This window comes from Pseudoxanthomonas sp., from assembly GCF_035999195.1.
Classification (GTDB): Bacteria; Pseudomonadota; Gammaproteobacteria; order Xanthomonadales; family Xanthomonadaceae; genus Pseudoxanthomonas_A.
This window is the reverse complement of sequence record NZ_DASYGY010000009.1, coordinates 1,975,344-2,088,683: the sequence shown is the minus strand read 5'-3', so window position 1 is coordinate 2,088,683 and position 113,340 is coordinate 1,975,344. Positions and strand designations below refer to the sequence as shown.

100 protein-coding genes and 2 pseudogenes (2 of these 102 running past the window's edge) are annotated in these 113,340 nt (G+C 68.7%); 60 read left to right on the top strand and 42 right to left on the bottom strand.

The genetic code is table 11. The annotated features are described in order from the left end of the window. The 6 genes from VGN58_RS16725 to VGN58_RS16700 form a co-directional block, all read left to right on the top strand. Window positions 1-456, top strand: the 3' portion of a protein-coding gene (locus VGN58_RS16725; protein ID WP_327484300.1) for a hypothetical protein. The gene continues 981 nt to the left of window position 1, outside the view; the window shows 456 of its 1,437 coding nt (coding positions 982-1,437); its start codon lies beyond the left edge, outside the window; the stop codon is at window positions 454-456. A gap of 12 nt (window positions 457-468) precedes the next feature. Continuing rightward, a complete protein-coding gene (oleD, locus tag VGN58_RS16720) occupies window positions 469-1,470 on the top strand; it encodes a 2-alkyl-3-oxoalkanoate reductase (protein WP_327484299.1) in 1,002 nt (333 codons plus the stop codon). A 160-nt stretch (window positions 1,471-1,630) separates the two neighbouring features. Then, on the top strand, window positions 1,631-1,789 hold the full coding sequence (locus VGN58_RS16715) for a DUF1328 domain-containing protein (protein WP_082563134.1): 159 nt from the start codon (window positions 1,631-1,633) through the stop codon (window positions 1,787-1,789). Between the two features lie 110 nt (window positions 1,790-1,899). Then, window positions 1,900-2,541 carry a ubiquinone biosynthesis accessory factor UbiJ gene (locus VGN58_RS16710; protein WP_327484298.1) on the top strand — a complete coding sequence of 214 codons (642 nt, stop codon included), beginning with the start codon at window positions 1,900-1,902 and terminating at the stop codon, window positions 2,539-2,541. Further along, the gene (gene ubiB / locus VGN58_RS16705; protein ID WP_327484297.1) at window positions 2,538-4,190 is read left to right on the top strand and encodes a ubiquinone biosynthesis regulatory protein kinase UbiB; all 1,653 of its coding nucleotides are present in this window, start codon (window positions 2,538-2,540) and stop codon (window positions 4,188-4,190) included. The genes VGN58_RS16710 and ubiB overlap by 4 nt, the downstream gene beginning before the upstream one ends. A gap of 164 nt (window positions 4,191-4,354) precedes the next feature. Further along, entirely contained in the window at window positions 4,355-4,921 is a 567-nt protein-coding gene (locus tag VGN58_RS16700; RefSeq protein ID WP_327484296.1) for a type 1 glutamine amidotransferase domain-containing protein, read from the top strand. A 45-nt stretch (window positions 4,922-4,966) separates the two neighbouring features. On the opposite strand, the gene VGN58_RS16695 is transcribed toward VGN58_RS16700, so the two are convergent. Next, on the bottom strand, window positions 4,967-5,338 hold the full coding sequence (locus VGN58_RS16695; protein WP_327484295.1) for a hypothetical protein: 372 nt from the start codon (window positions 5,336-5,338) through the stop codon (window positions 4,967-4,969). A gap of 160 nt (window positions 5,339-5,498) precedes the next feature. On the opposite strand from VGN58_RS16695, the gene VGN58_RS16690 reads away from it, so the two are divergent. Continuing rightward, window positions 5,499-6,332 (top strand): endonuclease/exonuclease/phosphatase family protein, encoded by an 834-nt coding sequence (locus tag VGN58_RS16690; protein ID WP_327484294.1) that lies wholly within the window; start codon window positions 5,499-5,501, stop codon window positions 6,330-6,332. Between the two features lie 486 nt (window positions 6,333-6,818). Here VGN58_RS16690 and VGN58_RS16685 read toward each other — a convergent pair whose 3' ends face one another. Together VGN58_RS16685 and VGN58_RS16680 are read right to left on the bottom strand one after the other, a co-directional pair. Continuing rightward, the gene (locus tag VGN58_RS16685) at window positions 6,819-7,085 is read right to left on the bottom strand and encodes a hypothetical protein (protein WP_327484293.1); all 267 of its coding nucleotides are present in this window, start codon (window positions 7,083-7,085) and stop codon (window positions 6,819-6,821) included. Beyond that, entirely contained in the window at window positions 7,082-9,874 is a 2,793-nt protein-coding gene (locus VGN58_RS16680; RefSeq protein ID WP_327484292.1) for a pitrilysin family protein, read from the bottom strand. The genes VGN58_RS16685 and VGN58_RS16680 overlap by 4 nt, the downstream gene beginning before the upstream one ends. 82 nt (window positions 9,875-9,956) lie before the next feature. Here VGN58_RS16680 and VGN58_RS16675 point away from each other — a divergent pair, with 82 nt between their 5' ends. After that, window positions 9,957-10,685 (top strand): pseudouridine synthase, encoded by a 729-nt coding sequence (locus VGN58_RS16675; RefSeq protein WP_327484291.1) that lies wholly within the window; start codon window positions 9,957-9,959, stop codon window positions 10,683-10,685. 177 nt (window positions 10,686-10,862) lie between these two features. Here the strand turns inward: VGN58_RS16675 and VGN58_RS16670 are convergent, their stop codons facing one another. From VGN58_RS16670 to VGN58_RS16660, 3 genes are all read right to left on the bottom strand, one after another. Next, on the bottom strand, window positions 10,863-11,255 hold the full coding sequence (locus VGN58_RS16670) for an MAPEG family protein (RefSeq protein WP_327484290.1): 393 nt from the start codon (window positions 11,253-11,255) through the stop codon (window positions 10,863-10,865). Window positions 11,256-11,519: 264 nt separating this feature from the next. Continuing rightward, window positions 11,520-13,226: a M28 family metallopeptidase gene (locus tag VGN58_RS16665; RefSeq protein WP_327484289.1), complete on the bottom strand. Its 1,707-nt coding sequence runs from the start codon at window positions 13,224-13,226 to the stop codon at window positions 11,520-11,522. A 115-nt stretch (window positions 13,227-13,341) separates the two neighbouring features. After that, the gene (locus VGN58_RS16660; RefSeq protein ID WP_327484686.1) at window positions 13,342-13,998 is read right to left on the bottom strand and encodes a hypothetical protein; all 657 of its coding nucleotides are present in this window, start codon (window positions 13,996-13,998) and stop codon (window positions 13,342-13,344) included. Window positions 13,999-14,157: 159 nt separating this feature from the next. On the opposite strand from VGN58_RS16660, the gene gpmI reads away from it, so the two are divergent. The 3 genes and pseudogenes from gpmI to VGN58_RS16645 all read left to right on the top strand — a co-directional run. Further along, window positions 14,158-15,693 (top strand): 2,3-bisphosphoglycerate-independent phosphoglycerate mutase, encoded by a 1,536-nt coding sequence (gene gpmI, locus VGN58_RS16655; protein ID WP_327484288.1) that lies wholly within the window; start codon window positions 14,158-14,160, stop codon window positions 15,691-15,693. Beyond that, window positions 15,693-16,949, top strand: a complete 1,257-nt coding sequence (locus VGN58_RS16650) for a murein hydrolase activator EnvC family protein (RefSeq protein WP_414710811.1) — start codon at window positions 15,693-15,695, stop codon at window positions 16,947-16,949. Before gpmI ends, VGN58_RS16650 begins: the two co-directional genes overlap by 1 nt. Window positions 16,950-17,068: 119 nt before the next feature. Next, a pseudogene (locus VGN58_RS16645) lies at window positions 17,069-18,388 on the top strand (S41 family peptidase); the annotation flags it as partial. Window positions 18,389-18,505: 117 nt separating this feature from the next. Here VGN58_RS16645 and VGN58_RS16640 read toward each other — a convergent pair. Together VGN58_RS16640 and VGN58_RS16635 are read right to left on the bottom strand one after the other, a co-directional pair. Then, window positions 18,506-18,826: a DUF1820 family protein gene (locus VGN58_RS16640; protein ID WP_327484286.1), complete on the bottom strand. Its 321-nt coding sequence runs from the start codon at window positions 18,824-18,826 to the stop codon at window positions 18,506-18,508. 93 nt (window positions 18,827-18,919) lie between these two features. Then, window positions 18,920-19,483: pseudogene (locus VGN58_RS16635) on the bottom strand (rhomboid family intramembrane serine protease); the annotation flags it as partial. 354 nt (window positions 19,484-19,837) lie between these two features. Here VGN58_RS16635 and VGN58_RS16630 point away from each other — a divergent pair. After that, window positions 19,838-21,205: an OmpP1/FadL family transporter gene (locus VGN58_RS16630; protein ID WP_327484285.1), complete on the top strand. Its 1,368-nt coding sequence runs from the start codon at window positions 19,838-19,840 to the stop codon at window positions 21,203-21,205. A 585-nt stretch (window positions 21,206-21,790) separates the two neighbouring features. Here the strand turns inward: VGN58_RS16630 and VGN58_RS16625 are convergent. The 3 genes from VGN58_RS16625 to putA all read right to left on the bottom strand — a co-directional run bounded on the left by VGN58_RS16625 (window position 21,791) and on the right by putA (window position 27,350). After that, a complete protein-coding gene (locus tag VGN58_RS16625) occupies window positions 21,791-22,744 on the bottom strand; it encodes an SMP-30/gluconolactonase/LRE family protein (protein ID WP_327484284.1) in 954 nt (317 codons plus the stop codon). Between the two features lie 17 nt (window positions 22,745-22,761). Then, window positions 22,762-23,922, bottom strand: a complete 1,161-nt coding sequence (locus tag VGN58_RS16620) for a GGDEF domain-containing protein (protein ID WP_327484283.1) — start codon at window positions 23,920-23,922, stop codon at window positions 22,762-22,764. A gap of 212 nt (window positions 23,923-24,134) precedes the next feature. Beyond that, window positions 24,135-27,350 (bottom strand): bifunctional proline dehydrogenase/L-glutamate gamma-semialdehyde dehydrogenase PutA, encoded by a 3,216-nt coding sequence (gene putA / locus VGN58_RS16615; RefSeq protein WP_327484282.1) that lies wholly within the window; start codon window positions 27,348-27,350, stop codon window positions 24,135-24,137. A 263-nt stretch (window positions 27,351-27,613) separates the two neighbouring features. On the opposite strand from putA, the gene VGN58_RS16610 reads away from it, so the two are divergent. From VGN58_RS16610 to VGN58_RS16585, 6 genes are read left to right on the top strand one after another with little or no spacing between them, the layout of a single operon-like run. After that, window positions 27,614-28,090, top strand: coding sequence for a DUF2244 domain-containing protein (locus VGN58_RS16610; RefSeq protein ID WP_327484281.1), 477 nt, complete (start codon window positions 27,614-27,616; stop codon window positions 28,088-28,090). An 18-nt stretch (window positions 28,091-28,108) separates the two neighbouring features. Beyond that, window positions 28,109-29,047, top strand: coding sequence for a cytochrome c oxidase subunit II (coxB, locus tag VGN58_RS16605; protein WP_327484280.1), 939 nt, complete (start codon window positions 28,109-28,111; stop codon window positions 29,045-29,047). A gap of 34 nt (window positions 29,048-29,081) precedes the next feature. Further along, window positions 29,082-30,695: a cytochrome c oxidase subunit I gene (ctaD, locus tag VGN58_RS16600; RefSeq protein WP_327484279.1), complete on the top strand. Its 1,614-nt coding sequence runs from the start codon at window positions 29,082-29,084 to the stop codon at window positions 30,693-30,695. A 19-nt stretch (window positions 30,696-30,714) separates the two neighbouring features. After that, entirely contained in the window at window positions 30,715-30,849 is a 135-nt protein-coding gene (locus tag VGN58_RS16595; RefSeq protein WP_268793362.1) for a hypothetical protein, read from the top strand. Then, window positions 30,846-31,424, top strand: coding sequence for a cytochrome c oxidase assembly protein (locus VGN58_RS16590; RefSeq protein ID WP_327484278.1), 579 nt, complete (start codon window positions 30,846-30,848; stop codon window positions 31,422-31,424). The genes VGN58_RS16595 and VGN58_RS16590 overlap by 4 nt, the downstream gene beginning before the upstream one ends. Before the next feature lie 28 nt (window positions 31,425-31,452). Continuing rightward, complete coding sequence (locus VGN58_RS16585) at window positions 31,453-32,331, top strand: cytochrome c oxidase subunit 3 (protein WP_327484277.1); 879 nt, start codon at window positions 31,453-31,455, stop codon at window positions 32,329-32,331. Between the two features lie 128 nt (window positions 32,332-32,459). On the opposite strand, the gene VGN58_RS16580 is transcribed toward VGN58_RS16585, so the two are convergent. Continuing rightward, window positions 32,460-32,681 (bottom strand): twin transmembrane helix small protein, encoded by a 222-nt coding sequence (locus tag VGN58_RS16580; RefSeq protein WP_327484276.1) that lies wholly within the window; start codon window positions 32,679-32,681, stop codon window positions 32,460-32,462. 89 nt (window positions 32,682-32,770) lie between these two features. Here VGN58_RS16580 and VGN58_RS16575 point away from each other — a divergent pair, with 89 nt between their 5' ends. The 4 genes from VGN58_RS16575 to cyoE all read left to right on the top strand — a co-directional run bounded on the left by VGN58_RS16575 (window position 32,771) and on the right by cyoE (window position 36,413). After that, on the top strand, window positions 32,771-33,505 hold the full coding sequence (locus tag VGN58_RS16575; protein WP_414710810.1) for an SURF1 family protein: 735 nt from the start codon (window positions 32,771-32,773) through the stop codon (window positions 33,503-33,505). Between the two features lie 229 nt (window positions 33,506-33,734). Further along, window positions 33,735-34,307, top strand: coding sequence for a hypothetical protein (locus tag VGN58_RS16570; protein WP_327484275.1), 573 nt, complete (start codon window positions 33,735-33,737; stop codon window positions 34,305-34,307). Window positions 34,308-34,329: 22 nt separating this feature from the next. After that, complete coding sequence (locus VGN58_RS16565; RefSeq protein ID WP_327484274.1) at window positions 34,330-35,475, top strand: COX15/CtaA family protein; 1,146 nt, start codon at window positions 34,330-34,332, stop codon at window positions 35,473-35,475. Beyond that, a complete protein-coding gene (cyoE, locus tag VGN58_RS16560; protein ID WP_327484273.1) occupies window positions 35,475-36,413 on the top strand; it encodes a heme o synthase in 939 nt (312 codons plus the stop codon). The genes VGN58_RS16565 and cyoE overlap by 1 nt, the downstream gene beginning before the upstream one ends. Window positions 36,414-36,553: 140 nt before the next feature. Here cyoE and VGN58_RS16555 read toward each other — a convergent pair whose 3' ends face one another. Continuing rightward, entirely contained in the window at window positions 36,554-37,054 is a 501-nt protein-coding gene (locus VGN58_RS16555) for a beta-lactamase hydrolase domain-containing protein (RefSeq protein ID WP_327484272.1), read from the bottom strand. A gap of 10 nt (window positions 37,055-37,064) precedes the next feature. After that, complete coding sequence (dnaG, locus tag VGN58_RS16550; RefSeq protein ID WP_327484271.1) at window positions 37,065-38,798, bottom strand: DNA primase; 1,734 nt, start codon at window positions 38,796-38,798, stop codon at window positions 37,065-37,067. Window positions 38,799-38,852: 54 nt separating this feature from the next. On the opposite strand from dnaG, the gene dld reads away from it, so the two are divergent. Then, window positions 38,853-40,559: a D-lactate dehydrogenase gene (gene dld, locus VGN58_RS16545; protein WP_327484270.1), complete on the top strand. Its 1,707-nt coding sequence runs from the start codon at window positions 38,853-38,855 to the stop codon at window positions 40,557-40,559. A gap of 44 nt (window positions 40,560-40,603) precedes the next feature. On the opposite strand, the gene VGN58_RS16540 is transcribed toward dld, so the two are convergent. The 4 genes from VGN58_RS16540 to rpsU form a co-directional block, all read right to left on the bottom strand. Next, on the bottom strand, window positions 40,604-41,485 hold the full coding sequence (locus tag VGN58_RS16540) for a YihY/virulence factor BrkB family protein (RefSeq protein ID WP_414710809.1): 882 nt from the start codon (window positions 41,483-41,485) through the stop codon (window positions 40,604-40,606). Window positions 41,486-41,543: 58 nt separating this feature from the next. Continuing rightward, a complete protein-coding gene (locus VGN58_RS16535) occupies window positions 41,544-42,038 on the bottom strand; it encodes a GNAT family N-acetyltransferase (RefSeq protein WP_327484269.1) in 495 nt (164 codons plus the stop codon). A gap of 58 nt (window positions 42,039-42,096) precedes the next feature. Then, the gene (locus VGN58_RS16530; RefSeq protein WP_327484268.1) at window positions 42,097-42,543 is read right to left on the bottom strand and encodes a GatB/YqeY domain-containing protein; all 447 of its coding nucleotides are present in this window, start codon (window positions 42,541-42,543) and stop codon (window positions 42,097-42,099) included. 151 nt (window positions 42,544-42,694) lie between these two features. After that, window positions 42,695-42,910, bottom strand: coding sequence for a 30S ribosomal protein S21 (gene rpsU / locus VGN58_RS16525; protein ID WP_002808376.1), 216 nt, complete (start codon window positions 42,908-42,910; stop codon window positions 42,695-42,697). Between the two features lie 133 nt (window positions 42,911-43,043). On the opposite strand from rpsU, the gene tsaD reads away from it, so the two are divergent. From tsaD to folK, 4 genes are all read left to right on the top strand, one after another. Then, window positions 43,044-44,081: a tRNA (adenosine(37)-N6)-threonylcarbamoyltransferase complex transferase subunit TsaD gene (gene tsaD / locus VGN58_RS16520; RefSeq protein WP_327484267.1), complete on the top strand. Its 1,038-nt coding sequence runs from the start codon at window positions 43,044-43,046 to the stop codon at window positions 44,079-44,081. A gap of 129 nt (window positions 44,082-44,210) precedes the next feature. Beyond that, the gene (locus VGN58_RS16515; RefSeq protein ID WP_327484266.1) at window positions 44,211-45,476 is read left to right on the top strand and encodes a mechanosensitive ion channel family protein; all 1,266 of its coding nucleotides are present in this window, start codon (window positions 44,211-44,213) and stop codon (window positions 45,474-45,476) included. 50 nt (window positions 45,477-45,526) lie between these two features. Continuing rightward, window positions 45,527-45,886: a dihydroneopterin aldolase gene (gene folB / locus VGN58_RS16510; protein ID WP_327484265.1), complete on the top strand. Its 360-nt coding sequence runs from the start codon at window positions 45,527-45,529 to the stop codon at window positions 45,884-45,886. Window positions 45,887-45,890: 4 nt separating this feature from the next. Beyond that, window positions 45,891-46,376, top strand: coding sequence for a 2-amino-4-hydroxy-6-hydroxymethyldihydropteridine diphosphokinase (folK, locus tag VGN58_RS16505; protein ID WP_327484264.1), 486 nt, complete (start codon window positions 45,891-45,893; stop codon window positions 46,374-46,376). Window positions 46,377-46,487: 111 nt separating this feature from the next. Here folK and VGN58_RS16500 read toward each other — a convergent pair whose 3' ends face one another. Further along, the gene (locus VGN58_RS16500; protein ID WP_327484263.1) at window positions 46,488-47,228 is read right to left on the bottom strand and encodes a pteridine reductase; all 741 of its coding nucleotides are present in this window, start codon (window positions 47,226-47,228) and stop codon (window positions 46,488-46,490) included. 182 nt (window positions 47,229-47,410) lie between these two features. Here VGN58_RS16500 and VGN58_RS16495 point away from each other — a divergent pair, with 182 nt between their 5' ends. Continuing rightward, a complete protein-coding gene (locus VGN58_RS16495) occupies window positions 47,411-48,868 on the top strand; it encodes a circularly permuted type 2 ATP-grasp protein (RefSeq protein ID WP_327484262.1) in 1,458 nt (485 codons plus the stop codon). Next, window positions 48,868-49,809, top strand: a complete 942-nt coding sequence (locus VGN58_RS16490) for an alpha-E domain-containing protein (protein WP_327484261.1) — start codon at window positions 48,868-48,870, stop codon at window positions 49,807-49,809. The genes VGN58_RS16495 and VGN58_RS16490 overlap by 1 nt, the downstream gene beginning before the upstream one ends. Before the next feature lie 18 nt (window positions 49,810-49,827). Here VGN58_RS16490 and VGN58_RS16485 read toward each other — a convergent pair whose 3' ends face one another. Beyond that, window positions 49,828-50,004 (bottom strand): hypothetical protein, encoded by a 177-nt coding sequence (locus VGN58_RS16485; RefSeq protein WP_327484260.1) that lies wholly within the window; start codon window positions 50,002-50,004, stop codon window positions 49,828-49,830. Window positions 50,005-50,027: 23 nt separating this feature from the next. After that, window positions 50,028-50,861: a 20S proteasome subunit A/B gene (locus VGN58_RS16480; RefSeq protein WP_327484259.1), complete on the bottom strand. Its 834-nt coding sequence runs from the start codon at window positions 50,859-50,861 to the stop codon at window positions 50,028-50,030. A 119-nt stretch (window positions 50,862-50,980) separates the two neighbouring features. Here VGN58_RS16480 and VGN58_RS16475 point away from each other — a divergent pair, with 119 nt between their 5' ends. Then, window positions 50,981-52,165: a class I SAM-dependent methyltransferase gene (locus VGN58_RS16475; RefSeq protein WP_327484258.1), complete on the top strand. Its 1,185-nt coding sequence runs from the start codon at window positions 50,981-50,983 to the stop codon at window positions 52,163-52,165. Beyond that, window positions 52,165-52,575: a VanZ family protein gene (locus VGN58_RS16470; protein WP_327484257.1), complete on the top strand. Its 411-nt coding sequence runs from the start codon at window positions 52,165-52,167 to the stop codon at window positions 52,573-52,575. The genes VGN58_RS16475 and VGN58_RS16470 overlap by 1 nt, the downstream gene beginning before the upstream one ends. A 61-nt stretch (window positions 52,576-52,636) precedes the next feature. On the opposite strand, the gene VGN58_RS16465 is transcribed toward VGN58_RS16470, so the two are convergent. The 3 genes from VGN58_RS16465 to VGN58_RS16455 form a co-directional block, all read right to left on the bottom strand. Further along, window positions 52,637-54,976, bottom strand: coding sequence for a beta-N-acetylhexosaminidase (locus VGN58_RS16465; RefSeq protein ID WP_327484256.1), 2,340 nt, complete (start codon window positions 54,974-54,976; stop codon window positions 52,637-52,639). A 98-nt stretch (window positions 54,977-55,074) separates the two neighbouring features. Next, window positions 55,075-57,792 carry a TonB-dependent receptor gene (locus VGN58_RS16460; protein WP_327484255.1) on the bottom strand — a complete coding sequence of 906 codons (2,718 nt, stop codon included), beginning with the start codon at window positions 57,790-57,792 and terminating at the stop codon, window positions 55,075-55,077. Between the two features lie 148 nt (window positions 57,793-57,940). Then, window positions 57,941-58,954: a glucokinase family protein gene (locus tag VGN58_RS16455; protein ID WP_327484254.1), complete on the bottom strand. Its 1,014-nt coding sequence runs from the start codon at window positions 58,952-58,954 to the stop codon at window positions 57,941-57,943. A gap of 397 nt (window positions 58,955-59,351) precedes the next feature. Between VGN58_RS16455 and VGN58_RS16450 the strand changes: the two genes are divergently transcribed. From VGN58_RS16450 to VGN58_RS16425, 6 genes are all read left to right on the top strand, one after another. Further along, on the top strand, window positions 59,352-60,665 hold the full coding sequence (locus tag VGN58_RS16450; protein WP_327484253.1) for a sugar MFS transporter: 1,314 nt from the start codon (window positions 59,352-59,354) through the stop codon (window positions 60,663-60,665). An 11-nt stretch (window positions 60,666-60,676) separates the two neighbouring features. Then, window positions 60,677-61,744: a LacI family DNA-binding transcriptional regulator gene (locus tag VGN58_RS16445; RefSeq protein ID WP_327484252.1), complete on the top strand. Its 1,068-nt coding sequence runs from the start codon at window positions 60,677-60,679 to the stop codon at window positions 61,742-61,744. Continuing rightward, window positions 61,741-62,775 carry an SIS domain-containing protein gene (locus VGN58_RS16440; protein ID WP_327484251.1) on the top strand — a complete coding sequence of 345 codons (1,035 nt, stop codon included), beginning with the start codon at window positions 61,741-61,743 and terminating at the stop codon, window positions 62,773-62,775. Before VGN58_RS16445 ends, VGN58_RS16440 begins: the two co-directional genes overlap by 4 nt. Further along, on the top strand, window positions 62,772-63,917 hold the full coding sequence (gene nagA / locus VGN58_RS16435; protein ID WP_327484250.1) for an N-acetylglucosamine-6-phosphate deacetylase: 1,146 nt from the start codon (window positions 62,772-62,774) through the stop codon (window positions 63,915-63,917). Before VGN58_RS16440 ends, nagA begins: the two co-directional genes overlap by 4 nt. Window positions 63,918-63,927: 10 nt before the next feature. Further along, the gene (locus tag VGN58_RS16430; protein ID WP_327484249.1) at window positions 63,928-64,998 is read left to right on the top strand and encodes an acyltransferase family protein; all 1,071 of its coding nucleotides are present in this window, start codon (window positions 63,928-63,930) and stop codon (window positions 64,996-64,998) included. Between the two features lie 257 nt (window positions 64,999-65,255). Beyond that, a complete protein-coding gene (locus tag VGN58_RS16425; protein WP_327484683.1) occupies window positions 65,256-66,335 on the top strand; it encodes a PQQ-dependent sugar dehydrogenase in 1,080 nt (359 codons plus the stop codon). Here the strand turns inward: VGN58_RS16425 and VGN58_RS16420 are convergent, their stop codons facing one another. The 5 genes from VGN58_RS16420 to VGN58_RS16400 form a co-directional block, all read right to left on the bottom strand. Next, window positions 66,336-66,692 carry a lipid-A-disaccharide synthase N-terminal domain-containing protein gene (locus VGN58_RS16420; RefSeq protein ID WP_327484248.1) on the bottom strand — a complete coding sequence of 119 codons (357 nt, stop codon included), beginning with the start codon at window positions 66,690-66,692 and terminating at the stop codon, window positions 66,336-66,338. Further along, complete coding sequence (locus tag VGN58_RS16415; protein WP_327484247.1) at window positions 66,689-67,420, bottom strand: glycosyltransferase family 2 protein; 732 nt, start codon at window positions 67,418-67,420, stop codon at window positions 66,689-66,691. Before VGN58_RS16415 ends, VGN58_RS16420 begins: the two co-directional genes overlap by 4 nt. 26 nt (window positions 67,421-67,446) lie before the next feature. Then, window positions 67,447-69,114, bottom strand: a complete 1,668-nt coding sequence (locus VGN58_RS16410; protein ID WP_327484246.1) for a phosphoethanolamine--lipid A transferase — start codon at window positions 69,112-69,114, stop codon at window positions 67,447-67,449. Further along, entirely contained in the window at window positions 69,111-69,836 is a 726-nt protein-coding gene (locus VGN58_RS16405; protein WP_327484245.1) for a phosphatase PAP2 family protein, read from the bottom strand. Before VGN58_RS16405 ends, VGN58_RS16410 begins: the two co-directional genes overlap by 4 nt. Window positions 69,837-69,963: 127 nt before the next feature. Then, complete coding sequence (locus VGN58_RS16400; protein WP_327484244.1) at window positions 69,964-71,670, bottom strand: ArnT family glycosyltransferase; 1,707 nt, start codon at window positions 71,668-71,670, stop codon at window positions 69,964-69,966. 133 nt (window positions 71,671-71,803) lie between these two features. On the opposite strand from VGN58_RS16400, the gene VGN58_RS16395 reads away from it, so the two are divergent. From VGN58_RS16395 to VGN58_RS16385, 3 genes are read left to right on the top strand one after another with little or no spacing between them, the layout of a single operon-like run. Then, a complete protein-coding gene (locus VGN58_RS16395; RefSeq protein WP_327484243.1) occupies window positions 71,804-72,496 on the top strand; it encodes a response regulator transcription factor in 693 nt (230 codons plus the stop codon). Further along, a complete protein-coding gene (locus VGN58_RS16390) occupies window positions 72,493-73,752 on the top strand; it encodes a HAMP domain-containing sensor histidine kinase (RefSeq protein WP_327484242.1) in 1,260 nt (419 codons plus the stop codon). The genes VGN58_RS16395 and VGN58_RS16390 overlap by 4 nt, the downstream gene beginning before the upstream one ends. A gap of 57 nt (window positions 73,753-73,809) precedes the next feature. After that, window positions 73,810-74,475: an MliC family protein gene (locus tag VGN58_RS16385; protein WP_327484241.1), complete on the top strand. Its 666-nt coding sequence runs from the start codon at window positions 73,810-73,812 to the stop codon at window positions 74,473-74,475. A gap of 58 nt (window positions 74,476-74,533) precedes the next feature. On the opposite strand, the gene VGN58_RS16380 is transcribed toward VGN58_RS16385, so the two are convergent. The 3 genes from VGN58_RS16380 to VGN58_RS16370 form a co-directional block, all read right to left on the bottom strand. Then, on the bottom strand, window positions 74,534-75,196 hold the full coding sequence (locus VGN58_RS16380) for a DUF3011 domain-containing protein (protein WP_327484240.1): 663 nt from the start codon (window positions 75,194-75,196) through the stop codon (window positions 74,534-74,536). Window positions 75,197-75,280: 84 nt separating this feature from the next. Continuing rightward, on the bottom strand, window positions 75,281-76,510 hold the full coding sequence (locus VGN58_RS16375) for a multifunctional CCA addition/repair protein (RefSeq protein WP_327484239.1): 1,230 nt from the start codon (window positions 76,508-76,510) through the stop codon (window positions 75,281-75,283). A 198-nt stretch (window positions 76,511-76,708) separates the two neighbouring features. Next, a complete protein-coding gene (locus VGN58_RS16370; protein WP_327484238.1) occupies window positions 76,709-78,670 on the bottom strand; it encodes a transglycosylase SLT domain-containing protein in 1,962 nt (653 codons plus the stop codon). Between the two features lie 78 nt (window positions 78,671-78,748). On the opposite strand from VGN58_RS16370, the gene VGN58_RS16365 reads away from it, so the two are divergent. The 6 genes from VGN58_RS16365 to VGN58_RS16340 all read left to right on the top strand — a co-directional run bounded on the left by VGN58_RS16365 (window position 78,749) and on the right by VGN58_RS16340 (window position 87,402). After that, window positions 78,749-79,531: a sulfite exporter TauE/SafE family protein gene (locus tag VGN58_RS16365; protein WP_327484237.1), complete on the top strand. Its 783-nt coding sequence runs from the start codon at window positions 78,749-78,751 to the stop codon at window positions 79,529-79,531. Window positions 79,532-79,747: 216 nt separating this feature from the next. After that, window positions 79,748-82,591 carry a TonB-dependent receptor gene (locus VGN58_RS16360; protein ID WP_327484236.1) on the top strand — a complete coding sequence of 948 codons (2,844 nt, stop codon included), beginning with the start codon at window positions 79,748-79,750 and terminating at the stop codon, window positions 82,589-82,591. A gap of 262 nt (window positions 82,592-82,853) precedes the next feature. Continuing rightward, window positions 82,854-85,028 carry a TonB-dependent siderophore receptor gene (locus tag VGN58_RS16355; protein WP_327484235.1) on the top strand — a complete coding sequence of 725 codons (2,175 nt, stop codon included), beginning with the start codon at window positions 82,854-82,856 and terminating at the stop codon, window positions 85,026-85,028. Between the two features lie 40 nt (window positions 85,029-85,068). Beyond that, entirely contained in the window at window positions 85,069-85,383 is a 315-nt protein-coding gene (locus VGN58_RS16350; RefSeq protein ID WP_327484234.1) for an iron uptake protein, read from the top strand. Window positions 85,384-85,403: 20 nt separating this feature from the next. After that, window positions 85,404-87,071, top strand: a complete 1,668-nt coding sequence (locus tag VGN58_RS16345; protein ID WP_327484233.1) for a PepSY-associated TM helix domain-containing protein — start codon at window positions 85,404-85,406, stop codon at window positions 87,069-87,071. Continuing rightward, entirely contained in the window at window positions 87,064-87,402 is a 339-nt protein-coding gene (locus VGN58_RS16340) for a DUF3325 domain-containing protein (RefSeq protein WP_327484232.1), read from the top strand. The genes VGN58_RS16345 and VGN58_RS16340 overlap by 8 nt, the downstream gene beginning before the upstream one ends. A 163-nt stretch (window positions 87,403-87,565) precedes the next feature. Here VGN58_RS16340 and VGN58_RS16335 read toward each other — a convergent pair whose 3' ends face one another. The 4 genes from VGN58_RS16335 to VGN58_RS16320 form a co-directional block, all read right to left on the bottom strand. Beyond that, on the bottom strand, window positions 87,566-88,336 hold the full coding sequence (locus VGN58_RS16335; RefSeq protein ID WP_327484231.1) for an endonuclease/exonuclease/phosphatase family protein: 771 nt from the start codon (window positions 88,334-88,336) through the stop codon (window positions 87,566-87,568). 23 nt (window positions 88,337-88,359) lie between these two features. Next, complete coding sequence (locus tag VGN58_RS16330; protein WP_327484230.1) at window positions 88,360-89,190, bottom strand: thiol:disulfide interchange protein DsbA/DsbL; 831 nt, start codon at window positions 89,188-89,190, stop codon at window positions 88,360-88,362. A 97-nt stretch (window positions 89,191-89,287) separates the two neighbouring features. Beyond that, window positions 89,288-89,935 carry a thiol:disulfide interchange protein DsbA/DsbL gene (locus VGN58_RS16325; RefSeq protein WP_327484229.1) on the bottom strand — a complete coding sequence of 216 codons (648 nt, stop codon included), beginning with the start codon at window positions 89,933-89,935 and terminating at the stop codon, window positions 89,288-89,290. A 129-nt stretch (window positions 89,936-90,064) separates the two neighbouring features. Continuing rightward, window positions 90,065-90,847: a c-type cytochrome gene (locus VGN58_RS16320; protein WP_327484228.1), complete on the bottom strand. Its 783-nt coding sequence runs from the start codon at window positions 90,845-90,847 to the stop codon at window positions 90,065-90,067. Window positions 90,848-90,975: 128 nt separating this feature from the next. On the opposite strand from VGN58_RS16320, the gene yihA reads away from it, so the two are divergent. Next, window positions 90,976-91,578 carry a ribosome biogenesis GTP-binding protein YihA/YsxC gene (gene yihA, locus VGN58_RS16315; RefSeq protein ID WP_327484227.1) on the top strand — a complete coding sequence of 201 codons (603 nt, stop codon included), beginning with the start codon at window positions 90,976-90,978 and terminating at the stop codon, window positions 91,576-91,578. 9 nt (window positions 91,579-91,587) lie between these two features. Here the strand turns inward: yihA and VGN58_RS16310 are convergent, their stop codons facing one another. Continuing rightward, on the bottom strand, window positions 91,588-92,280 hold the full coding sequence (locus VGN58_RS16310) for a VIT1/CCC1 transporter family protein (RefSeq protein WP_414710831.1): 693 nt from the start codon (window positions 92,278-92,280) through the stop codon (window positions 91,588-91,590). A gap of 185 nt (window positions 92,281-92,465) precedes the next feature. Here VGN58_RS16310 and VGN58_RS16305 point away from each other — a divergent pair, with 185 nt between their 5' ends. Beyond that, a complete protein-coding gene (locus VGN58_RS16305; protein WP_327484682.1) occupies window positions 92,466-93,845 on the top strand; it encodes a glutamate--cysteine ligase in 1,380 nt (459 codons plus the stop codon). A gap of 809 nt (window positions 93,846-94,654) precedes the next feature. Here the strand turns inward: VGN58_RS16305 and VGN58_RS16300 are convergent. The 5 genes from VGN58_RS16300 to VGN58_RS16280 all read right to left on the bottom strand — a co-directional run bounded on the left by VGN58_RS16300 (window position 94,655) and on the right by VGN58_RS16280 (window position 101,646). Continuing rightward, window positions 94,655-95,287, bottom strand: coding sequence for a hypothetical protein (locus tag VGN58_RS16300; protein WP_327484225.1), 633 nt, complete (start codon window positions 95,285-95,287; stop codon window positions 94,655-94,657). Between the two features lie 140 nt (window positions 95,288-95,427). Further along, the gene (locus tag VGN58_RS16295) at window positions 95,428-96,924 is read right to left on the bottom strand and encodes a bifunctional diguanylate cyclase/phosphodiesterase (protein ID WP_327484224.1); all 1,497 of its coding nucleotides are present in this window, start codon (window positions 96,922-96,924) and stop codon (window positions 95,428-95,430) included. 110 nt (window positions 96,925-97,034) lie between these two features. Continuing rightward, window positions 97,035-97,331 (bottom strand): hypothetical protein, encoded by a 297-nt coding sequence (locus tag VGN58_RS16290; RefSeq protein ID WP_327484223.1) that lies wholly within the window; start codon window positions 97,329-97,331, stop codon window positions 97,035-97,037. A 385-nt stretch (window positions 97,332-97,716) separates the two neighbouring features. After that, on the bottom strand, window positions 97,717-97,908 hold the full coding sequence (locus VGN58_RS16285) for a hypothetical protein (RefSeq protein ID WP_327484222.1): 192 nt from the start codon (window positions 97,906-97,908) through the stop codon (window positions 97,717-97,719). A 75-nt stretch (window positions 97,909-97,983) separates the two neighbouring features. After that, window positions 97,984-101,646 carry an ATP-binding protein gene (locus VGN58_RS16280; RefSeq protein WP_327484221.1) on the bottom strand — a complete coding sequence of 1,221 codons (3,663 nt, stop codon included), beginning with the start codon at window positions 101,644-101,646 and terminating at the stop codon, window positions 97,984-97,986. Between the two features lie 44 nt (window positions 101,647-101,690). Between VGN58_RS16280 and VGN58_RS16275 the strand changes: the two genes are divergently transcribed. The 12 genes from VGN58_RS16275 to VGN58_RS16220 all read left to right on the top strand — a co-directional run. Next, on the top strand, window positions 101,691-102,335 hold the full coding sequence (locus VGN58_RS16275) for a response regulator transcription factor (RefSeq protein ID WP_327484220.1): 645 nt from the start codon (window positions 101,691-101,693) through the stop codon (window positions 102,333-102,335). 477 nt (window positions 102,336-102,812) lie between these two features. Further along, complete coding sequence (locus VGN58_RS16270) at window positions 102,813-102,962, top strand: hypothetical protein (protein WP_327484219.1); 150 nt, start codon at window positions 102,813-102,815, stop codon at window positions 102,960-102,962. A 12-nt stretch (window positions 102,963-102,974) separates the two neighbouring features. Further along, window positions 102,975-104,252 (top strand): HlyD family secretion protein, encoded by a 1,278-nt coding sequence (locus VGN58_RS16265; protein WP_327484218.1) that lies wholly within the window; start codon window positions 102,975-102,977, stop codon window positions 104,250-104,252. Between the two features lies 1 nt (window position 104,253). Then, window positions 104,254-106,422, top strand: coding sequence for a peptidase domain-containing ABC transporter (locus VGN58_RS16260; protein WP_327484217.1), 2,169 nt, complete (start codon window positions 104,254-104,256; stop codon window positions 106,420-106,422). Beyond that, window positions 106,419-107,405: a hypothetical protein gene (locus VGN58_RS16255; protein WP_327484216.1), complete on the top strand. Its 987-nt coding sequence runs from the start codon at window positions 106,419-106,421 to the stop codon at window positions 107,403-107,405. The genes VGN58_RS16260 and VGN58_RS16255 overlap by 4 nt, the downstream gene beginning before the upstream one ends. Window positions 107,406-107,599: 194 nt before the next feature. Further along, entirely contained in the window at window positions 107,600-110,113 is a 2,514-nt protein-coding gene (locus VGN58_RS16250) for a fimbria/pilus outer membrane usher protein (protein WP_327484215.1), read from the top strand. A gap of 222 nt (window positions 110,114-110,335) precedes the next feature. Beyond that, entirely contained in the window at window positions 110,336-110,713 is a 378-nt protein-coding gene (locus VGN58_RS16245) for a hypothetical protein (protein ID WP_327484214.1), read from the top strand. A gap of 201 nt (window positions 110,714-110,914) precedes the next feature. After that, a complete protein-coding gene (locus VGN58_RS16240) occupies window positions 110,915-111,394 on the top strand; it encodes a fimbrial protein (protein ID WP_327484213.1) in 480 nt (159 codons plus the stop codon). Beyond that, window positions 111,391-111,900 carry a fimbrial protein gene (locus tag VGN58_RS16235; RefSeq protein ID WP_327484212.1) on the top strand — a complete coding sequence of 170 codons (510 nt, stop codon included), beginning with the start codon at window positions 111,391-111,393 and terminating at the stop codon, window positions 111,898-111,900. Before VGN58_RS16240 ends, VGN58_RS16235 begins: the two co-directional genes overlap by 4 nt. A 29-nt stretch (window positions 111,901-111,929) precedes the next feature. Beyond that, complete coding sequence (locus VGN58_RS16230) at window positions 111,930-112,460, top strand: fimbrial protein (protein ID WP_327484211.1); 531 nt, start codon at window positions 111,930-111,932, stop codon at window positions 112,458-112,460. A 57-nt stretch (window positions 112,461-112,517) separates the two neighbouring features. Next, window positions 112,518-113,036 (top strand): fimbrial protein, encoded by a 519-nt coding sequence (locus VGN58_RS16225; RefSeq protein WP_327484210.1) that lies wholly within the window; start codon window positions 112,518-112,520, stop codon window positions 113,034-113,036. A gap of 60 nt (window positions 113,037-113,096) precedes the next feature. Further along, on the top strand, window positions 113,097-113,340 hold the start of the coding sequence (locus tag VGN58_RS16220; RefSeq protein WP_327484209.1) for a fimbrial biogenesis chaperone. The gene runs 485 nt beyond the window's last position; 244 of the gene's 729 nt are visible here — the first part of the coding sequence; it begins with the start codon at window positions 113,097-113,099; its stop codon lies off the right edge, out of view.

Sequence of the window (113,340 nt, the reverse complement as noted above, 5' to 3'; positions counted from 1 at the left end):
GCGCCCGTGCCCGGACGGGGGCCGGACCTGCGCGCCTATCGCGCGGTGGCCGAGCGGATCGCGCAGGACCTGGCGGCACCCGGAGAAACGCACCGTGCCTGCGCCAGGGGGCGTGACAGGATCGCAGCGACCTGGTCGATGGAGAATTTCGGCGACGATCTCGCGCAGGCGCTGACGTCGCTCGACGAAGCCGCCCCGGCGGTGCCCGCTTTCGACGCGCTTGAGGTGGCGACCAGCCCGCTGGTGCGCAGTCTCGACCTCGACACCGGCGTGTGTTTCAACGATTACGCCACCACGGTGCTGGAGGCTGCCGAATGCGCGCTTCTCCGCGACCTGCTCGGCCGTCCCGCGCACGCGCTGTCGGGCGAGGAGATGGCGCGAATCGAGCGCCAGCATCGCTTCTTCGCGCGCGGCCTGCTGACGCTGCGCCCGCCCACTCCGTCATCGCATTCCTGAGGAACCCGCATCATGAAGATTCTCGTCACCGGCGGCGGCGGTTTCCTGGGACAGGCGCTGTGCCGCGGCCTGGTCCAACGTGGGCACGAGGTCATCAGCCTCAATCGCGGTTATTACCCGGCGTTGCGCGAACTCGGCGTAGGGCAGGTGCAGGGCGATCTCGCCGATGCGCATGCGGTGCGGCACGCCGCCGATGGCGTCGATGCGATCTTCCACAACGCGGCCAAGGCCGGCGCCTGGGGCAGCTACAGGAGCTACCACGACGCCAACGTGGTCGGCACGCAGAACGTGCTGGATGCCTGCCGCGCGCACGGCATCGCCCGCCTGGTCTATACCTCGACGCCCAGCGTGACGCATCGCGCCACGCATCCGGTCGAAGGCGGCAGCGCGGACGACGTGCCGTACGGGGAAGGCTTCAAGGCGCCGTACGCCACCACCAAGACGATCGCGGAGAAGGCGGTATTGGCCGCCAACGACGCCACACTGGCGACGGTCGCACTGCGCCCGCGGCTGATCTGGGGGCCGGGCGACCACCAGATCCTGCCGCGGCTGGTGTCGCGGGCGCGCGCCGGCCGGTTGCGCGTGGTCGGCAGTGGCGAGAACCACGTCGACACCACCTATATCGACAATGCGGCGCAGGCGCACTTCGATGCGTTCGATCATCTTGCGCCGGGTGCCGCCTGCGCGGGCAAGGCCTATTTCATTTCCAACGGCGAGCCATGGCCGATGCGCAAACTGCTCGACGCGTTGCTGGAAACGGCCGGCGCGCCGCGCGTGGACAAGCAGTTGTCGTTCAAGGCTGCGTACCGCATCGGCGCGGTCTGCGAAACGTTGTGGACCGTGCTGCCGCTGAAGGGCGAGCCGCCGATGACGCGCTTCCTGGCCGAACAGCTCAGCACCGCGCACTGGTACGACATGGCGCCGGCGCGGCGCGACTTCGGCTACGTGCCGCGGGTGTCGATGGAGGAAGGGTTCGAGCGATTGCGCGCGTGGCTGCGCGATCATCCCGTGTGATGCGGGCCCTCCACGGCGCCGATGCCTTCACGCCCGGATCACGACGCTGAAGCCTGTCCATATCGCCGCGGACGACGCTCACGCGATGACGACTCCCCCCGTTTCAGCATGCGCACGCCACTACCGGCTGCACCACTGGCCAATGCCAAAGGGAGTTTCCATGCTGCGCTACGCCATCATCTTCTTCGTCATCGCGCTCATCGCTGCCGTGCTGGGTTTCAGCGGCATCGCCGGCGCCGCCACCAACATCGCGTGGGTGCTGTTCGTCGTCTTCGTGATCCTGGCGATCATCTCGCTGCTGCGCGGCAAGCGCGTCTGACGCGTCACCGTTTCCCTCCGCCGGGACGGCAGGACGCCGTCGAGCCCGCCCCGAGCCCGCACGATGCGGGCAGAAGGGCGGGCGGGGCGTACAGGCCCTAGAATGGCGGCATGGACCTGTCCCCGTTCGATGCCCTGAAACCCCTCGCCAGTCGCGCACTGGAAGCTGCACTCAACCAGGCGCTGTCACTCGACCCCGATACGTCCGCCGCGTTGCTGCCGCTCGAAGGCCGCCGCATCCAGCTGCAGGTCGAGGCACCCCCGCTGGCGATGGACATCACCGTCGGCGGCGGCCGCCTGCAGGTCGGGCCCGCCAGTGAGGTCCTTGAAGTCGACCTCGCCGTGCGCAGCACGCTTGGTGGCCTGCTCGGCCAGCTTCCCTTCTTGCGTCGCGACCACGCCACGCCCGTGGGCAAGGTCAAGGTCTCCGGCGATGCCGATCTGGCGCGTCGCCTGCAGACGCTCGCGAGCCGCTTCGATCCGGACTGGTCGCTGCCGTTCACGCGCGTGTTCGGTGACGTGATCGGTGTGCAGGTCGCCAATGCGGTCCGCGCCGGCCTGCAGCAGGTCCGGGTCGCCGCGGGCAACCTGGCCGAAAGCGCCGCCGACTACATCACCGAGGAATCGCGCGACGTGGTGGGACGCGAAGAACTGAATGCCTTCCATGACGATGTCGATGCGATCCGCGACGACGTCGAGCGCATGGCCGTACGTGTCGGCCGCCTGGCGGCCCGCGTGGAGCATCGCGCATGAAGTCCGTGTTGCGCGCCAGCCGCATCGGCCGGGTACTGCTGCGCTATCGCCTCGACGACCTGCTCGACGGCACGCTGGTCGAACGCTGGTTGAAGCTCGGTCGTCCGTTCGTGCCACGCGCCTCGGCCGAGATCGCCGCCCAGCCGCGCGGCGCGCGTCTGCGGCTGGCGCTGCAGGAGCTGGGTCCGATCTTCGTCAAGTTCGGCCAGATCCTGTCCACACGTCGCGATCTGATCCCGCCCGACATCGCGGAAGAACTCACCCTGCTGCAGGACCGGGTCGCGCCGTTCGATGGCGATCGTGCGCGGGCGCTGGTCGAGGAGGAACTCGGCCGTCCGATTCACGAGGCGTTCGAGCACTTCGACACCACCCCGCTCGCATCCGCGTCCATCGCCCAGGTGCATGCGGCCACGCTGCCCGGCGGGCGCGAGGTGGTGGTCAAGGTGCTGCGCCCCGACATCCGCCAGCAGATCGCCGGCGACATCGCGCTGCTCGAAAGCGTCGCCGCCATCGTCGAGCGCGCCCATCCCAACGCCGACAAGATCCGCCCGCGCGAGATCGTCGCCGAGATCGAGAACACCCTGGCCGCCGAGCTCGACCTGCAGCGCGAGGCGGGCAATGCCAGCGTGCTGCGGCGCAACTGGGCCGAGTCGCCCGACCTCTATGTGCCCGAGGTGATCTGGTCGCACACCGCCGAGCGCGCGATGACGATGGAGCGCGTGCGCGGCATCCCGTCCGACGACATCGCCGCCCTCGACGCCGCCGGCATCGATCGCCGCGCGCTGGCCGCCAAGGGCGTGCGCGTGTTCTACCAGCAGGTGTTCCGCGACAACTTCTTCCACGCCGACGCCCACGCCGGCAACATCTGGGTCGATCCGGAACGGAAGACCGATCCTCGCTTCATCGCGCTGGATTTCGGCATCATGGGCCAGCTCTCGCGCGACGACCAGTACTGGCTCGCCGAGAACTTCATGGCGATCTTCAACCGCGACTACCGCCGCATCGCCGAGCTGCACGTGCAGGCCGGCTGGATGCCGGCGCACATCCGCATCGACGAGCTGGAAGCCGCCGCGCGCGCCGTCTGCGAGCCGTACTTCACCCGCCCGCTCAGCGAGATCTCGCTGGCCGAGGTGCTGGCCAAGCTGTTCCGCACCGCGCAGCGCTACGAACTGACCCTGCAGCCGCAGCTGATCCTGCTGCAGAAGACCCTGCTCAACATCGAGGGCGTGGGGCGCCAGCTGGATCCGCAGATCGACATCTGGGCCGTCGCCAAGCCGGTGCTGGAGCGCATCCTGCTGGAGCGCTACAGCCCGCAGCGGGCCGCGCAGGAATTCCGCAAGCGCCTGCCGGAGATCATGACCCACGCGCCGGACATGCCGCGGCTGGTGCACGCCTGGTTGAGCCAGCAGGTGGACGGCCGGCACGAGCTGTCGCTGCGCTCGAAGGATCTCACCGACCTCGCGCATACGATGAAGGGCATGCAGCGGCGCGTGGTCGCCGCCATTCTCGGCGTGGGCCTGCTGATCGTGGCCGCCGTGTTGTACGCGCTGGAAGCGGGCGGGCCGCGCCTGTTCGATGTTCCCGCGGCGGCATGGATCGCGGGCATCGGCGGGTTGTGGGCGCTGCTGGCGGCGTGGCCGAGGCGGTGAGGCAGGAGTGAGTTGGGAGGAGTGAGGTGGCGGCACTTGCTTTCACTCACTCCTGACTCCTCTCCCCTCAGGTCTCGCTCCATTGACGTGGCGGCAACGATTCCTTCGCATGCCTTGCGCACGACGCACGCTACGGTGGGTACTCATTCGTACGGAGTTCCCCCATGAGCCACCTGACCGGAAAACGCGTCGCCATCCTCGCCACCGACGGCTTCGAGCAGTCCGAACTGACCGAGCCGATGCGCGCCTTGAAGGAACATCAGGCCCAGGTCGACGTCGTCTCGCTGGAAAGCGGGCACATCCAGGGTTTCAAGCATTTCGACAAGGGCGACGAGGTCAAGGTGGACCACGTACTGTCCGAGGTCAGCGCACAGGACTATGACGCGCTGGTCATTCCCGGCGGCCTGTTCAATCCGGACGCGCTGCGCGTGGACGACAAGGCGCTCGCCTTCACTCGCGGCTTCTTCGATGCCGGCAAGCCGGTCGGCGCGATCTGCCACGGCCCCTGGGTGCTGGCCAATGCCGACGTGCTGAAGGGACGTACCGTCACCTCGGTGCCGAACATCCGCAAGGACCTGGAGAACGCCGGCGCGACCTGGAAGGACGACGAAGTGATCGTCGACAAGGGCCTGGTCACCAGCCGTACGCCCGATGACCTGCCCGCCTTCTGCGCGAAGCTGGTGGAAGAGATCGCGGAAGGAACGCACGACGGCCAGCGCCGTTCGGCCTGACCAGCGCACGACCCGCGTTGTCGCTGGGTGCGGCAACGCGGTCTTTCAGCCGTCCCCTGAGCGTAATCGACACTGCGGCAGCGGAAGGGGGCCATACACCCTGAACGTGCCCGCAAAACCGCCCTGTTCGACCACATACACGGCGCGTGCCTCGGTATCGACATGGAGCGTATGACGGTAACCGTCGGCCACCATGCCCGTATCGGAAAGCGGTGTGCCCAAGGTGTGCTGCAGTGCCTCCGGGGGGGATGCGATGATCGGCCATGCCTGCTGCACGCCGTAGGGGCCGACGAAGGGTCGTAGACGCTCCGCCACGCAGGCGGTGACCGGATCCACGACGGTCGACGGTGCGCCGCTGTCGATCGTCAGGATCACGGGCGGCGGAACCGGCTCGCCGGACACGGCCACGGCCAGCATCGCCGACAGCAGGTTGCCAGGCAGGAGGTTCTCCTTTTCTGTTGCCCGGGCACATCTTGCCTCACTTCCGGGCGCGGGAGCGTCGCCACACCGTCCGTGCGTCCTCACCGTTCAAGCGCCGCCTGCGCGACAATGGCGGCCCGCCTGCCTGGAGCCGCTCATGCGTCGTTGGCGTTGGATACTGTCGATCCTGCTGGGCGTCGGGTGCATGCCCGTGCATGCGACCGATCTGCTGTCCGTCATGAGCTTCAACATCCGCCTGCCCGCCGAGAGCGATGGCGTGGATTACTGGGAAACGCGCAAGCCGCTGGCGGTAAAGATGCTGCGCGAGCAGGCGCCCGACGTGATCGGCCTGCAGGAACTGGTGAAGGCCCAGGCCGAGTACCTGGCGCGTGAAATGCCGCAGTACGCGTGGTTCGGTCGCGGGCGCGAGGCCGATGGCGGCGGCGAACACATGGGCGTGTTCTACCGCAAGGACCGTCTGAAGGTGGTCGATGCCGGCGACTTCTGGTTGTCCGACACACCTGACGTGCCGGGCAGCATCAGCTGGAATCATCCGCACCCGCGCCTGGTGACATGGGCCCTGTTCGAGCGGCGCGGCGACGGCAAGCGCTTCTATCTGCTCAACACCCACCTGCCATATCGTGACCAGGACGAAGCCGCGCGCGTGAAGGGCGCGAAGGCCATCGCCGCGTATCTGGCCACGTTGCCCGACGATGCGCCGGTGGTGCTGACCGGCGACTTCAACACCACGCCCGACAGCGAGGTGCATGCCGTGCTCGCCCGCGCGCTGCAGGATGCATGGACGGCCGCGCCCCGCGTCGAAGGCAGCGAGGCCACGTTCCATGGGTTCACCGGCAAGGCCGGCCGCCGCATCGACTGGATCATGGTCAAAGGCGTGCAGCCGGAATCGATCACCTCGGTGACCACGCGCTGGAACGGCCGCTATCCGTCCGACCACTTCCCGCTGGTGGCGACGCTGCGGCTCCCGTAGCGGCGGAACCGGGAGATCGCACCCGGAGCTCTCGACGCGAAGGCGACGGGCCCGCCATGCCTTCCTTCGCCCCGCGGGGCGGGGAGCAGATGCCCGAAGGGCTGATGAGGGAGGGGCGCGCGTGACAGCGAAGCGCGCGACAGGCTGCGATGGACATCGCTTCAGGTATGACGGCGAATACGGGTAAATCACGGCTCCACCCGTCCCTCACCCGCCTCCGGTACCCGCTGCCCGTTGCACGGAGCGAGTGGGTGACGCTCGGCGCATCATGATGACCCCGTCGTCGCGGGAGGTCTTCGTGGGAGCGACGTCAGTCGCGATGAGTGATCGCTACCGCTTCATCGCGACTGACGTCGCTCCCACGGCGGCAAAGGCGCCTCCGGCAGCATGCGGAGAACATCGGCGCACGCGGTACATGCCGCACAAACGGCAACGGCCCCTTGCGGGGCCGTTGTCGATGCGGTGGATCATCGTGCTGACGCTTCGTCAGCGCTCCGCTCGCTCGCGGTGCTTTTCCGCCATGAACCACATCGCGCCACCCCAGACCAGGCCGCCGATGGGGAAGCCGATCAGCGCGGCGGTCGCCAGCGGTACGAACTCCCTGTCGGTGAACACCATCATCAACCCGCACCACAGTACCGCGGTGGTGAGGCCCCAGCCGAGCATGCCGCGGTAGACGATGAAGCGCAGCGGCCCCTGGTCGCGGATCTTCTGCCAGCGGGCGAGGGCCGCGTCCCGCTTCGCATCGCTCATGGCGTCGATCCCGGGGCGGCGGCAGGCGCACTCGCCGCCTTCTTCGCGAAATCCCCCGCCACGAACACGCTCAGCGCCTCCGGCTTCAGGTGCTTGCGGATCGCCGCATTGACCTGCTCGCGCGTCAGCGCGGCGTATTTCGCATCCAGGTCGGCGGTGAACTGCATGGTGCGGCCGAAGTAGAGCTGGTCGGTCAGCATGCCGGCGACCGTACCGTCCTCGGCGCGGGCCTGCTGGCGCTCGGTCAGCGTGCCGGCCACGGCGTCCTTCAGTTCCTCGTCGGTGACGCCGTCCTTCACCAGCTTCTCCAGCTCCTCGCGGACCAGCGCTTCCACTTTCGCCATGTTCTCCGGGGCGGCAATGGCCTGCACGGTGAAGCTGCCGGCATCGTCCTGGCCGCTGCGGCTGTCGTCGGCGCGGATGCCGCTGGAGACGCCGTAGCTGAGGCCTTCCTGCTGGCGGATGCGATCGCCCAGGCGCGACTTCAACGCGCCGCCGCCGAAGATGCGGTTGGCGACGATCATCGCGGGGTAGTCCGGATCGGTCACCCGCAGCGGCAGGTTCTGCCGCGCCAGCAGCACCGCATTGGGCTTGTCCGGCGTCTCGAAGCGCTCGCGCTTGGCGGCCACATCGGTGTGGCGGGTATCGATGGAGGCGTACGGCGTGACCGCGTTCCAGCCTGCGAACAGCTGCTCCAGTTGCGTCCGCACGGCGACCGGGTCGAAATCGCCGACGATGGCGATCTCGCCTTCCGACGTGCCATAGAGATCGCGGTGGAACGCGCGCACGTCGTCCAGCGTCAGCGCCTTCATCATCGCGATGGATTCGTCCAGCGTGCGGTTGCGCAGCGGATGGCCGGCCGGCCACGGATCGAAGTACTGCGCCAGCGCCCGGCCGGCGATCGCGCCCGGCTCCTGGCGCGAGGCCTCCATGCCGGTCAGCGCCTGCACCCGCAGCTGCTCGAACTCGTCCTGGGGGAACGCCGGGTTGCGCAGCACGTCCGCGGCCAGCGCCAGCGCGTCGGCCAAATGCTCGCGCCGCGTCTGCAGGCCGATCGATGCGCCCTGCAGGCTGCCGCCGATGTTGCCCTGCGTCTTCAGCTGCTCCAGCCGCTGGTCGATCTGCGCGCGGGTCATCGTCTTGCTGCCGCGCATCAGCATGGCGCCGGTGATGCCGGCGGCGCCTTCGCGGCCTTTCAGTGCGGCCTCGTCGGCGAAGCGGAAGTTGGCGTCGACGATCACCGTGCCGCCGCGCGTCTTCTTCGGCAGCAGCGATACGCGCAGCGCCTTGCCCAGGGTGAAGGTCTGCGTGCGCGATTCGATGTTCCGCGGCGAGGGATCGAACTGCTCGCCCGCGCTGACCGCGGCCCGGCCGGTATAGCCGTCCACGAGCGTGGCGACGGCGGGCGCGGCCGGGATCTCCACGCGCTCCGGCGTTTCGCTGGGGATGAAGCGGCCCAGCGTGCGGTTGCTGGCCTTCAGGTAGGTCGCGGCGACGCGGTTGACGTCGGCGGCGGTGACCTTCTCGATGGCGTCGCGCGTGGTGAACAGCAGGCGCCAGTCGCCGGCGGACTGGAACTCCGACAGGCCCATGCCGACCGCGTTGACGTCGGTGAAATACAGTTCGTAGGCGTTGCCGATGCGCTGCTTGGCCTCGTCCACTTCCGCCTGCGTCACCGGCTGCGCGGCGATCCGCTCCAGCTGCTTCAGCAACTCGGCCTCGGTCTTCTGGGCATCGCCGTCGTTGGGGATGACCGCGACGGCGGTCAGCAGGCCGGGATCGCGCATGGATTCGCTGTTCGCCCCGCTGCCGGCCGCCAGCTTGCCCTCCACCAGCGCCTTGTGCAGGCGACCGCCGGGCGTGTGGCCCAGCACGTTGGCCAGCACGCTCAACGGCGCGTTGTCGGCATGCGCCACCGCAGGCACGTGGTAGGCGGCGGCGACCAGCCGCAGGTTGCCCACGCGGCGGACGTTGACTTCGCGCTCGCCGTCCTGCGCGGGCTCCACGGTGTACGAGCGCGGCAACACGCGCGTGGGCTTCTTCAGCGGGCCGAAGTGGCGTGCGACGCGTGCCAGCACGTCGGCGGTGTCGATGCGGCCGGCGACGATCAGCGTCGCATTGTCGGGCTGGTACCACTGGCGGTAGAACGCCTGCAGCCGGTCGATCGGCACGCCTTCCACGTCGCTGCGCGCGCCGATGGTGGTGTTGCCGTAGTTGTGCCACAGGAAGGCGGTGGAGCGGATGCGCTGGAACAGCACGCCACCGGGATTGTTCTCGCCGGCTTCCAGCTCGTTGCGGACCACGGTCATCTCGCTGTCCAGGTCCTTCTTCGCCACGTTGGAATGGACCATGCGGTCCGCTTCCATCTTCAGTACCCACTCCAGCGTGTCGGTGTTGGCCGGGAACGACGCATAGTAGTTGGTGCGGTCCAGCCCGGTGGTGGCGTTGAAGTCGATGCCGCGCTTCTTCATTTCGCCGCTGATGTCGGACTGCGTGGGCGTGCCCTTGAACAGGAGGTGCTCCAGCAGGTGCGCCATGCCCGTCTCGCCGTAGTTCTCGTGCACCGAGCCGACGTTGTAGACCAGGTTGACGGTCACGGTGGGCTTGGTGGCATCGGGAAACAGCAGCACGCGCAGGCCGTTGGCCAGGGTGTACTCGCTGATGCCCTCGATGCTGGGACCGGCAGCGACGCCCTTCGGCAGCGCGGTCTGCGCCTGCAGTGCGACGGGGTGGCCCAGCGCCAGCGTGATCGCCAGGCCGAGTGCGACAATGAAACGGGGTGACTTCATCCAGAATCCTCCATCACGGCCGCGGGCGTCCATCGCCGGCGGCGTGGCACGAGTTTCGCAGATTCGGGAGGGACGTAGATTCATGGATTACGGTGAGACGACGATCGACGACGGCGCATTGCCCGTGCTGTACGCCGATGCGCAGATCGCGGTGGTCAACAAGCCCGCAGGCGTGATGGCGCACGACAGCAAGCTGGCGCGCGGCGAGACGGACTTCGTCGCCGACCGCCTGCGCGTGCAGTTCGGCAAACCGATCTTCCTGATCCACCGGCTCGACCGCGCCACCAGCGGCTGCCTGCTGGTCGCCTTCGACCGGGACAGCGCCTCGACGCTGGGCAAGGTGCTGATGTCGCGCGAGGTGGAGAAGGACTACCTGGCCGTGTGCCGGGGCTGGCCGGAGCCGGATTTCATCGTGGACCACGCCATCGACGGTGGTCCGGGCAAGCCGGAGAAGAAGCCCGCGCTGACCCGCTTCGTGCGGCTGGCGACCGGCGAGCTGCCGTTGCCGTCGGGCGATTTCGAGACCTCACGCTATGCGCTGCTGCGCTGCCAGCCGGAGACCGGCCGCTTCCGCCAGATCCGGCGACATCTCAAACACGCCTTCCATCACCTGATCGGCGACACCAGCCACGGCGACGGTCGCCACAATCGCCATTTCCGCATGCACGGCGTGCACCGCATGCTGCTGCACGCGGTGCGGCTGTCGTTCCCGCATCCGTCGACCGGCGAGCGCATCGAGGCGGTGGCGCCGCTGGATGCGGAGTTCCGCAAGGCGTATGCGCTGTTCGGGTGGGAAGCCGATCTGCGCTGACGCGGCTGTGCTGTCTGTAGGAGCGACGTCAGTCGCGACCGCAGAAACGAAATGCCTGGATCGTGGGATCCAGGGGCAGCAGTATCGGCGTGTGTCCTCGCGCTGAAACGCCAGTAGCTGCCAAGGCGTGTGGTCGCGACTGACATCGCTCCTACAACGAACAACCAACCCGCAACGTCAGGCCACCCGCATCGCCGCCAGCACCATCAGGGCCACGGCGCACAGCATGCCGAGCAGCCAGACGAGGCTGCGCAGCGACTGCTTGTCGGCCAGGTAGAACACGCCATGCAGCACGCGTGCCACCACGAAGGCGATGGCGAGCGGGGTAATGGTGTCGGCCGGCACGCCGGCCAACTGTGCCATCAGCACGCCGGCGACAAAGGCGGGGAACGCCTCGAAGCCGTTGAGGTGCGCGGCGTTGGCGCGCTGCACCTTGTAGTTGCCGTCCTGCTTGGCCATCCACGCGCGCGGGTTGCGGTTGTTGTAGCGCTCGCCCGAACGCTTGGCGATGAAGACCCACAGGTACGGCAGCAGGGCGGTGATCAGGATGCACCAGTAAGCGATCGACATGACGTTTCCCTCCGAGGATGGCGAAGCCTAGTGCGTGGGGCGGGTGGGCGTCCATGGGAGGTCTCCCTCCCCGGGCGCCGGGGTGGGTGTGAGGGATGGCGGAAGTAGGGCGTGGGAGCGACGTAAGTCGCGATGGGCGCATCGGTAAAGCCTCATCGCGACTTACGTCGGTCCAACAAGAGAGCTCACCGGCTGATCGCGGGAGTGGGGCAAAGAAAACGGCGCCCTGCGGCGCCGTCTTCGTATCGCATCACGGTAGCCGGATTACTGCTTCGCCGGCTCCGCCTTCTTCATCATCGCGTCGCGCGCGGCCTTGAACGGGTTGCCGTCGTACCAGTTCGGCCACGTGTTCTCGACCGCCAGGTCCTTGCCCACGCCGTACAGCGCCTGCAGGTCCTGCACCACGCCGTCCAGCTTCCAGCCGTCGTGCACTTCGTCGCTGGCCTGGTGGTAGCGCTTGGCGTACTCCTCGCTCGCCGCCTTGCCCGCCTCAACGCCGCCGTCGAGCAGGTCGTTGCCGCCCTTGGCGTACAGCGCCGGCACACCGGCCTTGGCGAAGTTGAAGTGGTCGCTGCGGAAATAGTAGCCGCCGGCCGGGTTGCCTTCCTCGGCGAGCACGCGGCCCTGCTGGTCGGCATAGACCTTCAGCATGTCTTCCAGCTGCGAGTTGCCCTTGCCGGTGACGACGAAGTCGCGCGACTTGCCGCCCACGCTCATCGCGTCGAGGTTGATGACGCCGGCGATCTTGTCGAGCGGGAAGGTCGGGTGCGCGACGTAGTACTTGGAACCGAGCAGGCCGGACTCTTCCAGCGTCACCGCCACGAACACCACCGAGCGCGCCGGCTTCGGATCCTGGTGCGCGAAGGCTTCGGCGATCTCCAGGATGCCGGCCACGCCGGTGGCGTTGTCGACGGCACCGTTGTAGATGTTGTCGCCCTCTTCGCCTTCATGCTTGCCCAGGTGGTCCCAGTGCGCCATGTACAGTACGGCCTCGTCCGGCTTGCTGGCGCCGGGCAGCACGCCGATGACGTTGCGCGAGGTCTTCTCGGTGATGGTGCTCTTCACCGCGGCGGACAGCTGCGCCTTCAACGGTACCGGCTTGAAGCCGCGCTTGCCGGCGCTGGCGTAGGCGGCCTCGAGATCGAGACCGGCATCGGCGAACAGCTGCTTCGCGGCCTCGGCGCTCAGCCAGCCCTGCAGCGGGATGCGCTTCTCCGGGTCGTCCTTGGCCGGCAGGTCGTACTGCGCGCCGGACCAGGAGTTCTTCACCACGTCCCAGCCGTAGCTGGCGCCGGCGGTGTCGTGCACGATCAGGGCGGCAGCGGCGCCCTTGCGTGCGGCTTCCTCGAACTTGTATGTCCAGCGGCCGTAGTAGGTCATGCGGTTGCCGCCGAACAGGGTTTCGTCCTTGGCGTGGAAGCCCGGGTCGTTGACGAACATCACCACGGTCTTGCCGGTCCAGTCCTGGCCGGCGTAGTCGTTCCACTGCTGCTCCGGCGCATCGACGCCGTAGCCGACGAAGACCAGGTCGCTGGCATCCAGCTTGACTTCGGTCTGGCCGGTACGGGTGCCGATGACGTAATCGGTGCCGAACTTCAGGTCGCGCTTGCCGGCGGACGTGGTCAGCGACAGCGTGGTCGCGGCCTCGTCGGCGGTGGTTTCCACCATCGGCACGTCCTGGAAGTAGCTGCCGTTGTTGCCCGGCTGCAGGCCGATGCGCTTCATCTGCGCTTCCAGGTAGGCGGCGGTCTTCTCCTCGCCGACCGAACCGGGGGCGCGGCCTTCGAACTCGTCCGAGGCCAGCGTGTTCACCATCTCGGCGAAATCGCCTTCGGTGATGTCGGCGGTGAAGGCATGCGCCGCGGCGGGCAGGGTGGCGGCGTCGGGCGCGACGGCAGGGGTCTCGGGCTCGCGCTTGCACGCGGCCAGCGCGGCGGCGGTGGCGAGCACCAGCATCAACTTGCGGGACATCGGGATTCCTCAACGGACGGAATCCCGATTCTAGCGGTAACGGGGGAGTCCGGCTTTGCGCGAACAGCGCCCCCATCCCAACCCTCCCCCGCGAGCGGGGGAGGGGCAGAAAGGCTTATTCGGCCGGTGCGGTATCGGTGCTGTACGGCTTGGCGGTGGCGCCGGTCACCGGGCCGATCTTCGCGCTGGTGTGCACGTACAGGGTGACCGGGCGCTCGAACACCAGCGGGCCTTCGACCACGGCGTTCGGTCCGATGATGATGCGCGGGTCGCGCTTGGGCTTGAGGCTCCAGCCCTGCGGCTTCTCGACCTTGATGCCGCCCTTTACCTGCGAGCCGATGCCCACGGTGATGTCGCCGTTGACCGTTTCGATGCCGCCGGCCAGCTGGGTGGCGACCAGGCCGATGGCGCCGTTGACGGTCTCGATGCCGCCGCCGACGGTGGTGCCGCGGTCGGTGAAGATGCTGCCGTTGACGGTTTCCACGTCCTTGCGGACCTGCACGTCCTTGCCGACGCGGATGGAGCCGTTGACGGTCTCCAGCGAATCGACGCGTGCCTTGTCGCCGACGTTGATGCTGCCGTTGACGGTGCTGGCGTCTTCGGCGGTGGCGCCGTCGGCGATGCGGATGCTGCCGTTGACGGTGTCCAGGTCGCCATAGGCCTGGCCGGCCTCGGCGGTGATGCTGCCGTTGACCTTGGAGATTTCCTGCTGGGCCAGGGCAGGCGTGGTGGCCAGGGCCAGGGTCAGCAGCAGCGCGGTACGGGGACGGATCATGGGGTTGCCTCTCGGGTGGTCTCGTATCGGTCTGATGCGCCGGTGCGGAAGAGGGTTTAAACGCCGGCGTGCGGACAAGGATGGCACCATGCTTCGCTACAATCGTCACCTGCCTGAAGTCACTGGAATCCTGCCGTGTCCGCATCCCCTGCGTCCGTGAAGCGTCCCAAGCCCGTCGTGCTGCTGATCCTGGATGGCTGGGGGCATCGCGAAGACCCCACCGACAACGCGCTGGCGCAGGCCGACCTGCCGAACTGGCGCCGTCTGCTGGCCACTGCGCCGCACACGCTGATCCACACCGAAGGCCGCCACGTGGGCCTGCCCGACGGGCAGATGGGCAACTCCGAAGTCGGACACATGAATCTCGGCGCGGGCCGCATCGTCTACCAGGACCTGACCCGCATCGACGCCGCCATCGAGGACGGCAGCTTCTACGCCAACGCCGAACTGGTCGCCGCGTGCGACGCCGCCAGGGCCGACGGCAAGACCCTGCACGTGTTCGGCCTGCTGTCGCCCGGCGGCGTGCACAGCCATGAGCTGCACCTCTTCGCGATGCTGGAACTCGCCAGGCGCCAGGGCGTGCCGCGCGTGGCGGTGCATGCCTTCCTCGACGGCCGCGATACACCGCCGAAGTCGGCCGAGCCCAGCCTGCGTGCGCTCCAGAACCTGTGCACGAAGCTCGGCAACGCGCATATCGCCTCGGTCAGCGGGCGCTACTACGCGATGGATCGCGACAAGCGCTGGGATCGCGTGCGGCTGGCCTGGGATGCGATGGTTGAGGCGAAGAGCGAGCACCATGCCGCCAGCGGCATCGCCGCGCTGGACGCGGCGTACGCGCGCGGCGAGAACGACGAATTCGTGCTGCCCACCGTCATCGACGGCGCGCAGCCGATGGCCGACGGCGACGCGGTGGTCTTCATGAACTTCCGCGCCGACCGCGCGCGCCAGCTGACGGCGGCGTTCGTGTCGCCGGCGTTCGACGGCTTCGACCGTCGCGTCCCTGCGCTCGCGCGTTTCGTCTGCCTGACCGAATACGACGCCAAGCTGCCGGCGCCGGTGGCATTCGCGCCCGACGATCTGCGCCGTACCTTCGGCGAGCTGCTGGCCGAGGCCGGCCTGGCCCAGTTGCGCATCGCGGAGACGGAGAAGTACGCGCACGTGACGTTCTTCTTCAGCGGTGGACGCGAGGACGTGTTCGCCGGCGAGGAGCGCATCCTGATCCCCAGCCCCCAGGTCGCCACCTACGACCTGCAGCCGGAGATGAGCTGCCCGGAGCTGACCGAGAAGCTGGTCGATGCCATCGGCTCGGGCCGCTTCGACGCGATCGTCTGCAACATCGCCAACCCGGACATGGTCGGCCACAGCGGCGACCTGCAGGCCGCGATCCTGGCCGCGCAGGCGGTGGACAAGGCCGTGGGCGCGATCGACGCCGCCGTGCGCCAGGCGGGCGGCGCGATGATCATCACCGCCGACCACGGCAACCTGGAAATGATGCGCGACCCCGCCACCGGCCAGCCGCATACCGCGCATACGGTCGGTCCGGTGCCGCTGATGCTGGTGCAGCCGGAAGGCGCACCGGCCGCCACGCTGCGCAGCGGCGGCGCGCTGCGCGATGTCGCGCCGACGCTGCTGCAGCTGCTCGGCCTGCCGCAGCCGGCCGAGATGAGCGGTCGCAGCCTGATCGACGCCTGATGCCGCATCGCAACCGGCTCGCATGCGGCGTGCTCCTGCTCACGGGGCTGACGCTGGTCGCGCCGGCCCCGGCGCAGTCCCCGCGCGAGGCCGAGCAGAAGCTGCAGCGCGTGCGCAGCGAGCTGAAGTCGATCGCCCAGGAACGCCGCAAGCTGGAAGGCGAGCGCGGCGCCGCCTCGCGCCAGTTGCGCGAAGCCGACGAACAGGTCGGCCGTACCACGCGCTCGCTGGCCGAGACCGAGGCGGCGCTGCGCCGCGAAGCCGCCGCCCTGGAAGACCTGCAGCGCAAGCGCGACGCGATGCGGGCCCGCCAGGCGACCCAGCGCGCTCAGCTGGCGGGACTGGTCCGCGCGGCCTACCAGCGCGGCGACGATGCACCGCTGAAGGTGCTGCTGTCGCAGGATCGCGTGGCCGATGCCAACCGCCTGCTCGCCTACCACCGCTACGTGCAGCGCGACCAGGCGCGCCGCATCGAATCCCTCAATGCCGAGCTGGCCGCGTTGGACCAGGTGGAGCGCGACATCGTCGCCCGCCAGGCCGAACTGGATGCGGCGCGCACGAAGCAGCGCCAGCAGGTGTCGCAACTCGAGAAGGATCGCAAGGCGCGCGCCCGCTTGATGGCCGACCTGGACCAGCGGTACCAGGATCGTGCGAGCAAGGAGAAGGCGCTGGGCCAGGATGCGCGTTCGCTGGAACGCCTGTTGGCGAACCTGCGCGCCGCCGCCGCGCGTGCCGAAGCCGAACGTCGTGCCGCCGCACGTCGCGAAGCCGCTGCCGCCGCGGCGGCACAGAAGCGCGAGGGCGGCAGTGCGGCCGCACGTACCTCGCGCGCCCCGGCGCCGCGCCCCGCCGTGGCATCCGCTCCACCGCTGAAAGTCGGCGGCCTGGGCTGGCCGGTGTCGGGCAATCTGTTGGCGCGCTACGGTGGCCGCCTGCCGGACGGGCGCGCCAGTACCGGCGTGCTGATCGGCGCGCCCTCGGGGACCCCGGTCACCGCGGTCGCCGACGGCACGGTGGTGTTCTCCGAATGGATGACCGGCTACGGCCTGATCCTCATCCTCGACCACGGCAATGGCTACATGAGCCTCTACGCGCACAACGACAGCCTGCTCAAGGACAGCGGCGACCGGGTGAAGCGTGGTGACGCGGTCGCGCGTGTCGGTACGTCCGGTGGCCAGGGGCAGGCCGCGCTGTACTTCGAACTGCGTCGCAACGGCCAGCCGGTGGATCCTTCCTCGTGGCTGCAGCGGCGATGAACGGCGTCGCCGGCCGTAACCCGGCTTGAACATCCCGTCCGCGCGCCTTCACGCATAATCGGGATGAACTCCGCGGGCGTTCGCGGTGTCCATCGTCCGCCCTATCCGGAGCTCCGCGCATGCTGCAGCGTCTTCCCCTGGCCCTCCTGACCGTCGCCCTGCTCGCCGCGCTGCCGGCGCAGGCGCAGCAGCAGGCACCGCGGCCGGAGACGCCGCCGGTGGTCGCGCCCAGCGACGATCCGGATGCCGCCGAGAACGCACCCAAGGTGCCGCTCGAGGAGATCCGCCGTTACGTGGCGGTGTTCAATGCGGTCAAGGAAGCCTACGTCGAGCCGGTCGAGGACAGGAAACTGATGCAGTCCGCCATCCGCGGCCTGCTGCTCGATCTGGATCCGCACAGCACCTATTTCGACAAGGCCGATTCCGAAGCCTTCGACGAGCAGGCCAACGGCGCCTATGAAGGCATCGGCGTGGAGTTGATGCAGCAGCCCGACCGCACGCTGCTCGTGGTGTCGCCGATCGACGGCACGCCGGCGGCCAGGGCCGGCATCAAGTCCGGCGACCTGATCACCGCGATCGACGGCAAGCCGATCAGCGCCCAGGACGGCATGGAACCGCTGCGCGGTGCGCCGGGCAGCAGGATCGTACTGACCATCGTGCGCGAGGGCACGCCCAAGCCGTTCGACGTCAGCCTGGTGCGCGACACCATCCGCGTGGCCAGCGTGCGCAGCCGCGTGCTCGAGCCCGGTTACGGCTACGTGCGCATCAGCGCGTTCCAGACCGACACCGCCGCCGAGTTCCAGAAGCAGGTCGACACGCTGCAGCAGAACGGCAAGCTGCGCGGACTGGTGCTGGACCTGCGCAGCAATCCCGGCGGCCTGTTGCTGGCGGCCGTGCAGATCGCCGACGACCTGCTCGACACGGGCAATATCGTCAGTACGCGCGGACGCCTGTCGATCAGCGATTCCAAGTTCGATGCCACGCCCGGCGACCGCCTCGGTGGCGCGCCGGTGGTGGTGCTGGTCGATGCCGGTTCCGCCAGCGCCTCGGAAGTGCTGGCGGGCGCGCTGCGCGACAACGGCCGCGCCCGCGTGGTCGGCAGTCGCACCTTCGGCAAGGGCTCGGTGCAGACCGTGCTGCCGCTGGACAACGGCGACTCGGTCAAGCTGACCACGGCGCGCTATTACACGCCCAGCGGCAAGTCGATCCAGGCCAGCGGCATCGTGCCGGACGTGGTGGTGAAGCCGGAGGCGGGCGGCAAGCCCGGTTCGGTGGTGGAACAGGACGGCCAGCTGTACGTCACCGAAGCCACGTTGCCCGGTCACCTGCGCGGCGATGATGAGGGCGCGGCCGGCTACGTGCCGGGCGACGTGCTGGAGGGCGACGCGCCGATCACCGCGGCGCTGGCGGAATTGAAGAAGGTGGCGGCGACGGCGCGGGGGCCGTCGGATCCGCAGCGACGCTGAGCAGTGCGGTGTGGGAGCGACGTCAGTCGTGAACTCCGTCAGGCTGCATCGCGACTGACGTCGCTCCCACAGGATGAACGACTTTGCTGTTCAGCGCGGCTTCGCCGGCATCGGGAACGGCGTGACCACCTTCTCGCCGGTGGCGGCATCGCGGATCGCCGACTGGCCTTTCCGTTCGACCTCTTCCACCCGGATGATGCTCTGCATCGGCAGGTGCAGCACCAGGGTGTTGCCGAACTCGTCGCGCAGGCGTTCTTCGGTGGGATCGACCACCAGCCCCTCGTGCATGTCGAACACCAGATCCGCGACTTCGGTGAAGCCCCACAGCCCGCTGGCCGCCACCTTGTGCGCGTACAGCTCGTAGACCTTGGTGTGGTTGTGGAAGGTGATCTTGTAGAGCGTCTTCTTCATGCGGCGATTATAGGAGTGAGGGGAGAGGAGTGAGGAGTGAGCGACGGCCGCCGCTTTTGCTCACTGCTCACTCCTCTCCCCTCACTCCTGCCTTCAATACCCTTGCCGCTTGCGCATCCGCCGCGCGATCGCGGCACGCACGAACAGCGCGAACACCACGCCGAACAGGAAGCCAGCGATATGCGCCCACCACGCCACCGCGCCGAAGGCCGGGCCGGTGTAGGCGAACACCACCTGCAGCAGCGCCCAGATGCCGATCAGCAGCGAGGCGGGCGCTTTGACGAATTCCAGGAACAGGCCCAGCGGCAGCACCACACCGAGCTTGGCGGTGGGAAACAGCGCCAGATACGCACCGATCACCGCCGAGATCGCGCCGCTGGCGCCGATGATGACGCGGTCCGGCGTGCCGATGCTGAGCACGGCGGCCACGTTGGCCACCGCACCGCCCACCAGGAACAGCAGCAGGAACCGCCACGGCCCCATCGCCCGCTCCGCCGGCAGGCCGAAGATCAGCAGGAACACCAGGTTGCCCAGCAGGTGCGCCCAGTCCGCGTGCAGGAACAGGGCGGTGAACAACCGCAGTACCGTGCCGCTCTGCAGCGACGCCAGCCAGACCTCCGGCGCCACCATGCCGCCGGTGAGCGCACCCCAGCGGTTCAGCAGATGGCCCTGGGCCGCGTCGCCCAGCGTCAACGCCCAGCAGAAGGCGGCGGACAGCAGGACCAGCAGCGCCGGTGTGGCCCAGCGGACCGGCGGTTTGCGGCGGGAAGGCAGGGAGACGAACATGCGGCCCGCACTGTAGCGGGTCGGCGCCGCACTGCCCATGGTGCGGCGCAACGAAACTGAATAGGGGCAATGACTTACGACGGATTGTTAGAGTTTAGTTAGCGGGTATACTGCATACGGCGTCGTATGTCGGGAGGGGCTTCCGGCAGGCCGAACGGGTGGACCACAACATCCGCGGCCTTGAACGACGCAGGTGCTCATTACCCACGTCTCCGGAGACATTCCATGGAATTTGCTAAGAACCTCACCCGCGTCTCGGCGCTGGCCCTCGGCATCGCCGGCGTCCTCGCCTATGGCGACGTCCACGCGGCCGCCTTCCAGCTGAAGGAAAACAGCGTCAAGGCCCAGGGCCGCGCGATGGCCGGTGCCGCGTCCGCCAAGGGCGACGCCTCGGTGGTGGTCAACAACCCCGCCGTCATGTCCACCTTCACCGAGCGCACCCTGCAGGCCGACGTCACCGCGATCGACCTGTCCTACGAATTCACCGGTACGGGTACCGCCGCCACCGGCACCCCGTTCCAGCAGCCGCTGACCGGCGGCAACGGCGGCGACGCCGGTGACGTGGCCGCCGTGCCGGCCGCGTCCTTCATCCTGCCGCTGAGCGGGGACTTCGAGTACCTGACGCTGGGCATGATGATCAGCGCGCCGTTCGGCCTGAAGACCGAATACGACGCGGGCTGGAAGGGCCGCTACCACGCGTTGGAATCGGACGTGAAGATCGTCGACCTGACGCTGGCCGCCTCGCTGGAGCTGAGCGACAGCTTCTCGGTCGGCGCCGGCCTGATCTACGAACACGCGGACGTCACCCTGTCCAACGCCGTGGACTTCGGCACCATCATCTGCGGCCGCAGCCCCGCCGCGTGCGTCGGCCCGACCGCGCAGTTCGGACCGCAGCGCAACGACGGCTTCGCCAGCATCAACGGCACCCACAATGGCCTGGGCTGGATCGTCGGCATGAACTGGCGTCCGACCGACAAGCTGTCGCTGGGCTATTCGCACCGTTCCGAGGTCGACCATGAGCTGGACGGCGACGCGGTGTTCGAAGTGCCGGCCAACGTCCGTGCGGCGCTGGGCAACGGCATCTTCATCAACGGCGGCGGCGGTGCCGACCTGACCACCCCGGCGATCGACGCGTTCAGTGCCACCTACTACGCCACCGACCGCTTCACCGTGATGGCCGAGGTCACCCGCACCGACTGGTCGTCGCTGCAGGAAATCCGCATCGAGTTCGACAACCCCGCCCAGCCCGACTCGGCCGAAGACTACAACTGGGACGAGAACTGGTTCTATTCGATCGGCGGCGAGTACAAGTTCAGCGACACGTTCACCTTCCGCGCCGGCGTGGCCCGCGACGACTCCCCCGTCAGCCGTCCGTACCGCACCCCGCGCCTGCCCGACCAGGACCGCATGTGGTACTCGCTGGGCATGACCTGGAACGTGTCCGAGCACTTCGAGCTGAGCGCCAGCTACGTGAAGATCGACATCGTCGACACCCCGGAAGTCGACCTGACCACCAGCACGCGCGCGCGCCTGGTCGGCGACTTCGAAGGCGGCGCCGACCTGTTCGGTGTGTCGATGCAGTACAAGTTCTGATCGCAGCACGGATCCGGACCACGAGAAACCCCGCTTCGGCGGGGTTTTTCTTTGCTGCGCAAGCGTGCGGTCCGTAGCGTGCGCCGTGCGCATGAAGGGTTCATGCATCGTGCGAACGGCGCACGCCACGTCAGCACCCTCCCGGCATGGTGCTTTGAAGCCCCTCCCCCCTCGGGAGAGGGGTTGGGGTGAGGGTCGGCGGAGTGGCGAAGGCTCAGCGGTCCGCACACCCTCATCCGGCGCTGCGCGCCACCTTCTCCCGCAGGGAGAAGGATCAGGCAGGCGTAGCGTGCGCTGTGCGCACGACACGCGATGACGGGTTCATGCATCGCGCACGCTACGTCGGCACCCGCCCGGCATGGCGCTTTGGAGCCCCTCTTCCCTCGGGAGAGGGGTTGGGGTGAGGGTCGGCGGGGTGGCGAAGGTTCAGCGGTCCGCACACCCTCATCCGGCGCTGCGCGCCACCTTCTCCCGAAGGGAGAAGGATCAAGCAGCCGTAGCGTGCGCTCAGCGCACGCTACGTACGCCTGGCGTTCGAGCCCATCTCCCGCCGAGAGCGCCTGGCGCACAGCGCACGCGATGCCGTCAGTACGGCAGCCCCGCCACGTCCAGGTCGATCGACCACAGGCTGGCCGCGCCGGTGAGGAACAGCGTGCGGCGGTCCGCGCCACCGAAGGCCGCGTTGGTGATGTTGGCATCCACGCGGATGGTGGCCAGCACCTTGCCGGCGGGCGAGAACACGCGCACGCGCCGGTCGCCGTGTTCGGTGACGTACACGTTGCCCAGGCAGTCGATGGCCAGCCCATCGCCGCCGCTGATGCGTGCCAGGTCGCGTCCCTTGTCGGGGGCGCCGTCGTGCAGCGGGTAGGCGCGCAGCACATCGCCGTCGTCGGTGCCGCCGGCCACGTACAGCGTGCCGCCGTCCGGCGACAGGGCGATGCCATTGGGATTGCGCAGGGTGTCGTCGACCACCGTCGTGGTGCCGGCATGGTGGCGGTAGACGCGCGTGCGCGGCTGGCCACCGGGCGCGGCCTTGCGCTGGTAGTCGGGATCGGTGAAGTAGAGCGTGCCGTCGGCTGCCATCACCAGGTCGTTCGGCGAATTGAACGGCGCACCTTCAAAGCTCGATACCAGTGCCGTGCGCGTACCGTCGGCCAGGTCCACGCGTGCCACCTGCTTGCGGTCGTGCGTGGCGGCGATCAGATGGCCCTCGGTGTCCAGCGCCAGGCCGTTGCTGCCGCTGTCCTCGACCACCGTCTCCCAACGGTCCGGCGGGGTGAATCGCCGGATGCGCGAAGGAAACGTTCCGGTGTGGACAAAGTCGGACAGGTACAGCGATCCCTCCTTCCACACGGCGCCCTCGTACAGCCGGTCCTGGTCGTCGTCGACCTTCGCCGCCGCCACGCGCGTGGCGGTGAGGTCGCCCGAGGGCGGCCGGCCCGGATCGGCAGGGCAGACCGAGCGGTAGGCCGAGGCGTGCGCGAGCGGCGCGATGCCGCACAGGAGCAGGGCAAGGGCAAGGCGATGGCGACGTGGCATGCAGGGGAGTCTCGGGTTCAGGCGGGGTGCCAGCGTACCTCGATCCGGTTGCGCCCCTTGTGCTTGGCCGCATACAGCGCCTCGTCGGCCAGCCGCATCAGCGTTTCGTAGGGCGCATGGCGGTCGGCGGTGAACGAGATGCCCAGGCTGACGGTCACGCGGATGGTGCGGCCGGCCGGGGCGAACTCCAGCGCCATCACCTGCTGGCGGATGCGTTCGGCCAGTGCGTGCGCGGTGTCGGCGGACGTGTCGCGCAGCACCAGCATGAATTCCTCGCCGCCCAGCCGCGCGAACACGTCCTCGCTGCGGATGCAGCCGCGCACCACGTCGGAGAACCGCCGCAGCACCAGGTCGCCGGTCTCGTGGCCGTGATCGTCGTTGACCATCTTGAAGTGATCCAGGTCCAGCACGATCACCGCCAGCCCGTACTCGGACGGCATCCATTCGCGCTGCACCTGCAGTTCGTTGTCCAGGCCGCGCCGGTTCAGCGCACCGGTCAGCGGATCGAACAGCGCGCTTCGCCGCAACGGCTCCGCCGCGCGGAAGCTGGCCAGCATCAGCATGCAGAAATTGAGCATGAACCAGATCGAGAGGTCCAGGTTCACCCACAACGGATTGGGGCCGTAGCGGCCGGTCAGCGCCGCCAGCAGGTCGCCGCCATACAGCCACAGCAGCACCACGCAGCCCGCCATCATCAGGCGCGCCGGCACGTGGTCGGGCGCCGCGCGCAGCACGAACAGGTGCCGCAGCATCACCAGCAGCACGATCACTTCGGTGGCGCTCATCGCCGCGCCCTGCGCATCCACGCCGCCGTCCACGACGATGCCGACGAGCGAGAAGCCCAGGCACAGCGGCAGCAGTGCGCGCTCCCAGCGCATCAGCGGACGCTGCTGCACGAACTGGATCATCGACCACGCCAGCCCCACCAGCCCCGCGCACGCCAGCAGTCCACCGGCGCCGGCGATCCCGTCGGCCAGCGCCTCGCTGCCGGCGCGCTCCAGTGTCTGTGCGGTGCCGTCCAGCATCGCCGCACCGAGCGAGTAGAGGAAGTGCGCCACGCCCCATGTGGCGATGCCGCGCACCCCGCGCGAGACCTTGCCCACGTAGAAGAACAGCGCCAGCAGCACGGCGGCGAGCGCGCAGTCGCTGAGCAGCAGGTTGTAGAAATCGGTGGTCATGCGGTGGGGGATCTTGCTCGCGCAGGCGCATCCTGTCGCTGCCAGAACGCAAAAGGCGACGCGATCCGGCAGCACGCGTTCCGCTGAGTGGTCGGTCGCCCCAGCATCACCGTGCGCGGTGGCGCCTGTCATTGCCGTGGGTCACGCCCAAAGAAAAAGCCCCGCGCGAGCGGGGCTTCGTGGGCAGCGGGGTGGCGGCGTGCGCCGCCGCGTCAGTCGCCCAAGGTGAGCAGCGAGGCGTTGCCGCCGGCCGCCGTGGTGTTGACGGTCACCGTCTTTTCGGTGGCGAAGCGGGGCAGGTAGTGCGGCCCGCCGGCCTTGGGGCCGGTGCCGGACAGGCCCTGGCCGCCGAAGGGCTGCACGCCGACCACGGCGCCGATCTGGTTGCGGTTGACGTAGACATTGCCCACCTTCACCCGTGCCGCGATGCGGTCGATGGTCTCGTCGATGCGCGAATGCACGCCCAGGGTCAGGCCGTAGCCGGTGGCGTTGATCTGGTCGATCACGGCGTCCAGCTGGTCGGCCTTCCAGCGCACCACGTGCAGGGCCGGCCCGAAGATTTCCTTCTGCAGCTGGTCCAGCGATGTCAGTTCCCACGCGCGCGGCGCGAAGAACGTGCCGTGCGCGGTGTCCTCGCCCGCGTTGGCCTGCTTGATCAGGCGCGCCTCGCTGGCCATGCGCGCGGCGTGGTCCTCGAGGATCTTCAGCGCGTCGGCGTCGATCACCGGGCCGACGTCGGTCGACAGCAGGCCGGGATCGCCGACCTTCAGTTCGTCCATCGCGCCGGCGAGCATCGTCATCACCTTGTCGGCGATGTCGTCCTGCACGAACAGCACGCGCGCGGCCGAGCAGCGCTGGCCGGCGGAGGTGAAGGCCGAGCCCATCGCGTCCTTCACCAGTTGCTCCGGCAGCGCGGACGAGTCGGCGATGAAGGCGTTCTGGCCGCCGGTCTCGGCGATCAGCGTGGCGATCGGACCGGCCTCGCGGCCGGCGAGCGCACGGTTGATCGCACGCGCGGTCTCGGTGGAGCCGGTGAAGGCGACGCCGGCCACGCGCGGATCCTGGGTCAGCGCAGCGCCGACGGTGGCGCCGTCGCCGGGCAGGAACTGCAGCACGGCCTCGGGAATGCCGGCTTCGTGCAGCAGCTTCACCGCCGCGTGGCCGATCAGGTTGGTCTGCTCGGCCGGCTTGGCGATCACGCTGTTGCCGGCGGCGAGCGCGGCGCTGACCTGGCCCAGGAAGATCGCCAGCGGGAAGTTCCACGGACTGATGCAGACGAACACGCCGCGGCCCTGCAGCTGCAGCTGGTTGGATTCGCCGGTCGGGCCGGGCAGCTGCTCGGGCGCGCCGAACTGCATGCGTGCCTGCGCGGCGTAGTAGCGCAGGAAGTCGACCGCTTCGCGCACTTCGGCCACGCTGTCCGGAATGGTCTTGCCGGCTTCCTTCACGCACAGCGCGATGTAGTCGGGCATCCGCTGTTCCAGCAGGTTCGCGGCGTGCTCGAGGATCGCGGCGCGGCTGGCGGCCGGCGTGCGGTCCCAGGCCGGCTGCGCGGCCACGGCATTGGCCAGTGCCTTCTCGACGGTACCGCTGTCGGCCGGCTGCCATTCGCCGACGGTCTGGCGGCGGTCGGCCGGATTGGTCACCGGCAGCGCCGCCGTCGACACGACGGCGCCCGGCACCAGCGGCGCGGCGCGCCACGGCTTGACGGACGCGTTGATGCGCTCGGCCAGCGCGCGCAGGTCGTTGTCGTTGGCGAGGTTGGCGCCCATGGAGTTGTTCCTGTCAGAAGAGGCGATGGGAGCCGGCTGGCTCCGGAAAAGGTCGACCGGCAGCGGGATGCGCGGATGGGGAATGGATTCGAATTCCGACACCGTCTGCACCGGGTCGCGCACCAGGTCCTCGATGGCGACGTTCTCGTCGGTGATGCGGTTGACGAAGCTGCTGTTGGCGCCGTTCTCGAGCAGGCGGCGCACCAGGTAGGGCAGCAGGTCCTCGTGCGAGCCGACCGGCGCGTACACGCGGCACGGCGTGTCGAGGCGGTGCTTCGGCACCACCTCGGCATACAGGTCGTCGCCCATGCCGTGCAGCTTCTGGTGTTCGTACGGGCGGCCGTCGGCGATGAAGCGGATCGCCGCGATCGTCTGTGCATTGTGGGTGGCGAACATCGGGTACAGCACGTCGCCGTGGTCGAGCATGCGGCGCGCGTTGGCCAGGTAGGACACGTCGGTATTCGGCTTGCGGGTGAACACCGGGTAGCCCGGGTGGCCGTCGATCTGGGCGCGCTTGATCTCGGCGTCCCAGTACGCGCCCTTCACCAGGCGCACCGGCATGCGGCGGCCGACGCGGCGGGCCAGGTCGGCGAGGAAGTCGATCACGTACGGCGTGCGCTTCTGGTAGGCCTGCACGGCCAGGCCGTAACCTTCCCAGCCGTCCAGCGACGGATCGGAGAAGGTGGCTTCGATCAGGTCCAGCGACAGTTCCAGCCGGTCGGCCTCCTCGGCGTCGATGGTGAAGCCGATGCCGTAGGACTTGGCCAGCTGCGCCAGCTCGAGGATGGCCGGCGCCAGTTCCTTCATCACCCGGGCGCGCTTGGCGTGCTCGTAGCGCGGGTGCAGCGCGGACAGCTTGATCGAGATGCTGGGGGCGGCGAACACGTCGGCGAAGGGGCCGGTACGGCCGATCGCATGGATGGCCTGGCGATAGGCCTCCAGGTAGCGGGCCGCGTCCTTGGTGGTCAGCGCGCCCTCGCCCAGCATGTCGAAGGAGTAACGGTAGTCGGCGTTCCCGCCCTTGCGGCTGCGCGCCAGCGCCTCGTCGATGGTGCGGCCCATCACGAACTGGTGGCCCATGATCCGCATGGCCTGGCGTACGGCCAGGCGGATGACCGGCTCGCCCACGCGGCCGACCAGGCGCTTGAAGGCGCCGGGCACGTCGGCACGGGTCAGGTCGTTCAGGTTGACCAGCTTGCCGGTCAGCATCAGCCCCCAGGTGGAGGCGTTCACCAGCACCGAGTCGCTCTGGCCCAGGTGCTTCTCCCAGTCCGCGTCGCCCAGCTTGTCGCGGATCAGCTTGTCGGCCGTGTCCTGGTCCGGGATGCGCAGCAGTGCCTCGGCCACGCACATCAGCAGCACGCCTTCCTCGCTGCCCAGGTCGTACTGCCGCATGAAGGCCTCGATGGCGCCCTGGTCCTGGGCGCGTGCCCGGACTCGCTTCACCAGGTCGACGGCCAGTTTCTGCGCCTGGATCTGCTCGCCGGCCGGCAGGCGGGCCTGTTCCAGCAGTTCGCGGACGTGCGTGGTCTCGTCGCGCAGCCAGGCGGCGGTGATGGCGGCCCGCAGGACGGACGGCGGCGCGGGAAGCTCGGGGGAGATGATGGCGCCGGCCGCCGGGGCGGCGGGCGACGGGACGGGCGAAGGGGTCGGCATGACGGCAGGGCAGTCCAAAGGCAGTCCATTAGTTTAGGGCCGCGCGGGCAGCCCGGATATGCCCGCCGTGCCGGCTTCGGGGGGTGCGGCGGGGCGCATCGGCGAAGCGGTGATCGTGGTCGCGGAAACCTCCCCGGACGACGGCGGAGGGCGCGCGTGCGGGGCCGGCGCGCCTTGTCCTTGATCAATGCAACTTGCCGCGCCATGTGCCCGGGGGCTACCATTTAACGGTTTTCCGCAGCCCGGAGCGCGTGGCGGGCGACATGATCGAAGTGGTGCCGTCATCGTGGGACGGACACGGCGCGCAGCTCAGGCTGCGGCCGCCGCGGGCGCTGACGCGCCGCCAGTTCGTGATGTTGTTCGGGGCGCTCTCGGGTGCGATGTGGATCGTCGCCATGCTGGGCTGGTGGGGAGGCAATGCCTTCGCGCCGGCTTTTGCATTGCTCCATTCGGCCATCGTGGCCACGGCGCTCCGCACGCTGTGGCGCAGTGGCGAGCGGGGCGAGGAGATCCGCGTCGGCCCCGATGCGGTGGAGGTGGTCACCTCCGGTGCCGGGGTCGTGTTCCGGGCGCATCCTTACTGGGTCCGCCTGTGCATCGAGCGGGGAAGCGAAGGGATTTCGCTGGCATCCAGCGGCAGGCGGGTCCGGGTAGGCGACTTCCTGGGACCGGCCGAGCGCCGGGAGCTGGCGGACACGTTGCAGGATTTACTGGCGGCCGCGAGCGGCCGCAACCGATGACGCATTGGGGTCTAGGCAATGACGCAAGTGAATGGGATGTGGAAGCGGTTGATGACGGCGTGCACGCTGCTGGCGATGCCGGCGCTGGCCTGGGCGCAGTCGGCCGACCCGAAGCCGTGGCAGCTGAACATGGGCAAGGGCGTCACCGCGTCCTCCCAGCACGCCTACGACGCGCACATGATCGCGCTGTGGGTCTGCATCGTGATCGGCCTGATCGTGTTCGGCGCGATGGGCTACGCGATGTTCAAGTTCCGCAAGTCCAAGGGTGCGGTGGCCGCGCAGTTCAGCCACAACACCACGGCCGAGATCATCTGGACCGTCATTCCCGTGCTGATCCTGGTGGTCATGGCCTGGCCGGCGACCGCCAAGCTGATCGCCATGTACGACACCCGCAACGCCGAGATGACCGTCAAGGTCACCGGCTACCAGTGGATGTGGAAGTACGAGTACCTGGGTGAGGACGTGTCCTTCACCAGCCGCCTGGACCGCGAGTCCGACCGCATCCGCCAGAGCGGCGAGAAGCCGGACCTGGCGAAGAACCCGCACTACCTGCTGGACGTCGACAACCAGCTGGTGCTGCCGACCGACACCAAGATCCGCTTCGTGATCACCGCCGACGACGTCATCCACGCGTGGTGGGTGCCGGCGCTGGGCTGGAAGCAGGACGCCATTCCGGGCATCGTCAACGAGGCCTGGACCGACATCAAGCAACCGGGCATCTACCGTGGCCAGTGCGCCGAGCTGTGCGGCAAGGACCACGGCTTCATGCCGATCGTCGTGAAGGCGGTGCCGAAGGCCGAGTTCCAGCAGTGGCTGGCCTCCAAGAAGCCCGCTCCGCCCGCCGAACCCGCTCCGGCCGCCCCGGCGGAACAGGCCGCGCCGGCCGACGCCACGACGGCCCCGGCCGTTGACGCCGCCCCCACCGCCGAGACGCCCGCGCCGACCGCGCAGGGCTGATCGACCGTCCGCACAGTTGCAAGAGAGTACGAACATGGCCAACACCGCTGTCGATCATCACGACGATCATCACGGTCACCAGCAGGGCTTCATCGACCGGTGGTTCTTCTCCACGAACCACAAGGACATCGGTACCCTCTACCTGATCTTCAGCTTCGTCATGTTCATCATCGGCGCGGGCATGTCGGTGATCATCCGTGCCGAGCTGATGGTGCCGGGCCTGCAATGGGTCAGCCCCGAATTCTTCAACCAGATGACCACGGTGCATGCGCTGGTCATGATCTTCGGTGGCGTGATGCCGGCGTTCGTCGGCCTGGCCAACTGGATGATCCCGCTGCAGGTCGGCGCGCCGGACATGGCGCTGCCGCGCATGAACAACTGGTCCTTCTGGATCATGCCGTTCGCCTTCACCCTGCTGCTGATGTCGCTGTTCCTGCCGGGCGGCGCGCCGGCCGGCGGCTGGACGCTGTACCCGCCGCTGTCGCTGCAGGGCGGCTACAACGTCGCCTTCACCATCTTCGCGATCCACATGATGGGCATCAGCTCGATCATGGGTGCCATCAACATCATCGCCACCGTGCTGAACATGCGCGCGCCGGGCATCGACCTGCTGAAGATGCCGATCTTCTGCTGGACGTGGCTGATCACCGCATTCCTGCTGATCGCGGTGATGCCGGTGCTCGCCGGTGCCGTGACCATGCTGCTGACCGACAAGTTCTTCGGCACCAGCTTCTTCAACGCGGCCGGCGGCGGCGACCCGGTGATGTACCAGCACATCTTCTGGTTCTTCGGTCACCCCGAGGTCTACATCATGATCCTGCCGGCGTTCGGCGTGGTGTCGGAAATCATCCCGACCTTCAGCCGCAAGCCGCTGTTCGGCTACCAGGCCATGGTGTACGCGACCGCCTCCATCGCGTTCCTGTCGTTCATCGTGTGGGCGCACCACATGTTCACGGTGGGCATGCCGCTGGGCGGCGAGATCTACTTCATGTTCGCCACCATGCTGATCGCCATCCCGACCGGCGTGAAGGTGTTCAACTGGGTCAGCACCATGTGGCGCGGCTCGCTGTCCTTCGAGACGCCGATGCTGTGGGCCGTGGGCTTCGTGATCCTGTTCACCATCGGTGGTTTCTCCGGCCTGATGCTGGCCATCGTGCCGGCGGACTTCCAGTACCACGACACCTACTTCGTGGTGGCGCACTTCCACTACGTGCTGGTGACCGGCGCGCTGTTCTCCATCATCGCCGCGACGTACTACTGGTGGCCGAAGTGGACCGGCCGCATGTACAGCGAGTTCTGGGGCAAGGTCCATTTCTGGTGGACGATCGTGTTCGTCAACCTGCTGTTCTTCCCGCAGCACTTCCTGGGCCTGGCCGGCATGCCGCGCCGCATCCCGGACTACAACCCGGTGTTCGCGGACTGGAACCTGATCAGCTCGATCGGCGCGTTCGGCATGTTCGTCACGCCGTTCATGATGGCCGCGATCCTGTGGTCCTCGCTGCGCAGCGGCCAGAAGGCCGAAGCGCGCGCCTGGGAAAACGCCCGGGGCCTGGAGTGGACCGTGCCGTCGCCGGCGCCGCACCACACCTTCACCACGCCGCCGGTCATCAAGGATGGCGACCTGGCGCATGGCGACGTGACGCACTGAGACGCCTGAGCGCCTGCGCATGAACGTGCCCGCCTTCACTCCCGAAGAACTCGCACGCCGCCGCAGGGCGGTGCTGCGGACGGCATGGGTGATCGGCGGCATCGCCTTCGCGATCTTCGCGGCCTTCATCGGCCGCGCGGTGCTGAGCGCATGACGGCCGCCAAGTCCAACTCGGCGGGCCTGTTCAAGCTGGTGGGCGTGGCGATGGCCGTGTTCGTGCTGACGTTCTCGCTGGTGCCGCTGTACCGCATCGCCTGCGAGAAGGTGTTCGGCATCCGCCTGGAGCAGGGTCCCGGCCAGGCCGCGGCGGCGGCCGCCGCCAAGGCGAAGCGCACGGTCACCGTGCAGTTCGACGGCGGCGTGAACTCCAAGCTGCCGTGGGCCTTCAAGCCGGAACAGCTGACCATGCAGGTGGTGCCCGGCGAGCTCTACGAAGCAAAGTATTTCGCCCGCAACGACAGCGACAAGGCCGTCGTCGGCAGCGCGGTGCCGTCGGTCGCGCCGGCGCGCGCGTCGGGCTACTTCACCAAGACCGAGTGTTTCTGCTTCACCGCCCAGACCCTGCAGCCCGGCGAGAGCCGCGACATGCCGGTCCGCTTCATCGTGGACCAGGACCTGCCGGCGGAAGTGAAGACGATCACCCTGTCGTATACCTTCTTCAAGAACGACGCCCTGACCGCGCAGATCGGCACGGGCACGGCGTCGCCTTCGCCGCTCGCGGCACCCTGATCACGCCTTAGCAACCGGAAGCAACGCCATGGCAAACGCCTCATCGCCAGACGCCAACATCTACTTCGTGCCGCACAGCTCCAAGTGGCCGTTCGTGGGCTCCATCGCCATGTTCATCACGATGGTCGGCGTGGCCAGCTGGCTCAACGACATTTCGTGGGGCATGTGGACCTTCTACGCCGGCGTCGTCGGTCTGTGCGCCACGCTGTTCATGTGGTTCGGCGACGTGATCCGCGAGTCGGTGAGCGGCCACTACAACCGCCAGGTGGACGTGTCGTTCCGCATGGGCATGGTGTGGTTCATCTTCTCGGAAGTGATGTTCTTCGCGGCCTTCTTCGGCGCGCTGTTCTACGCGCGCACGCTGTCGCTGCCGTGGCTCGGCGGCGAAGGCGACGGTGTGATGACCAACAGCCTGCTGTGGGAAGGGTTCTCTGCGGCGTGGCCGAGCGCCGGCCCGGGCCAGGTGGGTGGTCAGTTCCAGACCGTGTCCGCTTGGGGCTTGCCGCTGGTCAACACGCTGATCCTGCTGACCTCGGGCGTGACCATCACCATCGCCCACCATGCCTTGAAGGCGGGCAACCGCAGCCAGCTGCTGATCTGGCTGGGCGCCACCGTGCTGCTGGGCTGCGTGTTCTTGTATTACCAGGCGGTGGAATACATCCACGCGTACAAGGAACTGAACCTGACGCTGGGTTCGGGCATCTACGGCTCCACGTTCTTCATGCTGACCGGCTTCCACGGCCTGCACGTGACGCTGGGCACGATCATGCTGGCGATCATCTGGTTCCGCTGCGCCAAGGGCCACTTCACCAAGGACGACCATTTCGGCTTCGAAGCCGTGGCGTGGTACTGGCACTTCGTCGACGTGGTGTGGCTGGGCCTGTTCCTGTTCGTCTACGTGTTGTGATTTCGTGATTCGTGATGGGTGATTCGCTGACAGCGAAAGCACCACACACAGCGAGAGCGACGGAGATCCCGTCGCTCTTTGCTTTTACGAATCACGCATCACGAATCACGAATCACGAATCACGGCGCTCAGCCCGGATTGATCCCATGCGGCTGGATCCAGCCCATCTTGATGGCCACGACCACCAGCAGGATCAGGCCCACGGACAGTGCGATGCGGCGGGTCAGCGCATTGACCGTGCGCTTGCTCTCGCCCTTGTCCACCAGCATGTAGTACAGGCCGGCGCCCAGGTTCCAGACGATGAGGATGAGGAAGGCGATGATCAGCAGGGTTTTCAGCGAATCGTTCATGGCGTCCTTGACGGGGCCGGGGCGGTGAGGCGCGCATTATCGCGCCATTGGCGTGAGCCGATGGTGGGTGCGGCAATCGGACGCAGTCCGTGAGCCGCCGCATGCCGCTGCCGGTCGGCTGGACTTTGGCCGTGCTGGCGATGTCGCTGTTCGGCAGCCTGGGCGCCTGGCAGTGGGGCCGGGCCGAGCAGAAGCAGGCCATGCTCGCGGACACCGCCCGCATACTGGCCGAGCGCCGGGCGCAGCCGCTGGCGCTGGCAGCGGATCCCGCGCGTGCGCAGGCCTACGACTGGGTCGAGGGCGATGGCGAATTCCTGCCCGCGCCGGCCATCCTGCTCGACAACCAGACCCGTGACCGTCGGGCCGGCGTGCGTGCTTATCGCGTCTTCCAACCTGCCAGCGCGGGCGCGCCGCTGCTGGTGGAACTGGGCTGGCTGCCCGTGCCGGGCGACCGCGCCATGCCCGCCGTGGCGGCGCCGCCCGGGCAGCGGCGCATCGCGGGCTTGCTGGTCCCGCCCCCCTCGGAGGGCATCGCCCACGCGCCGCCCAGCACGCAGCCGGATGGCAGCCTGCTGGTGATCGCGTTGCAACCGCCGGCGCTGGCACAGGCGCTGGGGCTGTCGTCGCTGGCGCCGCGGGTGTTGAAGCTGGATCCGGACCTGCCGCTGGGCCATGCCCGCGACCTGGAGATCCTGCCCAATACCCTGCCGCCGGAGCGCCACATCGGCTACGCGGTGCAATGGTTCGGACTGGCCGGGGCGGTGCTGGTGACCGCGCTGCTGCTGACCTGGCGCAGCCGGCGGGTTGCGCTACAGGGTCATTGAGCGGCCACGGGACAGGCGCGTGGAATCCCCCGTAACCCCGTTCGTGGTGAGCCTGTCGAACCACGCGCTTTGCGCTGGATCGACCTGTCACGATGGCCTTGTCTTGCCGTCGAGAGGCGCGGTTCGACAGGCTCACCACGGACGGTATCGGGGAGTGGTGGGCGACGAGCCGCGTCGTCCGCACCTCGGATAGCGGCAATGACCGCCCGGGCGTGAGAAAATGCCGCGCATGGACCCCAAACCATTCGATCCCGCCCAGCGGCGTCGCGGGCGGTGGATGCTCGTCGGCCTGTTCGCCCTGTTCTTCGGCACCGTGTTCGGCGCCGGCATCCTGCGTTTCTCCGGCTGGCAGCCGGCCGCGCACAAGAACCACGGTGTGATGCTGCAGCCGCCCGTGGACGCACGTGATCTCTCGCCGGCGCTCGCCGGTGGCGGCCGCTACGGCTGGACGCCGGCCGAGCGCCGCTGGCGCATCGTCGCCGCGCCGTCGCCCGGGTGCACGCAGGCCTGCACCGCGCTTGCGCAGGATCTGGACAAGGTCTGGCAGCTGTTCGGCCACAACGCCGACGAGGTCGACATCCTGTGGATCGGCGACTATCCGGCCGACGCCCCGCGGCACTCGGCGCTGCGCCTGGTGCGCGCCGACGATCCGTTGCGCACGCGCCTGCCGCAGGTGGACGACGCAGCGGGCACGCCGGTCTACGTGATCGATCCCCATGGCTTCATCATCCTGCGCTATGCCCCGGGCTTCGATCCGGGTGGCCTGCGCACGGATGTGTCCAAGCTGATCAAGCTCATCTGAGCCCCCGCTAGAACGACAGATGATGAACACCAGTGCGCGCCCCGTGATCTACCGACACTTCCACCGCATCGCCTGGCTGGCGGTCGCCCTGACGCTGTGCGTCGTGGTGTTCGGCGCTTTCGTGCGCCTGTCCGACGCCGGCCTGAGCTGCCCCGACTGGCCGACCTGCTACGGTCGCGCCGCGTGGCCGAAGGCGGTGGACGAGGCCGCTGCCCACGTGGCCAGCGAGATCCGTCCGTTCGAGACGCACAAGGCGTGGCGCGAACAGGTGCACCGCCACATCGCCGCCGCGCTCGGCGTGCTGGTGCTGGTGCTGGCCCTGCTGGCGGCGCGTCGCCGCCGCTGGGGCATCGCGCAGATCCTCGTCGCCGCAGGCCTGGTCGGTGCGGCGATTCCGCTGTACATGCACGGCGAACACGTGCAGGCGTCGGTGTTGGCGATCATCGGCGAAGCGATCCTGCTGTTCGCCGCGTTGCGCTGGTCGAACATCGATCTCGCGCGCGCTGGCGCATTGACGCTGGCGGTGATCATCTTCCAGGCGCTGCTCGGCATGTGGACGGTGACGTGGCTGCTGAAGCCGATCGTGGTGATGGGCCACCTGCTCGGTGGCCTGACCACGTTCTCGCTGCTGGTGTGGATGGCGTGGCGCGCAACCGACCGGCCGATCCGGCTGGCCGACGCCGTCGTGCTGCGGCGCTGGCTGATCGGTGGTCTGGCGCTGCTCGGTATCCAGATCGCCCTGGGCGGCTGGGTCAGTGCCAACTATGCGGCGCTGGCATGCGGTCTGGATTTCCCCAAGTGCGTGGGCCAGTGGGCGCCGCCGGCGGACTTCCGCGAGGGCTTCGTGCTGTGGCGGGGGATCGGCGTGGATTACGAGGGCGGCGTGCTCGATGGCGCGGCGCGCATCGCGATCCAGCTGGCCCACCGCATCATGGCGGTGGTGGTGGCGCTGTACGTGCTGGCGCTGGCGCTGCGCCTGTTCCGCACGCCGGGCATGCGCAGCTGGTCGCTGACGCTGCTGGTGCTGATCGTCGCGCAGGTCACGCTGGGCATCCTCAACGTCAAGCTCAACCTGCCGCTGCCGGTCGCGGTGGCGCACAACGCCGGCGCGGTGCTGCTGCTGTTCACCCTGGTGTCGCTGACCGCGCGCCTGCGCAGGCCCGATTGATGGCCTCGACGTTCCGCCAGTACTGGGACCTGACCAAGCCGCGGGTGGTGGCGCTGATCGTGTTCACCGCGATCGTCGGCATGTTCCTGGCCATCGATGGCCTGCCGGACGGGTCCGAACTGCTGCGCGGTGCGCTCGGCTTCCTCGGCATCTGGCTGGCCGCCTCCAGCGCCGCCGCGATCAACCAGCTGCTGGATGCGCGCATCGACGCGAAGATGGCGCGCACGTCGTGGCGCCCGCTGGTGCAGGGCCAGGTGAAGCCGTGGCAGGCGCTGGTGTTCGCGCTGGTGCTGGCGGCGCTGTCGATGGGCATCCTGGTGCTGTGGGTCAACACGATCACGGCGATCCTGACCTTCGCCTCGCTGATCGGCTACGCGGTGATCTACACCGTGTTCCTGAAGCGCGCTACGCCGCAGAACATCGTCATCGGCGGTATCGCCGGCGCGGCGCCGCCGCTGCTGGGCTGGGCGACGATGACCGGCATGCAGGGCGAGTGGGACTGGCCGCACGCGCTGCTGCTGGTACTGATCATCTTCGTGTGGACGCCGCCGCACTTCTGGGCGCTGGCGATCTTCCGCCGCGAGGACTACGCACGCGCGCTGGTGCCGATGCTGCCGGTGACGCACGGCGTGACCTATACGCGCTGGCAGATCCTGTTCTACACCGTGCTGCTGGTCGAAGTGACCGTGCTGCCGGTGGTGTTCGGCATGAGCGGCTTCTTCTACCTGGGCGGCGCGCTGGTGCTGGGCGCGGTGTTCCTCTGGTACGCATGGCGCCTGCTGGATCCGCCGGACGACTTCTTCCCGATGCGGGTGTTCAACTATTCCATCGTCTACCTGATGGCGTTGTTCGCGTTCCTGCTGGTCGATCATTGGGTGATGCCGATGCTGCGGCCTGCCGCATCGGCGGCCGGCATCGAGTTCGTGCCGGCGGGGTGATCCCCTGTAGGAGCGACGTCAGTTGCGACCGCACGCCATTGGCATGCACGGCAGTGACGATGTGCATGGTCTTGCAGTGTCCGCCAGCAGGGTCCGAGGTCCACGCAACGCCGTTCGCACGGTCGCGACTCACGTCGCTCCTACAACGGCTCGGCTGCGTCCGGCTCCGCCAGCTGCTCCAGCACCACCGGCTCCAGCGAGGTCAGTCCTGCCGCGCGGCCCAACGTCAGCGCATCCTCCTGCGATGCGCCCTCCAGGGCCGCGCCCAGCGCGAGCAGCGCACCGACGCGATTCCCCGAGGCGCAGTGCAGCAGCACGTCGCCTTCCTGCGCCTTCAGCAGATCCTGCAACGCCCTGGCATTCGCCGGCGAGATGTCGTCCTTGCCGGCGATCGGCAGCGCGACGTACGCCATGCCAAGGCGGCGTGCTTCGGCGGCTGCGTCGTAGCCACGGTCTTCCTGCGCGCCGCGCAGATCGATCACGGTACGCACGCCTTGCGATTGCACTCGCGCGAGGTCTTCCAGTGACGGCTGGCCGCCGGTATGCAGGCCAGCCCTGGGTTGGGTGAAGTCGGTGGCGTGCGCCGCGAGCGACAGGCCGCCGGCCAGCAATGTGGAAAGCAGAAGCGCAAGACGTGTCATCACGGACTCCTCAGTGGCGGCCGATACGGGCCTGCAGCAGGGTGCGCAGCTCGTACTTGTCGGTTTCGTCCAGGCCTTGGCTGCGCTGCTTGGCCTGCAGTTCGTCGAGCCGTTGCTGCAGCATCTGCTTTTCGAGCTGCACGGCGGCGTCGAGCACTTCCATGCGCCAGCTGTCCTCGTCGCCGGGCAGATCCTGCATCGCCAGCTTCTGCAGCGCGGCGGCTTCCTCGCGCTCGGCGAAGTGTTCCAGCAGCACGCCGGTGGTGATGTCCGGACGCGCGTGCACCAGATCGATCAGTTCGAGCAGCAGTTCCATGCCGGCCAGTCGCAGCGCGGAAAAGCCATGCGTCGATTCGATGGCCAGCGCCAGCGCCGGTTTGTGAAGCAGGCGCACGATGAGGCTGCGGACCAGGCTGGGTTTCTGGCCGGCCCGCGACGGCGCCGTCCGCCGGGCAGGCGTGGGCGCGGCCGGGGCGGGGTTGGCGTTGCCGGCGCCCACGCCGGTGATCTCGGTCAGGCGCTGGCGCATCAGGTCGCCGAACGCGCCGTCGGGGATCTGCGCGAGCAGCGGGCGCGCGCGCTCGGCCAGGCGCGCCTTGCCGTCGAGCGTGGACAGCTTGATGTCCTTGGCCAGTTCGTCGAAGAAGAACTGCGAGAGCGGTGTCGCCTGCTGCAGGCGCGTGTCGAATCCGGCCGCGCCTTCCTGCCGCACGATGGTGTCGGGATCTTCGCCGTCGGGCAGGAACAGGAAGAACGCCTGCCGTCCGTCCTTCATGCGCGGCAGCACCGACTCGAGCGCACGCCAGGCGGCACGCTGGCCGGCGGCATCGCCATCGAAGCAGAAGTAGACATCCGGCGCGTTGCGGAACAGCAGCTCGGCGTGTTCCGGCGTGGTCGCCGTGCCCAGCGTGGCGACCGCTTCCGTCACGCCGAACTGGAACAGCGACACCACGTCCATGTAGCCCTCCACTACCACCAGCCGCGCGATCTTCTGGTTGGCCTGCTTCACCTGCCACAGGCCGTACAGCTCGCGGCCCTTGTGGAACAGCGCGGTCTCCGGCGAGTTGAGGTACTTCGGGCCGTCGTCCTTCTGCAGCACGCGGCCGCCGAAGGCGATCACGCGGCCACGCCGGTCGTGGATGGGGAACATCACCCGGTCGCGGAACTTGTCGTACACGTGGCCGCGGTCGTTCTTCGAAAACAGGCCGGCGCGGTCGAGCAGCTTCATCCGGCGTTCGTCGGTGCCCAGCGCGTCCTTCAACGCGGAAAAACCGTCCGGCGCGTAGCCGATCATGAACTGCGTGCGGATGGCCGCATCCACGCCGCGGCCGTCGAGATAGGCCTTGGCCTTGTCGCTGCCGTCCAGGTGGCGCTGGAAGAAGCGGGCCGCCGCTTCCAGTGCGTTGAAGAGGTCGCGGGTATCGTTGTTCTCGTTGCGCTGCTGCGTCTCGCGCGGCACTTCCATGCCGGTGCGCCGCGCCAGCTCTTCCACCGCATCGAGGAACTCGAGGCGGTCGTAGTTCATCAGGAACGACAGCGCGGTGCCGTGCGCGCCGCAGCCGAAGCAGTGGTAGAACTGCTTGGTGGGCGACACCGTGAACGACGGCGAGCGCTCATCGTGGAACGGGCAGCAGGCCGAATACTCCTTGCCCTGCCGTTTCAGCGGCACGCGCGCGCCGACCACCTCGACGATATCCGTCCGGGCGAGCAGTTCGTCGATGAAGGCGTCGGGGATGCGGGCCATGGAACGCATAGGATGCCACGGCGGGCCGCGCGGCCGTCGCGCTACCATGCCGGCATGCCTGTTGACGCTCCTTCCGATGAGGCCGTGCTGGCGCAACTGCGCGACGCGGTCGGCCGCGGCCATGTGCTGACCGGCGACCGCGCCACGCGCCGCTACCGCAAGGGCTACCGCTTCGGTGAGGGGCCGGTGCTGGCCGTGGTGCGGCCGGGCACGCTGCTGGAGCTGTGGCGGGTACTGCAGGTCATCGTCGCGGCGGGACGCATCGTGCTGATGCAGGCGGCCAATACCGGGCTGACCGGCGGTTCCACGCCGGATGGCGACGGTTACGACCGCGGCATCGTGCTGGTCAGCACACGACGCCTGACCGGCGTGCAGCTGCTCGATGGTGGGCGCCAGGTCGTCTGCCTGCCCGGCGCGACGCTGGACGTGCTGGAGAAGCGGCTCGCGCCGCTGGGCCGCGAGCCGCATTCGGTCATCGGCTCCTCCTGCATCGGCGCGTCCGTGCTCGGTGGCGTCTGCAACAACTCCGGGGGCGCACTGGTGCGGCGCGGGCCCGCCTACACCGAGCTGGCGCTGTATGCGCAGCTCGGCGAAGACGGAGTGCTGCGGCTGGTGAACCATCTCGGCATCGCGCTGGGCGACACGCCGGAAGTCATCCTGTCGCGGCTGCAGGCCTGTGACTACGGCGCCGACGACGTCGACCACGATCCGGCGCAGGCGGCCTCGGATCCGCACTACGCCGACCACGTGCGACAGGTCGACGCGCCCACGCCGGCGCGCTACAACGCCGATCCCTCACGGCTGCACGAGGCGTCGGGGTGCGCGGGACGGCTGGCGGTGTTCGCGGTGCGGCTGGATACGTTCGAACAGGATGCCGCGTCGGTCTTCTACCTCGGCAGCAACGATCCGGACGATCTCACCGAGGTGCGCCGGCACCTGCTGACGGCCTTCGAGCGGTTGCCCATCGCCGGCGAGTACCTGCATCGCGACGCCTTCGACATCGGCGACCGCTACGGCAAGGACACCTTCCTGCTGATCGATCGTTTCGGCACGGGCCGGGTGCCGGCGGCGTTCGCACTGAAGAGCCGCGTGGACGGCTGGTGCGAACGGCTCGGCATGCCGGGGCTGGCGGACCGCGTGCTGCAGTCGCTGACGGCGATGCTGCCGGACCACCTGCCGCCCCGGCTGCGCGCGTACCGCGACCGGTACGAGCATCATCTGCTGCTGAAGGTGTCGACGCGCGATGCGGAGGCGACGCGCGCGTTCCTGGAGCGCTTCTTCGGTGAGAGCTACGGCGATTTCTTCGCCTGCGATGCGGACGAAGGTCGAAAGGCCTTCCTGTTGCGCTTCGCGGTCGCGGGCGCAGCGGTGCGTTACCGCGCCGTGCATGCCGCGCAGGTCGAGGACATCGTCGCGCTGGATATCGCCCTGCGCCGCGACGACCGCGCGTGGGTGGAAACCCTGCCGGCCGAGTTGGCCACCACGATGGTGGCGCGGCTCTACTACGGGCACTTCTTCTGCCACGTGTTCCACCAGGACTACATCGTGAAGAAGGGCGTCGATCCGTTGGCCGTTGAGCATCGCCTGTGGGACCTGCTCGACGCACGCGGCGCCGAATATCCGGCCGAGCACAACGTCGGCCACCTCTACCGCGCCAAGCCGGCGCTGGCCGGGTTCTACCGCGCGCTGGATCCGACCAACACGTTCAACCCCGGGATCGGGCAGACCAGCAAGCGGGCGGCTTGGGAAGGGCAGGTGTGAGTGGAGAGGGTGAGGAGTGAGAAAAGGCGGCTTTCGCTGACTCCTCACTCCTCTGCACTCGCTTCTCGACTCCCGTGCTCGTCGATCACCGCCGTGATCAGCGCGCCGACGAAGAACACCACGCTGGCGTAGTAGATCCACACCAGCAACAGGACCAGCGCGCCCATCGAGCCGTACGCACTGCCGGGCGCGGCTTCCGCCAGGTACAGGCCGATCAGGTAGCGACCGGCGGCGAACAGCAACGCGGTGATGGCGCCGCCGAGGAAGGCCTGCTTCCACGCCACGCGCCGGTCCGGCAGGTAGTGGTAGAAGAACGCGAAGGCGAGCGTGTACAGCAGCAGGGTGGTGGTGTAGCCGAGCGCGGGCAGCAGCGACGGCAGGCGCGCGAACACCACCTGCAATGCGGTCGTGGCGACCATCGACACCACCAGCAGGAAGCCGATGGCCAGCACCACGCCGAGCGAGAACACGCGCTTCTTCAGCCATGCCGCCAGTCCGTTGAGTCGCTGGGCATCGGTGCGGAAGATCAGGTTGAGGGCGCCCTGCAGTTGCGCGAAGACGACCGTGGCGCCGACGAACAGCAGCGCCGTGCTCCACCAGCCGGCCAGCGACCCGATGTCGGGCCGGTCGCTGGCGTTGCGGATCACCGTCTCGGCCACGGTGCCGGCGCCGGGACCGGCCAGCTGCTGTATCTGGTCCAGCAGCGACTGCTGCGCGGGCGGATACAGCGAGGCGGTCAGCCACAGCAGCAGGATCAGCAGCGGCGCCAGCGACAGCAGCGCGTAGAACGACAGCGACGCCGCCTGCGTCATCAGGTCGGTTTCGACGAAGCGCCGCACCAGCGCGGCGGGCAGGCTGCGGTTGAGGCGTTCGCCGGCATGGCGCGCCCGTGCTCGCAAGGTACTGAAGCGGGTGGCATGTTCCATGCCCCCAGCGTGTCGCGGGTCGCGTCAGCGGTTCGTTATGCCAGCGTGGCCGCTGCGTTCACGCGTCGTCGCGGGCGAGCGCACGTAATGCGTCGCCGGTGACGCGTTGCACGGTCCAGTCGTCCAGGCCGACGGCGCCGAGCCGACGGTAGAAGCGGATCGCGGGCTCGTTCCAGTCGAGCACGGACCACTCGAAGCGGCCATACCCGCGAGAGACGGCCAGTCGCGCGAGATGCACCATCAGCCGCTTGCCGAGGCCGAGGCCGCGATGGTCGGGCAGGACGAACAGGTCTTCGAGGTACAGCCCCGGCCGGCCGAGGAAGGTGGAGAAGGAGACGAAGAACAGCGCGAAGCCCGCTGGCGTCCCGTCGACCTCCGCGATGACGACTTCGGCGGCGGGCCGTTCGCCGAACAGGTGCGTCTCGAGCAGGGCTGGCGTGGCGACGGCTTCGTGGGCGAGCCGTTCGTACTCGGCCAGGCCGCGGATGAACGCGAGGATCTGCGGGATGTCGGCGCGGGTGGCCGGGCGCAGCGTGATGGCGGGGGTATCCATGGCGCGAGGATGCCACGGATGGAGCGCGGCGCCGGAGGTCCGGCGCCGTGCGGCAGGCTCAGCCTGCGAGTTTCTTCTTGATCAGCGCAGAGACCTGGCCCATGTCGGCCTGGCCGGCGAGGCGCGGCTTCAGCACGCCCATCAGCTTGCCCATGTCGGCCGGACCGGTGGCGCCGGTTTCGGCCACCGCCGCGTCGATGGCGGCCAGGATCTCGGCTTCGCCCAGCTTGGCCGGCAGGTAGGTGTCGATCACGGCCAGCTCGGCGCGCTCGATGGCGGCCAGGTCCTCGCGGTTGGCGGCCTCGAACTGGGTCACCGAGTCCTTGCGCTGCTTGACCATCTTCTCCAGTACGGCGAGCACGGCGGCGTCGTCCAGCTCGATCCGCTCGTCGACTTCCTTCTGCTTGATGGCCGCATTGATCAGGCGGATGACGGCCAGGCGGTCCTTCTCGCCGGCCTTCATGGCGGCCTTCATGTCATCGGTGAGCTGCTGTTTCAGGGACATGGCGGTTCTCGGGACAGGTGATTCGGGATTCGGGATCCGGTCGCAGGAAGGCGGGCGCTGTCGCGAATCCCCATCCCCTCTCCCGAATCCTGCGCCAAAACAAAAAGCCGGCGACGCTCGCGCGTGCCGGCTTCTCGCGAAGCGACGCGGCTCAGTACAGGCGCTGGCGCTTGGTGACGTCGCGCGAGCTGCGGCGCAGCTGGCGCTTCACCGCGGCGGCGGCCTTGCGCTTGCGCTCCTGGGTCGGCTTCTCGTAGAACTCGCGCTTGCGGGTTTCGGCCAGGACGCCGGCCTTCTCGCAGGTGCGCTTGAAGCGACGCAGCGCAAACTCAAACGGCTCGTTTTCGCGGACTTTGACGCTGGGCATACGTAATCTCGGTGAAGTAAACGGCCCGGTCAGACCGGGTGAGCCGCGTATTATAGCGGCAGTCTCACGCGCTGCAACCCGCCCGGTCAGTCCGCCGGCGTGTCCCCCTCCCCAGCAACCCCGGATTCCCGTCATGAAAGTCCTCGGCATCGAAACCAGCTGCGACGAAACCGGCGTGGCCGTCTACGACACCGGCCGGTCCGGCGCCGCCGGGCTGCGTGCCCACGCGGTCTACAGCCAGATCGCCCTGCATGCCGAATACGGCGGCGTGGTGCCGGAACTGGCCAGCCGCGACCACGTCCGCAAGCTGCTCCCCCTGATCCGCCAGACCCTGGCCGAGGCGGAGCTGACGACCGACGACCTGGACGGCGTGGCCTATACGGCCGGCCCGGGACTGGTCGGCGCCCTGCTGGTCGGCGCCGGCGTGGCCCGGTCCCTGGCGTGGGCGCTGGACGTGCCCGCCGTGGCGGTCCATCACATGGAAGGCCATCTGCTGGCGCCATTGATGGAAGACGATCCGCCCGACGCGCCCTTCGTGGCCCTGCTGGTGTCCGGTGGCCACACCCAACTGGTGGCCGTTGAGGCCATCGGCCGCTACCGCCTGCTCGGCGAGACGCTGGACGATGCCGCCGGCGAGGCCTTCGACAAGACCGCCAAGATGATGGGCCTGCCGTACCCGGGCGGTCCGCAACTGGCTGCCCTGGCGGAAAAGGGCACGCCGGGCCGCTTCAGGTTCGCGCGTCCGATGACCGACCGGCCGGGGCTGGACTTCAGTTTCTCCGGCCTGAAGACGCAAGTGCTGCTGGCCTGGCGCGACAGCGACCAGTCCGACCAGACCAAGGCCGATATCGCGCGCGGCTTCGAGGATGCGGTGGTCGACACGCTGGCCATCAAGTGCGAGCGCGCGCTGGACGCTGCCGGCAGCGATGTCATCGTCATCGCCGGTGGCGTGGGCGCCAACAAGCGGCTGCGCGCCAGGCTGCAGGACATGGCGGCCAGGCGCGGCGGCCGTGCCTGTTTCCCCCGCCCGTCGCTCTGCACCGACAACGGCGCGATGATCGCCTTCGCCGGTGCCTTGCGGCTGCAGGCAGGCCAGCACGAGCCGGCCGAAGTGAAGGTCACGCCACGCTGGGACATGGCCACCCTGCCCGCCGTCGCAACGGTCGACTGACGGCCGCGGCCGGCGAATTCCGTTCAGGTTCAAGGCGGTGCGGGTAGGGTGTCCGCTCCGCCAACCGACGCGTCCTCCTGCGCAATGCAGAGGCCAGGGCGTGCATGAACCACCTCAAGGGGTAACGGAATGACCGAACACCTGGACGCCCTGCGCGCGAGCCTCGCACCGTATCCGTGGGCCTATACCGTCGTGGTCGCCTCAGCGCTCGTCCTGCTGGCGTGGCTGGCGAACTGGATCACCAAGCGCGTGCTGCTTCGTGGCCTGCGACGGTTGCTGGCGACCCTGCCGCTCGGTCAGGGCGACCAGCAGGTCCGCCTGCGGGTGATCCCCCGCCTGGCCAACGTGGTGCCTGCGGTGGTGCTGGCTGCCGGTGTCGCCCTGGTGCCGGAGCTGCCGGCGCTGCTGGTGACCGTGGTCCGCAACGTCTGCTTCGCCTTCATCATCCTGACGGTCGCGCTGGCCATTGCCGCGGCGCTCGATCTGGCCAACGAGGTCTACCAGCGCCGTCCGGATGCGGCCGACAAACCGATCAAGGGCTACCTGCAGCTGCTGAAGATCATCGTGTTCGTTGTCGCGGCGGTGCTGATGGTCGCCGCGCTGATCGACCGCTCGCCGGTGATCCTGCTGTCCGGCCTGGGCGCGATGATGGCCGTGCTGATCCTGGTGTTCCAGGACACGTTGCTGTCACTGGTGGCCAGCGTGACCATCAGTTCCAACGACATGGTGCGGGTCGGCGACTGGATCGAGATGCCCAGCCAGAACGCGGACGGCGACGTCATCGATATCGCCCTGCACACGGTGAAGGTGCAGAACTGGGACAAGACCATCACCACCATCCCCACCAAGAAGCTCATCAGCGACTCGTTCAAGAACTGGCGCGGCATGAGCGAATCCGGCGGCCGGCGCATCAAGCGCGCGCTGTACCTGGACCAGAACAGCGTGCGCTTCCTGGGTGGCGAGGAGCAGGCGCGACTGCGCCGGTTCCGCCTGCTGGGCGATTACCTGCAACGCAAGGACGGCGAACTGGACGCCTGGAATGCGCGCCTGGCCGACCACGGCCGCGAGCCCGTCAACCAGCGCCGCACCACCAACCTCGGCACCTTCCGCGCCTACGTCGAAGCCTATCTGCGCGCGCACGGCGACATCCACGACGGCATGACGCTGCTGGTGCGCCAGCTGCCGCCGGGGCCGACCGGACTGCCGCTGGAGATCTACTGCTTCACCCGCACCGTGGAATGGGGGCCGTACGAAGCCATCCAGTCCGACATCTTCGACCACCTGCTGGCGATCCTGCCGGAGTTCGGGTTGCAGGTGTTCCAGCAGCCGGGGGGTGCCGACATGCGCCGGTTGCAGGGACGGGCGGCGACCGTCGCGGCCGCCGCCGCAGGCTGAGTCCGCGCCGATTGCGCGTACCATTCCCGCACCCGCATCCAGAGCCCCCCATGGACATCGTTTTCATCGAAGACCTGCGCATCGAGACCGTCATCGGCATCTACGACTGGGAGCGGGGCATCCGCCAGACCGTGGCGCTGGATGTGGAGATGGCGTTCGACAACCGCGTGCCGGCGGCCAGCGACGACATCGCGCAGACGCTGGACTACAAGGCCGTGTCGAAGCGGCTGATCGCCTTCGTCGAAGCGTCGAACTTCGGCCTGGTCGAGACGCTGGCGGAGCAGTGCGCGGCGATCATCCGCGAGGAGTTCGGCGTGGCCTGGGTGCGGCTGAAGCTCAGCAAGCCCGGCGCCGTCACCGGCGCGCGCAATGTCGGCGTGCTGATCGAACGCGGCGTGCGCCCGGCCTGACGCCATGGGAACGGCCTATCTCAGCCTGGGCAGCAACGTCGAGCCCGAACGGCATCTGCGCGCCGCGGTCATGGCGCTGCGCGAACGCTTCGGCAACGTGCTGCTGTCGCCGGTCTACCGTACGCGCTCGGTGGGCTTCGACGGTACCGATTTCCTCAATGCCGCCGCGGTGATCGACAGCGACCTGGATCCGTTCGCGCTGAACGACTGGCTGCATGCACTGGAAGACGCGCACGGGCGCGACCGCAGCGGGCCGAGGTTTTCCGACCGCACGCTCGACATCGACATCGTGCTGTACGACGACCTGGTGCTGCAGGGCCCGGGAAACCTGCGACTGCCCCGCGATGAGCTGAAGCACGCGTTCGTGCTGCTGCCGCTGGTGGACATCGCGCCGGAGGCGGTCGAACCGCGCAGCGGGCGCACGCTGGCATCCCTGTGGCGCGAACACCCCGACCACGCCACGCCACCCCAGGCGGTGCCGTTCCCGTAGCGTGCGCTACGCGCACGAGCTTCGGGACCCGAATCATCGCGCCGCACCACCCACCGCACGACCGGGCTACGCTGCGGTCGTGCGCATGGCGCACGCTTCGGCATCCGTGCGCTACGTGATGTGCCGGCCGCCGTCGACGTGGATTACCTGGCCGGTGACGTAGCCGGCGGTGTCGCCGAGCAGCCAGGCGACCGTGCCGGCGATGTCGGCCGGGTCGCCGATGCGGCCCAGCGGTGTCTGTGCCAGCAGGCGCGCCTGCACGTCGGGATCGATCCCGCCATCCGGCCACAGGATCGCGCCCGGCGACACCGCGTTCACCCGCACCTCCGGTGCCAGCGACACGGCCAGCCCGCGCGAGACGGCCAGCAAGGCGTCCTTGGAGGCGGCGTAGACCGCCAGGTCCGCGCGCGGCCGCTCGGCATAGACGTCGGCGATGTTGACGATGGCGCCGCGGGCGGCGCGCAGGTGCGGTGCCGCCGCCTGCGCCAGGAAGAACGGCGCGCGCGCATTGACCGCGAACAGCTCCTCCCACTGCGCCGGCGTGGTGGCGCCGGCGGGCGTGGGATAGAACGCGGACGCATTGTTGACCAGCGCATCCAGGCGGCCGAAATGGCCGACGGTCTGCGCCACCAGTTCCGGCAGCCGGTCGAACACGGCGAGGTCGGCCTGCAGCCTCAGGGTGCTGCCGCGGCGCGCGGCTTCCAGCTCATCGACAAGCGCCTCCATGTCGGCGGACGAACCACGGAAGTGCAGCGCGAGGTCGTGGCCGTCGGCGTGCAGGCGACGCGCGATCGACGCACCGATGCGGCGCGCGGCACCGGTGATCAGGACGACACGACGCGGCGTGGACATGGCGGACTCCAGGAAGCGGATCCGCATTGTCCATGCTTTGCACCGGAATGGCGCACGACGCCGACGAAAATGTGAGGCGAATGCGGCGTCGTCCCGATGCTTGACGGCGTGCGCATCCACCATGCATGTTGCAACGCATTACTCCCGCGCCGGATGTGCCGGCGGGGACAGCGGGATGGCGAATGGACTGGGCGAAGTACCGCACCACGACCTTTGACGAACTGATCCAGTCCGATGGACGGCCGCGCCCGGCCGCACGCCGGCTGGTGGAATACCTGGCCGGGCTGTCCGGCCGCGAACTGGCCGAACGCCAGCTCGCCGCCGACGTGGTGGCGCGCGTGCAGGGCATCACCTTCACCGTGTATTCCGACGGCCGCAACGTCGATCGCACGCTGCCGTTCGACCTGATCCCGCGCATCATCCCGCTCAGCGAATGGCAGCGCACCGAAGCCGGCCTGAAGCAGCGGATGCGCGCGCTCAACCTGTTCATCGGCGACATCTACGGCAGGCAGCAGATCGTCAAGGACAAGGTGTTCCCGGCGATGCTGCTGAAGGACTCGGTGAACTTCCGTGCGCAGTGCGTGGGCATCACCCCGCCACTGGGCGTGTGGGCGCACATCTGCGGCTCGGACCTGGTGCGCGATGGCGACGGCACGCTGTACGCGCTGGAGGACAACCTGCGCATTCCGAGCGGCGTCAGCTACATGCTGGAAAACCGCATGGTGGCCAAGCGGGTGTTCCCGGAGCTGTTCGAGACCAGCTCGATCCTGCCGGTGGACGAATACCCCAGCCAGCTCTACGACACGCTCGCCGCGCTGTCGCCGCGACCGGGCGACACGCCGGTGATCGCGCTGCTGACGCCGGGCGTGTTCAACAGTGCGTACTTCGAACATGCCTACCTGGCGCAGGCGATGGGCATCGAACTGGTCGAAGGCAGCGACCTGTTCGTCGCCGACGACGACTGCACCTACATGCGCACGGTCTACGGCCCCAAGCGGGTGGACGTGATCTACCGCCGCGTCGACGATCTCTTCATCGATCCCGAGGTGTTCCTGCCGGAGTCGGTGCTGGGCGCGCCGGGCCTGATCCGCAGCTGGCGCGCGGGCAAGGTGGCGCTGGCCAATGCGCCGGGCGCGGGCGTGGCCGACGACAAGGTGGTGTTCGCCTACGTGCCGAAGATGATCAAGTACTACCTGGACGAGGATCCGATCCTGCCCAACGTGCCCACCTACCTCTGCCACAACGCGAAGGAACGCAAGTACGTGCTGGACAACATCGAGAAGCTGGTGGTGAAGCCGGCCAACGAATCCGGCGGCTACGGCATGCTGATCGGGCCACGTTCGACCAAACGGCAACGCGAGAAATTCAAGGCGCTGATCGAAGCCAATCCGCGCAACTACATGGCACAGCCCACGCTGGCGCTGTCCACCGCGCCCATCGTCACCAAGCAGGGGCCGTCGCCGCGGCACATCGACCTGCGGCCGTTCGTGCTGTCGCGCCAGGACACCTACGTCACCACCGGCGGCCTGACCCGCGTGGCGATGGTGAAGGGATCGCTGGTGGTGAACTCGTCGCAGGGCGGCGGCGCCAAGGACACTTGGGTCGTGGACCTGTCCGACCAGGAAGGGGAGGACGGCTGATGCTGTCGCGTGTCGCCGACAACCTGTACTGGTTCAGCCGCTACGTGCGCCGTGCGGAGAACACCGCGCGCCTGGTCGGCGTGGGCAGCCAACTGCAGCTGGACATGCCGCGCTCGGTACGCTTCGCGTGGCGGCCGATGATCGACACGGTCGGCGCCGGCGAATGCTTCGAGCAGTGCCATCCGGACGCCGGCGACGCGGCGGGCGACGTGGACGTGGTCCGCTTCCTGCTGCTGGACGAGCGCAATCCCTCGTCGCTGCGGACCTCGGTGGATTCGGCGCGCGAGATCCTGCGCGGCATCCGCGACACGCTGCCGCAGGACGTGTGGGAGGCGATCAACGACCTGCACCTGTACATCGGCGCGCAGGGCGAGCGCAGCCTCAGCCGCCGTTACCGCATCGAGTTCCTCGCCCGCATCATCGACGGCTGCCTGAAGGTATCCGGACTGCTCAGCGCCAACGTGAGCCGCGACATCGGCTACCAGTTCCTGCGACTGGGCACGGCGCTGGAACAGGCGGACATGACCACGCGCATCATGGATGCGGGCGCGTCCGGGCTGGTCACGCCGCGCAACGAGGACGACCGCGAGACCTTCCAGAACATGCAGTGGATGAGCGTGCTGCGCTCCGTCGCCGGCTACCAGATGTACCGCCGCCACGTGCGCCAGCGCGTCACCGCAGAGCTCGCGCTGCGCTTCCTGCTGCAGAACAACGAGTTCCCGCGCAGCGTGCATTTCTGCCTGACCCGCGCGCAGAGCGTGCTGCCCACCATGCCGCCGCGGCCGGGCGTCGACCGACATCTCAATCGGGTGATCGGCCTGACCCGCAATGCCGATCCCGCCGTGCTGGCGGCGCGCAATCCCGCGCAGTTCATGGATCAGATCCAGATGCACCTCTGTGCGCTGCACGACGCGATCGCGGAAGGCTACTTCCACGGCTGACCCGCCTGGACGGTGGTGTCAGTGCTGCCGTTCGCGCCAGGCGGCCGCGGAGACGGCAGCCAGTTTGCTGGCGACCACGATGCCCGCCGCACCCGCCACGATCCGCCAGGCCGGGGGTACCCACACGGCCACGCAGACGCCGGCGACGCCGGCGGCGAGACAGAACACCAGCAGCGCCACCGCCCAGGCCTTCATGCGAGGCGCCGGGCCATCGTCGACTACTGCTGCTGGCCCTGGGCGTCGCCCGGGTCCTGCCGCGACGGTGCGCGTCGCGGCGGCATGGCCGGCAGGCCTGCGGGCTGCGCGTCGGGTTCCTGCGCCGGCTCCCACGGGAAGCGCGGGAGGCTGTGCACGGCGGCTTCGAGCTTGCGCGACCAGGTGTCGTGGATCTCGGCGTACAGCGGCGTATCCGCTTCCATCCGCATCTTCTGGCTGATCCTGAGGTCGCCGTTGCGCAGCAGTGCCATGTCCACCGGCATGCCGACGGACAGGTTGGAGCGGATGGTGGAATCCAGCGACACCAGCGCGCAGCGCGCCGCGTCCTCCAGCGAGGTTTCCGGGCGGATGATGCGGTCGAGGATCGGCTTGCCGTACTTGGATTCGCCGATCTGCAGGTAGGGCGTTTCCGGCGAGGTGGCGATGCAGTTGCCCAGCGGGTAGATCATGTACAGGCCGGGACGCTCGCCGGCGATCTGCCCGCCCAGGATCAGCGTGGACTGCACGTTGACGCCGCTCTGCTGCGCATCGTCGACCACGCGCGCCTGGCTGGCGACGAGCATCTCGCCGACGTACTCGGCCACTTCGTACAGGTGCGAGAACGTGCGCAGGCTGCGCGGCGCGTTCGGATCGTCCACGTCGCGCTGCAGCTTGGACAGCGTGAGCTGGGTGGTGGCCAGGTTGCCGGCCGACATGATGACGAACACGCGCTCGCCCGGCCATTCGAACACGTGCATCTTGCGGTACACGCGCACGTCGTCGAACGAGGCGCTGGTGCGGGTATCCGCGGCGAAGACCAGGCCTTCGTTGACTTCGATGCCGACGCAATAGGTCATGGCGTGTCCGTTGCTGCTGTGCATCACGATTCTATGCGTGGCCCCGGGGGTTGGCTAGGGCCGGGGTCGCAGTGTGAAACGACACGTACAATGACGCGTTTTCCCGCTTCCGGTGCGACATGCACGCCGATCTGCCCCTTCCCGACACCGCCGCGCTCGCCCACAGCGACGACCTTGCCGCCGTGATCCGCGCGGAGATCGCGGCCGAGGGCGGCAGCCTGCCGTTCTCGCGGTTCATGGAGCGCAGCCTCTACGCGCCCGGGTTGGGCTACTACAGCGCCGGCAGCACCAAGTTCGGCGAGGCGGGCGATTTCACCACCGCGCCGGAGCTGGGCCCGTTGTTCGCCAGTTGCGTGGCGCAGGCGGTGGCGCCGGTGCTGCAGCAGCTCGGGCCCGAGGCCGGATTCGTGGAGATCGGCGGCGGCAGCGGCGCGTTCGCCGAGATCATGCTCAAGCGCCTGCTGGCACTGGACGCGCTGCCGGCGCGCTACGCCATCCTGGAACCGAGCGCCGACCTGCGCGAGCGCCAGCGCGAACGGCTCGGACAACGGCTGATTCCGCCGGTCTTCGACCTGGTGGAGTGGCTGGACGGTCCGCCGTCCGAGGCGTGGAACGGCGTGCTGTTCGCCAACGAAGTGATCGATGCGCTGCCGACGTCGCGCTTCACCCTGCGCGACGGCGAGGTGTTCGAGGAAGGCGTGGCGCTGGATGCGGAAGGTCGCTTCGTCCGCACCGACCGCCCGGCCGATCCGTTGCTCGCGGCCGCCGTGCGCCATATCGAGCGCTATCTCGGGCAGCCGTTCCCCGACGGCTACCGGTCGGAACTGCTGCCGCAACTGCCGTACTGGATCCAGGCGGTGATGGGCGGACAGGGTCGCGGCGCGATGCTGTTCGCCGACTACGGCTACCCGCGGCGCGAGTACTACCAGCCCGACCGCGACACCGGCACACTGCGCGCGTACTACCGCCATCGGGTGCACAACGATCCCTACCTGTGGCCGGGCCTGCAGGACATCACTGCATCGGTGGATTTCACCGCGCTGGCCGAGGCCGGCACGCAGGCCGGATTCGATCTTGCCGGCTACACCACGCAGGCCAACTTCCTGCTCGGCAACGGCCTGCAGGAGCGCTTGAGCGAAGCCGAGGCGCGCGCGGACGACACCACGCTGCTGCGCCTGCGCAACGAGGCCAAGCGGCTGACGCTGCCCAGCGAGATGGGCGAGCGCTTCCAGTTGATGGGCTTCTCCCGCGAGGTCGAGTTCGGTACGGCCTTCCTGTTCAACGACCTGAGCTGGCGTCTCTGATGCGCGTATTCGCACTGAAGCCGTTCCGGCGTCCGCGCTTGTGGCTGGGACTGTGGCTGGCGGCGGTCGTGGGCGTCACCGTCCTGTCGCTGGTCAGCCTGAGCGGATTGCCGCCGGTGCCGGAAGGCGGCGACAAGGTGGAGCATTTCCTTGCCTATGCACTGCTGTCGGCCTCGGCGGTGCAGGTATTCGCGACGCGTCGTGCCTGCATGGCCATCGCCGCGCTGCTGGTGACGTTGGGCGTCGGCCTGGAGTTCGCGCAGGGGACGCTGACCACCACGCGCATGGCCGATCCGCACGACGCGCTGGCCAACACGCTGGGCGTGCTGGCGGGATTGGCAACGCTGCCGACGCCGTTGCGCGGTTTTCTGCTCGCGCTGGATACCCGCTGGCGGCCCGCGCGCGCCTAGCGGAAGGGAAGCCGGAACATGCCCGGCGTTCCCCGTGATGCCGGGCGAATGACGGCGCGGTTCAGCGCGGCTGCAGCGTGATCCGGTCCAGCACCCACATCTGCGGTCGGGTATCGCCGGTGAAGCGCACGCACAGGTCCTGCCTGCCGGTGGTGCCGGCGGGCAGCGACGCCTCGAGGTCGAGGAAGCCGTCGGCGTTCGGCGCGGCCGGCAGCGGCACGGTCGCGAGCAGGTGGCCCTTGCAGCCGCCGCCCAGGATTTCCAGTTCGCCCAGCGGCGATTTCGCCGGCTCGAACGTGCGGGCCGGTTCGTCATGGGCCAGCTGGAAGTAGTACGGGATGCGGCCGGCCCGGACCTTGATCGAGCCGATGCCGTCCAGGTCCGCCTGGTTCCACTGCCAGCACGGATAGAAGATCGTGGTGTTGAAGATGGCGCGCTCGCCCTCCAGCGGGCCGTCGTCTTCCAGGCGCAGCAGCAGGCGCCCGGCATCCGGGCATACCGACATCGCTTCGTCCGTCCGTGTCAGCATCGAGGCGGGCGTCAGCTCGAACGTCGAGGCGGGTGCCAGCGCGCGGCCGTCGGCGAACGCGGCCGCACGCACGGTGGCAGGCAGCTTCACGTCCAGCGGCGTGCGGAAGGCCGGCGAGGCTGGCGTCGGTTCGCTGCCATCGGTGGTGTAGTGCACGGGATAGTCGAGCGGGTTGGACAGCGTGACCTTCGCGGTGCCGGCCTTGCGGTCGTTCTCGGTGGCGATCAGCGGCTCGAACGGTGTCTTCGCGTAGCCCAGGCCGATGGCGTCGTAGCGCTTCAGCTGCGCGGGCAGGCGTGCGGCGAAGCTGGCGAAGTCCTTCTTCGCCGCCGGCGTCCAGCCGGTTTCCGCCACGGCGGCCAGGCGCGGGAAGGCGTTGTGCTGCAACCGCGCGAACGTGCGCGTGTGTTCCGTCCACAGGTTCGCCTGCAGGCCGAGGATGTGATGGCGCTGGCTGTCCTCAAGCTCCGGCGGCACGGGCTCGAAGCCGTAGACGTCCTGAAGCGTGATCAACGCCGGACGACCCGGCGGTTCGTTCGGCGATGCGGTCTGCAGGTAATCCAGATAGGTCTTGTTGGAGGGCGACATCACCACGTCGTGGCCCTGGCGCGCGGCCTGCAGGCCGCCTTCGATGCCGCGCCACGACATCACCGTCGCTTCCGGCGGCAGCTTCGCTTCCAGGATCTCGTCCCAGCCGATCAGGCGCTTGCCGTGCGTCGACAGGTATTTCTCCAGGCGTTCGACCAGATACCCCTGCAGGTCCATCTCGGTCTTCGCGCCGACCTGGCGCATGCGTGCCTGTTCGCGCGCGGAGGCTTCCCACTGGTCCTTCACCGCCTCGTCGCCACCGATGTGGACATAAGTGCCCGGGAACAGCTGCACCACTTCGCCCAGCACGTTCTCGAGGAAGGTGATCGTCGGCTCCTCCACGTTGACCAGGTTGGGGAAGACGCCCCACTCGTTCGACGGCACCAGTGGCGTGTCGATCGAGCCCAGCTCCGGATAGGCGGCGATCGCGGCCGTCGCATGGCCGGGCACGTTGATCTCGGGCACGACGGTGATGTGGCGTTCGGCGGCGTACTTCACCACGTCGCGGATCTGGTCCTGCGTGTAGAAGCCGCAGTACGGGCGCGGCTCGCCGGTCTTCGGATCCCTGCCGCCGTCGCCGGCAGGAATGCGGCAGCCGCCGACTCCAGTGAGCTTCGGATACTGCTTGATCTCGATGCGCCAGCCCTGGTCGTCGGTGAGGTGCCAGTGCAGGGTGTTGAGCTTGTGCAGCGCCATCGCGTCGATGATCTTCTTGACCTCGTCGACCTGCTGGAAGTGGCGCGCCGGATCCAGCATGAAGCCGCGCCAGCCGAAGCGGGGCGCGTCCTCGATGTGCATCGCGGGCAGCGTGACGCGGCCCGCGTCGCCCGGGGTGAGCAGTTGCCACAGCGTTACCGCGCCGTAGAACAGGCCGCGCTCGTCGCCGGCTTTCACGGTGACGCCATCGGCCGTGACGTCGAGCGTGTAGGCCTCGGGATTCTTCGCCGCGGCAGTAGAGGGTTCCAGCACGAAGCGGATCAGCCCCTTGCCTTCGTCCTGCGTGGTGGCCAGCGCAGGTCCGCCGGCCGATTGCAGATAGGCCGCGAACTGCTGCGCGACGCGCGTCGCCGCCTCGCTACTGGCGGACAGGCGCGTGTCCACGCTGATGACGAAGGAGCCTTCACCTGTCTTCAGTTCGGCGGGCGCCGGAATCAGTGAAGGCGTGATCGGCGTGGATGCGGCCGCATCCGCGGCCGTATCGCCGGATGGCTTCTTGCAGCCGGACAGCGCCAGCAGAGTGAAGGCCAGTCCGGCCAGGGCGCGATGGGCGAAGGGTCGTTTCATCGGGATCCTCGATAGCGTGGGCACAGCATGCCCAAAAAAAAGCGGGCCAGGAGGTCTCCGGGCCCGCAGAGGGAGAGTGTTCCCTTACATCGTGGTGCTTAGAACTTGAAGCGGAAGTTCAGGTAGTACTGGCGGCCGTTGCTGTAGAACGCGTGCGGCAGATAACCGGGAACGGCGTCGTTCTCGGTGTAGTACTTCAGCTTGGGATCGTTGAGGTTCAGGCCGTCCAGGCTGATGGTCAGCCAGTCGGTGGCCTTGAAGCCCAGCGACGCCGATACCGTGGCGAAATCGTCCTGGTAGAAGTTGTCGGCGCGGCTGACACCGGCATAGAACGAGCTGCGGTAGCTGTAGTTCACGCGGGCGTTGAAGCGCGCGTTCTCGTACCAGGCCGAGAAGTTGTAGGTGTTCTCGGAGGTGCCGTTGAGCGGCTTGCCGCCGTCGGCTTCGCCGTCCACGTAGGTGTAGTTGGCGTTGATGCCGAAGTTCTCGCCGATCGGCTGCTCGTAGGTCAGTTCCAGGCCGCGCGCCTTGCCGTTCGAGTTGACCGGGATCGACACCAGGTAGTCGCTGTACACGTCGGTGCCGGCGGCCTGGCTGGCCTGCTGGTCCTTGTACTGGACGATGACGTTGCCGAAATCGACGTAACCATCCAGGTCCATCGAGAACACGCTGGCGGCCAGCAGGGCACGCGGCGCGAAGTACCATTCCAGCGAAGCGTCGAAATTGGTCGATACCAGCGGGTCGAGGTTCGGGTTACCGCCGCTGCCTTCGTGGGTCAGGTCGTTGAGCGTCAGCGAGCCGGCCAGCGCCGAGAAGTCCGGACGGGTCATGGTCTTGCTGCCCGACACGCGCGCCACCAGGTCGTCGGTCAGCTCGAACTTGAAGTTCACGCTGGGCAGCAGCTCGTTGTAGTCGTTGTTGACCACCACCGGCAGGTAGTCGCCGAACGCCGAACCCACGACGGCACCGGGGATGCCGGAGTTGGGCAGCAGTCCCTGGTTGTAATGCACATCTGTCTGCGTCCGCACATAGCGCAGGCCCGCATTGCCGCTCCAGCGGTCGCCGCGGAAGTTCAGCTGCGCGTACACCGCATTGATGTCTTCCTTCACGCCGTAGACGTCGGAGAAGTAGAAACGCTCCGGATTGTTACGGTTGGCAAAGTCGGCGTTGATCTGCGCCAGCTGGCCGGGCGTGTAGTACCAGATACCGGACGGGACGTTGCCGCCCACGCCGAAATCGCCGGGATAGAAGCCGCCCGCCGCCGGATAGGCGGTGATGTCCTGCCAGTTGCTGGCCCAATTCGGTCCCTGCGCTAGCGAGAAGTCGTTGCTGCGCTCATGGGTGGCGTAGCGGTAGCCGAAGTCGAGCGAGGACAGCACATCGGACTGGAAGAAGAACTGGCCGTCGGCCGAGGCCCAGTCTTCCTTGTCCAGTACGTCGATGCCCTGCGCGCCGAAGATCCAGCCTTCCTGCGGCAGATGGTTCGCAGCGGTATTGGTACCGCCCAGCGACCAGTCGATGGGGTTGCTGACGCCATTCATGCGCCAGCTCGCGCCGGCATTGCCGGCGATGCCGGTCTCCAGCACATCCTGGGTCGGGCTGCTGCCGTTGCCCTTGGTGGTGCCGAGCTGGAAGACGAACTTCAGCGCGTCGCTGGCATTCCATTCCGCGTCGAGTGCGATGTACTTCGACGTCGATTCCGCACCCGGGCGGGAGATCATGTCGTATACGCCGTAGGGAGTGACAGTCGTGCCGCCGGTGACCGGTGAGTACGTCGCACTGGTGAGCACGCCGTTCTCGACGGTATAGCTGCTGGGCGTGCGGTTGACGAAGCGGCTTGCCCACATCATGTAGTTGCGGTTGTAGTTGTCCGCTTCCAGCTTGGAATAGAACGCGTTGACGTTCAGCGTCAGGTTGTCGGTGACCTTGGCCTCGATATTGGCCACGCCGCCCTTGCGCTTGCGGACCTGCTCGAACAGCGCGGCGCCGATCAGGTTGGGATACAGCACGCCCACCAGTTCCGGGTTGCTGATCGAGACTTCCGTTGGCACCCCATTGACCGTCCCGGGAATCGCGCTGTAACCGCCGACCACTTCCTGGCCATCGCGGCGCAGGCTGCGCTCCTCGTTGAACACCTGCACCATGAAGCCGGCGGTGCCTTCGTCGTTGCGCCAGTTGAGCAGCGCATCGAGCTGCGGCTTGGTGTCGCCCGGCAGGTCGGAGTGCACGGCGCCGATGGAGCCCTGGATGGTGAGCGGCTCGGCGAACTGCAGCGGACGGCGGGTGATGATGTTGACCGATCCGGCGGTGCCGCCTTCGACCAGCTTCGCCTCGGAGGTCTTGTGGACCACGACGCGGTCCACGATCTCGGACGGATACAGCGAGTAGCTCACGCTGCGGCCGACATTGCCGACCTGGCTGAGCACGAACCAGTCGCCTGTGCCGATCGTATGGCCGTTGACCAGCGTCTGGGTGAGGCTGGGATTGGTGCCGCGCAGGCTGACGCGGTCGGCTTCGTCGAAGCCGCCCTCGCTGGCGCTGGACGAGGCGATGTTGACGCCGGGCAGCTGGCGCAGGGTGTCTGCCACGTTCTTGGCCGGCAGCTTGCCGACGTCTTCGGCGGTGACGACTTCGACGTGCGTGGCGGCGTCGCGCTTGGCGTCGAGGGCCTTCTCGATGCTGCCGCGGATACCGGTGACGACGACCGTGTCGAGGTCGGTCGCGTCGGGGGTGGTGGATTCCTGTGCGCTGACCTGCATGGAGAACGCGAGTCCTGCGGCGATGGAGGCCGAAAGGATCGAGGTGCGGTACTTCATGATGTCTCTCCCATCATTCGTTTTTTAGTGTTCCGGCAGCCGTCGCTCGCGCTGTTCCGCCGTGCCTGGTACTGCGTTGTTGCCTGGCGTTGCACGTGTCCCCTGCACCCCGCCCCTTTGATGCACGCGCCTGTACCGGCGCTTTCCTTCAGTTGCCGTCGTCCCGGTCCAGGTACCACCGGGCCGCGCCGATCACGCCCAGCTGCCCGTGTTCCACCAGCTTCACGGGAATGCGTTCCAGCGCCTCGCGCATCGATCCCTTGTTGAGGAACCGCGGCACGAAGGGGCTGTCGATCAGGACGTCGCGGATCTTCGGCAGGATGCCGCCGGCCAGGTACACGCCGCCCTGCACGCCGTACAACAGCGCCATGTCGCCGACCACGCTGCCCAGCAGGCCGCAGAACACCTCCAGGCTTTCGCGCGCCAGAGGGTCGTCGCCCGATCGTGCGGCCGCCGTGATCTGGCCCGGATGTGTGTAGGCCGACGGCGCCGCGCCGCGTACCGCGCACAGGGCGGCATGCAGGTTCATCAGGCCGGGGCCCGACAGCGCGTGTTCGACCGGCACGTGCGTGCGCGTCTTCAGCATCTCCGCGAGCAGCGCCATCTCCAGCGCATTGCCGGCGGTCAGCGCAGCCTGGCCGGCCTCGGTGGCCAGCACCACGGCGCGCTTGCCGGAGGGAATCCAGACCGCGGCGCCCAGGCCGGTGCCCGGCCCGAGGATCAGGGTGGGGCCGTGCTTCGGCGCGATGGCCGGACCGGCGAGCTGCAGCACCTCGCTGGCGCCCATCTGCGCGGCGGCATGCGCCACGGCCTCGAAATCGTTGACCAGGCGCACGTCATCGAAGCCCAGCTGCGCGCGCAGCTCGGCCAGCGACAGTCGCCACGGCAGGTTGTTGGTGATGACGGTGCCGTCTTCCAGCGCATACCCGGCGCTGGCGATCACCGCGCGGGTCACCCGGGTCGAGCCCAGGCCGGCGAGGAAGTCCGCGACGATGTCGCCCAGGCCGGCATGGTCAGCGCAGGCGTACTTGCGGTACTCCAGCATGCGGACCGGCTCGCCCGGATCGTGGCTGCCCCGGACCAGGCCGATGCGGACGTGGGTGCCACCGACGTCCGCCGCGATGAAGGCGTCGTGCGCCCCGCTGATGGCATCCGTCGGCATTGGATTCGCTATGGCGACCACACGTCTCCCCACATGTTCGCGGCCGGGACTCCCGCATCCCGATGTGGCCGGAGTGTGGAAAGGGTTTGACAACGTTGTCAAGACTCTGTCATGAAATAACCGTCCCGCAGGCGAGAGGCCATCATGAAATGGAAACAATATCCTTATTCAGCTCACTATTGTCGCCATTGTTGTCGGTAATGAGCGCTCCGATGGGGACAATTTCGCCAAGTCCGACAGGACTTCATGCTGCAGCGCACGAGCCGTGCGGCTCACAGAAGCGCGGCCAGGGCGGTCGCGCGCGTCATCCGGCGTGGCCTTGCCTGGAGGTCTCTGACAACGTTGTTCCCGATTGCCGGCCGGGGGATGCCGGCCCTCGACAGGCCAGGGGGATTGCATGACCACCGCGCCAAACGCCAGCGCCCTGCGCTCGCTCGCCATCGTCGGCGTGCTGTTCTTCATCATCGGCTTCTTCACCTGGATCAACGGGCCGCTGATCACCTTCGTCAGGCTGGCCTTCGATCTGGACGAGGTGAACGCCTTCCTCGTGCTGATGGTGTTCTACCTGTCGTACTTCTTCCTGGCGCTGCCGGCGGCCGCGCTGCTCAAGCGCACCGGCATGAAGAAGGGACTGGCCGCCAGCCTGTTCGTGATGGCCGTGGGGGCGGCGATGTTCGGCGAGTTCTCCACCCAGCGCTGGTATCCCGGCGCCCTGGCCGGCCTGTTCGTGATCGGTGGCGGCCTGGCGCTGCTGCAGACGGCGGTGAATCCCTACGTCAGCATCCTGGGCCCCATCGAAAGCGCGGCGCGGCGCATCGCGCTGATGGGCATCTGCAACAAGGTCGCCGGCATCCTGGCGCCGGTCGTGCTGGGCACGCTGGTGCTGCATGGCGTGGGCGACCTGGCCGCGCAGGTGGAGGCCGCCGATGCGGCCGGCAAGGCGGCGCTGCTGGAGGCGTTCGCCGCGAAGATCCACCTGCCGTACCTGGTGATGGCGGGCGTGCTCGTCGTGGTGGCCGTCGGCATCCTGTTCTCGCCGCTGCCGGAGCTGAAGCCTGCGGAGGTCAACGCGGCGCCCGCCCGCGCCGGCGGCGAACGCGGCCTGTCGCAGTACCCGCATCTGTGGCTGGGCGTGCTGTGCCTGTTCGTCTACGTCGGCGTCGAGGTGCTGGCGGGCGATGCGATCGGCGCGTACGGCAACGGCTTCGGTCTGTCGCTGGACCAGACCAAGTTCTTCACCTCGTTCACGCTGGCGGCGATGCTGCTGGGCTACCTGGCCGGACTGGCGGCGATCCCGCGCTTCGTCCCGCAGGCCCGTTACCTGGCGATCTCCGCGGTGCTGGGGGTGCTGTTCGCGCTCGGCGCGCTGCTGACGCACGGCTACGTGTCGGTCGGGTTCGTCGCCGCGCTGGGCTTCGCCAACGCGATGATGTGGCCGGCGATCTTCCCGCTGGCGATCAAGGGGCTGGGCCGCCACACCGAGACCGGTTCGGCACTGCTGATCATGGGCATCGCCGGCGGTGCCATCCTGCCGCAGGCCTTCGCGGTGCTGAAGCAGCACTACGACTTCCAGGCCGTGTTCGCCGCGCTGGCCATTCCCGGCTACCTGTACATCCTCTACTACGCGCTGGCCGGCCACCGGGTGGGTGTCGCCAAGCCGTCGGCGACGGCCGTCGCGGAACGCGGCATCATGGCGGACTCGCCTCCATGACGGAAACGCCCATGCGCCGACCCACCATCAAGGACGTCGCCGAACGCGCGAAGGTCTCGCTGAAGACCGTGTCCCGGGTCATCAACAACGAACCGTCGGTGCTGCAGGGCACGCGCGCGCGCGTGCTGCACGCCATCGCCGAGCTGGACTACGAACCGGACCAGTCCGCGCGCAACCTGCGCAGCGGCACGCCGTTCGTGATCGGGCTGGTCTACGACAACCCCAACCCGTACCACATCATCGGCGTGCAGAACGGTGTGCTGGCCGCGTGCAAGGAAACCGGCTTCGGCCTGCAGATCCATCCGGTGGATTCCACGTCGCCGCTGCTGGCGGAGGAACTGGTGGAATTCGTGCAGCGTTCGCGGCTGGCCGGGCTGGTGCTGACCGCGCCGATGTCCGAGCGCGCCGACCTCGTGACCGCCCTTGCGGCGCGCGGGGTGAAGCTGGTGCGCATCATCGCCGCCACCGAGGATCCCGAGGACGGCCTGCCCTGTGTCTACGTGGACGACCGCGACGCCGCCTACGAGATCACCGAACACCTGATCCAGCTGGGCCACCAGCGCATCGGATTCCTGTGGGGCGGGCTGGCGCATCGTTCGAGTACCGAGCGCTATGCCGGTTACGAGAAGGCGCTGAAGGATTACGGCATCACGCTCGACAAGCATCTCGTGGTGCCGGGCGACTACACCTTCGACGACGGTTTCCGCGGTGCGCGCCGCCTGCTGGCGCTGCGCGAGCCGCCGACCGCGATCTTCGGCTCCAACGACGAAATCGCCGCCGGCGTGCTGGCCGCCGCCAAGTCAGCCGGCATGAACGTGCCCTACGACCTGTCCATCGCCGGTTTCGAGGACAGCCCGTTCTCCAAGCAGTCCTGGCCGCCGCTGACCACCGCCAAGCAGGCCACGCAGGACATCGCCAAGCAGGCCGCACGCCTGCTGATCGCCGGCCTGCGCACCGACGCCTACGACGACAACCCCACCCCCGTGCACAACCAGGGCTTCGTGCCGCAGCTGGTGGTGCGCGGCTCCACCGCGCCGGTCCGGCCGCGCACGGAACGACCCGAACCCCTCTCGCCATGACCCCATCGCTTCCCGCTCCTTCCGACACCCTGATGCACCAGGAGGCCGCCCAAGCCGCCGCGATCATCGCCGACCAGTACGCGCGCAACGCCGATACCGTGAAGGCGCTCGCCGCCGACCTGCGCCGCACGCCGCCGCCGTTCGTCGTGACCTGCGCGCGCGGCAGCTCCGACCACGCCGCCACCTACGCGAAGTACCTGTTCGAAACGCAGCTCGGCGTGGTGACCGCGTCCGCGTCGCCGTCGGTCGGTTCGGTATACGAAGCGAAACAGCGGCTGGCTGGCGCGCTGTACGTGGTGATCTCGCAGTCGGGCAAGAGTCCCGACCTGCTGCGCAATGCGACGGCGGCCAAGGACGCCGGTGCGCGCGTGGTGGCGATCGTCAACGTCGCCGACTCGCCGCTGGCGCAGCTGGCCGATACCGTGCTGCCGATGCACGCGGGGCCCGAGCGCAGCGTGGCGGCGACGAAGAGCTATCTCGGTTCGCTCGCCGCGATCCTGCAACTCGCCGCGTACTGGAAGGACGAGGCACCACTGCACGATGCCGCGCTGGCCTTGCCCGACGCGCTGCAGCGTGCGTGGCAGGCCGACTGGTCGCCGCTGACGGAGGGGCTGGTCGGTGCGCACAACCTGTTCGTGTTGGGGCGCGGCCTCGGCCTGGCCGCCGCGCAGGAAGCCGCGCTGAAGTTCAAGGAAACCTGCGGCCTGCATGCCGAGGCCTACAGCTCGGCCGAAGTGAAGCACGGGCCGATGGCGCTGGTCGGGCCCGGTTTCCCGGTGCTGTGCTTCGCGCAGCCGGATGAAACCGAAGCCGGCATGCTGGCGCTGGCGCAGGAGTTCCGCGGGCGCGGTGCGCAGGTGTGGGTGGCGTCGCGGCAGGGCGATCTCCCGCTGGTCGACGCACCGCATCCGGCGTGCGCGCCGCTGCTGACCATCCAGAGTTTCTACCGTGCCATCAACGCGCTGGCGCTGCGGCGTGGCCACAATCCGGATGTGCCGCCGCACCTCAACAAGGTCACCGAAACGGTATGAACGCGCCCCGCCTTGCCACCGCCCTGTGCAACGCCCGCGTGCTGACGCCCGACGGCTTCGTCGAGGGGCTGGCCGTGCTGATGCAGGACGGCCTGATCGCCGATCTCGTGGCCGTCGAAGCGCTGCCGGCCGACGCCATCCGCCATGACCTGGACGGTGCCGCACTCGTGCCGGGCTTCATCGATGCGCAGGTGAACGGTGGCGGTGGCGTGCTGTTCAACAACGACACGAGCGTCGAGGCGATCCGCGCCATCGCACAGGCGCATCGCCGCTTCGGCACCACCGGCCTGCTGCCGACGCTGATCAGCGACGACGCGGAAGTGATGGCGCGCGCCGTCGAGGCGACCCGCGAGGCCATCGCGCAGGGCGTGCCCGGCGTGCTCGGCCTCCACCTGGAAGGGCCGTATCTCGCGCCTGCGCGCAAGGGCACGCATGATGCCGGCAAGTTCCGCGTGCCGGATGCCGACGAGATCGCGATGGCCACCTCGCTCGACAACGGCGTGACGCTGCTGACGCTGGCACCGGAACAGGTGCCGGCCGACACCATCCGCGCGATGGTCGCGCGCGGCGCCATCGTCGTCGCCGGGCACACAGCGGCCACCTACGAGCAGATCCGTGCCGGCATCGAGGCCGGCGTATCGGGCTTCACCCACCTCTACAACGCGATGTCGCCGCTGCAGGGACGCGAGCCCGGCGCGGTCGGCGCGGCGCTGGAAGACGATGGCTGCTGGTGCGGCGTGATCGCCGACGGCGTGCACGTGCATCCGGCCAGCCTGCGCGTGGCGCTGGCGGCCAAGCCGCGCGGCAAGGTGTTCCTGGTGACCGATGCGATGCCGATGGTCGGTTCCGACGATCCGGCGTTCGATCTGTATGGCGAAACCATCACCGCCGTCGACGGGGTGGTGCGCAACGCCGCCGGTTCGCTGGCGGGTTCTGCGCTGGACATGGCCACCGCCGTACGCAACAGCGTGCGATTGGTCGGTGTGCCGCTGGAGGAAGCCGCACGCATGGCATCGACGTATCCGGCGGAGTTCCTCGGGCTGGGCGATACGCACGGCCGCATCGCGCCCGGCTATCGCGCCGACCTGGTGGCCCTGGATGCGGACCTGCAGGTGACCGGTACGTGGATCGGCGGCGAGTGAACGTCGCCGCATGAGTGTCGTGCCGGCCCGGTTCGCATCCGTCGATGCGCTGCGGGGCCTGACGGTCGCGGCGATGCTGCTGGTCAACACGCCGGGCGACTGGTCGCATGTGTACGCGCCGCTGTTGCATGCCGAATGGCATGGCGTCACGCCGACCGACCTGGTGTTCCCGTTCTTCCTGTTCATCGTCGGCGTCTCGATCGCACTGGGCGTGGTGCCGCGGCGGGAGGCAGGCGTTCCGCGATCCGTGCTGGTGCGCGCGGTGCTGTGGCGGGCGGCGAAGATCGTCGCGCTGGGTCTGGCGCTGCACCTGCTGGCCTACCTGCTGCTGGACCGGCCCTCCTTCCGCCCGTGGGGCGTGCTGCAGCGGATCGGCCTGTGCTTCGCCATCGCGGGTCTGGTCGCGCTGTACACGACGCCGCGCGTGCAGTGGGCGTCGATCGTGGCGACGCTGCTCGGCTACTGGGCACTGCTGGCGCCGTGGGGCTACGACCCGTACACGAACCTGGCGGCGCGGGTGGATACCGCGTTGTCCGGGCCACGGCTGTACCAGTGGGATGCGGTCGCGATGCGCGGCCAGGATCCGGAAGGGCTGTTGAGCACGCTGCCCGCCCTCGCCACCACGCTGCTCGGGGTGCGCGCCGGTACCTGGTTGCGGTCGGGCGCGACCCGCGCGCTCGGCGGCGCCGGTATCGCCATGGTCCTGCTCGGATGCGCGTGGTCGCTGGTGTTTCCGTTGAACAAGGCGTTGTGGACCTCGTCCTACGTGGTGTTCGCCGGCGGCTGCGCCATGCTCTCGCTGCGGGTGGCGCATGGGCTGGTGGACCGTCGTGGCTGGCCGGCGTTCGGCCGTCGCTTCGGCGTGAACGCGATCGCCGCCTACGTCGGTGCCGCCGTGATGACCTATGTGCTGCTTGCCCTCGGCTGGATGGGGCCGCTGTACGAAAGCGTGTTCGCCGGCTGGATGACGCCGCGCTTCGGCGCTTACGTGCCTTCGCTCGCGTTCGCACTGGCATTCGTCGGCGTCTGGTGGCTGGTGGTCCGGGCGATGGATCGTCGCGGCTGGTACCTGAAGGTCTGAAGGCCTGCCTGCCGTCACGCTTTTCTTCGGACGGGCGGCGTACAAAGACAGCCACCCCCGCCGGAGCCGCCCGCATGAGAGTGCCGTTGCTGCTTGTCTGTTGCCTCGGCATGGCCGCGTGCCAGCGGGCCGCCGTGAACGAGCAGGGCGTGGAGGTCGTGGTCGCATCGCGCGCTGCGCGCGTGGCGCCACCACCCGCGCCCGTCGTGTCGGTGACCCCGGCGCCGGACGCCGCGCCGTCCGATACCGGGCGCGTCATGGCTGGACTGTCGCGCGCCCGTGCCGTGCCCGATCCCCCGTTCACCAGCGCGCCGGTGGCCACCTTCAACGAGCCGTGGGCGATGACGTTCCTGCCCGATGGCCGCCTGCTGGTGACGGAGAAGTCCGGCAGGCTGCGCCTGGCGAACGTGGCCACCGGCCAGGTCGGCGAGGTCATCGGCGTGCCGGCGGTGGCGTACGGCGGACAGGGCGGGCTGGGCGACGTGCTGCTGCACCCGCGTTTCGCCGACAACCGTCTGGTCTATCTCAGCTACGCCGAAACGGGCAGCGGCAGCACGCGCGGCGCGGCGGTGGCGCGCGCGACCCTGCAGCTCGATGCCAGCGGCAACGGCGGCAGCCTGTCCAACCTGCAGGTGATCTGGCGCCAGCTGCCGAAGGTCAGCGGCGGGAACCATTACGGCCACCGGCTCGCCTTCGGCGCCGACGGCAAGCTGTGGATCACCTCCAGCGAGCGCGACCAGCAGACGCCCGCCCAGGACCTGCAGTCCTCGCTCGGCAAGCTGATCCGCCTCAACGACGATGGCAGCGTGCCGCCGGACAATCCGTTCGCCGCGCAGGGCGGCATTGCCGCCCAGGTATGGACGCTGGGCCACCGCAACATGCTCGGCATCGCCTTCGACAATGCGGGGCGGCTGTGGACCCACGAGATGGGGCCGGCGGGCGGCGACGAACTGAACCTGATCGAGCGCGGCACCAACTACGGCTGGCCCGTGGTTTCCAACGGCAACCACTACGACGGCACCAACATCCCCGACCATCCCACGCGTCCGGACTTCAATGCGCCCGAGGCGTGGTGGACGCCGGTGATCGCGCCGGCCGGCTTCGTCATCTACTCCGGCAACCTGTTCCCGTGGTTCCGTGGCAAGGGCTTCATCGGCGGGCTGGCGTCGCAGGCGCTGGTCGAGATCGAGTTCACCGGCACGCAGGCGCGCGAGTCGCGGCGCTATCCGATGGGTCGGCGCATCCGCGAGGTCGAGCAGGGCCCGGACGGCGCGCTGTGGCTGCTGGAGGACGGCGGCGGTGGGCGCCTGCTGAAGCTCACGCCGAACCGCAGTTGATCAGCGCGCAGGATGGCCCGCCGCGTTGCGCGCGGCGGCCTTCTGCTCGCGGCCGTGGCGTACGTCCAGGAACAGGCTGTAGGCGGCGGTGAACGCCGGCAGCAGGTTCTGCAGCACGCCGACCGCGTCCTGCTTCGACGAGAACAGGAAGTAGCTGAGCGCCATCAGGCTGCCGGCCAGGCTCATGTACCAGAACGCGCGCGGGATCACCGGCCGCCGCGCGCGCCGCGAGGCCACGAACTGCACCAGCCAGCGCGCGCCGAACAGCGCCGCGCCGGTCAGGCCGATCAGTTTCCACGGCGTCATGTGCAGGCCGGTCCAGCCCAGCCAGAGGAGTTCCTGGTCCATCGCGCTCATGGCTTGCGCCCCGCGTTGAGCTCGCTGACCGGGGTCACATGGCTGCGCTGGATCAGCCAGGACACGCCCATCAGGTCGCGGATGCCCACCAGGGCGCGGCCGAGATTGGTGTACTTGGACTGTCCGGCGCGCCGCGGACGGTGCGAGACCGGTACGCTCACCGTCTTCCATCCCGCGCGCTGCATCAGCGCCGGCAGGTAGCGGTGCATGTGGTCGAAGTAGGGCAGTTCGAGGAAGGCGGCGCGCTCGAACAGCTTGATGCCGCAGCCGGTGTCCGGCGTGTCGTCGTGCAGCAGGCGCTTGCGGATGCGGTTGGCCCAGCGCGACGCCCAGCGCTTGCTCGCCGTGTCCTTGCGGTCGACGCGCCAGCCGGCGAACAGCTTGGTCTGCGCATCGGCGGCGTCGCGCGCGGCGAGCAGCTTCGGGATGTCGGCCGGATCGTTCTGCCCGTCGCCATCGAGGGTGGCGATCCACGGCGACAGCGCCTGCTTCACGCCGGTGCGGATCGCCGCGCTCTGCCCGCCGCGCTGCAGGTGCAGCAACACGCGCAGTTCCGGCACCTCGGCCTTCAGCGCCGCCAGCACGTCGCGGGTATCGTCGTCGGACCGGTCGTCCACGCAGACCACATCGAAGGCGACCCGGCCGCGCAGGTGCTGCACCACTTCGTGCACCAGCGGACCGATGTTGTCGCGTTCGTTGAAGACGGGGATGACGACGGACAGGCTCATGGCAGGCGAGGGTGGAAGGATGGCCATCAGCGTGCGCCCCGGCAGGTCAGGAAAATGTCGTGGTCCGGGCGGTACAGCGCGGTCCTGACGTCGGTCAGCCCCAGCACGGTGTGGAAGAGGTCGTCGTGCGAGTGCCCGGCCGCCGCCTGTCGCCGCAGGCAGCGCTCGTCCAGGTCCATGGAACGTCGCCAGCCGTCCGAGAACCACGCGACCATCGGCACCTCCAGCTGTTCGCGCGGGGCGATCGAGTAGGGCATGCCGTGCAGATACAGCCCGTTCTCGCCTAGCGATTCGCCGTGGTCGGACACGTACAGCAGGGCCGTGTCGTAGCCCGGCAGGTCCGTCAGCCGGTCGATGGCGGACGCCAGCAGGTGGTCGGTGTAGCGCAGGGCGTTGTCGTAGGCGTTGGTGATCTGCGCGCGCGTGCAGCGCTCCAGGTCGGAGGTGGTGCAGACGGGGGTGTAGACGCCGAAGTCCCGGGGATAGCGCTCGGCATAGGTCGGCCCGTGGTTGCCCAGCATGTGCAGCACGATGACCTGGTCGCCGTTCACCCGCCGCGCCGCCTCGGCCAGGCCCGACAGCAGGATGCCGTCGTGGCAGCGCGTGCCGTCGCAAAGGCCTGCATCGGTGCGCGCACGCAGGTCTTCGACCGGCAGCCCGTCGCAGACGCCCTTGCAGCCGGACTGGTTGTCGCGCCAGCGCGTGGCCACCCCCGCGCGCTGCAGGACATGCAGCAGCGACTGGTGGCTGCGGATCTCCTGTTCGTCGTAATGCTCGCGCCCCAGCGGCGAGAACATGCAGGGCAGCGAGACTTCCGTGCTGCTGCCGCAGGCGGCGACGTGCGGGAAGTTGAGGACCCGGCGCTTGGCCAGCTCCGGCGTGGTCTGCCGTGCATAGCCATTGAGGCCCCAGTTGGCCGCGCGCGCGGTCTCGCCCACCACCAGCACCAGCAGCCGCGGGCGGCGCATCGTGGCGGCGGGCGACTGCACGGCATCCTCGCCCATGGGCAGCAACGCACGCACGTGGCCGGGCGGTTCCTCGCTGACCACCTTGGCCAGCGATACCAGCACGTTCGCCGGCGTCACCAGGTAGCGGACTTCACGCTGGTTGCGCAGGAAGGCCGTCAGCTGCTGGGTGGAGGGCAGCACGCCGAGCACGCCGACCGCGACCACGCCGGCGAGGAAGGCGGCGCGCATGCCGAGCGCGCGCCGCCACGTGCGCTCGCGTATCCGCACGCGCCAGATCACGACCAGGGCGGGCATCGCGGCGAGCACTGGCAGCGCGGCGTCGACGCCCATCAGTTCGCTGGCTTCGCGCCAGTCGGTGTGCAGCACGTTGCGCACCATGTCGGCGTCGATGTAGATGCCGTAGGCGGCCATGTAATGCCCTGCGATCGCCGCCACCACCACCAGCGCCGACAGCACCACGCGCGCGGTGCGCCGCCAGACCAGCAGCGACAGCCACACGCCATGCGCAGCGGTGACCAGCAGGAACAGCGACAGCGTCCATCGCCATTGTGTCCAGGGATGCGGCGCGGCGGACTGCCAGAACACGCCGTTGGCGAACAGGCTGAAGTAGACGCAGGCGAGCAGCATCAGCCCCTCCTGCGATACCTGCGGACGGACACGCAGCAGGGCCAGCAGGCGACGCGGGCGGGAGCTCCGTGCCGCGTGGTCGAGGACGGATGTGCTCACGTGCCCATCTCCCCACCGCTGCAGGGGCCACGCCGGTCGCCGAGACGATCCACGCAGCAGGCCACCGCCCAGCAGACCGCAAGGCTGGCGATGTCGTGCGACAGGAAGTGCGCACCGCGCAGCTGTTGCGCCAGCCCGAACACGGCACCGGCCGCCAGCCCCACCGCCAGTCCCAGGTGGCGCCAGCGCGGTGCCGCGTGCAGGAAGAAGAAGTACAGCGCCACCCACACATAACCGGCGGCCGCGTGCGCCGCCGGAAAGCAGGCCGGTGCGCCCAGCCCCTCCGGCCGAGGGGCGAACAGCGGCACGAAGGGACGATCGCCGCCGAAGCCGGCCAGATCCCACGGGCAATCCATGTGCGTGGTGGCCTTCAGCCAGGCGACACAGGCGGTGGAGAGCAGGACCGCCACCAGCAGTCGCGCGGCGGGACGGGTCCAGCGGACCGCGGACGGCGCACGCCAGCGCAGCACGGTCGCCACCAGCACGCCGGCCCACGCCAGCTGGCTCGCCAGGCGGCCGCCCCGGTGCAGCACCGTCTCCAGCAGGATGTCGCGCTTCAGCGACCACGCGTCGCCCTGCCAGTGGAACAGCCACGACGACCACGCCTGGTCGAGCGCTTGCGAGGCCAGCCAAGCCGCGGCCAGCAGGATCAGCGAAACCCACGGCAGGCCGGGCAGGCGCTGTCCGGGAAGCACGGGAAGGGACGTCGGGGAGGCGGACATGCGAAGCGCGCGGCACAAGGTGCGCGCATGCTCGTCGCCACAGTGTCGTAGCGCGGTCGGACCGGCGTCGGAACCGCGTTAAGCCGCGCGCACCTACGCGTTCGGCGCCGAGCGCGTTGCCCAGTATTCAGTCTTCGCTGACGTCGGCGGACCAGCTCGCCGGCACGTCGCACCCGTCGATCCACGCCGCGCCGGGCGCCAGGATCCATTCGCGCCGGTTGGACGCACCGATGTCGATGACCTTGGCCGGATCCAGGCACGGACCGATCGCCTGCTTGCGCAGGAACAGCCAGCGACGGTCGGGCGCGGCCACCAGCCAGGCGTGCGCGTGCTGCCACTGCTCGACCCACGGCCGCTTGAAGCCGAAGTCGGTCACCGGCCGGTCCGCCTGCAGCAGGTGCTGCTCGCGCCAGCCCAGCATCGCCAGTTCCGCGTCCGGTCCGATGCGCTCACCGACCCGCTGCATCAACGCCCGTGCCGAGCTGTCGGGACTGAGCGCGGGCATGAAGCCCATGCCCCAGGCCGTCCACAGTGCCGCCGTCACGGCGACCACCGCCACCACGATGCGTCGCCGTGCAGCGACCATCACGACCACCGCGACCAGCGCGAAGCCGAGCAGCCACCGCGCCAGCTGCGCCACCGTGTCCAGGTCCATGCCACGACCCTCGACCAGCGCCTGCACGCGTTCCGGCGATGCCGTCAGCAGCCACAGTCCCAGCGCAGCGGCGACCGTCGCCAGGACGGCCAGGTAACTCCACAGCACGGCACGCACGCCGCGACGCCGCAGCAGCCCGGACAGCAGGGGCGCTGCCGCCACCGCCAGCGCCGGCAGCATCGGGAAGATGTAGACCTCGCGCTTGCCCGGACTGGCGCTGAAGAACAGCAGCACCAGCAGCGCCCAGCCCAACAGCAGCGCGTAGCGCGGATCGACGCGGCGCAGACGTCGCCACCAGGCCGGCAGCAGCCAGGGCGCCAGCAGCACGCCCGGCAGCCACAGCGTTGCCATCGTCTGCAGGTAGTACCAGGCCGGCTTCACGTGGTGCCAGGCGTTGGCATAGCGCGTGCCGGTCTGCTTGAACAGCATCTCGCGCGCGTAGGCGTGCAGGGCGGGGTCGGCGGAGGTGAGGGCGACGGACAGCATCGGCACCAGCCACACCCCCGCGCCCAGCAGGAAGCCCGCCACGCCCGCCAGCGCGTCGACGCCACGGTGCGACGGCAACGCCCGTCGCGATCTCCCTCGCACCCACAGCCACGGCAGGAAGACCAGCAGCGGCAGGAAGCCGACCCCCTTCGTCACCGTGCCCAGTCCTGCCGCGAACGTGCCCAGCGCCAGCAGCCACGCGCTCGGCCTTTCCAGCAGGTAGCGCAGCAGCGCCCACAGCGACAGCGTGGTCATGCCCACCAGCACCATGTCGATCTGTGCACGCTTGGCCTGCAGCGCGAACTGCAGGCAGACGAACAGGCCGAAGACCGCATACGGCACGGCGCGGCGTCCCCACAGCCGGCGCGCGAGATCGCCCGACAGCCATAGCGTCAGCAGGCCGGCCAGCAGCGACGGCAGCAGGAACGCTACCTGCCAGTCGCGCACCAGCCCGTAGCTGGCGGCCTGCAGCCACATGAAGGTCGGCGGCTTTTCGGCATACAGCTGGATGCCGCGATGCGGGAACAGCCACTGGCCCGTGTCCACCATCGTGCGCGCGGCGAGCACGAAGCGCGGCTCGTCGGCCGGCATCGGTTCGCGCAGTCCCAGGCCTGCCAGCAGGGCCCACACCATCAGCGCGAGCAGCAGCGGCGTCTGCCAGTGCGGGGCGTGTCGGAAGCGGAGGGATCGCATGGGCGGGGTCGGGCAGTCGGCAGGCGGGCGCGCGATGGTGGATCATGCGACGTAAGAGAACCGTCGTAATTCCGACGGCGCTTCGACGTCCGGCCTGCGATGCTGCCGGCCTCCCCTTGGTGCGGATGCTCCCATGCGGCTGCTGGTGATCGAAGACAACCGGAACCTGGTGGCGAACCTGTTCGACTACTTCGAGGCGCGCGGCCACACGCTCGACGCCGCGCCCGACGGCGTGACCGGCCTGCATCTGGCCAGTACGCAGCCCTACGACGCGGTGGTGCTGGACTGGATGCTGCCGCGGCTGGAAGGCCCGGAGGTGCTGCGGCGGTTGCGCGAGGACCATGCCTCCGACGTGCCGGTGATCATGCTGACCGCACGCGACGAGCTGCCGGACAAGATCGCGGGCTTCCGCGCCGGTGCCGACGACTACCTGACCAAGCCGTTCGCCCTGCCGGAACTGGAAGTGCGGCTGGAAGCGCTGATGGCGCGCCTGCACGGCCGGCAGCGGCGCAAGGTGCTGGAGGTGCACGACCTGAAACTGGATCTGGCGACGCTGGAGGTCACGCGTGCCGGCCAGCCGCTGCACCTGTATCCGGCCTGCCGCAAACTGCTGGAGACGCTGATGCAGGCCAGCCCCGCCGCCGTCACCCGGCAGCAGCTGGAGCACGCCGTGTGGGGCGACGATCCGCCGGACGGCGACATGCTCCGCTCCCACATCTACGAGCTGCGGCGCAGTGTCGATGGTCCGTTCGCGGTCAAACTGATCCAGACCCTGCCGCGGACCGGCTATCGCCTCGCGGTGCCGCACGGGGCCGGGCCCGCATGACGCGCCATCGCAGCCTGCATGCGCAGATCCGGCGCCTGCTCGGCGGCTATGCGGCGTTGCTGGCCGTGGTCATCGTGCTGGTGTTCGCCGACGATTTCCTCGAAGACCGGATCTGGAAATCGCTGCTGCAGCGGGAGATCGCCCAGCACCTGCAGCGGCAGGCCGACGATCCCCGCTACGCGTGGCTCGACACCGGGACACTGCGGATCTACCAGGTGCCGGGCCGTCCGCCGCCGCCGGGCCTGTCCACGCTGCCGCGCGGCGTGCACGACGACTTCTGGTTCGGGGGCCGCGAGAACGTGGTGCTGGTCAGTCGCGTGCGCGACGTGGATTACTTCGTCGTGCGCGACATCACCGGCATCGAGACCGTGGAGGAGGTGCTGATCGCCGGGTCGCTACTGCTGGCGCTGGTGGCGCTGGCGGTGATCGGCGTGCTCGCCTCCCGTGGCGTGCGCAAGGCGCTGCGCCCGCTGTCCGAGCTGGCCGGGGACATCGGCGCGCTGTCGCCGGACCATGCCGGCCAGCGCGTGGCGGTGGCCGACAGCGCGAGCTCCGAATTGCACGTCATCACCAATGCCCTCAACGACTACCTGCGGCGGCAGGATGACTTCGTCGAGCGCGAGCGCGTGTTCATCGATACCGCCAGCCACGAGCTGCGCACGCCCATCGCCATCATCGCCGGGGCCAGCGAACTGGCGCTCGGCCAGCCGGACCTGCCGCCGCCCGCGCGCCAGCAGGTCGGGCGCATCCACCGCACCGCACGCGATGTCGAACGCCTGATCGCCCTGCTGCTCGCGCTGGCCAAGGATCCCGCGCGCCTCACGCGCAGCAACGAGGTCGTGCCCCTGCACGAACTGCTGCCGGAGATCATCGAGGACCATCGCCACCTGATGACGGGCAAGGACCTGACGGTCGTGGTCGAGTCGCTGGAACCCTGCAGCGTGTCGGCCCCGCTGCACATCGTGCAGGCGGCGATCGGCAACCTGCTGCGCAACGCCATCGAGAACAGCGACAGCGGCGAGATCCGCATCGGCCTGGACGCCGACGCCACGGTCACCGTGCAGGACCCCGGCCACGGCATGACGCCGGAAGCCATCAGCCGCCTGTATGCGCAGATGGCGCGCGGCGGCGGTCGCGAGGGCGGCGGCATCGGCCTGGACCTGCTCGCGCGGCTGTGCGAGCACCTGGGCTGGACGCTGTCGATCCAGTCGGCACCCGGACGCGGCACCCTCGGTCGCCTCCGCCTGTCGCGTTGACGCCCGTCCTCACGGCGGCGGCGCTAGCATGCGCCTCCGCCCTGCCGGAACCCGACCATGAAAGCGTTCCTGTCCTGCATCGCCCTGTGGCTGCTCGCCGGTTGCACCCGCGAGGCCGTTCCTCCCGCCGCACCGGCGCCCCGGCCGGCGGAGACGGGGTCGGCCACCGCCGCGCCGACCCGCGACGTGCCCGCACCGACCGCACCGCCCGCTGCGCCCGCGATGGCGCCGCCGTCCTTCGACTGCGCCAAGGCGGCGAGCGATGCCGAGAAACTCGTCTGCGGCGATGCCGAACTCGCCGCGCTGGATCGGCAGTTGGCCGCGCGTTATGCCGAGCGCAAGGAGGCGGACCCGGCGGTGCAGCGTGGCTGGGCCATGGGCCGCGACGATTGCTGGAAGCAGGCGGACCAGCGCCTCTGCGTGTTGGAGGCCTATCGCACGCGCCTGGTCGAACTGGCCATCGGTGCGCCGGGCATGGTGGTGCCGACGCCGGTCGAGTACCGCTGCAGCGACAACCGCCTGCCGTTCACGATGGTCTACTACCACGACATCGATCCGCCCGCCGCGGTGATGACCTGGGGCAACGACCAGGCGATCGTGTTCCCGCAGCCGGCCGCCAGCGGCGCCAAGTACGGACGCGTCGGCATCGAGTACTGGGAACACCAGGGCGAGGCCACCGTGGACTTCTTCGGCAACAAGCTGAGCTGCACGCCGGTGCCGTGAGGCCGGGCGGCTGGCGTGGTCGCCTTGATCGCGGCCACGCCAACGATGCGCTCGCGTCTCAGCGGACGCGGCGGTAGCGGACTTCGTTGTGGCGGTCGCCGACCTGGGTGGTCACCAGGCCGTCGCGGGACTGGTCGATGTCGAACGAGGTGTTGCCCACGTTGAGGCGGCCGTCGTTGATCCAGCCGTTGACCGTCTGGTCGCGCGCGCGCGCGGTGGCGCGTCCGTCGCTGCTGATGGTCAGGGTGACGTCGCGGTCGTACACCGGGTTGTAGCCCTCGAACGTGCCGATCATCCACGACGGCACGTACGAGCTGTGCCGCGCGCCCTGGTAGCGCTCGTCGTCGTACTTGTCGTCGTTCCTGTTGGCGTTGTGCGCGATGGCGCCCAGGATGGCGGCGCCGATCAGCACGCCGGCGGCGACCTTGGCATCGTGGTTGTCGTCGTGGTGGCCCGACGAACTGGTGTGCACGCGGAACGTGGCGCGGCAGCCGTCGTCGACCCAGATCTCGCGGCGGTTGTAGTCCCAGGTGCGGCCCTGCGTGCAGGCCGTGCCGGACAGCTGGCGGTCCAGCGTCACGTAGCCGGCCGTATCGATCGGACAGCTCTGGTAGCGGTCGTTGCGGCTTTCGCAGGTGATGTAGTCATCGGCCCGGGCGTCGACGCCCCACAGGCCGGCGCCGGCCAGGCCGACATAAAGCAACGTGCGTGCGCGTTCCATGGCGTTCCCCTTGGGTGGCGATGCGCGGACCCGACGCCGCGAGCGCGACGATACCCTGTCCGCCACCGCGATGGCGCGCGCGGATCAGCCGCCCGTCCGACGGGCGCGATGCACGGCCGCCACCCGCGCAGCCTGCACGGCCGCCCCGACCTCCGGCCCCTTCATGCCGTCGCGGACCACGTCGCGGGCGCTGACCTGCAGCGCGGCCTGGTGCAGGCGCACCAGCTCGCGGCCCTGCGGATACTCGGCATCCTCGTTGCCGCCGCGCCCGCGCTTGTCGGCCTCGCAGACGGTGGCCAGCCACGGGATGCGTTCGGGTCGGCGGAATGCGTCGCAGCGGGTGAGCAGTTCGACCACGGTCGCATCGCGCAGTTCGGACAGGCGGTGCACGTTGAGGTGTTCGCGACAGGCCATCACCGCCAGCTCGCGATGATCGAGCGGCACCCTGAGGCGCTCGCACAGCGCGAGCACCGGCTTCACGCCGGCATGTTCGTGGCCGATGTGCTTGGGCAGCACCTCGGCCGGCGTCAGCGCCTTGCCCAGGTCGTGCACCAGCGCCGCGAAGCCGATGCGCGCGTCGCCCGGCGCCAGCCGCGCCGCCATGTCGCTGACCATCTCCTGGTGCACGCCGGTGTCGACCTCCGGGTGGTACTCCGCGCGCTGGGGTATGCCGTACAGCGCATCGACTTCGGGCAACACCACGGCCAGTGCGCCGCAGGCGCGCAGCGTGGCGAGGAAGGCCGAGGGCGTGGCGGAGGCCAGGGCGCGCCGCAGTTCCTGCCAGACGCGCTCGGGTACCAGGGCGTCGAGTTCGCCGCTCGCGACCATGCCGCGCATCAGCGCCATCGTCTCCGGCGCGACCGTGAACCCGAGCGATGCGAACCGGGCCATGAAGCGCGCCGCCCGCAGCACGCGCAGGGGATCCTCGGCGAAGGCCGGGCCCACATGGCGCAGCACGCGCGCTTCGATGTCGCGCGCGCCGCCATAGGGGTCGACCAGGGCGCCGTCCGCATCCTCCGCGATGGCGTTGACGGTGAAGTCGCGGCGCTGCAGATCCTGCTCCAGCGTCACCGAGGGATCGGCGTCGACCACGAAGCCCCGGTAGCCGCGCCCGCTCTTGCGCTCGGTGCGCGCCAGCGCGTGTTCCTCGCCCGTCTCCGGATGCAGGAACACCGGGAAGTCGCGGCCGACCGCCTTGAACCCCAGCGCTTCCATCTGCGCCTGCGTGGCGCCGACCACGACCCAGTCCCGGTCGCCGGGGGGCAGGCCCAGCAACCGGTCGCGTACCGCGCCGCCGACGAGATAGGTCTTCATGCCGGCATGATGCCGGATTGAAGCCACCATGCGGTCGTCCTGTAGGAGCGACGTGAGTCGCGACCGCAGCCGGTGCCGGTCATGGGCTTGCGATCGTGCGCAAGGGAGCCGCGGATGACGTGACTTCCTGGTGCGGCACGTGGGCCGTTCTGTTTCCGCGGTCGCGACTGACGTCGCTCCTACAGAGGAGCAGCGTCATCAGCTCTTCGGCATCTGCGCGGTCGGGCAGGTGAAGGCCTTCCGCTTGGCCTGCACGCGGCCCATCAGGCGGTCGCTGACCGGCAGCGCGGTGCCGTTGAGGCGCCAGTCGTAGATCACGCTGAAGGCGAGCACGCGCGCCACGTATTCGCGCGTCTCCTTGTAGCTGATTGTCTCGATCCAGATGTCCGGATCGAAGCCGGGCCGCTGCGCCTGCCAGCGCGCGGTCGGCGCTGGTCCCGCGTTGTAGGCGGCGATGGCGACGTAGGGCACGCCGTACTTGTCCTCCATCTCGCGCAGGTAGGCGGTACCGATGGCGATGTTGGTGTCGGCGTCGTACAGGCTGGCCGCGCCGGCATACGGGATGTTCCATCGCTTGGCGACGCCCGCCCCGGTGGACGGCAGCACCTGCATCAGGCCCATCGCGTTGGCGCCGGAGCGCGCCTTCGGATTGAAGATGCTCTCGGCGCGGATCTCGGCCGCGACCCAGGCCGGGTCGATGTCGTGCTTCGCGGCTTCGCGCCGGATGGTGTCGCCGTGGTGCAGCGGAAAGCGCAGCTGGTACAGGCGCTGTTCGTCCGGCTGCTTGCCCAGCGAGAACACCGCGCGGTCGAACCAGCCGTTGTCTTGCGCCACCTCCACGGCGATGCGGCGCTGGGTGTCGTCGAAGCGCGACAGCGCGTCGTTCCATTCCGCGGTCGCCCAGCCCGGCCGCTCCAGGCGCCACAGTTCCATCGCACGCACGATGGCGGGGTCGCGCGCGACCGCCTGCTTGGCGGTGGCGGCATCGTTGGGGATCCAGGCGCACAGGGCGTACGGCTGTTCGAGCCGGTCGGCGGCGAGGAAGCCATGGAAGGTCGGGCTGGACGCAGTCTCGCGGAACAGCCGCTGCGCGCCGGCGCGGTCGCCGGTCTTCTCGCTCATGCGTGCCTCGAAGTAGCGCCAGCGCGAATCGTTGCGCTGCGTCGCCGGCATCTTCCTCAGCGCGGCCAGCGCCGCCGGCCAGTCGCCGCGCGACAGCGCGTCGCGCACGCGCCATTCGTGCAGGCGCTCGTCGTACGCCGACTCCGGTACGTTGCCGAGCCGGCGCGCCGAATCCGGGCCGTACGAGGCGACCGTCCACAAGGCGATCTGGTAGAGCACCTGGCCGCGCTCGCGCTCGCCCATGCCCAGCGCATCGGCGTACTGCGGCAGCAGGCGTTCGGCGGTGTCGGGATCGTTCTGGGCCAGCTTCGCCAGGCCATGCGCGGCTATGCGGCGGCTGCGGTCGGTCTTCGGCCAGTTCAGCGCACGCGGATGGACGGTATCGATGAAGGCGGCATAGTCGTTGGCCAGCGCGGCCTCGTCGCCCGGCAGGCCGCGGGCGGCGCTGCGCATCACGCCGGTCTGACGCTCGACGGCCGCGGCTTCGATGCGTTCCCAGCGCACCGCCGGGGCCAATCCGCCCTGGCTGGCGAGCACGTTGAACACCGGATCGCAGCCGTCGGGCAGCGACTTGGCGCCCTTGCGCCAGAGCGCCTGCGCCTGTTCGGTCCACGCCGCGTCGGTCCGGCCCGTCGCCTGCCGCGCCTGCAGGTGGGCGCACTGCAGCGCCACGCTGTCGGTCGGCTTCCACGCCGCGAGGAAGGTCGGCCAGTCCTGGCGTCGTGCGAGCGCGGCCAACCAGAGATTGCGGAACTGCGTGGCGACGGCCTGGCCGTCGTAGCGCGCGAGGAACGCCTGCGCCTGCGCATTGGTGATGGCGTCGGTGTCGCGGCGCAGCGCAGCGAGTTCCAGCCAGCCGTACAGCGGATGACGGACCAGCGACGACGATGCGGCGGCGTCCAAGCGGCCGGCCTCCGCCGCGGTGAGCGCATCGCGCATCGCGGGGCGCTGGGCGTCGAGGGATTGCGCATGCAGGGACGGGGCGGAACACAGGCCGGCGAGGGCAACGAGTACGATGAAAGGCGAAGGACGGATCATCCCGGGACTATACCCAAGCCGGCTGAACCGGCCTGTAGACAGGCCATGACGACGAGGTGGTGCGTGGAAGGTGTGTGGATGTTTCCGTTGCTCGGCGTGCTGGCCGGCATCCTCGCGGGCCTGCTCGGCATCGGTGGCGGCCTGGTGCTGGTCGCCGCGCTGGCGTGGATCCTGCCGATGCACGGCATCCCGAAGGAGGCCGCGATGCATGCGGCGCTGGCGAGTTCGCTGGCGAGCATCGTGCTGACGGCCACGTCGTCGGCGTATGCGCATCACCGTCGCGGCAGCGTGCTGTGGCCGACGGTGGCGTGGATGGTGCCGGGGCTGTTGCTCGGCGGCTGGCTGGGCAGTGGCCTGGCGGTCTATCTCGATGACGATGTGCTGCGCTGGATCGTGGCCGGCTACTGTTTCATCGCCGGCGCGCAGATGATGCTCGGCGGGCATGCGCATCCGGAAGGGCGGGGCGTGCCCGCGCCACGCGGACCGGGGATGAGCGTGGCCGGTTCTGCCATCGGCGCGGTGTCGGCCGTGGTCGGGATCGGCGGCGGCAGCATGACCGTGCCCCTGCTGGTATGGCGCGGCGTGCAGCCGGTGCGCGCGGTGGGGACCTCGAGCGCCTGCGGCGTGGCCATCGGGATGGCCAGCGCGCTGGGGTATGCGCTGCATGCGCCGCCGGGCGCGTTGCCGGCGCACGCGGTGGGCTATATCTATCTGCCGGCGGCCATCGGGGTCGCGATCGCGTCGGTCCTTGCCGCGCCGTACGGCACCCGGCTCGCACACCGCATCGGGGGCAAGGCGCTCAAGCGCGTGTTCGCGGTCTTCATGGTGGTGATGGGCATTGCGATCATCGCCAGCGGATGACGTCCGCGCCTGCTACACGCATGTAGCTGTTAATCCCGGTGACGATGACGTGCATAAACTCCGGGTAATCGTATTTACCAACAGATAATCGTTGTTACGATTTTCAAAAAGGTGACTTGTTTCCGTTGTCGGCGTTTTACAGATTCTTTACAAGGATGGGCGAGCCGCTTTAGGCGTTGGCCGTGCGGCCCCACCACACCCTTCGGAGAGAGAATCATGAAAGCGCGCCGCCGCACCCTGGCCTCGGCCATTCGACTTGCCGTGCTCCTCGCCCTGCCTGCGACCGTCATGGCGCAGGAGGCCACCACCCTCGACACGCTCACCGTGACCGGCAGCCGCATCAAGCGCGCCGAGATGGAGGGCCGCGTGCCGGTGCAGACGCTGTCGCGCGAAGAGATCGAGCGCACCGGCCTGACCTCGATCGGCGACATCCTGCAGGAGCTCACCGGCTCCGGCTCTGCGCTCAACACCAAGTTCAATTCCTCGGGCAACTTCGGCTTCTCGCCGAACGGCGATGGCGTCGGCGCGGGTTCGGCGCAGGTCGACCTGCGCAACCTGGGGCCGAAGCGCGTGCTGGTGCTGGTCGACGGCATGCGCTGGGTCAACGAATCGTCCGCCTCCGGCGTCAGCGCCGCGGTGGACCTCAACACGATTCCGCTGGCGCTGGTCGAGCGCATCGAAGTGCTGGAGGACGGCGCGTCCTCGCTGTACGGCTCCGATGCGATCGCCGGCGTGGTCAACATCATCACGCGGCGCAATTTCGACGGCGGCCAGGTCACGCTGAACTACGGACAGTTCGACAAGGGCGATGGCGAGGTCACCGGCGCCGATCTCGCCTGGGGCTTCGACAACGAGCGCAGCAACCTGTTCCTCAGCCTGAGCTACACCGAACAGAAGGAAGTCAGCTCCGCCGACCGCGACATCTCCGCCATCCCGCTGCAGGGCGGCAGCTCGCGCATCCTCGGTGGCCGTTTCGCGTTCACCGATCCGAACGGCGTGAGCTACGACCTGTCGGTGAAGCCGGGGCAGACCAATCCGGTCTACACGCCCGGCCAGCCGGCCTGCGCCCCGGGCGTGGTGCGCAGCGACGGCTTCCAGTGCTTCGACTTCAACCGCGACGCCTTCAACTACGCGCCCTTCAACCTGCTGATGACGCCGTCCAAGCGCATGGGCGCGTTCGCGCAGTATCGGTTCTCGATCACCGACGAGCTGAATTTCTACGCCAAGGCGCTGTACAACCGGCGCGAATCCACCAACCAGGCCGCGCCCGAGCCGATCGACCTGGGCCCCGGTGCCGGCACCAGCTACACCGCGGACCTGGTGATTCCGGCCAACCATCCGTTCAATCCGTTCGGCTTCGACCTGATCGGCAGCGGTCCGAATGCCAACATCGGCACCATCCGCCGCCGGCCGAACGAGGGCGGTCCGCGCATCTTCGAACAGGAAGTCGATACGCAGTACATCGCCGCCGGCCTGGAAGGCTCGTTCGGCGGCGCGCGGACGTACTTCTGGGACGTCAACGCGGCCTTCAGCAAGAACGAGGCTGACCAGACCAACCGCGGCAGCTACAACGCGCGCAACATCGCCATCGCCCTGGGCGACCCGGCCGTCTGCGCAGCGACGAGCGGCTGCACGCCGCTGGACATCTTCGGCTTCGACACCATCACGCCGGCGATGCTGGCCTACATCAGTCCGCTGTTCCGCGACCGCAGCGAGCAGAAGCTGACGCAGGTGACCGCCAACCTCAGTGGCGCGCTGTTCCCCGCATGGGCGGGCGACGTCGAGTTCGCCGCCGGTTACGAGTACCGCAAGTACGAAGGCAGCTACAACCCGGATCCGCAGACCGTGGCCGGCGAGTACAACGGCGTGCCGTCGCTGCCCACGTCGGGCGAATACGACGTCAACGAAGCCTATGTGGAATTCAACGTGCCGCTGTACGCGCAGCAGGACGGCGCCGGCAAGATCGACCTGAGCCTGGCCGGGCGGTATTCGGACTATTCCACGTTCGGCGGCGAGTTCACGCCGAAGTACGGCCTGCGCTGGCAGGTGGCGGAAGACCTGCTGCTGCGTGCGACCTATGCGGAGGGCTTCCGCGCGCCGTCGATCGGTGAGCTGTACGGGTCGCAGAGCCGCTTCGACGCCCTGCTGGTCGATCCCTGCCTGGTGCCGCCGAGTGCGCCGGCCGGTTCGCTCGCCCCGGTCGCCTGCCCGGGCGTGCCGGCCGGTGCGCGCCAGAACGATCCGCAGATCCCCGTGCTGACCGGCGGCAACCCCGCCCTGCAGCCGGAGACCGCGCGCAGCTTCAGCGCCGGCCTGGTGTTCAGTCCGTCGTTCGCCGAGGACGTGGCCTGGTCGGACAAGCTGGACTTCGAGCTGACCTTCTACCGGCACGATCTGGAAGGTGCGATCCAGGCCATCGACGCGCAGACGCAGCTCGACCTGTGCGCGACCACGCAGGATCCGCAGTACTGCACCGGCATCAACCGGCTGGCGTCGGGCGAGATCGATACCTTCGCCAACTTCCTGATCAACCTGGGTTCGATCAAGACCGACGGCTGGGATGCGGACGTGTTCTGGACCCTCCCGGAATCGAACCTCGGCCGCTTCAAGCTGAGCTGGCAGAACACCTTCGTCACCCGCTACGAGGCGCGCGGTGCCGGCGGCCAGGCGCAGCCGCAGGGGCCGGGCATCGTGGTGAACGACACGGCGATTCCGGAATGGACGTCGACCGCCACGCTGGACTGGAGGCTCGGCAACTGGAATGCGGCATGGAGCATCCGCCACCTGTCCGAGATGGAAGAGGCCTGCCTGGCGGCCGACCCGGCGGCCTACTGCAGCACGCCGACCACCAACACGCTGGCCGCGACGACCTACCACGACCTGCAGCTGGGCTACGAGTTCGAGTGGTTCAAGGGCCTGCAGCTGACCGGCGGCGTCAACAACCTGTTCGACGAGGATCCGCCGGTCTGCACCTCGTGCTCGCTCAACGGCTACGAGGCGTCGACCTACGACATCCCCGGCGGCCGCTTCTTCTACGTGCGGGCGAACCTGCGGTTCTGAGTCCGCAGAAAGGGAAGACGGGAAGCCGGCGCAAGCCGGCTTCTTCGTGTCCGGGCCCCGCATCGGCGTACGGGCGGCGGCGTGCGGCCGGAGGGCGCGCGCGCGACGGGCGGTCGCGGGCATGCGGCGCCCTGTGACTTGAAAAACAAGAATCATTCGCATTTAATGGCGATCTTGGCGGTGGCCCCCCGTCCGGCAGTCTTGGCTTGCCGCGATCGGGCTTCGCGCCGACTCCTCTCCCACGTCCTCCCCCAGGTCACTCATGCGTCGTCTGCGTCCGTCCCTTCCGCTCCCCGTTTCTCCCACGCACCGCGTGGCGCCCCGTGCGCTGCCGTCGGCCATCGGCCTGGCACTCGCCTGCCTGTCCGGCATGGCGCTGGCGGCACCGCAGGACAGCGCGCCGGCGGGCGGCGGGGCCGATGCCACCGACCTGGACACGGTGCTGGTGGTCGGCCAGCGCGCCAACCGCGTCAGCAACGGCGCGACCAACCTGGACCTCGCCATCAAGGAGACCCCGCAGTCGATCAGCGTGGTCGGCAGCGAGCAGATGGCGCAGTTTGGCGTCGACAACCTCAACGATGCGCTGCGGCTGGCCACCGGCATCCAGGTGGAGGAGTGGGAAACCAACCGCACCAACTACCTGGCGCGCGGCTTCGAGATCAAGAGCACGCAGATCGACGGCGTGGGCATGCCCAACGACTGGGGCATCGCCACCGGTGCGATGGACGCCTTCGGCTACGAGAAGCTGGAAGTCATCCGCGGCGCGAACGGCCTGCTCACCGGCGTCGGCAACTCGGCCGGCACCATCAACTACGTGCGCAAGCGCCCGACCAACGATGCCGAAGGCTCGGTGGGCGTGAAGGTCGGTTCGTGGGGCGAGCGCCGCGTCGAATTCGACTATTCGATGCCGTTCGATGAGAACGGGACCTGGGCCGGTCGCGTGGTGTTCGCGCGGGAAGAGGGCGATTCCTACCTGCGCGACCTGGAGAACGAGCGCACCTTCGGCTACGCCGTGATCGATGGCCAGGTGGGCGAGAACGGCACGCTGACCTTCGGCTACTCGTGGCAGCAGGCCGACACCACCGGCAACATGTGGGGCGCGCTGCCGTTCGTGAACACCGACGGCACCCAGCCGTCGTGGGACGTGGGTGCGTCGACCACGGTGGACTGGACCTACTGGGATACGAACACGCAGGCCGCCTTCGTCGAATACACGCACCAGCTGGGCGACGACTGGCGACTGAAGGCGACCTACAACCGGCGCAAGGGCGAGAACGACGACGAGCTGTTCTTCGCGTACTCCCTCACGGGTCTCGATCCGGTCACCGGCACGGGTCTGCTGGGCTGGGCCTACAAGGGCCAGGACGAGCTGACCTCGGACCTGGTGGACCTGAGCGTCAACGGGCGCTTCCAGCTGTTCGGTCGCGAGCATGAGGCGATGTTCGGCCTCAGCCAGGCGGAGAGCGAGCAGGAATACTGGATCAATCCGGCGCCCTCGGATTCGCCGGCGTTCGGCGCGCTTCCCGGGTTCCCGTACGCGGGCGATGCCGTGCCGGAACCCATCTGGGGCGCCCGCGAACGGTCGAGCTTCTTCAACCAGCGCCTGCGCCGTGCGTTCGGCGCGACCCGCCTGTCGCTGACCGAGGACTTCAAGGCGGTGCTGGGCGTCAACTACGCCGAATACCACCGCGACGGCGCCAACGGCGTCGAGCCGTTCGACGAAACCGAAAGCAACACCAGTCCCTACGCCGGCCTGACCTACGACTTCAGCGAGGACCTGCTGGGCTACGTCAGCTATTCGGACATCTACCAGCCGCAGGACCAACGCGACTTCGACGGCTTCTACCTGGCGCCGTCCAAGGGTGTGAACTACGAAGTGGGCGTCAAGGCCGAGTGGTTCGACAAGCGCCTGCTGACCACGCTGGCGTACTTCACCGCCGAGCAGGAGGGGCTGGCGACGTTCGCCGGTTACAACGCCGACACGCTGATGAACTACTACGTGCCCAAGGACGTCGAGTCGAAGGGCTGGGAGTTCGAGGCCACCGGCAAGCTCAACGACTACACCGACCTGGTGTTCGGCTACACGCACCTGAAGATGGATGGCGAGGAAGGCACGCTGACCTACAACTGGGTGCCGCGCCGCACCGCCAACCTGATGCTCAGCGCGCGCCTGCCCTCGTACAAGGCCGTGTCGTTCGGCATCGGCGGCCGCTGGCAGAGCGCAATCTCCAACACCGAGAGCTACAGCGGCCAGACCGTGCGGCAGGGCAGCTATGCGGTGGTGAACGCGTTCGCCGCGTGGGACTTCGTGGAGAACGCGACGCTGCGCGCCAACGTCGGCAACCTGACCGACGAGAAGTACATCAACACGCTGTACCAGATCGGCTACTACGGCGCGCCGCGCCATGGGTCGCTGAGCCTGGAATACCGCTTCTGATGTCGTCCCGCCCTGTCCATCCCTGGTAGCCGCCGCCACCATGTCCACGATCCCGCATCCCGTCGCACCCCGATCGCCACGCCTGCATCTGGCGGCGCGCATCGTCGCCGCCATCTTCGGCGGCTACGGCTTTGCCTGGGGCATCGTCGCCGCCGGCGCCAGCCTGATGTACGCCGCCGGCATGGACTTCCACGATGCGGAATTCCTCGCCAGCCTGTTCGGCGTGCTGGCGTTCCTGGCGGTGTTCCTGTGGACGTTCGCGGCGCGCCGGCTGTGGGTGGTGTGCACGGTGCTGCTGGGCGGTGGCGCATTGCTGGCCGCAGCCGCGTCGTTCGTGCAGTCGCAGCTGGTCTGAGTTCGGAGGAGGTCGTCGTGATGCAGAGCTTCCGCCAGGCGATGGCCTGGCTGCATACCTGGTTCGGGCTGGTCCTCGGGTTCGTGCTGATGGCGGCGTTCTTCTTCGGCGCGCTGTCGGTGTTCGACCGCGAGATCGACCGCTGGGCGATTCCGTCCACGCGGTTCGAGCCCCAGCCGATGCCGTCGTACGAGAAGATCCTGCGGCCGGCGTTCGAACGCATGCAGCCGCTGCCGGCCACCGTGGATGCGATGCGCCCGCGGGTGAACGGTCCGATGCCCGAGCGCTTCGATACCGTGGTCAGCTGGAGTGCGTACACCACCCACCGCGATCCGGTGCTGCAGCTGTTCGCCGGCTACGAGGTGCCGAACGCGAAGGATCCGGAAGAGGCCATCTGGGCCGACGCCACCATCGATCCGCGCGACGGTACGCCGTTGCCGAACGACCGCCTGAAGGTCGGCAGCGGCTTCTTCTATCCGATGCACTACGGGCTGACGCTGGACTGGAAGAACCTGGGCATCTGGATCGTCGGGTTTTCCGCGCTGATGATGCTGGTGGCGCTGGTCACCGGCGTGGTGATGCACCGCAAGATCTTCCGCGAGTTCTTCACCTTCCGGCCCGGCAAGGGCGGCCTGCGCAGCGTGCTGGACCTGCACAACCTGACCGGCGTGGTGGCGTTGCCGTTCCACTTCTTCTTCGCCTTCACCGGCCTGCTGATCTTCGCGGCGACGTACTACTTCCCGGTCGGTCACACGCAGCTGCACGACCTGCACGACCTGCACGCGGACGTGGAGGCGCGCGAGACGGGCCTGCCGCACCAGCGCGCGGGCGTGCCCGCCGGGCTGGCCAACGTCGATGCGATGGTGGCCGACGCGCAGCGGCGCTGGCAGGCGCAGGACAAGGCCGGCGATGTCGGCTTCCTGGTGCTGCAGCATGTCGGCGATGCGAACGGCTACGTCAGCGTGTACCGCGCCGGTACCGACCGCATCGCGCTGGTCGGCGACGGCATCCACTACAAGGCGTCCACCGGCGAACTTATCCACGAGGATCCGCCGCCGAGCGCGGCGGGCCGCGTGGCCGAATTCCTCACCGGCCTGCATCTGCAGCATTTCCGCCACTGGCTGCTGCGCTGGATGTACGTGCTGGGCGGCCTACTCGGTGCGGTGTGCATCGCCACCGGCTTCCTGTTCTTCGTCGAGAAGCGCAAGCGCCAGCACACGCGGCAGGGCCAGCAGGGTGCGCGCGTGGTCGACGCACTGGCGGTGACGACGGTCACCGGCATGGTGCTGGCGGCGCTGGGCATCCTGGTCGCCAACCGGCTGCTGCCGGAAGACCTGCCGGCACGCGGCGACTGGGAACGCTATGCGTTCTGGGGCACCTGGCTGCTGGCGATGCTGCACGCGGCATGGCGCAGCGCGCCGGTCGCGCGCGGCCTGGCCAATCCCGCATGGCGCGAGCAGTGCACGATGATCGCGTTGCTGGCGCTGGCGGCCGTGCTGTTGAACTGGATCACCACCGGCGACCACCTGCTGCGCACGATCGCCGCGGGCTACTGGCCGGTTGCGGGCGTGGACCTGACGCTGCTGGCGGGCGGCATGGTGGCGGCGTTGACGGCGCGCGCGCTCAAGCGCCGCGCGGCGACCGCGGCGGCCTCGCCGCTCGCGGAGGCGGAGACGACCCATGCATGACGGCGTATCTGCCGCCCTGCTGCTGCTGGCCGCGCTGGCGGCGAGCGTGGCCGGCATGGGATGGCTGGCGTTGTCGATGCCCGTGCACGCACAGCAGGTGTGGCGCGTGCTTCCCGCGCCGACGACGCGTCGTGGACTGAAGATCGCCGGTGTCCTGGCGCTGCTGGCGGCGCTGGCGCTCTGCCTTGTCGTCGATCACGCCACGATGGCCAGCCTGGTCTGGGTGATGGGCCTGACCGCCGCAGCGGTCGGCGTGGGCATGACGCTCGCCTGGCGGCCGCACTGGCTGCGCGTGCTGGCGCCCTGGGTGGCCCCTTCCCTGCGCGACTGACTGCAGCTCCGGTTGGCGGGTCCAATCCGGCCAGCGGCCACGTGTCCGGTGATGGATCCGGTGTCTGCAAGTACGGCTTCGCATGCGGGGCCGTCGACGGCGCCCGCGTGCGGCTTTGCGCGTGGCCGGCTGCCGGTCGCCTGCGATCGATGACCCTGTGGCGTCAGCGCAACGCGCTGTCCGGCACGTCGATGTCCATCGCCAGCGCCAGGTGATCCGAGTTGGCGGCGGGCATGGCGCGGGCGTTGTCGCCCCGCAGGCCTTCACTGAGCAGGATGTGGTCGATCGCGCGCTGCGGGCGCCAGCTGGGGAACGTGGGCACGCAGAACGCCGGCGGAACAAGACGGGTGCGCTTGTAGAGCAGTTCCATCTCCGGCGTATCGGGCACGCAGTTGAAATCGCCCATCAGCACCGCGTGCGGGTGGTCGGACAGCAGTTCGCCGATGAAGGCCAGCTGCGAGCGGCGCGAGTTGGCGCCCAGCGACAGGTGCGCCACCGCCACGGTCAGGCCTTCGTCGCCTTCGCCGAAGCGCGCCATCAGCACGCCGCGGCCGCTGATGCGGCCGGGCAGACTGTGGTCGGTCACTTCGACCGGCTCCAGTTTGCTGAGCAGGCCGTTGGCGCTGCCCGCCACGCGCGCGACATTGCGGTTGGGCTGGTGCGTCCAGTAGTCGAAGCCGGCACGCTCGGCGAGGTAGTGCGTCTGGTTGGTGAAGCCCGAGCGCAGGCTGCCGGGGTCGGCTTCCTGCAGGCCGACGATGTCGTGCTCGCCGGCCAGCTGCGCGATCGCGTCCAGGCTGCCGCGCTTGTTGCCCGCCGGCAGCGCATGCGACCAGCTGCGGGTCACGTAGTCGCTGTAGCGGCGGGTGCTGGAACCGGCCTGGATATTGGCGCTGAGCAGCCGCAGCCGCCGCGTGGCCGGAGTGTCGGTCATCGACGTGGGGACGTGGCCGCGACTCAGCGCTGCGCGCGCTCCATCGCGACCAGGTGATCGGCGATGCGCAGCACGTCGGCGTAGGTCTGGCCGCCGGTGACGCGGTACTTGCCGTTGACGATGATGGTCGGCGTGCCTTCCACGCCGGTGCTCCTGGCGAACTGCATGCCGCGGTTGACCTGCGAGTTGGTGCCGAAGCTGTTCATCAGCGACACGAATTCCTTCGCGTCCACGCCGTACTGCTGCGCGTACCAGGCGGCGATGGTGGCCGCATCGGTCGGCGGCCGGCCTTCGCCCGGCAGCGTGCGCTGCAGGTGGATGGCGGCGAACACGGCGTCGTGGCTGCGGTCGACCAGGCCCTTGCTCTGCGCCGCGTAGAACGCGTGGGCGTAGGGCTTCCAGACGGGGCCGAAGACGACCGGCACGTAGGTCACGCGCACGTCGGCGGGCTGCCTGCGCTTCCATGCCGAGACTTCCGGCGCGAAGCGGGCGCAGGCCGGGCAGACGTAGCCGAACACCTCGACCACTTCGATCTTGCCGTTGAGCGGCGCATACGGCTGGCCGTTGGGGATCACCACATAGTCGGTGCCCGCCACCGGCGCCGGGCCCTGGGGCGGCACGACGGGATTGGTGTTGGCAGCGGCGGCGGTGTCCGTACTGGCGCCGTCGGTCGGCGTGGCGGTGGTGGCGTCGGCCGGCGTGGCCGCGGCGTCCGTGGCCGGCGCGGGTGCGGCATCAGTCGTCGTGGCGGCGGGCGTCTCGGCGGCCGGGGTGGCGTCGGTGGCCGGCTTCGGACCACAGGCGGCCATCAGCGGCAGCAACAGGGACAGCATCAGGACGTGGCGGGATTTCATCGCGCGAACTCCATGGATCTGAGGAAAGAGGTGCCGGCCAGGGGCCGGAGACATCGCATTCTGCATGGCGCCCGTGGCGGTCGCCATGACGGAATCGTCACTTGCGGGCGCGCTCGCGGGCGACCAGGCGATCGGCGATCTCCAGGCGGTCGCTGTAGTCGCGGCCGCCGGTCACGCGGTACTTGCCGTTGACGATGAGCGTCGGCGTGCCTTCCACGCCGGCGGCGGCGACCCAGTCGCGCGCCTTCGCCAGCTGCGCGTCCACCTCGGGTCCGCGCAGGGCGGCCATGAACTTCGCCCGGTCCACGCCCTGGCTGGCGTAGAAGGCGGCGATCTCGTCGGCCGACGCGTTCTGGATGGGCAGGCTTCCGGTCTTGTGCAGGGCATCGAACACGGCCTGGTGGGTGCGTTCCTGCACGCCCAGCTGCTGCGCGGCGAAGAAGGCGCGCGCATACGGGATCCAGTAGCCACCGAAGGCGGCCGGGACCGGCGTCAGCTTCACGTCGCGCGGCAGGGTCTTCTTCCAGGTGGCGAGGATCGGCTCCAGGTGGGCGCAGTGGATGCAGGTGTAGCCGAACACCTCCGCCACCTCGATCCTGCCCTTGGCCGGCGCGAACGGCTTGCCGTCCGGGATCACTTCGTAGTCCCGGCCTTCGACCAGGGCGGGTGCCGGCGGTGCGGCAAGGGTGGCGACCGGCAGCAGGGCCAGCAGGGTGATCAGCACGGGCAGCAGACGCGACACCATCGGGACTCTTCCTTTGCATACGGGCCCGGCGAGCGGGCATCGCGGAAAAAAGAAACGCCGGCCATGGTGGGGCCGGCGCGATGAACAGGAGCTTGAACGTCCGGCCGCGCAGGCGGCGGACGTCGGGGATTACTTGCTGCCGGCCTTGGCCGCGGCGAGGTCGTCGGCACGCGCATGCAGGCCCTGCAGGTAGCTGGCCAGCGCCTGGATCTCCTGCTCGGTCAGCGGGGCGGCGACCTGCGCCATGATGTTGAAGTGCGCGGCATCCTTCAGCGTGGTCGTGCCGGCCTTGTACTCGGTCAGGCGACGCACGGTGTAGTCCTGCATCTGGCCGCCGATGTGCGGGTAGGCCGGGCCCGGGTTGCCGCCGCCGGTCGGGCCGTGGCAGGCCATGCAGGCGGGGATGCCGCGCTGGGCATCGCCGCTGCGGTACAGCTGCTGGCCCACTTCGTAGAACTTCATGCCCTTGTACGGACCGTCGGCGACGACGCTGTCGTCGGCCAGGCCGGCGCCCGACTTCTGGGTGGCGAAATACGCACCGACATCGCGCATGTCCTGCGCGCTGAGGGTCTGGGCGAACGGGGCCATCACGGCCGCCATGCCGGTGTTGCGCTCGCCCGAGGCGAACAGCGCCAGCTGCTGCGCCACGTAGCGCTCGCTCTGGCCGGCGATGCGCGGGTACTGCGGGTCGGTCGGGTTGCCGTCGGCGCCGTGGCAGGCCGCGCAGGCGGCGGCCTTGGTCTGGCCGGCCTTCGCGTCGCCCCAGGTGGTCTTGGCCAGGTCGATCTCCAGCGGCGCGGTTTCCACCGGCGCGTTGTCCGGCACCGGAACCACCGTGGTCTGTGCAAAAGCGACTGCGCCCACGGCCAACACGGCCAGTCCGGCAAGTCCCATAACGCGAGCGTGGCGCATGCTAAAGCTCCGAAACCCTTGACTGAGGCGGCACCCGGAGGGCCGCGAAACCCGCGAATTATCGTCGCGGCGGCCCGTTGCGGTCAATTCAGCACGGCGCGCGGGCCCGCCCGTGCGATCCTAGTGCCATGTCGAACCCCCTGAATTCCGCCACCTACCTGCTCTCCGCCCATACCCCGCGCCAGTTGCCCGAGGATGGTGGATTCGAAGTGGCCTTCGCCGGCCGTTCCAATGCCGGCAAGTCCAGTGCGCTCAATGCGCTGGTCAACCACAACCGTCTGGCCCGCGTGTCCAAGACGCCCGGCCGTACCCAGCAGCTGGTGTTCTTCCAGGTGCAGCCCGAGCGCTACCTGGTGGATCTGCCCGGCTACGGGTATGCCAAGGTGCCGCAGGACCTGCAGGCCCACTGGCAGGCGTTCATCGACCGCTACTTCCGCACCCGTGAGGCGCTGAAGGGGCTGGTGGTGGTGATGGACATCCGCCATCCGCTGAAGGACTACGACCGCCAGATGCTGGGCTACGCGGTGCAGCGCGGCCTGCCGGCGCATGCGCTGCTGACCAAGGCCGACAAGCTGGGGCGCGGCCAGCAGGGCAATGCGCTGCAGGCGGTGAAGAAGGACCTGTTCTCCTCGTTCGGGGACACCGTCAGCGTGCAGACGTTTTCCGCCGAGTCCAAGCAGGGCGTGGACGAGGCCCGCACGATCGTGGGCAACTGGCTGGAACTGGCCTGAGCAGGGTGCTCAGGCGCTGACGTGGAACAGGCGGCCGACCAGCGCCGCCGCCGCCATCGCCATCGCGCCCCAGAAGCCGACCCGCCACGCGCCGCGCAGCACCGGTGCGCCGCCGACCCGCGCGGCCAGGCCGCCGGACAGCAGCAATCCCACCAGCGTGGCCGCCGTGGTCACCATCGCCACGCGGTCCGGCGGGGCCAGCAGCGTGGTCGCGATCGGCAGCAGGGCGCCGACCGTGAACGCGCCCGCCGAGGCCAGCGCGGCCTGCACGGGACGCGCGCGCAGGGTCTCGGTGATGCCCAGTTTGTCGCGCATGTGCGACGCGAGCGCATCGTGCGCGGTCAGCTGTTCGGCGACCTGGCGCGCCAACGCCGGCTCCAGTCCGCGCGCGACATAGATCTGCGTCAGTTCGGCCAGTTCCCCGTCCGGCATCTCGCGCAGCTCGCGCGTTTCCAGGGCGAGCGCCGCGGCCTCGGTATCGGCCTGCGATTGCACCGACACGTATTCGCCTGCCGCCATCGACATCGCGCCGGCGACCAGTCCTGCCACGCCGGTGACCAGGATCGTCGACGGCGTCGCGCCGCTGGCCGCCACGCCCACCACTAGGCCCGCCACGGAGACGATGCCGTCGTTGGCGCCGAGCACGGCGGCGCGCAGCCAGCCGACGCGATCGGTGCGATGGCGTTCGAGGTGGCGCAGCATCGTGTCGCGGACAGGACGGGGCATGCGGGACAGCCTACGCCCGGGCGCGTATGGCGTCACCACGCCGTCCGCCATCATCGCCATGGATGGGATGCTGCGGCGTTGCGGTGGCGATGAACGCGTGAGGGCGGTCACGCTATAGTGCCGCCCTCGCCACGCCGCCCGATCGGTGCGGCTTTCCCCCTCTGCGAGTTCCGCCCTTGTCCAGTCCCAGCCACGTCGCCGACACGCTGATCACCGACCGTACGCAACTGGTCGACTACATCGCCTCCGGCGAGAAGCCGGTACAGGACTGGCGCATCGGCACCGAGCACGAGAAGTTCGGCTTCCGCCTCGACGACCTGCGGCCGCCGACCTTCGACGGCGAGCGCGGCATCGAGGCCCTGCTGAAGGGCCTGACCCGCTTCGGCTGGGAGGCGATCGAGGAGAAGGGGCGCGTCATCGCCCTGTCCAAGGATGGTGCCTCGGTCACCCTGGAGCCGGCGGGCCAGCTGGAACTCTCGGGCGCGGCCCTGGAGACGATCCACGAAACCTGCGTCGAAGTCGGCACGCACCTGAAGGAAGTGAAGCAGGTCGCCGACGAGCTGCAGCTCGGCTTCCTCGGCATGGGCTTCCAGCCCAAGTGGCGTCGCGACGAGATGCCGTGGATGCCGAAGGGCCGCTACCAGATCATGAAGGCGTACATGCCCAAGGTCGGCCAGCTCGGCCTGGACATGATGACGCGCACCTGCACGGTGCAGGTCAACCTGGACTACGCCAGCGAAGCGGACATGGTGAAGAAGTTCCGCGTGTCGCTGGCGCTGCAGCCGGTGGCCACGGCGCTGTTCGCCGACTCGCCGTTCACCGAGGGCAGGCCGAACGGCTACCAGAGCTACCGTTCGCATATCTGGACCGACACGGACGGCGACCGCACCGGCATGCTGGACTTCGTCTTCGAGGACGGCTTCGGTTACGAGCGCTACGTCGACTACCTGCTCGACGTGCCGATGTACTTCTCCTACCGCGACGGCATCTACCACGACGCCAGCGGCAAGTCGTTCCGCGCGTTCCTGCGCGGCGAACTCGACGTGCTGCCCGGCGCGCTGCCGACGCTGCGCGACTGGTCCGACCACATGACCACCGCCTTCCCGGAAGTGCGGATGAAGAAGTTCCTGGAGATGCGCGGCGCCGACAGCGGCCCCTGGAACCGCATCTGCGCGCTGCCCGCGTTCTGGGTGGGCCTGCTGTACGACGACGCCGCGCTCGATGCGGCGTGGGACCTGGTCAAGGACTTCTCGCTGGCCGAGCGCCACGCCTTGCGCGACGGCGTCCCGAAGCATGCGCTGAAGCTGCCCTTCCGCGACGGCACCGTCCGCGACCTCGCCCGCGAGGCGGTGAAGATCGCCATCGGCGGCCTGCAGCGCCGCGCGCGCCTCAGCAGCAAGGGCGTGGACGAGAGCGGCTTCCTCGATGCGCTGGTCGAGATCGTCGAGGCCAACGAGACCTCGGCCGAGCGCAAGCTCGCGCTCTTCCACGGCGAGTGGAACGGTGACATCGACCGCGTGTTCCGCGAGTTCGCGTACTAGGTAAACGCGGCTCATGCTTCAGCGGTTCCGCCACGTGCGGGGGGGCGCGTTTTCCGCTGGTTTGCTGTCTTGTCTCGCTGAGCCTGATGATTCGAGGCTGCCTGCACACGGAATCGGCGCACGAGCGATGGGCGGAGTGGATCGACACACTGCAAGTTGGACGACCCCTGATCGAGCGCCTGCTTTTGCGCTTTCGTGTTGATCGCGCGTAAGCAATGATCGGGTGATCAGAAGTCCAAAGTTGGGCCCGTTTGGTTAGGCATAGTTAGGCCATAGCTGCCCTTAAGGACACTGACTATGCCTCTGGCCGCGGCCATAGTTGGGTCCTATAGGGCCTCTGACGGCTAGAGAAAGGTTGCAGGCCCCGTTTGCTGGGCTGTGAGAGTATTCGAGGGCGCGATAGGAGCCAGCGATGAACTCTTCGATCAACAGAACTTTGTACGCTTTAGCCCGCGAAGTGATTTCAGGGCGTATCGCAGTTCTGTCGGGCCAGCTTTCGCGTGAGCGGAGTAGGCCAGATCAGGACGGCGCTTTATGCACTGAGATCCAGGAGAGCATGGCTCAACTGTTCTTGGAGCGAGAAGCCCTGTCGTCTATCGACCGCGCCCCACTAGAAAAAGCGATCCGCAAACATGCGAGGTCTATTGCAGGGGCGACGTCGCGTGCACGAGAAGCACGATGTCCCGCGTATAGTAGGAACTAGCGGACAGTGGCTCGTGATCTTCGTGACCCCTACGAAGACGTTGCCCATGAGCGGTATACGGCGTAGGAGGAAATCAGCCGGCAACATGCTTGGGCAGGCATCTAGTTTACTCCTGCAACGGTTGCAACATGCTGCGCATCAACGCGCCGCCGGGAGCGCCTGCACAGCGGTTCACGCATCGTCGGTCCGGGTGCTTGCCATGGCCCCAGAGAGCGCATTCGACCCACGGCCACTGACTGAGCCAGCAGCCATGCACGTTGGCACTGCTGTTCGCCGCGCACAGTGTCTCGCGCAGCACCTCATCGGTGTGCCGCCGAGGCGTACAACGCGGAGCGCGGGGGTTGAAGATGCCATCGACAATTCGGCGGGCGTGGCGTGCATTGAGGTGGGCGCCCGTACTACGTAGGGACGGAAAGATGTATTCGTGGGGTTGCCGTCGGGCCAGTCCGACCCAGGTGGCCAGCACCGAAGTGGCCTGATCATCCAGGTGAACTCGGCGACTGCCACGACGTCCGACGAAGTTGAGCACGAAACTTTGCGTGGGGTCCTCACGCTCCAGTTGGTGTACGCGACACTTGACTAGCTGCTCCATGCTCAGCGGCGTGCAAGCATACAACTCCACCAAGGCCGCATCACGCAGCCTGCCTTCGCGCAGGAGCATGGACAGCGCTTCTGGCACCTGGTCATCGGAAAACTCCACTCGCGTTCCCACTGCCGCATCCTCGCTGTCTTCAATCACGTCTCGTGCGCTCATCTGGGCGCACTTCCCTTCTGTGGGAAATACGCAAATCGGTCGTCGGTGGAGGCAGGCCCCCCGGTGATACGGGCGGGTGAACTCTAGTTTGTAGTGGCCGTTACACAATTCCGGCATGCTCGGGCTCAGGCTTCTAGGAACCGTTGCAGGCTGTCGGCGGCCGAACGCGCCGCGGCTAGCGTAGGGCCTAGCGCCGCGGCAGAAGCCGGTCGGCCGATCAGGTACCCCTGGACGGCATCGCACTCCATCTGCGCCAGCAAGGCCTGCTGGGCGTGCGTCTCGACGCCTTCGGCCACGACGTACAGACCCATGGCCTTGCCCAGTGTGATGATGGCCCGCACGATGGCGGCGTCTTCCTCGCAGTCCACGATGCCGTCGACAAAGCTGCGGTCGATCTTGAGCTCCTGGATCGGCATGCGCTTGAGGTGCGCCAAGCTGGAATGCCCCACCCCGAAGTCATCCAGGGCGATACACACGCCGCTGTCGGCCAGCTGGCGCAGCACCATCATGCTGCTCTGGGCCTGTGTCATGGCGTTGGACTCGGTGACCTCGATGCACAAGCAACTGGGGTCCAGTCCGTGACGCTCCAGGGCCGTGGCCACATCGAAGACGAAGGAGGTCGAGTTGATCTGGAAGACCGAGGCATTGACGGCCACCTTGCAGTTCACGCCCAGCTCATCGCGCCAGCTGCGCATCTGCCGGCAGGCCTCATCGATCACCCAGCGGCCGACTTCCACTATCATGCCGGTCTTCTCGGCCACCGAAATGAAGTAGTCCGGGGCGATCGCGCCCAGGGTGGGATGGTCCCAGCGTAGCAGCGCTTCCACGCCCACGACCACGCCGCTTTGTAGGTCCTGCTTGGGCTGGTAGGCCAAGTACATCTGCTGCTCCGATAGCGCCTTGCGCAAGTCACCGATCATGAGTTCGATTTCGGCCGCGTTGCCCGAGAGCGCGGCGTTGAACAGGCAGAAACGGTTACGACCCGATTCCTTGGCCTCGGCCAGCGCCTGGCTTGCATTGGCCAGCAGTCGGCGGCGGTGGTCGCACTTGGCGTTATCTACCGCGATGCCGATGCTGACGGTCAGATCTACCGTGGTGCCTTGAATCACGAAGGACGGCTCCATGCACCGCAGCAGACGGCGGGCCATCGTCTTGAGCTGGACGGCATCCTCGAAGGGGGCCAGCACGGCGAACTCATCACCGGGCAGGCGCGCAAGGAAGGCGCCGGTGCCTACCTGAGCGCGAATGCGCGCGGCGATCAGCATCAGCAGCTTGTTGCCGAATTCATGGCCGCGCAGCTGGTTGATGGCACGAAAACCGTCGGCGCCGAGGACCAGCAGCCCTTCGGGCCTGGCACCGGGTACCGCACGCAGGCGCTGTTCCAACTGCAGCTGGCCCGGCAGGCCAGTCAGCGCGTCGTACATCGGATTATCCGCCACCGGCGCCGCGGGCGCTTTTGTTTGCAGGCTGATCTGCGGGGCCACGGCGGCCGCTAGGTGGCGCTGCCACAGCGCCAACACAGGAAGCAGCAGGATCCAGCCGTGGACACTGGAGTCAGTGACCACGCTGCCTACGGTGTGCATTACAACCTGCAGAGAGGAAAGAATCTGTGTGGCAATCATGGCGCACCTCAATGACGAGCGCGGATAGCTCACAGACATTGTTGAAGGCATCATTCGTGCGCCCAATACAACATCTCTGAATCCCAGTCCTTGGGCGCTACGACGTTTGTTCAGCCCGGGGCGGCGTGCGAAACCGAAGCAACCTCATCGCGCAAGCCCAAGCGCTCGATCTCCAAAGCAAGCAGGAGCTCCAGGTTGTCCAACGACTGACGGATCTCCAGATTGGCCTGACGGTGCTGGTGGTCGTGGTCAAGATGCGTGTGTAGCAAGGACGCCATGACGGGAAAGAGCACGTCGGGATCGATGCTCGCCGCCTGCTTGAGCAGCTGCACCAGCACACGCGTGCGGCAAGGGGCCGCGTTGGCCGAAAATGAGTCGCGGGTGACGATGTTAACCATCTGGTTCATGACAGGCTCCAGGCAAAGGCGCTTTTTTCTTTCGAGGGCCCCACCTTGCGCCCGCCACGGGGAGCGACCTATGCAATTTCTACGAATGCTGAGGCCAGTCGCGCATCACTGCTCAATTTGGTTCAGAAGATCCAAGATCTCCGCTTGTTGAATAGGCGCTGCGCATAGATTGAGCTAATCTTGTAGACGATGCGCTCGCTTGGCTAGCGCACGCGCGCAATAGTGTTCAACCCCGCCTGTGATGCGATGCACAGCTCGGGCACAGGCAGCGGCTCCTGCACGATTAACGCCGCGCGCGGTCGGCCTTCGCGCTCAGCCCGGTCTGCCCACGCGTCACTGCTGATGCCGGGTGTTTTGCGCAGGTTCAGGCGCTCCAGGTCTGGGGTCAGCTCAGGGTCGTCCAGCGCCTGGCGGATGCCGACGTTGGTCTGTGGATAGTTGCGCGCGTGGTCGAGGTGCAGCGCAGCAGCGTGGCCATGACTGGGAACACTACGTCGGCGTCGCCGCGGGCGGCCCATTGCAGCAGTTCGACAATGGCCTGCGCGGCGTGCGTGTCGGGGGCGACCACCGGATTCATGGCAGGGCTCCGGAAGGCGAGCGGATCGGTTCCTCTGCCACCTTGCCCCCGAGGCCGAGGGCGCCGATGCAATCCCTACAAATCCGACGCCCACGCCGCCAGGCCGGCGCTCAGTGCATCCAGGAACGCGGCGACCTCCTCGACAGGGAGCGGCGCGTCCGTGGCCTCCAGTCGCGCCTGCAGCGTGCGGGCGCGCGTGGCCAGTCCGGTCGCGCCGACCGCGCCCAGGCCGCCGGCCATGCGATGAAGATGTTCGGCGGCGCGCGTTCGGTCGCCCTCGGCCAAGGCCGCATGTGCGGCCCGCATGTCCGCCTGAGTCGCGGTGGCGAGCGATCCGACCATCGCGTCCACGGCGGCGGCCGAGCCGAACCGGGCCAGCAACTGCGCGCGTTTCGGCAACGTGGAAGCCGCCGGGGCTTCGGCGTCCTGGGGCGGTGGAAGCGCGGGATCGGCCGGCATGCGCCAGCGCGCCTCGGCCGCCGGTTCGCCCACTTGCGCGTCCTCGGCGTCCGGCAGCCAGCGCAGCAGCATCGCGCGCAACGCGCCCAGGGTGAAGGGCTTGGCCAGAAAGTCGTCCATGCCGGCGGCGCGGCAGCGCTCGGCTTCCTCGGCGGACGCGTTGGCGGTGACCGCGACAATCGGCACCGGGCGCGAGGCGCCTTGCTCAGCTTCGCGCTGTCGGATCGCGCGGGTCAGCACGTAGCCGTCCATGCCGGGCATGCGGCAGTCGGTGAGGACCAAGTCGAAGCGGCGCTGCGTCCATTGCGCCAGCGCATCGTGGCCGTCGGTGGCCAGGGCATGCGCGAGGCCGAGCTGGCGCATCCGCCAGCGCATCAGCTCCTGGTTGGTAGGATGGTCCTCGACCACCAGCACCTGGCGATCGTGCAGGCGCTCGGGCAGGCGCTCGGGCAGGCGGTCGGCCGCCTCTCGGGCCACCTCGTCCACCGCGCGCGTCTCGTCGGGCAGCACCGGCAGCGCCAGTTCGAGCGCGATTCGCGTGCCCTGCCCGGGCGTGCTGTGCAGTACCAGCTGACCGTCCATCAGCGCCGCCAAGCGCCCGCAGATGCTAAGCCCCAGCCCGGTGCCGCCGTAACGCCGGGTGGTGGAGGCGTCGGCCTGGGTGAACGGCTCGAACAGGCGCGCCTGCTGCTCGGGCGGGATGCCGATGCCGGTATCGTCCACGCTCAGCCGCAGGCGCTGGCGCCCTTCGCTTTGATCCAGGCATTCCAGCGCTACCTCGATCCCGCCGTGCGCGGTGAACTTGATGGCGTTGCTTATCAGGTTGAACAGGATCTGTCGCAGCCGCACGCCGTCGCCTTCGTGGCGCGGCGCGACGCGTTCGTCGATCCGCGCGGTAATCCGCAGCCCCTTGCCGGCCGCCTGCGGCGCAAACATGCGCACCGTGTTGCGGACCAACCCGGCCACGTCGATCGGCGTGCGCTCCAGCGACAGCGCGCCGGCTTCGATCTTGGACAGGTCAAGGATGTCGTCGAGGATCTGCCGCAGCGTCTGCGCCGAATCCTCCACTACCGCCAGGATATGGCGCTGCTCGTCGTCCAGGCCGGTCCCGGCCAGGGTTTCGAGCATGCCCAGCACGCCGCTCATCGGCGTGCGGATCTCGTGGCTCATCGTGGCCAGGAACGTGGACTTGGCCTGCGCAGCCTGCTCGGCCAAGCCCCTGGCCGCTTCCAGCGCTTCGGCCTGCGCGCGCGCCTGGGTGACGTCGATCCAGTAGCCGCTCCATTGCGGCGTGCCGTCCTCAGCGCGGTTGAACTGGCCGCGCGAACGGATCCAGTTCACCCCACGCGCGGACGGCACGCGGAAGTAGATCGCGATGTCGGACAGGTCGCGATGCGCCTGCTCCATCGCTTCGGTCAGCGCGGGTCGGTCATCCGGATGCACGCGGTCGAACAGGGTGCGCTCGTCGGCCAGGGCCTGCTCGACGCCGACGCCGAACAGCGCCTGGATGTCGCCGGCGATGAAGGCGAACCGGAACTGCCCGCCGGGCGTGCGCTGCAACTGGTAGACCACCGCCGGCAGGTTGTCAGCCACTGCCTGCAGCCGCCGCTCCAGGCGCCGCCGGCGCACCACTTCGCGGCGCAGGCGCAGGTGCCCGGCGCCGTGCACCAGCGCGGCCGTGCCCAGCACCAGCAGCAGCGGCACGGCCCACTTGGCCACGCTGCGCCAGGCGAAACCGCTGTGGTATTCCACCGCCAGCCAGTCGCTTCGGATCGCCGCGCGCTCGCGCGGGGACATCTGCAGCAGCATGCGGTCGAACGCGCTGGCCACCGGTGCGTAGCGCTGGCGCACTGCCAAGCCGAGCCGGTCGTCGACGCCGGCCGGAGCGGCGACGTGCAGGTCGCCGGAGTAGGACTGGCGCAGCAGGTAGTCCACCGCCGCCAGGTTGCCGATATACGCATCGGCCTTGCCGTCGCGCACCAGCCGCAACGCGGCCGCGGCGCTGGCGGTCGCCACGACGGTCGCGCCGGGCGCCTGCGCTCGCAGCAGCGGGCCCAGGCGGTCGGGATCGGACAGCGCCACGCGCCGGCCGCCGAGGTCGCCCATGTCCAGCACCGGGTCGCTGCGGTCGCCGACCACGATCACGTTAGCGATGGTGAGGAAGGGGCGGCTGAAGACCCAGCCGGCCTGCCGCAGCGCGGCCTGCTCGGGCACGCCCATCACCACGTCGAGCTGGCCGTTGACCATGGCCTGGCGGATGTCGCGCCAATTGGCGTGCCGGCTCGCGGCCAGCTTCTGCGCGCCGGCCGCGCGGAAACGCTGCAGGTAATCGCCGGCCACCCCGGAGGGCTGACCCTCCTCGTCCACGAAGGAAATCGGCGCCCATGCCTGCGCGAAGCCCAGCCGCAACGGTTGCGCCAGCGCGGCCCGTTCCTCGGTGCTGAAGGCCGGGCCGCCCTGATTGCGCCAGCCCAGCGCCGGCAGCCAGCGCGCCTGCGTCGCCGCGACCGCGGCCGGGTCGGCCGCTGCCAGCGCCGCGTCCAGCGCCTCGGCCAGCGGCTGCTTGGCGTTGGGCACGGCGAAATGCAGTGCGCGCTGCGGCAGGTCAGCCGGCCGCAGCAGGCCAATACCGCGCAGGCTGGACTGCGCGATCAAGGCCGAGGCAACGTAGGCATTGCTAACGAACACGTCCGCGCGGCCTTCGGCTACGCTGCGCAGGCCCGACATCGCATCGGCGGCCGGCAAATGCATGGCCTGCGGATAGCGCCTTTTCGCATCGGCTTCCGCTTCGTGGTCGGCGATCACGCGCAGGCCTTCGAGCGCGGGGCTGGCCTGCGCGCGCGTGTCCTGCAAGCGCGTCACCAGCGCCACCGGTGCGTCGAGGTAGGGGCGGGTGAAGACCATGCAGCGCGTGCGCTCGGCCGTGAGCATGGCGTTCATCACCACGTCGATTTCACCGGCGCACGCGGCCTGCCGCAGCTGCTCCCAGCTGCCGAACCGGCGCGTGCGCAGCGCCAGCCCCAGCCGGCCCGTGCTCTGTTCGAGATAATCGTAGGCAAGCCCTCGCGGCTTGCCGTCCTGCCATTGCTCCAAGGGCGGACGTAGGTTGTCGTACACTCCCACCGTCACCGTGGGGTGGTCGCTGAGCCAGCGTTGCTGGTCCTGCGAAAGCGGAACTGCAGTCTGCTGCTGGGCGAGGGCGCTCGCCGCGCTCAGCCAGGCCACAAGGAGCAAGCCATAACGCAGTGCGCGCTTTTGAGCTTGGCTTGAACGGCTCATTCAGCTTTCCTCAGGTCCTTCGGCCTACTAACCGAGTCTAGCTCATGCGCGTTCGAGTCATCCTTGCAGACGATCATCCGGTGGTGCGCATCGGCGCCAAGGCGCTGATCGAGAACAGTGGCGTGGCCGACGTGGTCGCCGAGGCCAGCGGCACAGACGAACTCTTCAAGGCGCTGGATGAAACCGTCTGCGACGTTTTGGTCACCGACTTCTCGATGCCCGGCGGGCAGCAGCCGGACGGGCTGGCGATGCTGAGCTACATCCGCCGCCGCCATCCCAAGCTGCCAATCCTGATGCTGAGCATGGCCAACAACCTGGGCATCCTGCGCCTGGTGGCCGCGCAGGGCGTGCTCGGACTGATCGACAAGGCCGCTTCGCTGGATGAGCTACCAATGGCCATTCAGACCGTGCATCGCGGCAGCACCTACGTCAGCCGCGGGCTGAAAGACCGTATCGCCGAGATCGGCAGCGAAGCGGTGACGCCGGCCGGCACCAAGGCTCCGTCGCCACGCGAGATGGAGGTGCTGCGGCTGCTGGCCACCGGTCTGACGGTAACCCAGATCGCCGCGCAGCTCCACCGCAGCGTGACCACGATCAGCCGCCAGAAATCCGATGCGATGCGCAAGCTCGGCATTCACAATGACGCCGAACTGTTCGAGTTCCTGCGCGAGGAAGGGCTGGGCGGCTGAACCTGCGTCGTTCTTCGCCCGGCGGCCCGCGAACCGGCGGGTGTTCGCGCGAAAGGTGGAGCGCCGCCGCACTCGTGACGAATCGTTGTCGGCGTCAGCGTGTCGTTCTTGGTGGACGTGGATTGTGGGCCGCGCAGCCAAGCGCTCATCGGGCAATGTCGCGCAAATCGCACGCGGCGCCCGGCCGGCGGCGATCGACGACCCGGTCGTGCGCGCGCGAGAGAGAGAACGGCACTTCCCGGCATGCGCGAACACATCGCGCCGACACCGGCGCTGCATGCGGCGCGCACGGTCCGCCTATCGATGCGAGTGGTCTCTGTGGCGCTGCGACAAGCCCGCGCGAATCGGCGCTCCCGGCGACCGCACTGGCGCACTCTGGCTGCCGCATGGAATGCAACTTTTTGTATGTCGGCCCTGGTTCGTGCGCCACAACATGGCGTCGCTGCACGAGCAGCATGAACCAAGAGGAAGACAACAATGGTTGAGATGTCGATGAACGACGCGGCGAACGTCCGCGGCGGGTTTCCCTGGCTGATCGGCTACGCCCTGCTGGCCGCGGCGACCGCCGCCTTTGCGATGGTCATCACCGGCAATGGCAGCAAGCTGTTGCCGTGGAACTGGTGCTGATCCAGTGAGCTCGTGGCGTGGCGCCAAAAACGTCGTCGCGCCACGATTGAAGCCATGATAGAACTCGGAAAGATCGCCCCGCGCTCAACGCTGTCGCTGGCTGCTGTCGCCGGCCTGGTGCTGGTGCTGGCGCTTGTGCTCATAGCGGTGCTGACCCATGGCCGCTACGGCCGCACTGAAGAGGTGGGCGGCTACGTGGTGACCGGCAACATCGCCCGCGTTGGCGTCGACCGCCCTGGATTCATCGAGCAGCTGCTGGTCAAGCGCAGCGCGGCCGTCGTTCAGGGCCAGCCGCTGGCGCGCGTGCGCACCGCCGAATCCGATACGCTGGCCGGCGCCGGCACCGCTTCTTCCGCGGCATCGGTCGAGCGCTTCGAAGAGCTGCTGGTGCGGATCGACGCGCGCATCGCGCAGGCGCGGTCGGCGCACGCATCCGAGTTGCGCAGCTTGCAGGGCCGCCTGCAGCAGCTCGACGAGGAGACGCGCGCGCATGCCGATTCGCGGCGGCTGCTGGAGCGCCGCGTGGAGGTCTCCGCGAGCACGCGCGAGCGCTACCAAGCGCTGCACCGGGAGCGCTACGTTTCCACCGCGCAGCTGGAGGACATCGACGCCACGCACGACGCGTTGCTGCAGGAACTTACCGCGAACCGCGCGGCCGTACATGCGCTGACCCAGCGCCGGTATGAACTGGGCCAGGCGCGGATCAGCGCCGACAGCGCACTCGAGGCCCAGCTGACCGACCTAGTAATGCAGCGCAGCGACATTGCCGATCGGCTCAGCACCGCGCAGGGCCGCGGCGCGTTCTTCGTATTTGCCCCTGCCGCCGGCACCGTGGACACGGTCCATGTACGCGCAGGGCAGGAAGTCGCGCCGGGTCGGCCCATCATGTTGCTGCGCACCGGCGCCCCTTCAGAGCCGTTCGTGCTGCTCGACGTGCCGTCAAGCGCCGTCGGTATGACTCAGGTGGGCGCGCCGGTGACACTGCGCGTGGACGCGTTCCCCTACGAACGCTTTGGGCTGCTGCGCGGACGGGTCGCGCACGTCGCCCCGGGCACCACCCAGCGCCGCGAAGCGGGCGGCTCTTCCGACGAGGCGTCCTACGAAGTGCGGGTCCGGCTCGACGACGCCTCCTTCGACCGTATCCATCCCGATCGCCTGCTCGACGGCATGACCGTCGGCGCGAGCGTCCGACACGAGAAGCTCAGCCTCGCCCAATGGCTGTTCCTGCCAGTAAGCAAGGGCCTGGAGCGCAGGCAGGCGCACGCATCTTCGGCGCCGGCGGAGAAATGAAATGAACCAAGCGGACCCCCTATTCGACGAGGCGCTCCCGCGCGAAGCCACGCTGCGCAAGATCGCCCCGGTCATGCAGTCGGAGATGGCCGAATGCGGCCTGGCGTGCCTGGCGATGGTGCTGTCCGCGCACGGCAAGCAAGTCCCGCTGGCCACGCTACGCGCGCGCCACAAGGTCTCGCGCGACGGCCTGTCGCTTTACCAGCTGATCCGGATCGCCAGTGAATACGGCGCGACCGCGCGACCGCTCTCGCTGGGCATGGAGCACCTGCGCCAGCTCCGGCGGCCGGCAATCCTATTCTGGAACAATCACCATTTCGTGGTGCTGGAAGCGGTCCGCCACGACGGCATCGAGATCGTCGACCCGGCAATTGGGCGCCGTCGCTACGGCTGGGGTGAAGCGGCACGCTACTTCAGCGGCGCAGCGCTGGAACTGATTCCCGGTGCGTCGTTCACGCGCGAATCCGCGCCCGCCAGCGCCAAGGCCCAACCGTTCTCGCTCGGCGCACTGTTGCGCGCCAATCCTTGGATCGCGCGCCACCTGGCGCTGCTCGCTGCGCTGGCGATCCTGGTGCAACTGGTGGGCGTGGCCGCGCCCAAGCTGTTCTCGATCACCGTGGACGAGGTGATCGTCAAGAGCGACACCGACCTGCTGTACGTGCTGCTGTACGTGTTCGGCGCGTTCTTCGCCATCAAGTTTGCCGCCGCATCGCTGCGGGTCTGGCTGGAATCGCGCCTGCGCGTGGCGGTGAACCTGGATGCCTCCACCGGGCTGCTCGCCAAGCTGCTGCGCGCGCCCTACGCCTTCTTCGAGCGGCGCAGCGTGGCCGACCTGTTGCGGCGCACCCAGGCGGTGGACATGCTGCACACCAGCCTTATCTCCGGCTGGATAGACATCGCCATCGACTTGGTGTTCGGCGCGGTGTTCCTGGTGCTGATCGCGACCATCAACCTGGAATTGGCCGCAGTGTCGCTGCTGGTCTGCACGGTGTTCCTGGCGCTGCGCAAGGTGACGATGCCGCTCATGGAGCGCCTGCATGCCAGGTCGATCGACGCCCAGATCGAGCGCGACGGTACCTTCATCGGCACCCTGGTGTCGATCGACACGATTAAGCAGTACGGCTACGAGTCAGCCAAGGTCGCGGCCTGGGCCAACCAGCAAGCGGCCACCGAGGTCGCGCGCGCCAAGGTCGAGCGCATGCAGCAGATGACCTCGGTCATCCACGAAGCGCTAGGCCATGCGCATTCGCTGCTGCTGTGCTGGCTGGGCGCTAAGGCGGTGCTGGCTGGCGACAACAGCGTCGGCGACCTGTTTGCGTTCGTCATGTACAAGGACCTGTTCATGAACTGCGCGCTGCGCTCGATGGAGCGCTACTCGGGCCTGCGTATCCTGGAAGTGGAGAAGCGGCGGCTGGATGACGTCGTCCATTGCGAGCAGGAAAACCAGGTGCCGCAGGGCTACCAGGGCAACGCCAACCCTGGCGCGGACCCGATCGAGCGGCTGGCGATCGAGAACGGCACTTTCGCCTACGGCGCCTACGAGACGCCGGTTTTCGAGCGTGTCTCGCTGGCCATCGAAAGGCGCGGCAAATGCGCGATCTATGGCGCGTCCGGCTGCGGCAAGAGCACGCTGCTGCGCGTGCTCGCCGGGCTCTATGCGCTCGACGCCGGGCGGGTGTCGGTGAACGGCATCGAGCTGGAGCGGGTCGGGCTGAGCGCCTACCGGCGCCAGGTCGCACTGATCGCGGGCAACGAGGAGATGCTCGACCGCAGTGTGCGCGACAACATCACCCTCGACGAAGAGCTGGACGTCGAGCGGCTGGACGGCGTGGTGGCGCAATGTGGCCTAGCCGAAGCGATCCGCCAACTACCCAACGGCTACAACACCCTGCTCGGTGCGGGCGGCGTGCAGCTCTCCTCCGGGCAGCGGCAGCGGATCCTGTTGGCGCGCGCGTTGTATCGCCGGCCCGAGGTCCTTCTGCTGGACGAGCCCACCACGCACCTCGACGGAGCCTCTCGCGACCATATCGTCGCCACGATCACGCAGTTGCAGATCAAGTGTGTCATCGCCACGCACGATCCGGCGTTGGCCGGCGCCTGCGACCAGGTGTACACGATGCGCGATGGCACCCTGCACGCGCGCGGCGCCGATGTGCGGCGGCCGGCATGAGGGCGCTCGGGCTGGCCGCCGCCGCGGCCGCGGCCCACCTGCGCGAAGGGCTGGTGCGCGCGCTTGGCGCGCTGGACGAGCGCACGCCGCTGGATGTCGCGCGGCTGGCTTCGGCGATCGCCGCGCTGCCGGCGGCGGCGCGCGGGGGCCACTACCGGAGCTGCATCGCTAACCTCGGGCTGCTGGGCATCCGCGACGAAGCGGCCGAGCGCGGCGCCACACGCCACGTCGCCACCGCGCTGCTGCGTGACGCGCGTTTCCTGCAATACGAACAGGACCAGCCGGCCGCCCTGCTGCGGCGCGCGCGCCGTCCGGCCTGGCACGCTGCGGACGGCGTGTGCGAAGGCATCCACGGCCGGCCGCCGCTCATCGGCGTGGTGCACACCGGCGAGTACCGGCTGACGGTCGCGCACCTGATCGAGCGCTACGGCAAGGGGCGCCAGGTGTTCGTGCCGGTGGTGGACGGCATCAGCGAGCGCGTGCATCGCTCGCTCAAGAGCTTGGAACACCTGGGATACCGCGTGGACGTCAGCGAGTTGAAGGATCCGACGCTCGCGCTGACGGTGATGCGTCGGCTGCGCAACGGGCAGCTGGTGATCGGCTTCGTAGACCTGCCGTCAGCCATCGGCAGGATCCGCTTCGGCGAGCCGCGCGCTTGCGGCATATTCGGGCGCCAGGCGCAGTTGGCCGGCGGGCTGGTCGCGCTGGCGCATCGCGCGAAGGCCGACTGCATGCTGGTCGGGCATCGCATGGACACCGGTCCTGTAGGCGCGTTCCACGCGTTCGCGCGGATCGCCCATGGCGGCGAGGAGTGCATGCAGCAGGCTATCGCCGAAGCGGTGACCGGCTTCGTCGACGATGCGCCGCACGAGTGGCACTACCTGCCTTTCCTGGAGGCGTACTTCCATCGCCAACTGTCTTCCGGCGCGCTGCGCAAAGCGGGCGTGCCGGCGCTGTCCAGGGGCGGCACGCCCTGGCCCTGAGCGAAGGTCGCGGCGCAGCCGAGTCGGACGCAAGCGTCGCGAACCGCGCTGACCGGACCGGGCCCGCGCCGGATTCGTAGTAGTTGCATTTATCTGCCAGGCGCGTGATCGCAGCATTCACCGCAACAGAAGCAGCGGTTCGCGGCGCAGGCGCCCGATGCGCTGGCAGGGCTTGAAGGCCGGGAGTGACACCCATGATCGCCAAGAACAAACGCTCGCAAACTACGCATGCCAGGCCGGTCCGCCGGGAACTGGCGCTGGCGATCCTGCTGATCACGTCCGGGCTGCCTTTCGCCGACGTCCAGGCGAGCGCGGCGGGCGCGGGCGAGGAGGTCGAATTCAACAGCGCGTTCCTGATCGGCGCCCAAGGGGTAGACCTGGAGCGATTCTCCCGCGGCACCTCCGTCGATCCGGGCACCTACTTGCTGGACATCGAAGTCAACGGCACCCGGCTGGCGCGGCGCGAAGTGACGTTCCTCGCCGAAGAGGGTTCGGCGCAGGCCAAGCCTTGCCTGACCGCGGACGTCCTCGCGCTGGCCGACCTCAAGCCTTCGCTGCTGGCGGGCGTCGCCGAGCAGGCCGACGCCTGCGTGGACCTGGAATCGCGGGTGCCGGGCGCGAACGTCGACTACGTGGTGTCCGAGCTCAACCTGGTGCTGAGCATTCCGCATGCCGCGTTGAACGGCTCCCCACGCGGTCACGTGCCGGTCGCGCTGCTCGACCACGGCGCCAGCACCGCGTTCGTCAACTACAACCTCGGCCTGCGCCGGTCGCAGAATGGTACCGATCTGTCGGCCAGCGTGAACAGCGGCATGAATCTGGGTGCCTGGCGGATCCGCCATCGCGGCGCTTGGCGGCACAACGGCGAGGTCTCCAGCTACCAGCGCGTGGCGACCTACGCCGAGCGTGCGCTACCCAAGTGGGGCAGCCGGCTGCTGATCGGCGAGAGCAGCACGCGTGGCGACCTGTTCGACAGCGTCGCGTTCACCGGCGTGGATTTCTCCAACGACGACCGGATGCTGCCGGACGCGCTGCGCGGCTACGCGCCTGTAGTGCGCGGCAATGCGCGCACCGACGCGAAGGTCGTGATCCGCCAGAACGGCTTCGTCGTCTACGACATCGACGTGGCGCCCGGCCCGTTCGAAATCGACGATCTCTACCCCACCAATTACAGCGGCGACCTGGAGGTCACCGTCGAGGAGGCCGACGGCGGCAAACAGAAGTTCACCGTCGCCTTCTCCGCGGTGCCGCTGGCGCTGCGCAAGGGCTCGACCCGCTTCGAGTTCGTCGCCGGCCAGCTGCGCGATCCGTACCTGGCGGCCAACGACACGCGCTTCGCGCAGGCGAGTTGGGCCCGCGGCCTGAGCAACCGCTGGACGCTGATGGGCGGCGCCCAGACCGGACGGCACTACGCCGCGGTGGTCGCCGGCGGCGCGCTCAATACCGCCTGGGGCGCGTTCGGCGCCGACGTGACCGTATCGCGCGCCGACCTGCTCGGCGGTCAGCGCGTCGGCGGCACCAGCATGCGCCTGAACTATCAGCGCCACATCGCCTCCAGTGGCACCAACTTCGGCATCGCCGCCTACCGTTATAGCACCTCGGGCTACCTGACCCTGGCCGAAGCCGCCGCGCTGAACGCGGCCGGCAACGGGATCGAGGACCTGGTCCGCGCGCGCCACCGCGTGCAGATCGATTTCTCCCAGCGCATCGGTGAGCGCTCGACGTTCTTCGCGCGCGGCGGTTACGCGTCGTACTGGGCCAATGCTGGCCAGTCCAGCGATTACCAGATCGGCTTCCAGTCCGGCTTCCGCTCGGTCAACTACAGCTTCACCGCACAGCGCGTGACCGACCAGTACGGCCGGCGCGACGACAGCGTGCAGCTTTCCTTCAGCCTGCCGCTGGGCCGCGGCGAGCGCGCCCCGCTGTTCCACGGCAGCACCCAGCACGCCCGCGACGGGCAACTCACACAGTTGGACCTGAACGGGCGTGCCGGCGAGCGCCTCAACTACCACGCCGGGGTCGCTCATGACGAGGCCGGCACCTCCTATCGGGTCGGCGCGCACTACCGCACCTCGGTGGGCGATTTCAGCGCCGCCTACGCCAACAGCGCGGGCAACGGCCAGGTAACGGCCTCGGCCGCGGGCGCCATCGTCGCCCATCGCCAGGGCATCAACTTCGCGCCGCCGCTGGGCGAAACCTTCGCCATCGTGCAGGCGCCCGGCGCGACCGGCGCACGCCTGGGCAGCGGCGTCAGTCGCATCGCTGGCAACGGCGTCGGCATCGTCAGCCAGCTCTCGCCGTATCGCTGGAACGAGGTGAAGCTGGATCCCAACGGCATCCCGCTCGACGTCGAACTGCTGCAGACCGCGCAGCGCGTCGCGCCCACCGCGGGTTCGGCGGTGTTCGTCCACTTCCCGACCCGCACCGACGCCAACATCTTCATCCAAGCCAGCACCGCCGACGGCCAGCCGCTCTCTCCTTTCGGCGCGCAGGTGCGCGACGACAGCGGAGAGGTCGTGGGCATGGTCGGCCAGGGCGGCCTCATCCAGATCCGCGGCCAGCTCGAAGGCCGGTTGCAGGTCGAGGGCGAGGACGGCAGCTGCGTCCTGCAATACGCCGCGCCAGCCGAAGCCGACGCGGACGGTCTGCGCTGGATTGAGGCCCGCTGCGAACCGGCCGGGCTGCAGAGCGCCGGGCTCGCCCGGTGATCGATTCGCCCGAACGACTTCGTGGAACTTGCATGGTCGGCGGCGGCCGTCGAGCCCGCCATCGAACCACCCGTTGAAAGCCTCCAAGCATTCATAGGGTCCAGGCCATGAAAATCCTCATCACTTTGTTGGTCGCGCCGCTTGCGGCGTTTGTCGCGACGCTGGCGAACGCGCATCGCCATAAAGGGGTGGGTCACCGCCGGCACCTGCAGCGTTGACGACGTGTCGGTGACGCTGCCGGACGTCTCGCTGGCCGATCTGCCTGCGCAGCCTGGCGTGTTTAGCGGCATCCGCGAGCACGGGCAGCTGGTCTTCTCCGGCTGCGCAGCCGTCACCGGCATCGAGATGACGTTCCGCGGCGGCGCGCATCCTTCCGATACCTGGCGTTTCGTCAACGAAGCGTCCACTGGCCCGCAGGACATCACGGTCTGGCTACTTACCGATGGGGAGACGATAAGCCCGGGCAGCACCCGCACGCTCGCCGTGTCAGGCGCGGACGCGGTGTTCGATTTCTATACCGGGTACTGGTGGGTCGGTGGATCAGCCCCGTCGCGCGGCGACGTGCTGGCCAACATCACCGTGGAGATGGCATACCAGTGATGCGCCGCGACGCCGCGCGCGCCGATCGTCCGCTGCGCAGCGGCGAAGGAGTTCGCGGTTTCGTCGTCGTCCGCGCACCCGACGCGCCCGGACAACTTCGTACAAGTTGCATTTCGAGCCACGCCGCCGCCGCCTAACCTTTCAACATCAAATCATCGATCACACTGCTAGGGCAGCCCCATGAACCTCAAACTCGCTGTGATGGCCGCAACGCTGGCGGCGCTCTTTCCCGCGGTGGCCGACGCGCAAAGCCGGATCGCCATACAGGGGCGGGTCACCGCCGGCACTTGCAGCGTCGACGACGTGTCGGTGACGCTGCCGGACATCTCGCTGGCCGATCTGCCTGCGCAGCCTGGCGCGTTCGGTGCGCATCGCGAGCCGGCGCAGCTGCTCTTCTCCGGCTGCGCCGGCGTCACCGGCATCGAGATGACGTTCCGCGGCGCCGCAAACCCTGTGGATGCCGGGCGTTTCGCCAACGAAGCGTCCACTGGCCCGCAGGACATCGCGGTCTGGCTGGTGGCCAAGGGGCAGACGATACGCCCGGGCAGCACCCACGCACTCGCCGTGTCAGGCGCGGACGCGGTGTTCGATTTCCATACCGGGTACTGGTGGGTCGGTGGATCAGCCCCGTCGCGCGGCGACGTGCTGGCCAACATCACCGTGGAGGTCGCGTACCAATGATCCGTCGCGCGTTGCTCATCGCTGCCGTCGTTCTCGCCTGGAGCGGTCAAGCCCATGCCCAGTCCGCCACGGCCTCGATCAATCTCAACGGTCGCGTGCTGGCCGGTACCTGTACGGCCCAGGACATCAATTTCACCTTGCCGGACATCCGCGCTGACGAGGTGGCGGCCAGCCAGAATTCGATAGGTCCGATTCACGACGTCGAGCTCGTGCTGACCAACTGTAGCGGCGTCGGTGTCGTCGCTATGACGTTTTCGGGCCGGCCGCACGTCAATGACGTGGGGCTGTGGCACAACACCGCGCCCAACCCCGCCCCCGGCGTGGCCATATCGCTGCGGCGCAAAACCCCAGACGACCGCATCGAGAACGGCACGCGGTGGGCCTATGTTGTCTACGGCTCCACGTTCCGGTTCCCAATGACCGTTTCGTACTTCAGGGTCAACAACGACGCGCCGCGCCAGGGCGGGGTCGCCGCCGCAATCACCGTCACCCTGGCGTTCCAGTGAGCCTTACCCGGCCCACAACGGAGGATGGAATGACCACTTTCTGGCCCAAGCTCCAGAGTTGCGCGCTGCTTGCCGCTTGTGTGTGCGCGGACCTGGATGCGGCGCACGCCGGCGTGGTCGCGGTGGCCGGACGCGTGCTGCCCGGCACCTGCGCCGTGAAGTCGGGCGGGGACACCTTCGAGGTTTCGCTGCCGCGCGTGGACGCGGACCGCCTGCGTGCGGCCGGTGACGAAGCCGCGCATACCGCGTGGTTCGTGGATCTGGAATGCGCTGCCGCGGGCGGGCAGGTGGCGCTGGGCTTCGAAAGCCCCACGCACCACGACCCGGCCACCGGCGATCTGGCCCCGCAGGGTCCGAATGCGGCCGCGAACCTGAGGCTTGCGCTCTACGACGCGGCAGGCAACCGCAAGCGGTTCGACGGCTCGGTGCACCCGGGTCAGTACCTCCCGGTCATCGCCGGACCGATCCGGCTGCAGTACCTGCTCGTCTATCGCGCCCTTGGTCGGGTATCGCCGGGACGCGCGGACGCGAACGCCACCTTCGTCATCGTGCATATCTGAAAACCCGACCTCATGGTCATCACTCGCCGCAAGGCTCAATCCAAAGGAAACTTCGTCATGAAGAAAAACACCGCCCTCCTGCTCGCCCTCTGCCTCGCCACCGCGCCCCTAGCCGCCCAGGCCGGCGTGCTCAACGTCACCGGCGAGATCGTGCAGTCCACCTGCACCGTGGGCTCGGCCTCGGCCAACCTCAACATCGACCTGGGCCGTGTTGACGCCAGCCAGCTTGCCACCGCCGGCGACGAAGCCGCGCTGACCGCCATGCCCATCACCTTGGACTGCGTGGCCGACAACCAGCAGGTCGCGGTCATGTTCGGCAGCCAGGCCAACGCCGATGCGACCAGCGGCCACCTGAACCTGCTTCCGGGCGTGGACGCCGCCTCCAACGTGCAGGTTGCCATCTACAACCAGGCCGGCGAGAAGCAGCGGGTCAACCATGCCCCGACCGCCGGTTCGTTCGTCAGCACCGTCAACGGCTCCCTGACGCTGAACTACCTGGCGGCGTTCCACGCCACCGGGCAGGCGACCCCCGGCTTGGCCAACACCAATGCCGTGTTCACCGTGGTCTACCAGTAAAACAGCGCTAAGCTTCGGTTGCCCGGCGAGTGGCCGGGCAACCGATTACCGGAGGCTCATATGCGCTCGCTTCACAAGACCATGGCCGCGGCCATCCTGCTGGCCGGCTTCACCGCCGGGTCGCCGGCAATGGCCGGCATCACCATTCTCGGCACCCGCGTCATATATGACGCGGGCGAAAAGGAAAAGACCGTGCAACTCACCAATACCGGGAGCACTCCGGTGCTGGCCCAGAGCTGGATCGACGCCGGCGCGCCGGACGTGGACGCGAGCAAAGTGAAGGTGCCTTTCGCGCTGCTGCCGC

Excerpts from the sequence above, each read along its gene's own strand:
- VGN58_RS16570 (WP_327484275.1), top strand. The coding sequence starts at position 33,735 with ATGGACCCCAAACCATTCGATCCCGCCCAGCGGCGTCGCGGGCGGTGG.
- VGN58_RS16465 (WP_327484256.1), bottom strand. The coding sequence starts at position 54,976 with ATGAAACGACCCTTCGCCCATCGCGCCCTGGCCGGACTGGCCTTCACT.
- VGN58_RS16260 (WP_327484217.1), top strand. The coding sequence starts at position 104,254 with ATGAACCAAGCGGACCCCCTATTCGACGAGGCGCTCCCGCGCGAAGCC.
- VGN58_RS16335 (WP_327484231.1), bottom strand. The coding sequence starts at position 88,336 with ATGACCGACACTCCGGCCACGCGGCGGCTGCGGCTGCTCAGCGCCAAT.
- VGN58_RS16485 (WP_327484260.1), bottom strand. The coding sequence starts at position 50,004 with ATGAAGGCCTGGGCGGTGGCGCTGCTGGTGTTCTGTCTCGCCGCCGGC.
- VGN58_RS16370 (WP_327484238.1), bottom strand. The coding sequence starts at position 78,670 with ATGATCCGTCCTTCGCCTTTCATCGTACTCGTTGCCCTCGCCGGCCTG.
- VGN58_RS16395 (WP_327484243.1), top strand. The coding sequence starts at position 71,804 with ATGCGGCTGCTGGTGATCGAAGACAACCGGAACCTGGTGGCGAACCTG.
- VGN58_RS16385 (WP_327484241.1), top strand. The coding sequence starts at position 73,810 with ATGAAAGCGTTCCTGTCCTGCATCGCCCTGTGGCTGCTCGCCGGTTGC.
- tsaD (WP_327484267.1), top strand. The coding sequence starts at position 43,044 with ATGAAAGTCCTCGGCATCGAAACCAGCTGCGACGAAACCGGCGTGGCC.
- VGN58_RS16345 (WP_327484233.1), top strand. The coding sequence starts at position 85,404 with ATGCAGAGCTTCCGCCAGGCGATGGCCTGGCTGCATACCTGGTTCGGG.
- VGN58_RS16375 (WP_327484239.1), bottom strand. The coding sequence starts at position 76,510 with ATGAAGACCTATCTCGTCGGCGGCGCGGTACGCGACCGGTTGCTGGGC.
- VGN58_RS16420 (WP_327484248.1), bottom strand. The coding sequence starts at position 66,692 with ATGAGCGCGATGGACCAGGAACTCCTCTGGCTGGGCTGGACCGGCCTG.
- VGN58_RS16625 (WP_327484284.1), bottom strand. The coding sequence starts at position 22,744 with ATGCCACGTCGCCATCGCCTTGCCCTTGCCCTGCTCCTGTGCGGCATC.
- VGN58_RS16480 (WP_327484259.1), bottom strand. The coding sequence starts at position 50,861 with ATGACCTATTGCGTCGGCATCGAAGTCAACGAAGGCCTGGTCTTCGCC.
- VGN58_RS16275 (WP_327484220.1), top strand. The coding sequence starts at position 101,691 with ATGCGCGTTCGAGTCATCCTTGCAGACGATCATCCGGTGGTGCGCATC.
- VGN58_RS16460 (WP_327484255.1), bottom strand. The coding sequence starts at position 57,792 with ATGAAGTACCGCACCTCGATCCTTTCGGCCTCCATCGCCGCAGGACTC.
- VGN58_RS16515 (WP_327484266.1), top strand. The coding sequence starts at position 44,211 with ATGACCGAACACCTGGACGCCCTGCGCGCGAGCCTCGCACCGTATCCG.
- VGN58_RS16530 (WP_327484268.1), bottom strand. The coding sequence starts at position 42,543 with ATGTCCCTGAAACAGCAGCTCACCGATGACATGAAGGCCGCCATGAAG.
- VGN58_RS16470 (WP_327484257.1), top strand. The coding sequence starts at position 52,165 with ATGCGCGTATTCGCACTGAAGCCGTTCCGGCGTCCGCGCTTGTGGCTG.
- VGN58_RS16440 (WP_327484251.1), top strand. The coding sequence starts at position 61,741 with ATGACCCCATCGCTTCCCGCTCCTTCCGACACCCTGATGCACCAGGAG.
- VGN58_RS16225 (WP_327484210.1), top strand. The coding sequence starts at position 112,518 with ATGAAGAAAAACACCGCCCTCCTGCTCGCCCTCTGCCTCGCCACCGCG.
- VGN58_RS16650 (WP_414710811.1), top strand. The coding sequence starts at position 15,693 with ATGCCGCATCGCAACCGGCTCGCATGCGGCGTGCTCCTGCTCACGGGG.
- VGN58_RS16715 (WP_082563134.1), top strand. The coding sequence starts at position 1,631 with ATGCTGCGCTACGCCATCATCTTCTTCGTCATCGCGCTCATCGCTGCC.
- VGN58_RS16430 (WP_327484249.1), top strand. The coding sequence starts at position 63,928 with ATGAGTGTCGTGCCGGCCCGGTTCGCATCCGTCGATGCGCTGCGGGGC.
- VGN58_RS16355 (WP_327484235.1), top strand. The coding sequence starts at position 82,854 with ATGCGTCGTCTGCGTCCGTCCCTTCCGCTCCCCGTTTCTCCCACGCAC.
- dnaG (WP_327484271.1), bottom strand. The coding sequence starts at position 38,798 with ATGGCCCGCATCCCCGACGCCTTCATCGACGAACTGCTCGCCCGGACG.
- VGN58_RS16360 (WP_327484236.1), top strand. The coding sequence starts at position 79,748 with ATGAAAGCGCGCCGCCGCACCCTGGCCTCGGCCATTCGACTTGCCGTG.
- VGN58_RS16240 (WP_327484213.1), top strand. The coding sequence starts at position 110,915 with ATGGCCGCAACGCTGGCGGCGCTCTTTCCCGCGGTGGCCGACGCGCAA.
- VGN58_RS16405 (WP_327484245.1), bottom strand. The coding sequence starts at position 69,836 with ATGTCCGCCTCCCCGACGTCCCTTCCCGTGCTTCCCGGACAGCGCCTG.
- ctaD (WP_327484279.1), top strand. The coding sequence starts at position 29,082 with ATGGCCAACACCGCTGTCGATCATCACGACGATCATCACGGTCACCAG.
- VGN58_RS16230 (WP_327484211.1), top strand. The coding sequence starts at position 111,930 with ATGACCACTTTCTGGCCCAAGCTCCAGAGTTGCGCGCTGCTTGCCGCT.
- VGN58_RS16700 (WP_327484296.1), top strand. The coding sequence starts at position 4,355 with ATGAGCCACCTGACCGGAAAACGCGTCGCCATCCTCGCCACCGACGGC.
- VGN58_RS16285 (WP_327484222.1), bottom strand. The coding sequence starts at position 97,908 with ATGAATCCGGTGGTCGCCCCCGACACGCACGCCGCGCAGGCCATTGTC.
- VGN58_RS16685 (WP_327484293.1), bottom strand. The coding sequence starts at position 7,085 with ATGAGCGATGCGAAGCGGGACGCGGCCCTCGCCCGCTGGCAGAAGATC.
- VGN58_RS16235 (WP_327484212.1), top strand. The coding sequence starts at position 111,391 with ATGATCCGTCGCGCGTTGCTCATCGCTGCCGTCGTTCTCGCCTGGAGC.
- VGN58_RS16665 (WP_327484289.1), bottom strand. The coding sequence starts at position 13,226 with ATGTCCCGCAAGTTGATGCTGGTGCTCGCCACCGCCGCCGCGCTGGCC.
- ubiB (WP_327484297.1), top strand. The coding sequence starts at position 2,538 with ATGAAGTCCGTGTTGCGCGCCAGCCGCATCGGCCGGGTACTGCTGCGC.
- VGN58_RS16695 (WP_327484295.1), bottom strand. The coding sequence starts at position 5,338 with ATGCTGGCCGTGGCCGTGTCCGGCGAGCCGGTTCCGCCGCCCGTGATC.
- VGN58_RS16675 (WP_327484291.1), top strand. The coding sequence starts at position 9,957 with ATGGATTACGGTGAGACGACGATCGACGACGGCGCATTGCCCGTGCTG.
- VGN58_RS16565 (WP_327484274.1), top strand. The coding sequence starts at position 34,330 with ATGAACACCAGTGCGCGCCCCGTGATCTACCGACACTTCCACCGCATC.
- rpsU (WP_002808376.1), bottom strand. The coding sequence starts at position 42,910 with ATGCCCAGCGTCAAAGTCCGCGAAAACGAGCCGTTTGAGTTTGCGCTG.
- VGN58_RS16445 (WP_327484252.1), top strand. The coding sequence starts at position 60,677 with ATGCGCCGACCCACCATCAAGGACGTCGCCGAACGCGCGAAGGTCTCG.
- VGN58_RS16295 (WP_327484224.1), bottom strand. The coding sequence starts at position 96,924 with ATGATTGCCACACAGATTCTTTCCTCTCTGCAGGTTGTAATGCACACC.
- VGN58_RS16630 (WP_327484285.1), top strand. The coding sequence starts at position 19,838 with ATGGAATTTGCTAAGAACCTCACCCGCGTCTCGGCGCTGGCCCTCGGC.
- VGN58_RS16555 (WP_327484272.1), bottom strand. The coding sequence starts at position 37,054 with ATGACACGTCTTGCGCTTCTGCTTTCCACATTGCTGGCCGGCGGCCTG.
- VGN58_RS16310 (WP_414710831.1), bottom strand. The coding sequence starts at position 92,280 with ATGCTGCGCCACCTCGAACGCCATCGCACCGATCGCGTCGGCTGGCTG.
- VGN58_RS16500 (WP_327484263.1), bottom strand. The coding sequence starts at position 47,228 with ATGTCCACGCCGCGTCGTGTCGTCCTGATCACCGGTGCCGCGCGCCGC.
- VGN58_RS16390 (WP_327484242.1), top strand. The coding sequence starts at position 72,493 with ATGACGCGCCATCGCAGCCTGCATGCGCAGATCCGGCGCCTGCTCGGC.
- VGN58_RS16290 (WP_327484223.1), bottom strand. The coding sequence starts at position 97,331 with ATGAACCAGATGGTTAACATCGTCACCCGCGACTCATTTTCGGCCAAC.
- VGN58_RS16425 (WP_327484683.1), top strand. The coding sequence starts at position 65,256 with ATGGCTGGACTGTCGCGCGCCCGTGCCGTGCCCGATCCCCCGTTCACC.
- VGN58_RS16455 (WP_327484254.1), bottom strand. The coding sequence starts at position 58,954 with ATGCCGACGGATGCCATCAGCGGGGCGCACGACGCCTTCATCGCGGCG.
- VGN58_RS16670 (WP_327484290.1), bottom strand. The coding sequence starts at position 11,255 with ATGTCGATCGCTTACTGGTGCATCCTGATCACCGCCCTGCTGCCGTAC.
- VGN58_RS16255 (WP_327484216.1), top strand. The coding sequence starts at position 106,419 with ATGAGGGCGCTCGGGCTGGCCGCCGCCGCGGCCGCGGCCCACCTGCGC.
- VGN58_RS16475 (WP_327484258.1), top strand. The coding sequence starts at position 50,981 with ATGCACGCCGATCTGCCCCTTCCCGACACCGCCGCGCTCGCCCACAGC.
- VGN58_RS16710 (WP_327484298.1), top strand. The coding sequence starts at position 1,900 with ATGGACCTGTCCCCGTTCGATGCCCTGAAACCCCTCGCCAGTCGCGCA.
- VGN58_RS16450 (WP_327484253.1), top strand. The coding sequence starts at position 59,352 with ATGACCACCGCGCCAAACGCCAGCGCCCTGCGCTCGCTCGCCATCGTC.
- VGN58_RS16400 (WP_327484244.1), bottom strand. The coding sequence starts at position 71,670 with ATGCGATCCCTCCGCTTCCGACACGCCCCGCACTGGCAGACGCCGCTG.
- VGN58_RS16490 (WP_327484261.1), top strand. The coding sequence starts at position 48,868 with ATGCTGTCGCGTGTCGCCGACAACCTGTACTGGTTCAGCCGCTACGTG.
- yihA (WP_327484227.1), top strand. The coding sequence starts at position 90,976 with ATGTCGAACCCCCTGAATTCCGCCACCTACCTGCTCTCCGCCCATACC.
- VGN58_RS16585 (WP_327484277.1), top strand. The coding sequence starts at position 31,453 with ATGGCAAACGCCTCATCGCCAGACGCCAACATCTACTTCGTGCCGCAC.
- VGN58_RS16350 (WP_327484234.1), top strand. The coding sequence starts at position 85,069 with ATGTCCACGATCCCGCATCCCGTCGCACCCCGATCGCCACGCCTGCAT.
- VGN58_RS16580 (WP_327484276.1), bottom strand. The coding sequence starts at position 32,681 with ATGAACGATTCGCTGAAAACCCTGCTGATCATCGCCTTCCTCATCCTC.
- VGN58_RS16380 (WP_327484240.1), bottom strand. The coding sequence starts at position 75,196 with ATGGAACGCGCACGCACGTTGCTTTATGTCGGCCTGGCCGGCGCCGGC.
- VGN58_RS16680 (WP_327484292.1), bottom strand. The coding sequence starts at position 9,874 with ATGAAGTCACCCCGTTTCATTGTCGCACTCGGCCTGGCGATCACGCTG.
- VGN58_RS16640 (WP_327484286.1), bottom strand. The coding sequence starts at position 18,826 with ATGAAGAAGACGCTCTACAAGATCACCTTCCACAACCACACCAAGGTC.
- VGN58_RS16330 (WP_327484230.1), bottom strand. The coding sequence starts at position 89,190 with ATGAAATCCCGCCACGTCCTGATGCTGTCCCTGTTGCTGCCGCTGATG.
- VGN58_RS16610 (WP_327484281.1), top strand. The coding sequence starts at position 27,614 with ATGATCGAAGTGGTGCCGTCATCGTGGGACGGACACGGCGCGCAGCTC.
- nagA (WP_327484250.1), top strand. The coding sequence starts at position 62,772 with ATGAACGCGCCCCGCCTTGCCACCGCCCTGTGCAACGCCCGCGTGCTG.
- cyoE (WP_327484273.1), top strand. The coding sequence starts at position 35,475 with ATGGCCTCGACGTTCCGCCAGTACTGGGACCTGACCAAGCCGCGGGTG.
- VGN58_RS16690 (WP_327484294.1), top strand. The coding sequence starts at position 5,499 with ATGCGTCGTTGGCGTTGGATACTGTCGATCCTGCTGGGCGTCGGGTGC.
- VGN58_RS16495 (WP_327484262.1), top strand. The coding sequence starts at position 47,411 with ATGGACTGGGCGAAGTACCGCACCACGACCTTTGACGAACTGATCCAG.
- VGN58_RS16365 (WP_327484237.1), top strand. The coding sequence starts at position 78,749 with ATGTTTCCGTTGCTCGGCGTGCTGGCCGGCATCCTCGCGGGCCTGCTC.
- VGN58_RS16320 (WP_327484228.1), bottom strand. The coding sequence starts at position 90,847 with ATGCGCCACGCTCGCGTTATGGGACTTGCCGGACTGGCCGTGTTGGCC.
- VGN58_RS16590 (WP_327484278.1), top strand. The coding sequence starts at position 30,846 with ATGACGGCCGCCAAGTCCAACTCGGCGGGCCTGTTCAAGCTGGTGGGC.
- VGN58_RS16540 (WP_414710809.1), bottom strand. The coding sequence starts at position 41,485 with ATGGAACATGCCACCCGCTTCAGTACCTTGCGAGCACGGGCGCGCCAT.
- folB (WP_327484265.1), top strand. The coding sequence starts at position 45,527 with ATGGACATCGTTTTCATCGAAGACCTGCGCATCGAGACCGTCATCGGC.
- VGN58_RS16535 (WP_327484269.1), bottom strand. The coding sequence starts at position 42,038 with ATGGATACCCCCGCCATCACGCTGCGCCCGGCCACCCGCGCCGACATC.
- dld (WP_327484270.1), top strand. The coding sequence starts at position 38,853 with ATGCCTGTTGACGCTCCTTCCGATGAGGCCGTGCTGGCGCAACTGCGC.
- VGN58_RS16280 (WP_327484221.1), bottom strand. The coding sequence starts at position 101,646 with ATGAGCCGTTCAAGCCAAGCTCAAAAGCGCGCACTGCGTTATGGCTTG.
- coxB (WP_327484280.1), top strand. The coding sequence starts at position 28,109 with ATGACGCAAGTGAATGGGATGTGGAAGCGGTTGATGACGGCGTGCACG.
- oleD (WP_327484299.1), top strand. The coding sequence starts at position 469 with ATGAAGATTCTCGTCACCGGCGGCGGCGGTTTCCTGGGACAGGCGCTG.
- VGN58_RS16340 (WP_327484232.1), top strand. The coding sequence starts at position 87,064 with ATGCATGACGGCGTATCTGCCGCCCTGCTGCTGCTGGCCGCGCTGGCG.
- VGN58_RS16270 (WP_327484219.1), top strand. The coding sequence starts at position 102,813 with ATGGTTGAGATGTCGATGAACGACGCGGCGAACGTCCGCGGCGGGTTT.
- folK (WP_327484264.1), top strand. The coding sequence starts at position 45,891 with ATGGGAACGGCCTATCTCAGCCTGGGCAGCAACGTCGAGCCCGAACGG.
- VGN58_RS16250 (WP_327484215.1), top strand. The coding sequence starts at position 107,600 with ATGATCGCCAAGAACAAACGCTCGCAAACTACGCATGCCAGGCCGGTC.
- VGN58_RS16620 (WP_327484283.1), bottom strand. The coding sequence starts at position 23,922 with ATGACCACCGATTTCTACAACCTGCTGCTCAGCGACTGCGCGCTCGCC.
- VGN58_RS16325 (WP_327484229.1), bottom strand. The coding sequence starts at position 89,935 with ATGGTGTCGCGTCTGCTGCCCGTGCTGATCACCCTGCTGGCCCTGCTG.
- putA (WP_327484282.1), bottom strand. The coding sequence starts at position 27,350 with ATGCCGACCCCTTCGCCCGTCCCGTCGCCCGCCGCCCCGGCGGCCGGC.
- VGN58_RS16415 (WP_327484247.1), bottom strand. The coding sequence starts at position 67,420 with ATGAGCCTGTCCGTCGTCATCCCCGTCTTCAACGAACGCGACAACATC.
- VGN58_RS16595 (WP_268793362.1), top strand. The coding sequence starts at position 30,715 with ATGAACGTGCCCGCCTTCACTCCCGAAGAACTCGCACGCCGCCGCAGG.